Origin of the sequence: uncultured Photobacterium sp., assembly GCF_947502415.1 — a bacterium.
Taxonomy (GTDB): Bacteria; Pseudomonadota; Gammaproteobacteria; order Enterobacterales; family Vibrionaceae; genus Photobacterium.
Window position 1 is genome coordinate 57672 of record NZ_CANMZV010000003.1, and the last position, 115343, is coordinate 173014.

99 protein-coding genes, 3 tRNA genes, 1 pseudogene, 1 riboswitch and 1 other annotated feature (2 of these 105 cut by a window edge) are annotated in these 115343 nt (G+C 46.8%); of the genes and pseudogenes, 41 read left to right on the plus strand and 62 right to left on the minus strand.

Going from position 1 to position 115343, the window contains the following annotated elements; all coding sequences use genetic code 11:
* Positions 1-1733: the 5' portion of a nitrite reductase large subunit NirB gene (gene nirB, locus Q0852_RS04470; protein ID WP_299014449.1), read on the minus strand. It extends 808 nt beyond the left edge of the window; the window shows 1733 of its 2541 coding nt (coding positions 1-1733); the start codon lies at positions 1731-1733; its stop codon lies beyond the left edge, outside the window.
* Positions 1733-2617, minus strand: a complete 885-nt coding sequence (cobA, locus tag Q0852_RS04475; RefSeq protein WP_299014452.1) for a uroporphyrinogen-III C-methyltransferase — start codon at positions 2615-2617, stop codon at positions 1733-1735. The genes nirB and cobA overlap by 1 nt, the downstream gene beginning before the upstream one ends.
* Positions 2618-3011: 394 nt before the next feature.
* Here cobA and Q0852_RS04480 point away from each other — a divergent pair, with 394 nt between their 5' ends.
* The 3 genes from Q0852_RS04480 (at position 3012) to Q0852_RS04490 (ending at position 9776) form a co-directional block, all read left to right on the plus strand.
* On the plus strand, positions 3012-5201 hold the full coding sequence (locus Q0852_RS04480) for a molybdopterin oxidoreductase family protein (protein WP_299014455.1): 2190 nt from the start codon (positions 3012-3014) through the stop codon (positions 5199-5201).
* A 51-nt stretch (positions 5202-5252) separates the two neighbouring features.
* Complete coding sequence (locus Q0852_RS04485; protein WP_299014458.1) at positions 5253-7154, plus strand: DmsC/YnfH family molybdoenzyme membrane anchor subunit; 1902 nt, start codon at positions 5253-5255, stop codon at positions 7152-7154.
* 165 nt (positions 7155-7319) lie between these two features.
* Positions 7320-9776, plus strand: a complete 2457-nt coding sequence (locus Q0852_RS04490; protein WP_299014461.1) for an ATP-dependent Clp protease ATP-binding subunit — start codon at positions 7320-7322, stop codon at positions 9774-9776.
* A gap of 227 nt (positions 9777-10003) precedes the next feature.
* Here Q0852_RS04490 and Q0852_RS04495 read toward each other — a convergent pair whose 3' ends face one another.
* The 3 genes from Q0852_RS04495 to Q0852_RS04505 form a co-directional block, all read right to left on the minus strand.
* A complete protein-coding gene (locus Q0852_RS04495) occupies positions 10004-11638 on the minus strand; it encodes a methyl-accepting chemotaxis protein (protein ID WP_299014464.1) in 1635 nt (544 codons plus the stop codon).
* An 847-nt stretch (positions 11639-12485) separates the two neighbouring features.
* Positions 12486-12576: transfer RNA gene (locus tag Q0852_RS04500), tRNA-Ser, on the minus strand.
* A 24-nt stretch (positions 12577-12600) separates the two neighbouring features.
* Positions 12601-12688: transfer RNA gene (locus Q0852_RS04505), tRNA-Ser, on the minus strand.
* 218 nt (positions 12689-12906) lie between these two features.
* Here Q0852_RS04505 and mscM point away from each other — a divergent pair.
* Positions 12907-16203, plus strand: a complete 3297-nt coding sequence (gene mscM / locus Q0852_RS04510; RefSeq protein ID WP_299014467.1) for a miniconductance mechanosensitive channel MscM — start codon at positions 12907-12909, stop codon at positions 16201-16203.
* Positions 16204-16302: 99 nt separating this feature from the next.
* Here the strand turns inward: mscM and Q0852_RS04515 are convergent, their stop codons facing one another.
* Positions 16303-16755, minus strand: coding sequence for an L-alanine exporter AlaE (locus Q0852_RS04515; protein WP_299014470.1), 453 nt, complete (start codon positions 16753-16755; stop codon positions 16303-16305).
* A gap of 1073 nt (positions 16756-17828) precedes the next feature.
* Positions 17829-17916: transfer RNA gene (locus Q0852_RS04520), tRNA-Ser, on the minus strand.
* 274 nt (positions 17917-18190) lie between these two features.
* Here Q0852_RS04520 and Q0852_RS04525 point away from each other — a divergent pair.
* On the plus strand, positions 18191-18766 hold the full coding sequence (locus Q0852_RS04525) for a UPF0149 family protein (protein WP_299014473.1): 576 nt from the start codon (positions 18191-18193) through the stop codon (positions 18764-18766).
* 65 nt (positions 18767-18831) lie between these two features.
* Here the strand turns inward: Q0852_RS04525 and Q0852_RS04530 are convergent, their stop codons facing one another.
* The 19 genes and pseudogenes from Q0852_RS04530 to aspS all read right to left on the minus strand — a co-directional run bounded on the left by Q0852_RS04530 (position 18832) and on the right by aspS (position 37374).
* Complete coding sequence (locus Q0852_RS04530; protein ID WP_299014476.1) at positions 18832-19686, minus strand: bile acid:sodium symporter family protein; 855 nt, start codon at positions 19684-19686, stop codon at positions 18832-18834.
* Between the two features lie 70 nt (positions 19687-19756).
* Entirely contained in the window at positions 19757-20818 is a 1062-nt protein-coding gene (gene nadA / locus Q0852_RS04535; RefSeq protein ID WP_299014479.1) for a quinolinate synthase NadA, read from the minus strand.
* Between the two features lie 167 nt (positions 20819-20985).
* The gene (gene ybgF / locus Q0852_RS04540) at positions 20986-21738 is read right to left on the minus strand and encodes a tol-pal system protein YbgF (protein WP_299014481.1); all 753 of its coding nucleotides are present in this window, start codon (positions 21736-21738) and stop codon (positions 20986-20988) included.
* A gap of 16 nt (positions 21739-21754) precedes the next feature.
* On the minus strand, positions 21755-22318 hold the full coding sequence (pal, locus tag Q0852_RS04545) for a peptidoglycan-associated lipoprotein Pal (protein ID WP_299014484.1): 564 nt from the start codon (positions 22316-22318) through the stop codon (positions 21755-21757).
* A 34-nt stretch (positions 22319-22352) separates the two neighbouring features.
* Positions 22353-23699, minus strand: a complete 1347-nt coding sequence (tolB, locus tag Q0852_RS04550; RefSeq protein WP_299014487.1) for a Tol-Pal system beta propeller repeat protein TolB — start codon at positions 23697-23699, stop codon at positions 22353-22355.
* Between the two features lie 24 nt (positions 23700-23723).
* On the minus strand, positions 23724-24806 hold the full coding sequence (gene tolA / locus Q0852_RS04555) for a cell envelope integrity protein TolA (protein WP_299014490.1): 1083 nt from the start codon (positions 24804-24806) through the stop codon (positions 23724-23726).
* Between the two features lie 13 nt (positions 24807-24819).
* Entirely contained in the window at positions 24820-25266 is a 447-nt protein-coding gene (gene tolR, locus Q0852_RS04560) for a protein TolR (RefSeq protein WP_299014493.1), read from the minus strand.
* A 3-nt stretch (positions 25267-25269) separates the two neighbouring features.
* On the minus strand, positions 25270-25959 hold the full coding sequence (gene tolQ, locus Q0852_RS04565; RefSeq protein WP_299014496.1) for a protein TolQ: 690 nt from the start codon (positions 25957-25959) through the stop codon (positions 25270-25272).
* Positions 25956-26363, minus strand: a complete 408-nt coding sequence (gene ybgC, locus Q0852_RS04570; protein ID WP_299014499.1) for a tol-pal system-associated acyl-CoA thioesterase — start codon at positions 26361-26363, stop codon at positions 25956-25958. The genes tolQ and ybgC overlap by 4 nt, the downstream gene beginning before the upstream one ends.
* A 266-nt stretch (positions 26364-26629) precedes the next feature.
* Entirely contained in the window at positions 26630-26935 is a 306-nt protein-coding gene (ybgE, locus tag Q0852_RS04575; protein ID WP_299014502.1) for a cyd operon protein YbgE, read from the minus strand.
* On the minus strand, positions 26928-27035 hold the full coding sequence (cydX, locus tag Q0852_RS04580) for a cytochrome bd-I oxidase subunit CydX (RefSeq protein ID WP_075768376.1): 108 nt from the start codon (positions 27033-27035) through the stop codon (positions 26928-26930). Before cydX ends, ybgE begins: the two co-directional genes overlap by 8 nt.
* Positions 27036-27046: 11 nt before the next feature.
* Positions 27047-28183, minus strand: a complete 1137-nt coding sequence (gene cydB / locus Q0852_RS04585) for a cytochrome d ubiquinol oxidase subunit II (RefSeq protein WP_299014515.1) — start codon at positions 28181-28183, stop codon at positions 27047-27049.
* 16 nt (positions 28184-28199) lie between these two features.
* Entirely contained in the window at positions 28200-29786 is a 1587-nt protein-coding gene (gene cydA, locus Q0852_RS04590; RefSeq protein ID WP_299014518.1) for a cytochrome ubiquinol oxidase subunit I, read from the minus strand.
* Between the two features lie 992 nt (positions 29787-30778).
* Positions 30779-31792 (minus strand): Holliday junction branch migration DNA helicase RuvB, encoded by a 1014-nt coding sequence (ruvB, locus tag Q0852_RS04595; protein ID WP_299014521.1) that lies wholly within the window; start codon positions 31790-31792, stop codon positions 30779-30781.
* A 13-nt stretch (positions 31793-31805) separates the two neighbouring features.
* Positions 31806-32426 carry a Holliday junction branch migration protein RuvA gene (ruvA, locus tag Q0852_RS04600; protein WP_299014524.1) on the minus strand — a complete coding sequence of 207 codons (621 nt, stop codon included), beginning with the start codon at positions 32424-32426 and terminating at the stop codon, positions 31806-31808.
* A gap of 101 nt (positions 32427-32527) precedes the next feature.
* A pseudogene (locus tag Q0852_RS04605) lies at positions 32528-33971 on the minus strand (methyl-accepting chemotaxis protein).
* A 154-nt stretch (positions 33972-34125) separates the two neighbouring features.
* Positions 34126-34647, minus strand: a complete 522-nt coding sequence (gene ruvC / locus Q0852_RS04610; RefSeq protein ID WP_299014527.1) for a crossover junction endodeoxyribonuclease RuvC — start codon at positions 34645-34647, stop codon at positions 34126-34128.
* Positions 34648-34669: 22 nt separating this feature from the next.
* Positions 34670-35416 (minus strand): YebC/PmpR family DNA-binding transcriptional regulator, encoded by a 747-nt coding sequence (locus Q0852_RS04615; protein WP_299014530.1) that lies wholly within the window; start codon positions 35414-35416, stop codon positions 34670-34672.
* Between the two features lie 173 nt (positions 35417-35589).
* Positions 35590-37374 carry an aspartate--tRNA ligase gene (aspS, locus tag Q0852_RS04620; RefSeq protein ID WP_299014533.1) on the minus strand — a complete coding sequence of 595 codons (1785 nt, stop codon included), beginning with the start codon at positions 37372-37374 and terminating at the stop codon, positions 35590-35592.
* Positions 37375-37841: 467 nt separating this feature from the next.
* On the opposite strand from aspS, the gene cmoA reads away from it, so the two are divergent.
* The 8 genes from cmoA to Q0852_RS04660 all read left to right on the plus strand — a co-directional run bounded on the left by cmoA (position 37842) and on the right by Q0852_RS04660 (position 45118).
* The gene (gene cmoA, locus Q0852_RS04625; protein ID WP_299014536.1) at positions 37842-38570 is read left to right on the plus strand and encodes a carboxy-S-adenosyl-L-methionine synthase CmoA; all 729 of its coding nucleotides are present in this window, start codon (positions 37842-37844) and stop codon (positions 38568-38570) included.
* A gap of 16 nt (positions 38571-38586) precedes the next feature.
* Positions 38587-39561: a tRNA 5-methoxyuridine(34)/uridine 5-oxyacetic acid(34) synthase CmoB gene (gene cmoB / locus Q0852_RS04630; RefSeq protein ID WP_299014538.1), complete on the plus strand. Its 975-nt coding sequence runs from the start codon at positions 38587-38589 to the stop codon at positions 39559-39561.
* Between the two features lie 90 nt (positions 39562-39651).
* Positions 39652-40431 carry an ATP-dependent zinc protease gene (locus tag Q0852_RS04635; RefSeq protein ID WP_299014541.1) on the plus strand — a complete coding sequence of 260 codons (780 nt, stop codon included), beginning with the start codon at positions 39652-39654 and terminating at the stop codon, positions 40429-40431.
* Positions 40432-40438: 7 nt separating this feature from the next.
* Positions 40439-41944 carry an inactive transglutaminase family protein gene (locus Q0852_RS04640; protein ID WP_299014544.1) on the plus strand — a complete coding sequence of 502 codons (1506 nt, stop codon included), beginning with the start codon at positions 40439-40441 and terminating at the stop codon, positions 41942-41944.
* Between the two features lie 9 nt (positions 41945-41953).
* Complete coding sequence (locus Q0852_RS04645) at positions 41954-42922, plus strand: alpha-L-glutamate ligase-like protein (RefSeq protein ID WP_299014973.1); 969 nt, start codon at positions 41954-41956, stop codon at positions 42920-42922.
* A gap of 129 nt (positions 42923-43051) precedes the next feature.
* Positions 43052-43342, plus strand: a complete 291-nt coding sequence (locus tag Q0852_RS04650) for a hypothetical protein (protein ID WP_299014547.1) — start codon at positions 43052-43054, stop codon at positions 43340-43342.
* A 254-nt stretch (positions 43343-43596) separates the two neighbouring features.
* Entirely contained in the window at positions 43597-44106 is a 510-nt protein-coding gene (locus tag Q0852_RS04655) for a VC2046/SO_2500 family protein (protein ID WP_299014551.1), read from the plus strand.
* Positions 44107-44428: 322 nt separating this feature from the next.
* The gene (locus Q0852_RS04660) at positions 44429-45118 is read left to right on the plus strand and encodes an SDR family oxidoreductase (RefSeq protein WP_299014554.1); all 690 of its coding nucleotides are present in this window, start codon (positions 44429-44431) and stop codon (positions 45116-45118) included.
* Positions 45119-45235: 117 nt separating this feature from the next.
* Here the strand turns inward: Q0852_RS04660 and adhE are convergent, their stop codons facing one another.
* Positions 45236-47947 carry a bifunctional acetaldehyde-CoA/alcohol dehydrogenase gene (gene adhE, locus Q0852_RS04665; protein WP_299014557.1) on the minus strand — a complete coding sequence of 904 codons (2712 nt, stop codon included), beginning with the start codon at positions 47945-47947 and terminating at the stop codon, positions 45236-45238.
* A gap of 722 nt (positions 47948-48669) precedes the next feature.
* Here adhE and Q0852_RS04670 point away from each other — a divergent pair.
* Together Q0852_RS04670 and Q0852_RS04675 are read left to right on the plus strand one after the other, a co-directional pair.
* Complete coding sequence (locus Q0852_RS04670; protein ID WP_299014559.1) at positions 48670-49308, plus strand: YchE family NAAT transporter; 639 nt, start codon at positions 48670-48672, stop codon at positions 49306-49308.
* Between the two features lie 117 nt (positions 49309-49425).
* Complete coding sequence (locus tag Q0852_RS04675; protein WP_299014562.1) at positions 49426-50244, plus strand: ion transporter; 819 nt, start codon at positions 49426-49428, stop codon at positions 50242-50244.
* A 133-nt stretch (positions 50245-50377) separates the two neighbouring features.
* Here the strand turns inward: Q0852_RS04675 and glpQ are convergent, their stop codons facing one another.
* Together glpQ and cysS are read right to left on the minus strand one after the other, a co-directional pair.
* Positions 50378-51457: a glycerophosphodiester phosphodiesterase gene (gene glpQ / locus Q0852_RS04680; protein ID WP_299014565.1), complete on the minus strand. Its 1080-nt coding sequence runs from the start codon at positions 51455-51457 to the stop codon at positions 50378-50380.
* A 280-nt stretch (positions 51458-51737) separates the two neighbouring features.
* Positions 51738-53120 carry a cysteine--tRNA ligase gene (gene cysS, locus Q0852_RS04685; protein WP_299014567.1) on the minus strand — a complete coding sequence of 461 codons (1383 nt, stop codon included), beginning with the start codon at positions 53118-53120 and terminating at the stop codon, positions 51738-51740.
* Between the two features lie 349 nt (positions 53121-53469).
* Here cysS and Q0852_RS04690 point away from each other — a divergent pair, with 349 nt between their 5' ends.
* Both Q0852_RS04690 and lpxH read left to right on the plus strand, forming a co-directional pair.
* Positions 53470-53967 (plus strand): peptidylprolyl isomerase, encoded by a 498-nt coding sequence (locus tag Q0852_RS04690; protein ID WP_299014570.1) that lies wholly within the window; start codon positions 53470-53472, stop codon positions 53965-53967.
* A gap of 45 nt (positions 53968-54012) precedes the next feature.
* Positions 54013-54756 (plus strand): UDP-2,3-diacylglucosamine diphosphatase, encoded by a 744-nt coding sequence (lpxH, locus tag Q0852_RS04695; protein ID WP_299014573.1) that lies wholly within the window; start codon positions 54013-54015, stop codon positions 54754-54756.
* A gap of 67 nt (positions 54757-54823) precedes the next feature.
* Here the strand turns inward: lpxH and Q0852_RS04700 are convergent, their stop codons facing one another.
* The gene (locus Q0852_RS04700; RefSeq protein WP_299014576.1) at positions 54824-55717 is read right to left on the minus strand and encodes a sulfite exporter TauE/SafE family protein; all 894 of its coding nucleotides are present in this window, start codon (positions 55715-55717) and stop codon (positions 54824-54826) included.
* A 233-nt stretch (positions 55718-55950) separates the two neighbouring features.
* Between Q0852_RS04700 and Q0852_RS04705 the strand changes: the two genes are divergently transcribed.
* The 11 genes from Q0852_RS04705 (at position 55951) to hisIE (ending at position 65689) form a co-directional block, all read left to right on the plus strand.
* Positions 55951-57180, plus strand: coding sequence for an EAL and HDOD domain-containing protein (locus tag Q0852_RS04705; RefSeq protein WP_299014579.1), 1230 nt, complete (start codon positions 55951-55953; stop codon positions 57178-57180).
* Positions 57180-57695, plus strand: a complete 516-nt coding sequence (locus Q0852_RS04710) for a YchJ family metal-binding protein (protein ID WP_299014582.1) — start codon at positions 57180-57182, stop codon at positions 57693-57695. The genes Q0852_RS04705 and Q0852_RS04710 overlap by 1 nt, the downstream gene beginning before the upstream one ends.
* Before the next feature lie 206 nt (positions 57696-57901).
* A complete protein-coding gene (locus Q0852_RS04715) occupies positions 57902-58057 on the plus strand; it encodes a hypothetical protein (RefSeq protein WP_299014585.1) in 156 nt (51 codons plus the stop codon).
* 276 nt (positions 58058-58333) lie between these two features.
* Positions 58334-58471, plus strand: a sequence feature (His leader region).
* Positions 58472-58511: 40 nt separating this feature from the next.
* Positions 58512-59408 carry an ATP phosphoribosyltransferase gene (gene hisG, locus Q0852_RS04720; protein WP_299014588.1) on the plus strand — a complete coding sequence of 299 codons (897 nt, stop codon included), beginning with the start codon at positions 58512-58514 and terminating at the stop codon, positions 59406-59408.
* A gap of 4 nt (positions 59409-59412) precedes the next feature.
* Positions 59413-60729, plus strand: coding sequence for a histidinol dehydrogenase (gene hisD, locus Q0852_RS04725; RefSeq protein ID WP_299014591.1), 1317 nt, complete (start codon positions 59413-59415; stop codon positions 60727-60729).
* Complete coding sequence (hisC, locus tag Q0852_RS04730; RefSeq protein ID WP_299014593.1) at positions 60729-61787, plus strand: histidinol-phosphate transaminase; 1059 nt, start codon at positions 60729-60731, stop codon at positions 61785-61787. The genes hisD and hisC overlap by 1 nt, the downstream gene beginning before the upstream one ends.
* Before the next feature lie 9 nt (positions 61788-61796).
* Positions 61797-62885, plus strand: a complete 1089-nt coding sequence (gene hisB / locus Q0852_RS04735) for a bifunctional histidinol-phosphatase/imidazoleglycerol-phosphate dehydratase HisB (RefSeq protein ID WP_299014976.1) — start codon at positions 61797-61799, stop codon at positions 62883-62885.
* Complete coding sequence (gene hisH, locus Q0852_RS04740; RefSeq protein ID WP_299014596.1) at positions 62885-63520, plus strand: imidazole glycerol phosphate synthase subunit HisH; 636 nt, start codon at positions 62885-62887, stop codon at positions 63518-63520. Before hisB ends, hisH begins: the two co-directional genes overlap by 1 nt.
* A gap of 20 nt (positions 63521-63540) precedes the next feature.
* Positions 63541-64275 carry a 1-(5-phosphoribosyl)-5-[(5-phosphoribosylamino)methylideneamino]imidazole-4-carboxamide isomerase gene (gene hisA, locus Q0852_RS04745; RefSeq protein ID WP_299014599.1) on the plus strand — a complete coding sequence of 245 codons (735 nt, stop codon included), beginning with the start codon at positions 63541-63543 and terminating at the stop codon, positions 64273-64275.
* A 17-nt stretch (positions 64276-64292) separates the two neighbouring features.
* Positions 64293-65066: an imidazole glycerol phosphate synthase subunit HisF gene (gene hisF / locus Q0852_RS04750; protein WP_299014602.1), complete on the plus strand. Its 774-nt coding sequence runs from the start codon at positions 64293-64295 to the stop codon at positions 65064-65066.
* Entirely contained in the window at positions 65063-65689 is a 627-nt protein-coding gene (gene hisIE, locus Q0852_RS04755; protein WP_299014605.1) for a bifunctional phosphoribosyl-AMP cyclohydrolase/phosphoribosyl-ATP diphosphatase HisIE, read from the plus strand. The genes hisF and hisIE overlap by 4 nt, the downstream gene beginning before the upstream one ends.
* 209 nt (positions 65690-65898) lie before the next feature.
* On the opposite strand, the gene Q0852_RS04760 is transcribed toward hisIE, so the two are convergent.
* Together Q0852_RS04760 and Q0852_RS04765 are read right to left on the minus strand one after the other, a co-directional pair.
* Entirely contained in the window at positions 65899-66477 is a 579-nt protein-coding gene (locus tag Q0852_RS04760; RefSeq protein ID WP_299014607.1) for a thymidine kinase, read from the minus strand.
* Positions 66478-66624: 147 nt separating this feature from the next.
* On the minus strand, positions 66625-68226 hold the full coding sequence (locus Q0852_RS04765; RefSeq protein ID WP_299014610.1) for a Na+/H+ antiporter NhaC family protein: 1602 nt from the start codon (positions 68224-68226) through the stop codon (positions 66625-66627).
* Between the two features lie 99 nt (positions 68227-68325).
* Positions 68326-68509, minus strand: a riboswitch (Lysine riboswitch).
* A gap of 360 nt (positions 68510-68869) precedes the next feature.
* On the opposite strand from Q0852_RS04765, the gene Q0852_RS04770 reads away from it, so the two are divergent.
* Entirely contained in the window at positions 68870-69265 is a 396-nt protein-coding gene (locus Q0852_RS04770; RefSeq protein ID WP_299014613.1) for an H-NS family nucleoid-associated regulatory protein, read from the plus strand.
* 631 nt (positions 69266-69896) lie between these two features.
* Here Q0852_RS04770 and Q0852_RS04775 read toward each other — a convergent pair.
* Both Q0852_RS04775 and Q0852_RS04780 read right to left on the minus strand, forming a co-directional pair.
* Positions 69897-70868 carry a lytic transglycosylase domain-containing protein gene (locus Q0852_RS04775; RefSeq protein ID WP_299014614.1) on the minus strand — a complete coding sequence of 324 codons (972 nt, stop codon included), beginning with the start codon at positions 70866-70868 and terminating at the stop codon, positions 69897-69899.
* An 18-nt stretch (positions 70869-70886) separates the two neighbouring features.
* Positions 70887-71159, minus strand: coding sequence for a YcgL domain-containing protein (locus tag Q0852_RS04780; RefSeq protein WP_299014617.1), 273 nt, complete (start codon positions 71157-71159; stop codon positions 70887-70889).
* 224 nt (positions 71160-71383) lie between these two features.
* Between Q0852_RS04780 and minC the strand changes: the two genes are divergently transcribed.
* From minC to minE, 3 genes are read left to right on the plus strand one after another with little or no spacing between them, the layout of a single operon-like run.
* Positions 71384-72046, plus strand: coding sequence for a septum site-determining protein MinC (gene minC / locus Q0852_RS04785; protein WP_299014620.1), 663 nt, complete (start codon positions 71384-71386; stop codon positions 72044-72046).
* A gap of 21 nt (positions 72047-72067) precedes the next feature.
* A complete protein-coding gene (gene minD / locus Q0852_RS04790) occupies positions 72068-72880 on the plus strand; it encodes a septum site-determining protein MinD (protein ID WP_299014623.1) in 813 nt (270 codons plus the stop codon).
* 7 nt (positions 72881-72887) lie between these two features.
* On the plus strand, positions 72888-73157 hold the full coding sequence (minE, locus tag Q0852_RS04795; RefSeq protein WP_299014626.1) for a cell division topological specificity factor MinE: 270 nt from the start codon (positions 72888-72890) through the stop codon (positions 73155-73157).
* Positions 73158-73209: 52 nt separating this feature from the next.
* Here the strand turns inward: minE and rnd are convergent, their stop codons facing one another.
* The 8 genes from rnd to Q0852_RS04835 all read right to left on the minus strand — a co-directional run bounded on the left by rnd (position 73210) and on the right by Q0852_RS04835 (position 81342).
* Positions 73210-74331 carry a ribonuclease D gene (gene rnd / locus Q0852_RS04800; RefSeq protein ID WP_299014629.1) on the minus strand — a complete coding sequence of 374 codons (1122 nt, stop codon included), beginning with the start codon at positions 74329-74331 and terminating at the stop codon, positions 73210-73212.
* A gap of 100 nt (positions 74332-74431) precedes the next feature.
* A complete protein-coding gene (gene fadD, locus Q0852_RS04805) occupies positions 74432-76117 on the minus strand; it encodes a long-chain-fatty-acid--CoA ligase FadD (protein ID WP_299014632.1) in 1686 nt (561 codons plus the stop codon).
* Positions 76118-76227: 110 nt separating this feature from the next.
* Entirely contained in the window at positions 76228-77145 is a 918-nt protein-coding gene (locus Q0852_RS04810; RefSeq protein ID WP_299014636.1) for an alpha/beta hydrolase, read from the minus strand.
* A gap of 12 nt (positions 77146-77157) precedes the next feature.
* Positions 77158-77712 (minus strand): Slp family lipoprotein, encoded by a 555-nt coding sequence (locus tag Q0852_RS04815; protein WP_299014639.1) that lies wholly within the window; start codon positions 77710-77712, stop codon positions 77158-77160.
* A gap of 66 nt (positions 77713-77778) precedes the next feature.
* Positions 77779-78060, minus strand: a complete 282-nt coding sequence (locus Q0852_RS04820; RefSeq protein ID WP_299014642.1) for a hypothetical protein — start codon at positions 78058-78060, stop codon at positions 77779-77781.
* 55 nt (positions 78061-78115) lie between these two features.
* Positions 78116-78820 carry a tRNA (adenosine(37)-N6)-threonylcarbamoyltransferase complex dimerization subunit type 1 TsaB gene (gene tsaB / locus Q0852_RS04825; protein ID WP_299014645.1) on the minus strand — a complete coding sequence of 235 codons (705 nt, stop codon included), beginning with the start codon at positions 78818-78820 and terminating at the stop codon, positions 78116-78118.
* Positions 78821-80779, minus strand: a complete 1959-nt coding sequence (locus Q0852_RS04830) for an ATP-dependent DNA helicase (protein WP_299014648.1) — start codon at positions 80777-80779, stop codon at positions 78821-78823.
* 131 nt (positions 80780-80910) lie between these two features.
* Positions 80911-81342: a group 1 truncated hemoglobin gene (locus Q0852_RS04835; protein ID WP_299014651.1), complete on the minus strand. Its 432-nt coding sequence runs from the start codon at positions 81340-81342 to the stop codon at positions 80911-80913.
* 201 nt (positions 81343-81543) lie between these two features.
* Between Q0852_RS04835 and purU the strand changes: the two genes are divergently transcribed.
* Entirely contained in the window at positions 81544-82377 is an 834-nt protein-coding gene (gene purU / locus Q0852_RS04840) for a formyltetrahydrofolate deformylase (protein ID WP_299014655.1), read from the plus strand.
* Between the two features lie 34 nt (positions 82378-82411).
* Here purU and Q0852_RS04845 read toward each other — a convergent pair whose 3' ends face one another.
* Positions 82412-82996 (minus strand): VOC family protein, encoded by a 585-nt coding sequence (locus Q0852_RS04845; RefSeq protein ID WP_299014657.1) that lies wholly within the window; start codon positions 82994-82996, stop codon positions 82412-82414.
* Positions 82997-83432: 436 nt separating this feature from the next.
* Between Q0852_RS04845 and argS the strand changes: the two genes are divergently transcribed.
* The gene (gene argS / locus Q0852_RS04850) at positions 83433-85163 is read left to right on the plus strand and encodes an arginine--tRNA ligase (RefSeq protein WP_299014660.1); all 1731 of its coding nucleotides are present in this window, start codon (positions 83433-83435) and stop codon (positions 85161-85163) included.
* 330 nt (positions 85164-85493) lie between these two features.
* Positions 85494-86513: a GGDEF domain-containing protein gene (locus tag Q0852_RS04855; protein WP_299014663.1), complete on the plus strand. Its 1020-nt coding sequence runs from the start codon at positions 85494-85496 to the stop codon at positions 86511-86513.
* Between the two features lie 73 nt (positions 86514-86586).
* Here the strand turns inward: Q0852_RS04855 and Q0852_RS04860 are convergent, their stop codons facing one another.
* A complete protein-coding gene (locus tag Q0852_RS04860) occupies positions 86587-87192 on the minus strand; it encodes a DUF924 family protein (protein WP_299014667.1) in 606 nt (201 codons plus the stop codon).
* Between the two features lie 233 nt (positions 87193-87425).
* Between Q0852_RS04860 and Q0852_RS04865 the strand changes: the two genes are divergently transcribed.
* Complete coding sequence (locus tag Q0852_RS04865; protein ID WP_299014669.1) at positions 87426-87854, plus strand: HIT domain-containing protein; 429 nt, start codon at positions 87426-87428, stop codon at positions 87852-87854.
* Positions 87855-87928: 74 nt separating this feature from the next.
* Here the strand turns inward: Q0852_RS04865 and Q0852_RS04870 are convergent, their stop codons facing one another.
* The 6 genes from Q0852_RS04870 to znuA form a co-directional block, all read right to left on the minus strand.
* Positions 87929-88171, minus strand: coding sequence for a FeoC-like transcriptional regulator (locus tag Q0852_RS04870; protein WP_299014672.1), 243 nt, complete (start codon positions 88169-88171; stop codon positions 87929-87931).
* Positions 88168-90444 (minus strand): Fe(2+) transporter permease subunit FeoB, encoded by a 2277-nt coding sequence (gene feoB / locus Q0852_RS04875; protein ID WP_299014675.1) that lies wholly within the window; start codon positions 90442-90444, stop codon positions 88168-88170. Before feoB ends, Q0852_RS04870 begins: the two co-directional genes overlap by 4 nt.
* On the minus strand, positions 90444-90671 hold the full coding sequence (locus tag Q0852_RS04880) for a FeoA family protein (RefSeq protein ID WP_299014678.1): 228 nt from the start codon (positions 90669-90671) through the stop codon (positions 90444-90446). The genes feoB and Q0852_RS04880 overlap by 1 nt, the downstream gene beginning before the upstream one ends.
* A gap of 474 nt (positions 90672-91145) precedes the next feature.
* Complete coding sequence (locus Q0852_RS04885; protein WP_299014681.1) at positions 91146-94862, minus strand: helix-turn-helix domain-containing protein; 3717 nt, start codon at positions 94860-94862, stop codon at positions 91146-91148.
* Between the two features lie 292 nt (positions 94863-95154).
* Positions 95155-96510 (minus strand): murein DD-endopeptidase MepM, encoded by a 1356-nt coding sequence (gene mepM, locus Q0852_RS04890; protein ID WP_299014684.1) that lies wholly within the window; start codon positions 96508-96510, stop codon positions 95155-95157.
* Entirely contained in the window at positions 96510-97406 is an 897-nt protein-coding gene (gene znuA / locus Q0852_RS04895) for a zinc ABC transporter substrate-binding protein ZnuA (RefSeq protein ID WP_299014687.1), read from the minus strand. Before znuA ends, mepM begins: the two co-directional genes overlap by 1 nt.
* Before the next feature lie 91 nt (positions 97407-97497).
* Here znuA and znuC point away from each other — a divergent pair, with 91 nt between their 5' ends.
* Both znuC and znuB read left to right on the plus strand, forming a co-directional pair.
* A complete protein-coding gene (gene znuC / locus Q0852_RS04900; protein ID WP_299014690.1) occupies positions 97498-98265 on the plus strand; it encodes a zinc ABC transporter ATP-binding protein ZnuC in 768 nt (255 codons plus the stop codon).
* A 10-nt stretch (positions 98266-98275) separates the two neighbouring features.
* Positions 98276-99061: a zinc ABC transporter permease subunit ZnuB gene (gene znuB / locus Q0852_RS04905; RefSeq protein WP_299014693.1), complete on the plus strand. Its 786-nt coding sequence runs from the start codon at positions 98276-98278 to the stop codon at positions 99059-99061.
* A gap of 84 nt (positions 99062-99145) precedes the next feature.
* Here znuB and sucD read toward each other — a convergent pair whose 3' ends face one another.
* From sucD to sdhC, 8 genes are all read right to left on the minus strand, one after another.
* Positions 99146-100018, minus strand: a complete 873-nt coding sequence (sucD, locus tag Q0852_RS04910) for a succinate--CoA ligase subunit alpha (RefSeq protein ID WP_299014696.1) — start codon at positions 100016-100018, stop codon at positions 99146-99148.
* The gene (gene sucC / locus Q0852_RS04915) at positions 100018-101184 is read right to left on the minus strand and encodes an ADP-forming succinate--CoA ligase subunit beta (RefSeq protein WP_299014699.1); all 1167 of its coding nucleotides are present in this window, start codon (positions 101182-101184) and stop codon (positions 100018-100020) included. Before sucC ends, sucD begins: the two co-directional genes overlap by 1 nt.
* Before the next feature lie 136 nt (positions 101185-101320).
* Positions 101321-102541: a 2-oxoglutarate dehydrogenase complex dihydrolipoyllysine-residue succinyltransferase gene (odhB, locus tag Q0852_RS04920; protein WP_299014702.1), complete on the minus strand. Its 1221-nt coding sequence runs from the start codon at positions 102539-102541 to the stop codon at positions 101321-101323.
* A 28-nt stretch (positions 102542-102569) separates the two neighbouring features.
* On the minus strand, positions 102570-105383 hold the full coding sequence (sucA, locus tag Q0852_RS04925; protein ID WP_299014705.1) for a 2-oxoglutarate dehydrogenase E1 component: 2814 nt from the start codon (positions 105381-105383) through the stop codon (positions 102570-102572).
* A gap of 111 nt (positions 105384-105494) precedes the next feature.
* Entirely contained in the window at positions 105495-106208 is a 714-nt protein-coding gene (locus Q0852_RS04930; RefSeq protein WP_299014708.1) for a succinate dehydrogenase iron-sulfur subunit, read from the minus strand.
* A gap of 15 nt (positions 106209-106223) precedes the next feature.
* Positions 106224-107990 (minus strand): succinate dehydrogenase flavoprotein subunit, encoded by a 1767-nt coding sequence (gene sdhA / locus Q0852_RS04935; protein WP_299014711.1) that lies wholly within the window; start codon positions 107988-107990, stop codon positions 106224-106226.
* The gene (gene sdhD, locus Q0852_RS04940) at positions 107991-108338 is read right to left on the minus strand and encodes a succinate dehydrogenase, hydrophobic membrane anchor protein (protein ID WP_299014714.1); all 348 of its coding nucleotides are present in this window, start codon (positions 108336-108338) and stop codon (positions 107991-107993) included.
* The gene (sdhC, locus tag Q0852_RS04945; protein WP_299014717.1) at positions 108332-108712 is read right to left on the minus strand and encodes a succinate dehydrogenase cytochrome b556 subunit; all 381 of its coding nucleotides are present in this window, start codon (positions 108710-108712) and stop codon (positions 108332-108334) included. The genes sdhD and sdhC overlap by 7 nt, the downstream gene beginning before the upstream one ends.
* Positions 108713-109120: 408 nt before the next feature.
* Here sdhC and Q0852_RS04950 point away from each other — a divergent pair, with 408 nt between their 5' ends.
* Positions 109121-110410, plus strand: a complete 1290-nt coding sequence (locus Q0852_RS04950; RefSeq protein ID WP_299014719.1) for a citrate synthase — start codon at positions 109121-109123, stop codon at positions 110408-110410.
* A gap of 59 nt (positions 110411-110469) precedes the next feature.
* Here the strand turns inward: Q0852_RS04950 and Q0852_RS04955 are convergent, their stop codons facing one another.
* Together Q0852_RS04955 and Q0852_RS04960 are read right to left on the minus strand one after the other, a co-directional pair.
* Positions 110470-111228, minus strand: a complete 759-nt coding sequence (locus tag Q0852_RS04955; RefSeq protein ID WP_299014721.1) for a Nif3-like dinuclear metal center hexameric protein — start codon at positions 111226-111228, stop codon at positions 110470-110472.
* A 163-nt stretch (positions 111229-111391) separates the two neighbouring features.
* Positions 111392-111598: a DUF2517 family protein gene (locus tag Q0852_RS04960; RefSeq protein WP_299014724.1), complete on the minus strand. Its 207-nt coding sequence runs from the start codon at positions 111596-111598 to the stop codon at positions 111392-111394.
* Between the two features lie 136 nt (positions 111599-111734).
* Between Q0852_RS04960 and Q0852_RS04965 the strand changes: the two genes are divergently transcribed.
* Positions 111735-112523, plus strand: coding sequence for a DUF1853 family protein (locus Q0852_RS04965; RefSeq protein ID WP_299014727.1), 789 nt, complete (start codon positions 111735-111737; stop codon positions 112521-112523).
* Between the two features lie 88 nt (positions 112524-112611).
* On the opposite strand, the gene pgm is transcribed toward Q0852_RS04965, so the two are convergent.
* Positions 112612-114258 carry a phosphoglucomutase (alpha-D-glucose-1,6-bisphosphate-dependent) gene (gene pgm / locus Q0852_RS04970; protein WP_299014729.1) on the minus strand — a complete coding sequence of 549 codons (1647 nt, stop codon included), beginning with the start codon at positions 114256-114258 and terminating at the stop codon, positions 112612-112614.
* A 35-nt stretch (positions 114259-114293) separates the two neighbouring features.
* Positions 114294-114839, minus strand: a complete 546-nt coding sequence (gene seqA / locus Q0852_RS04975) for a replication initiation negative regulator SeqA (RefSeq protein ID WP_299014978.1) — start codon at positions 114837-114839, stop codon at positions 114294-114296.
* A 102-nt stretch (positions 114840-114941) separates the two neighbouring features.
* Here seqA and Q0852_RS04980 point away from each other — a divergent pair, with 102 nt between their 5' ends.
* Positions 114942-115343: the 5' portion of an alpha/beta fold hydrolase gene (locus Q0852_RS04980; RefSeq protein WP_299014731.1), read on the plus strand. The gene runs 372 nt beyond the window's last position; the window shows 402 of its 774 coding nt (coding positions 1-402); the start codon lies at positions 114942-114944; its stop codon lies off the right edge, out of view.

Here is a 115343-nt window from a genome sequence, read left to right on the forward strand (position 1 = left end):
GTGATTTCCCCACCTGGGATCCGGGGGACAACGGAGTAAGTACCGTCTTTTTGCATATTGCCGAGGAAAATATCATTAGTGTCTTGCAAGCCAATATGTTGATCATCAAGTACGTAATCATTCCAGAAAGACGCCAGTATCGACCCCACTGCAGGCTTGCAAACATCGCACCCCAGCCCCTGACCGTAATGCTCCAACAACTGATCAAAAGTCTTGAGCTTTTTAACCCGCACGATATCTGCCAACTCTTGACGGGAATATGCGAAGTGCTCACAAAGCTCGTGACACACTTCAACGCCCATGTTTTCAAGCTCAGCATTGATCACTTGAGTAGCCAGAGCCGCACAACCACCGCAGCCCGTCGCCGCTTTAGTGATCGTTTTAATATCACCAAGGCTCTTCGCACCACTCTGAACGGCTCGGCATATCTGCCCTTTAGTAACATCCAAACACGAGCAAATCACCGCAGTTTCCAGCAGTGCATCGACACCAAGAGAAAACGTTCCACCCTCTGCTGGCGGCACCAGCATATGTTCAACCGCACCGGGTAACTCAATACCATTAAGGTAGAGCTGCAGCCAGTTGTCATAATCAGCCGCATCACCGACCATCACAGCACCCAACAATTTTTTGCCACACTCGCTCACCACCAGCTTTTTGTAAACTTGCTCTGCCTCGTTAGTGAAACAATAGCTTTTGGCACCCGCCGTCTTACCATGCGCATCGCCAATACTGGCGACATCCACACCGAGCAGCTTAAGCTTGGTACTCATATCGGCGCCGGTGAAAACTGCTTTTCCGTCACCAAGAAGATGACCGACCGCCGCTTTTGCCATCTGATAGCCGGGAGCCACCAAGCCGAAAACCTGCCCGCTCCACAGGGCGCACTCACCGATGGCATAAATATCCGGATCAGATGTCTGGCAGTGATCATTAATCATGATCCCGCCTCTTTCACCTAGTGCCAGATCACTGTTACGAGCCAGTTCATCCTGAGGGCGAATCCCAGCAGAAAACAGAATCATGTCTGTTTCCAAAAAGCTCTCATCCGCAAAATTCATCCGATAGCGGCAAGTCTCACCATTGACGATTTCAAGCGTGTTCTTCCCGGTATGTACCTTCACCCCAAGCGCTTCGATCTTTTCCTGCAGCACGACTCCACCGCCATTATCAACCTGTACTGCCATTAAACGCGGTGAAAACTCAACGACATGCGTCTCCAAGCCCAGCTGTTTTAATGCATTTGCCGCCTCCAGCCCCAACAAACCACCACCAACAACTACCCCGATTTCACTTTGTTTAGCCGAGGCAGTGATCGCTTCCAAATCTTCAATGGTGCGGTAAACCAAACAATGAGGAAGACTATTCCCCGGGATAGGGGGCACAAAAGAATATGAGCCAGTTGCCATAACTAACATGTCATAAGATTCAATTCGGCCCTGTTGGCTGATTACTGTTTTAGCCTGTCGGTCAATAGCAATAACTCTATCGTTGGTAAAATGCTGCACCCCGTGCTGATCATAATATTCTCTCGAAGTCAGCATTAACTCATCGGCTGTTTTTCCGCTAAAATAGCTGCTTAGTTGTACGCGGTCATACGCCAAACGTGACTCTTCACTAAAAGTGGTAACCTGGACATCGGCTAGCTTCTCTTGTTCTATCAACTGATCAATAAAGTGGTGTCCGACCATTCCGTTACCAACCACAATGACTCTTTTCATAACTTTCTCCATTAAGCTCGTAATTCTTGTGCCATCCTTGGAATTTCTTCGCAGTTTTTTGGGGACTGCTGTTTTTGAGAGTGATGCTTTTGATACAGATGCTCTTGAGACAAATAATCTTGAGGCTGAAGACTGGCCGCCAGAGCGACAACCTCACCAACCACAACCAACGTCGGACTTTGTAGTTTTTCTTGCGCAGCTACATTGGGCAAAGTGGCTAATGTCGCAGTGAATTCCCTTTGCTGGGGTTGGCAGCCGTTTTCAATCAGTGCCGCGGGTGTGTGGGGAGCCAAGCCATGTGCGGTAAGCTGGCGGGAGATTTCACTTAAATTGCTCAGCCCCATATAAAACACCAAGGTGTGATCCAGTTTGGCTAACTGTGTCCAGTTCAAATCAAGCTGACCGTGTTGCAGATGACCGGTAACAAAAGTACAGCCAGTTGATAGCCCACGGTGAGTTAAAGGAATACAGGCAGAAGTCGTACAACCAGAAGCCGCTGTGATCCCAGGAATAACTTCAGCGTCAACACCATTCTGGCGCAAGACCAGTAGCTCTTCACTGCCGCGACCAAATACAAAGGGATCTCCGCCTTTAATACGACAGATGTTTACCCCCTGTCGGGCCTTATTAACCATATATTGGTTAAGTTGATCCTGTGGCACACAGTGGTTATGACGGGCTTTTCCCACATAAATTTTCTTGGTTGCGGAAGGAAACAGCGCCTTGATTTCATCGCTCACCAAACGATCAAATAAGATCAAATCAGCATTTTCAATACACTTCAGCGCCTTCAATGTCAGCAGTTCAGGATCACCCGGCCCAGCCCCAACCAAAGATACAAACCCCATCCCCGTTATCTTTTTTTTGTCTACTTGAGTAATCCGCTCAATAGTCATAGCAACCACTCCATTCACTTCCTTTTCATCTACTAAAGCGAAGATGGTGCCAATCCATCGTCATACGCCATAAAGCATCAAAATCTACCAATAAAGTGGTACTTCCTGACTGTAAATGCCGAACTTAAACATAAAAACAGGAGAATTATCGATACAAATCACCCTCGTTTGCTCTGCGCTTGTGCAGTTTGTTAACAAAACGCACAGTTGAAGTGCGAAAGCTGCCCTGATAACAGATAAAGACTCACCAAACATGCACCAAATACACGTAACAGATTGATATTAAACTTCAAAATAAGCTTGGCGCAGTTTGTGCTTGGCGTTTATGCATAGGATTACTGAAAAGTTGAAACAGGCCTTCATTGGCTACTGGTGATATTGGAAGGGAGCAAACATGCTGTTTGGACGAGAAGATCAAAAGCCCATTCGCATCGCGGATAAAAAAGTCGTGGAATGGAAGTACACCACTTGTGGTTATTGCTCAACAGGGTGCTCCATTGAAGTAGGAATCAATGAAGAAGGGAAAGCCGTCGCCAGTCGCGGAGTCGCAAGCGCAGATGTCAATCGGGGCAAACTGTGCATTAAAGGCATTTTTGAACATGAGCTTTTCGAAGCAGCAGGCCGAGGTGATAAGCCTTTACTCCGCGACCGATTCCATCATGATTTTAAGGAAACCGCCTGGGATCATGCGCTCGATACCATGGCCGATAAAATTAAAGCCATTCAGGATCAGCATGGCCGCGATGCATTTGCAGTGGTATCGACAGGCCAGCTATTAACAGAAGAATTCTATACCTTAGGTAAATTAGTCCGGGGCTGCATCGGCACCAATAATTATGACGGTAATACCACGCTCTGCATGGCCTCCGCAGTTTCCGGCTATAAACGCTCGTTTGGTTCTGACGGGCCACCCGGCTGTTATGACGATTTCTCCCATACAGGCTGCCTTATCGCCTGGGGTTCTAATCTACCTGAACAACACCCGGTGATTTACTGGCGCCTAAAAGAAGCACGAGAGAAACGTCACTTCCCGCTGATTGTGGTAGATCCCCGGGTTACTATGCTGGCGCAATTTGCCGACATCCATCTACCGATTACGCCCGGCACAGATGTGGTCCTACAAAATGCCCTGATGCACGTGATCCTTGAAGAAGGCTTAGAAGATCGCACCTATATCGAAAAACATACCAACGACTTCGATCAGCTGGCAGCTTGTGTCAAAGATTATGACCCAACCACAGCAGCCAAGATCTGTGGTATTAACGAAGATACGATCCGTCAGGTTGCCCGTATTTTTGCCAAAGCCGACTCCGCCATGAGTATCTGGACTATGGGGATAAATCAGAGCACCCACGGCAGCGATGGCGTCACAGGTTGCAACAGCCTGGCACTACTGACCGGAAACATCGGCAAGCCCGGTGGCACCAGTCTGTCTATTACCGGCCAGTGCAATGCCATGGGTACCCGTGAGTGGTCATCCTGCTCGGGACTCCCCGGCTACCGTTATCTGGAAAAAGAACAGGACAAACAGGAAATTGCAGACTTCTGGGGTATTGAACCTTCCTTTTTCCCGACAAAAAGAGGCTTGACTGAAACCGACATCTTTCCGGCCATTGAGAACGGTCAAATCAAGGGATTATGGCTGGTTGCAACCAACCCGATGACTTCGATGCCGAATACCTCTCGCATTCGCAAGACTCTGGAAAAACTGGATTTCTTAGTGGTACAGGATGCCTACCAAGATGTTGAAACTACCCAGTATGCCCACCTTTACCTACCAGCCGCCGTCTGGGCAGAAAAAGAGGGCTGCTTTACCAATACCGAGCGCCGGGTAAATAGAGTGACCAATGTGCTGCCGCCAAAAGGGAGCAGCAAACCGGATTTCTGGATCTTTAACCAGCTGGCCAAACGCTTTTCCAACGGCGAGAAAATCCATTTTCCGGAACACACCGAAGGTGTATTCGAAGAGATGAAGCTGCTGTCTAAAGGCAAGGGACGCACGCTGGATATTTCTGGTATGAGCTATGCCAAAATCGAGCAGGCCAAAGGCATTCAGTGGCCATATCGCGAGGGTGATGAAAGCCAGCAGGGTGATGCCCGGCTTTACACCGACGGTATATTTCAAACCCCGAACGGCAAAGCCAACCTGATCCCCCTGCCCTTTGTCGATAACAATGAGCGGCCTTGCAACGAGTACCCATTCTGGCTCAACAGTGGTCGGGTAGTTGAGCATTTTCATACCCGCACCCGTACCGGCAAGTTAGGTAATCTAAACAAATATAGCCCGACACCGTACATGGAAATGAACCCGGATGCGGCAATCAAGCTCGGTATCCAACACCAAAGCTATGTCAGGCTGATCTCCCGCCGTGGCGATGCCGTCGTGATGGTACAACTCACCCAGCGAGTGGCTCCTAACGCGGTATTTATCCCCTTTCACTTTCATGACTGTGTTAACCGCCTGTCACTAGGCTTGCTGGATCCGCATTCACGTCAACCCGCGTTTAAGCAAAGTGCCGTTCGTATTGTGCCCATCGATCAGACGCTTGCAGCCAAGCTCAATAAAGAACGCCGTGATTTCTAGTCACGGTAGACAGCCGGTGGCATCCAGTTTTAACTTTGGAGTGAGACAGTCATGTTAAAAGTCGTAAAAAAATTCAGAGACAAATTAGACAAAATAGGGGCACCAGAAAAGCCAGAAGTCACCCCCGGTGTCGCTATCTTTGATGTGCGTGACAAAGAGCAGGATTACGCGCGCCTGCAAGATAAAGAAGTAAAAGAGACCAACCGCTATGGCCAGCGAATCGACTTAATCGAACTGAGTGACGATACCTTACCCAAGTATCGCCCCATGATGATCAATGAAAACCCCAAAGTAGGGACAAATCCGAACCGGAACAAGCAACACGGGTTTCACTTTACCGCCGATAACTGTATCGGCTGCCATGCCTGTGAAGCTGCCTGCAGCGAAAAAAATGACAACCCGGCCCATATCAGCTTTAGGAATGTCGGCTATGTAGAAAGCGGTAGCTACCCCGACTATCGCCGGATTAATATCTCTATGGCCTGCAACCACTGTGACGATCCTGTTTGCCTTAAAGGCTGCCCGACCCGTGCCTACACCAAGCATGCGGAATATGGTGCTGTTCTGCAGGATCCGGAAACCTGTTTTGGTTGCGGCTATTGTACCTGGGTTTGCCCCTATAATGCGCCGCAGCTAGATCCCATTCAGGGGCGGGTATCCAAATGTAATATGTGTGTCGATCGCCTCGAAGAAGGCCTGAAACCGGCATGCGTCTCCGCTTGTTTAGGCAATGCCCTTAATTTTGGGGTGATCGAGAATACCCCGGAAAACCGCGAGCAGTGTAAAACGGAGATCCCTGGCTTTCCATCACCGGAGATCACTCATCCTAATATCCGCTTTCAGCAAACCAACAGCATTCAGATTGAGATGACTCGAACCGATTTCATGCCGCTCAAATATCACAAGCAGGAAGACGGTACATTCCGCTCCGTGGTTGATGAAAAAGCAGGAAAAGAAACAGCATGGAATCTCAAGCGTTTAAGCTCTCGCGAAAACCCTCTGGTTCTGTTTACCTTGTTAACCCAAAGCGCGATAGGCGCCTTTACCCTGCTCTTTTTTGCCAAAATATTTGCCATATCCAGCCTGGCTGATCTATTCAATTCAGGCGTAGAACTGGCACTGTTGGCACTGCTCCTCGTCATGCAGGCTGGCGGACTCTTACTTTCAACCATGCATTTAGGGAAACCATGGCGTTTCTATCGCGGCTTTAATAACTTGCGCTATTCACCCGTCAGCCGCGAAGCCTTTGGTGTTGCCCTGTTCTTTACATTTATGGGCACCTACAGCGTCTGTACAGCATTAAGCTTATTAGTCGATATTAACGTCATAGACTGGTTTGCCCAAGCCTTCGGCTCTCTGGCCGTGATCAGTGCGGCCTTCGGCCTGTACTTTATGTATTGCAGCTATCGAATCAAGGCCCGCCCTTTCTGGGATCACTGGCAGACAGCCTGCTCTTTTGCCGGCTCAGTATTAACTATTGGCCCAATGGTATTGGCGCTAGTGAGCATACTTGGCGACAACAGCTTATATCCGCTTCTTAACCAGCTTACGCCAATTGTAATCCTTGGATTGCTGGTTGAAGGTATCGGTTTATGGTTCCACGCTCGTCATATGAACAAGGAACAAGGCGAAGGAGCAGCTTCACATTATGTGCAATGTACGACGTTTGGTAAAACCTATCTGGCGCGCAATAGCTTACTAATAGCCAACATCCTCGGCTTGATGCTACTAAATGCATGGGCACCGTCAGGCTATAAAGCCCTATTTTGGTTAATGCCGATAGTGTCTATTATCGCCACAGCACTAGTTAGCCGCGCCCTGTTCTACATTCTGGTGATCCCCACCACAATGCCAGGGGCGTTTTTCTGGAAGAACAAAGGTTTTGAACAACATGCCAAAGACGTCGGCCTAACCGATATGCCGCAAACAGGCGTTGTGGCGGACTCTCATTAGTCAACATTAAAAACGAGCAATAAAATGCTACGCCCTTGCTATACCGCAAGGGCGTAGCACTTTTTCATAAAGAAGGTATTTGGGTTGTTGGTCTATATTTTTAAAACATTTCGTCGAAGAAAATAGTGAGCTTGAGGCTACTTTCTTCAGAACAAAGGTCTAACTATGTTTCAGCAGTATATTCACCAAAGCACACAAAAAGTCCATGAAATACTGCAACTGGCAGTCAATGAACTGCTCAGCTTACACTTAAATACCCTAACCTCAGACTTTATCCTTCTCGGGCTGCTGCTACAGGATAAATCCGAGGCACTGGAGGTCCTGACCGCCTTATTGCCCGACCATGCCGCCAAACGCAAAGCCATGATGGATCAAATCTACCAGCGTCACCCCCCGCAACCTACCGTGAATGTTGAGAAGGTCACCACCTCTCCCGACGCCGACAAGGTGCTGGAAATTGCCAGCCAGGAAGCCAACCGTATCGGCGACACCTATATCGGTACCGGGATCCTGCTGACAGCACTCTGTAGTGAGCAATCAGGCCCGGCCACCAGCATCCTGACCATGACAGGTTTAACCCCGGAAAAAATACGGGCTGAATTACTAAAAAAACGTGAAGGTAATATCCTGACAACAGCAGATGCTGAAAGTAAAGTAAACGTTCTCAAAGAGTACACGATAGACCTGACCGAACTGGCACTAAGGGGAGAACTGGACCCGGTGATTGGGCGAGAAGAAGAAATGCGCCGGGTGATCCAGACCCTCTCACGGCGCAAGAAAAATAACCCGGCTCTCATCGGCGAAGCCGGTGTAGGCAAAACAGTCATCGTTGAAGGCATAGCACAACGCATAGCGGAGGCAGATGTTCCCGAAACTCTGATCAACAAGCGTATCCTCTCCCTCGATATGGCCCAGATCGTTGCCGGCTCAAATATGCGGGGCGAATTTGAGCAACGACTGGTCAGTGTACGAGACGCGGTAATCGAGGCAGAAGGGCGCATTATCCTTTTTATCGATGAACTGCATACCGTGGTAGGAAGCGGCTCCTCACCCGGCGGAATGGATGCCCCCTCCCTGCTAAAAACCGCACTTGCCAAAGGCAGCCTGCAAGTGATTGGAGCTGACACCACCGACGAATACCGCAAGTATGTCGAATCAGACAAAGCCCTGGAGCGCCGCTTCCAGCCTATACTGGTTCAGGAGCCGACCCTGGAAGAAACCGTACAGATCCTGGAAGGCCTGTCCCCCCGCTACGAAAAGCACCACCAAATCAGCTATGACAGCGAAGCCCTGCAAGCGGCCGCCCGATTATCTGAGCGCTATATTGCCGATCGCTTCCTGCCAGACAAAGCCGTTGACTTACTGGATGAAGCCGGCGCCAGAAAGCGCCTGCAATTTATCGCAATGCCAACCAAATTACGCAAACTGGAACGCAAGCGCCAACAACTGCTCAGCAGAAAGCAGGCCGCCTTTGATCAGCAGGATTATGAAACCGCTGCCGCGCACCAAATGGAGCTCAGCAAATTACTCGAAGATCTCGAGAGCGAACGGCAAGATTGGCAAAAAGCCACCGCCAATACAGCAAAAGTCGTCTTTGCCGAGGACATCGCTGAAGTAGTCGCAAAATGGACCGGGATACCCATTGCCAGAATGGTTGAATCCGAAGCCGATAAGCTGGCCAACATGGAAGAAAACCTCCATAAACGTATTGCCGGTCAGGATGATGCCATCAATGCAATATCCGATGCCATCCGCCGCAACCGCGCCGGTATTTCGGAATCCAAACGTCCCATCGGCTCATTTCTGTTTCTCGGCCCGACCGGCTCCGGTAAAACAGCCCTTGCCAAAGCCCTGACTGAATTTCTTCTTGATGACGAATCACGCATTATCCAGCTCGACATGTCCGAATATATGGAGCGGCATGAAGTTTCAAAAATGATCGGTGCACCACCAGGGTATATAGGTTACGGCGAAGGCGGCCAGCTGACTGAAAAGGTACGGCGCAATCCTTACTCGGTTGTCCTGCTGGATGAAATCGAAAAAGCCCACCCGGATGTCTTCAACATGTTATTGCAGATCCTCGAAGACGGCCACCTGACCGATGCCCAGGGACGACAAGTCTCATTCCGCAATACCGTAATCATCGGTACCTCAAATCTGGGAGTCGAAACACTCGGCCCGGAACGCAAACAAATCGGCTTCATGTATTCCGTGACCCCAAGCTATGAAGAAGCTAAACGCAACGTCCTTCAAGAGGTAAAGCGCTTCTTCAAACCGGAATTTTTAAATCGCCTCGATGACATCATCGTATTTCATTTTCTGGAGCGTAACCATGTCTTACTGATTGCCCATATGATGATTGCCGAGCTAAAAAAACGGCTGGAAGAAAAAGAAATCATCCTTAATGTGGATGAAGCAGTCATAGAAAAATTGGCAACTGACGGTTTCGATATCAATTTTGGAGCCAGACCACTACGCAGGGAGATAGAAAAGCAGCTGGAAAACCCGCTGGCTTCATATCTGATAAATCAGGGAGGAAAAAACCAATGTGCTGTCGAAGTCACTTTAGAAAATAATAAAATATACTTCCAGGTTAATGGTGAGAAAGTTTTAACGTCTTAATCAAGGAAATTACCAACCCAAAGGCAGCCAAAAGTAAAATAATAATAAAGAGCCTGAATATGCTCATTGCATTCAGACTCTTTATATATTGCGCGATGATCAATAACCCAGCGAAATGCCACAGTCCTCACTAAGTTATACCAATCGGGATTGGTAAGAGTTCAGATCATTTTAACAAGCCAAAATGATCAAATACCTACGTAGATTAGTATCAGCACGTCATTCCATCAAGAAATACGAAAACGGCTCATCATTGACTGCAAATTCGCAGCAAGTTGGCTCAGCTCGACACTTGCCTTGGCCGTTTGCTCAGCTCCCACCGCCACTTCTGTCGATGACTGGTGAATACTTTCAATATTACGACCCAGTTCTTCCGTCACTGAATCCTGCTCGCTGCACGCACTGGCAATTTGCTGACTCATATCAGCAATTTGAGCAACCGTCTGCTCAATTTTCTGAATCGTATCGCCGGTACTCTGGCTCTGAGTAACACATTCCTGGATCATACTGCAGCTACCACTCGTGGCTTCTTTAGTCTCATTAGCACTCTTCTGCAGCTTTTCAATAATGGTGACGATTTCACCGGTTGAATCTTGGGTTCGACCAGCAAGGGTACGAACCTCGTCAGCAACTACGGCAAAACCACGCCCCTGCTCACCAGCTCGCGCAGCCTCAATTGCTGCATTGAGTGCCAGCAGGTTGGTTTGCTCAGCAATATCACGAATAACATCAACAACCATGCTGATATTGGCTGACTCTTTCTCCAGTTGCTCGACCAGTACGCCTGCATTTTCAATCTCCTGAGAGACCCGCAAAATCGATTCAATATTTTCCTGTACATCCTTGCAGCCTAACTTGGCTTCATCATTCGCCGATGTTGCAGAGACAGAGGCAACTTCTGTATTGCTGGCAACATCGGCCACGGTCGCTTTCATCTGCTCCATGGCTGTTGCCACCATGGTGATTTCATTTTGCTGTTGCTGCATTCCCTGAGATGATTGCTCCGACACCGCACTCACCTCTTCCACTGCCGCACTTAGCTGGGTAACGGAAGCAACAATCTCTTCCACCAGCACCCGCAGATTATCCTGCATTTTCACTGAAGAGTCCGCCAGCTGACCTAACTCGTCGTTGCCGATTTCCTCACGCTTCAGAACATGCGTTAAATTGCCAGAGGCAATTTCTGTCGACAAAGCCATTACCAAATTAAGCGGCAAACAAATCTGACGTGTCAGGAACACATTCATTAACGCCATGAACGCTAGCACACCAAGAATACAAGAAAGCGTAAACATACTAACCCGGCTAATACTACCCAGCATATTGGTACGGTTAGTCGCCACAAACTCCAGGTTAAGCTCGCGTAGATCATCAAGCGCAATCATCAATTGGTTAAACTGATCATAAGTATTAACTAATCTATCTTCCGCCGTTTCGGCATCACCGGCTTCAGAGGCGGCCTCAAAACCGCGAATACCACGCAGATACGTATCCCAAGCATAGCTTACCGCATCAAAGACTCTCTGCTCATTGTCAGAAGCGACAGTAGCTTCATAGTCTGCCAGCATTTTTTCAATCTGACGGTTACTCTGCTGCGTCCGTTCTAAGTTATGGCGCATTTGAGCTTTATCATCTTGATGAGTCAGGGTAAAAAACTGAGTTGTGCGTACACTTGACACTTCATATTTCAGTTCTTCAACCGACAGAACGCTCGGAATGGTTGAGTCGGTAAAATTAATTGTCCCCGTGCGAACCAAACTCAGTTCGCTTATCAAAAATACGCCGAATGCGATAAATACCGCAGCTATAGCCGCAAATACAACCGCTATTTTTTTGCCTATCGATAAATTTTTATACGTCATTATTTAACAACCTGTTGCCCTTTGGGCAGAATTTCATGGCTCAACTACACGTTGGATTAACCATCTCCTTTCTGGTTGCAGCTCACACTGGCATAAACCCAACAGTTACAATTAAATTAAAATAACCTCTGGCTATTTTTCATCTCGAAATGTATGTAAATAACTTACAAAAGTTATTTAAATTACAATTCCAATTTATTATTAACAAGCTGTATAAATCACAACCAAATATCGAGTCAACATTGACCCGCAGCTGGAATTCAAATAATTATATCAATGAAGCCAAAAGCAGAAATTCACCTCAAAAAGAAGCGTTTTATTTACCACTATTAGTTTCATTAGAAAAAATCAACGACAAAAAGGCTGCATGGCATTTATACCAAGCACCCTTTAAGTATTGAATAAATTGAATTTTTATACGTTCAGCATCCTAAACCGAAACGCCAGTTAGCAGCTGAAACAGCTCACTTCCTGATTGAAATCTACCGCATAGATAATACCAAGCGACACGTCCTTAAATTTCCTTAAACAATAAATAATAAAAACTGTATTTCTGTCTGTGACGAATTTAAACCTCACTACAACCTATAAACTCAAGACTGACTGTTAACCTAGTATTGCTTATTAAAAATTCTGTCTGGCAGGCAAATATGAGTTAACAACAGAAAATACAGTGACTATTCCAAACAAAAAACTGATAAATATATAGAAACAAAAAAGCCCCGACATTTCTGCCAGGGCTTTCTTATGTATCGGAGCACATTGGGCATAGGGGATTATCAAATCCCGAATAACACTCGCTCTAAACGCAAAAAAGCCGCTGATGATTCAGCGGCTTTCTTAAATGTGGCGGAGAGATAGGGATTTGAACCCTAGATACGCTACAAACGTATGCCGGTTTTCAAGACCGGTGCTTTCAACCACTCAGCCATCTCTCCAAATTTTTTCACCTTAAAAGATGATGGCGGTGAGGGAGGGATTCGAACCCTCGATACGTTGCCGTATACACACTTTCCAGGCGTGCTCCTTCAGCCACTCGGACACCTCACCACATTGTTGTTTGACGCTGTGCGTCTCAACGGTGGCTAATTTAATAGTTGAGGCTATTAGGGTCAAGCGCTTTTCTATAAATACCTTTCGACTGCTGATGAATAGTTCAATTCGCCTTATTCTTAATCCAATCAGTAAGTTTTATTCAATGCTACACTTCTAACAGTTTGCTGAATCATGCACCAAATGGGAATCACCCGGTTACAAAGGAAGTCTCTATGGGCATAAAGAGGATACTACTGTTACTAATATTATGGACAGCCCCCGCAGGGCTTGTAACAGCAACCGAATACATCGATCCCCGCCTAGCCCTGCTTGAAGAACAAATTGTCCGTATACAGAAACAAGACAAAACACCTGAAGTAGTAAAAGCGCTAGATACCCTCTCACAAGCAAAAAGCCAATTGGAAAAAACCGCGGATTTCAATAGCGAAACACAGAAATACCGGGACTTGGTGACAAACTTTGATGAACTAACCCAGGCACTAAAAACAAAAATCAGTGATTTTTCAATGACAAAGTTTCCCGATTTTAGTAACTGGGAACAAGATCAGCTAACCTTAGAAATCGCCGAACAAGATAATCGCCTCAACCAATCAGAATTAAGTCGCAGCAATTATAAAAATGAACTTCAGGCAATAGAGCAAGGGATTGATGACTTTTCCTATCTATCTAAGCAACTTCATCAACAAATTAAGCAAACAGAAAACCTGTTACAGCATGAGCAGCAACAAAACGACAATAAAACGACCCTACTCACGCTGGAAATTGCCCATCAGTTTTACGTTAGCCAATTATACGCTCTTGAAGCAAAACAACTCAGTGCCGGAAATCGGCGTACTCTGGCCAAACAGAAAATTCGGCTTATTAACCTGGAAATTGAAGCCCGTCAGGCCTATCGCAACAACCTCCAACGGCGACTCAGCCGCATCATGCGCACCGAAGCCAGAAAATCAGCCGTAGATAATGAAGATATCCAGCAAGACCTGACCAATCAACCACCCTCATTGAAACAGCTGATGCAAGCGAATCAACGCTATACCTCAGACTTGAGTACCCTCGCTAACAAAACTGAACAAATACAGCAACAACAGCAAACAGCTTCAGAACAAAATGAAGTAGTTAATAAAACTGCCGATGATCTTGAAACCATGACCGAATGGCTCAAACTCAGCCCGGCCTTCAGCGAGAACCTTCGTACACGGATGAAACGGCTCCCCAGCCAGCCGCCGATTGAATCCCTCGACCGGGATATCGCCCAAAGCCAAATCAAGAAATATGAATATCAGCAGCAATATGATGCGCTACGGGAACAATCCCTGCGCCCTGTCAGCCAATCATTGACGCCTGAGCAACAACAAAAAGAAAAAAAACTAGTTGAAATCAACCTGATCTTACTTGACCGACTAATCGACCATTCCGATATCCTGATCTACCAACAGGCAACCTTAAAAGTCGCTTACGAAAAGCTCAACAGCAACCTCTCGGAACTCAATAATCTGGCAGCCAAACGCCTGTTTTGGGCGCCTGATACCAATACACTCAACCTGGCCCTGATCAGCAACACCTGGGAAAAATTAAAATGGTTTTTCTCTCCCTTACAATGGCTCAATCTGGGTAAAGTCCCAACCACCATTGATACCACCAAGCTCTTGTCTACTTCAGGCTTTATCGTTTTTATCATTCTTAGCCATCGCTGGGTAAAAAAGCATTGGATAAATTACCTGGCAGCTACCAGTCAAATGATAGGCAAAGTCACCCTGGATAAATTCCGCTACAGTTATCTCAATATATTGGCTTCTTTTGCACTAGCCTGGCCCATTCCCATCATCATTGCGCTAATTGGATTTCTGCTCAGTGCGGCCTGGCAATTTCCATTTATCCACCACTTAGGGCAAGCCCTCAGCATCCCGCTCACATTGACCATTTTTTTCTTCATGCGTGAACTTGTCCGTGATGATGGATTACTTATCAGGCATTTCGGCTGGGAGCCCCACTTTGTTCATGGCGCATTTTCCCACTACCGACGATTACTTTGGATCTACGTCCCGATGATGGTCGTACAGGATTTTGCCCACTTATACAGTGACATTGACGTCAATGCTACGCTTGGGCGGCTCGCTTTTATTATCAGCAATCTGGCTGTCAGTATTTTTCTCTGGCAGCTATATAGAATGAAATTACCTATGACCTACGGTGATCTTCCAGAAGATAAAGCCCGTATCGGCCATCACCTATTCTGGTCTGCACTGATCATCACACCACAACTTCTCAACTATACCGCTTTAAGTGGCTACCTGACCTCTTCGCAAGCCATCATGAACAAACTTGAGATATCTGCGGTCGTAGGGATCATCACCCTATTGGTCTATTACCTAATCAAACGCCTGATGCTACTCCAGAAAAGACGCCTAGCCTTCGACCGTGCCAAAGCAAAAAGATTGGAGATCCTCGCCCAGCGACTTGCAGAGCTAGAAGAAGACAAAGAGGAAAGTTTCAGCAGCAGCGAGATGCAAATCGAAGTTGAAGAACCCGAAGTGAACCTAGACAAAATCAGTGCCCAGTCATTACGTCTATTGCGCTCGGTTTTGCTATTAATTTACCTCTCTCTGGTCGCGCTGGTTTGGTCTGATTTTTATCAGGCAATTACCTTTCTTGAAGATGTCACCTTATGGGACGTCAGCAATACCATCAATGGCATTGATGAACTCAGTGCCATCTCACTAAAGAGTGTATTACTAGCTATGTTAGCCTTCTGGCTTACTGCAATTCTGGCAAGAGATATGCCCGGCGCCATGGAACTGCTTATATTGCAGCACTTGGACCTGTCTCCTGGAACCGGTTATGCCATCACCTCGCTAACTCGCTATCTGGTTATTTTTATGGGGATTTTGATTGGCTCAGGACTGGTTGGTTTCGACTGGTCAAAAATGCAGTGGTTAATCGCGGCTTTAGGTGTTGGCCTCGGTTTCGGGCTACAGGAGATCTTTGCCAATTTTATCTCGGGTCTGATCATCTTGTTCGAAAAACCAATCCGCATAGGTGATACGGTCACTATTCGCCAACTAACCGGTGTGGTTGCCAAGATCCAGACCAGAGCAACAACCATTGTTGACTGGGACCGCAAAGAAGTCATTGTTCCCAACAAAGCCTTTGTCACCGAGCAATTTGTCAACTGGTCGCTATCAGACCCTATCACCCGCGTCACCATATCCATCAGCGTAAAATACCTCGCAAACAGCGATCTAGTAACCCAGCTTTTATTTGAGGCTGCGGAAGAATGCGAATTGGTTCTCGATAATCCCGCGCCAGAGGTCTTTTTCCTTACCCTGACAGCCGACAGCCAGAACTTTGAAGTTCGGGCTTACGCAGCAGAAACCGCACACCGATTAACCCTGACCCACGACCTCCATAATCGGATCAAGAACAAATTCATCCGGCACCATATTGATATTGCCCATCCGCAGCTGGAAGTGACCATAAAAAATCAGCAAACTCACCCGCTATTTCATTAATAACAGATACAAAAATGCGCGAGTAGCTTTTGCTAAATCTCGCGCATTAACTATTTATGATGGTTAATAAATTTATTTCCAACCATCTAAATTTTAAAGCTATACCTGCTGGTGAGAGTAACCAGGAACCCGGAACATACGGCGGCACAGGTCTAGGAATTGACCGTAAACCACACCCAGCATACCTGAAACCACAGCGTTACTGGTTACAGCAGTAATGATCTGATCAACATCAGCACCGACTACCCACAAAATACCGGCGTAAACCGGTGACTGGAACAGCACAAATGCCACCATGTCTGATAACCACTTCATCCAGCTAGTAGGTGAAAGGCGATTGCCATTACGAACAAAAAAGTCACGAAAGACACCATATGGCCAGGCAATCGCAATATTGACTGGTATCGACAAGGTTCGCGAAGCTAAAGATTGTTCAAAGCTCATCCCCGACACAAACACCTCAATCAACATGCCAGTGACAAAGCTAAAAATCACCATGGCAAAAGTATCCGCAGCCGCATTTCGAACATTAAATTGACCTTTAACAGACATACCGCAAACCTCCACATTTAGAAAATAAGGCCAAAAAAAACCATATATAAAGTCGCTTACACTAGATAAACACCAACTAGCCAGTTGATTTGCGTATTAGAACAGGTTTTTAGCAAAATAACCCACCAAAGTTGATATTTATTGGTTAATTTACGACTACTTTTCCGCCAATTAGTGGCAGATTCAACTACTCAGGCAGCACAGACGTGCCACAATATCAAAAAGAGCTACATCTAACCAATAAAAACAAACTAATTCCGTGATAATGAGCCATTTATCCAAAGTTAATAATGAAAAGTAGAGCGGATAATCACAACTTTAGGTTACACTCCACTTTCATTCAAAACAATGACTTTAAAAATAAAATCATCAAAAACAAAATTCAAACATAAACTATTGATATATAGCCATTAAAAATACAAAAAATAAATATAAAAGATGAATTTCAACATTTCACAAACAGAACCATCATGGATGATTAGGCACCTTTTATTCCATCTAAAGTAACAGCTTTCACAGTCATAAGTAAATCTAACCTCAAACCTTAGAAAATCTCATTTTTGCTTTTCATTATTTAAATAAACCGTCTTAATACTGATTAATTATCCGACCAATATCCTGCTATTTTTTGTAATAGAAGCATTTTCCACCCATCAACAACCAACAAAATTGAAAGTAAATTACATGACTGTTGTTTTCCTAGCGATTGCCGCCGCTTTTTGCCATACACAGTCTTTCTGAACGAAAAATCGTGTCTTTACCGCGAAAAGGAGTAACAACTAACAGTCAAAAAAAAGCCCCGGCCAAATGACTGGGGCTTGCATAGCTACTCAACTTACCTTCCTATTACTGCCAAATCTGAAGAAACCACACGATGCGAACCAACGAGGTGATTTTTCCGGAATGGCGTCTGATTGCACTCACGATTGACACAAATATCACGAATACCAAATAGCCACAGAAAAAGAGTAAAATCTAATAATGTAAGAAGGGAGTGAAGAGAGAAATGGTAAGAAATGAAAATGCTATGCCTAGATAGCAAAAAACCGCCAATAAGGCGGTTTTTCTAAATATGGCGGTGAGGGAGGGATTCGAACCCTCGATACGTTGCCGTATACACACTTTCCAGGCGTGCTCCTTCAGCCACTCGGACACCTCACCACAATTTGTTGTTGAGAGCTATCGTCTCAACGAGGCGTTACTATAGTGCGCTCCAAGCCCTGGGTCAATAAAAATCAGAAAACAGACACCCAAATGTTCAATATTACAGCAGCATACCATTCCAGCTCGATAAAACTTAGGGGGAAGCTGTGCAGTTCGAGCCAGACTGATACAATACACACACAGCAACTACTTTATCAATTTCTGTTGGCGCTTTCTTTCCCGTACCGCGTTCACCGGAAATGAAAACAAATTAATAAACTGAGATTGTACTATGTCTTCACAACTGAGTGAGTTACTGCAAAATCCAGAACTAGCTGAGCAGCTACTATCCGAGGCGCAAACCCGTGGTTTTGTTACCGCAATGGCTGCGGCACCTCACCTGATTGATCCAGCAGAATGGCTGGCCTTCCTATGGGGTGGCGAAGAAACCTCACCTTTTGCCAGCAACGAAGAGCTAGAAGCTTATGCTAATGCCATCGTCAACCTGTGGAATGATACACGCGAAGCCTTACTTACCGGAACATGGCAATGGCCTGAAGAATGCCAGTTGGACGACAAAGAACTGGTAACGGAAGCTACACGCGAGCTTGCCGAAGGCGTTCTGCAAGGCTGGCAGCTAGCCCGTGACGATTGGGAAACCATCATGCCAGAAAATAGCGAAGACAATGCGCTGCTAGGCGGCGTGCTACTTTGCTTTAGCCTGCTTTATGATCCGGAGAACGCAATGGAAGCACTTGCACAGGAAGGTGCCGATGGCTTAGCGCAGTTTGAAGAAATCTTTAATTCTGTACCAACAATGATTTGCGGCCTGACCCTGCGTGCAAACGCACTGGTTGCAGAACAGTAACAGCCACATGATTGCGAAGTGATACTACATGCACTTCGCAACCATTCTCTTATCCGCCGCCTTACCTATACACTGATCAGACTCCGGCGCTGATAGAAGTAAATAATCGCAAAAGCCGGTAAATTCATTAGCACACCGTATAGTAATGGCGTCAGAGCCAACTCAGGGCGTTGCAACTGTACCACTGCAACAAAAATCGCAGTACCTGCATTCTGTATCCCAACTTCGATAGCCAATGTCTTCACTACCGTCTTATCACCGTGAAGCAATTTTGCTATCCCAACTCCCAGCAACATCCCAGCCAGACACAAGCTGATAGCCGCCACCGACGCGACTGTAAACAACTGATGAAAAACCGCAGTATTAGCCGCAACTGTCACTACCACCGTCGAAAACAGTGCTACCAACGAAGATCGTCCTGCAAAGCGAGAAAAACTATCCAACCACGGGCCTCTCGCCCAATGTTTTATCGCCATGCCCAGTAATACCGGCACAAGCGTGACAGCTGCCAGCTGCAAAATTGCCGTTTTAAGCGAGAAAACCAGCTGCGCATCTGGCACGACCAACGTCAGTATCAATGGCAGGCTCACAGGGATAACCAGGCTGCTAATCGCGGTCATCGAAATCGATAATGCAGAATCACCACCGCTCATGTGAGTAATGGCGTTGGATGATGCCCCACCAGGAGCCAATGCCAGCAACCACAACCCAATAGCGACCGGCTCCGGCAAAGAAAAAAAATATATAATGGCAAATGCCAATAACGGCAACCCCAATAGCTGGGCGCTCAAACCTAACAATACCCGCCCAGGAAACAATGCAACCCGCCTAAAATCAGCGATAGACAACGTCAAACCTACGCAAAACATCATCCACGCCAATGCCAGTGGCAAAGCCACCGTCAGCATCGTCTGAGCCATTTTTCTTATTCCTTATACCAAAAATGGCGACCAAGCTGGTCGCCATTTAATCCTTCATCAAACTGACAGGTTACGCGTTACCTTTTACCTTCAGCTGTAATTGCGCGGCAAAATCCAGCATACGGTTCAACGGAACCAGTGATTTTTTACGCAGGGATTCATCAACAAAAATTTCGTGCTTTTCACCGCCTTCAAGCAGGGCAAGCTCAATCGCTCTCAGGCCATTCATTGCCATCCACGGACAGTGTGCACAGCTACGACATGTTGCGCCAGCACCGGCAGTTGGAGCTTCAAACAATTCTTTATCCGGAACCATCTGCTGCATCTTAAAGAAGATGCCCTTATCGGTTGCAACAATCAGCTGCTTGTTCGGCAACGTTTTAGCCGCTTTGATCAGCTGACTGGTAGAACCAACAGCATCCGCCAGAGCAACAACACTAGCCGGTGATTCAGGATGAACCAAGATCGCAGCCTCTGGATATAAGTGCTTCATATCACGCAGAGCTTTAGCTGAAAACTCATCATGAACAACACACTCCCCCTGCCACAGCAACATTTCAGCGCCGGTTTGTTTCTGGATGTAAGAGCCAAGGTGGCGGTCAGGCCCCCAGATAATTTTCTTACCTTCACTATCAAGGTGCTCAATAATCTCAAGTGCGATACTGGAAGTCACCACCCAATCCGCACGCGCTTTAACTGCCGCCGACGTATTGGCGTAAACAACCACGGTGTGATCTGGGTGGGCATCGCAAAACTCGGTAAATTTATCGGCCGGGCAACCTAAATCAAGTGAACACTCAGCCTCCAGTGTTGGCATGAGTACATGCTTTTCCGGTGTTAGGATCTTAGCCGACTCTCCCATAAAGCGGACACCACAAACAATAAGTGTCTTAGCCGGGTGCTGGTTACCAAAGCGGGCCATTTCCAGAGAGTCCCCAACGAAACCGCCAGTCTCTTCTGCCAAGGCCTGAATTTCAGGATCGGTATAATAGTGGGCAACCAAAACCGCGTCTCTTTCCTTTAACAGGGCTTTGATGCTCGCCTTGTAAGCTTGCTGCTGTTCAGCAGTCAGCGGCTCAGGCTTAGGTGGAAATGGATAAACCATTTCAGAGGGATCAAATGTTAGGCTCATCACTCACTTGCTCTATCAGCTAGTCCTTTGTTATCCGCGTATTATACCGCAAACGATGAAATAATCACCTTCCTGGCTATTCCGGCTCCTGCCTAAACCGCGCCGTTCAAAAAAGGCCAGTGAATACTGGCCTTTATATTAACCCTGAAAATCGGATTATACAGAGATTACTTACCGAGCTGCTTAAGGTTTCGCTCAGCCTGACGAGAGCTGGTCGAATCAGGATAGGCAGTTATAACCTCCTGATAATACTTCTTGGCTTCTTCTGGCTTTTTGCTTCGTTCTGCAATCACGCCTAACTTTAGCATGGCATCAGCACGCTTGTTAGAATCGGCAAAACTTGCAACAGCTTTAAACTGCTCAGAAGCTTCAGCTAGCTGGTTTTGCGTAAAATACAGCTGACCAAGCCAGTAATGAGCATTCGGTTTATAAACCGATTCAGGATAAGTTGCTAAGAATCCCTTAAATGCTTCAACCGCGCCACTGTAATCCTTTTCTTTCAGGATCAAGTTAACGGCTTTTTCGTACGTTTCGTTTTCACTTACGTTGCTGGTGTAAGTCTCAGAAGTGGTTGCCTCGGTTTTCGGCGTTTCTTTGACTTCTTTTTGAGGCTGGCGGCTTAGTGCATCAACTTCACGGTAGAGCTCACGCTGACGCTCCAGCATCTGGCTTAAGTCATAGCTATTTCGCTCGACAATACCACGAAGCTCATCCATTTCAGATGCAAGCTGGTCAAGTTGACGCTGCATATCAATCTGAACTTGATTTCGCGCCTCAATCATACGCTCCAAACGTTCAAGGTTATCACCTTTCGCGCTGCTACCGTTTAGCTCAGTAACAGGAGCAGGTGCGGCGACCACCTGGGTCGCCGCACCAACCAGCAACGTAAATGCGAGGTTTCGCATCTTGTTACTGCTCATAGTGTTTACCTATAAATTAGTAAACTAGAACCGAACGACGGTTCTTCGCGTAATCTGCTGCGGAGTGGCCTAGAACCAGTGGTTTTTCCTCACCGTAGCTTACGATAGAAATCTGACTTGCAGATACACCCAGTGCCTGTAGGTATTTTGCAACCGCATTTGCACGGCGCTCACCCAGAGCGATGTTGTATTCTGGAGTACCACGCTCGTCTGCATGACCTTCAACAATTACATTAACTACCGAGTTGTCACGTAGGTAATCGGCGTGTGCAGTCAGCATTTCCTGATAATCAGGCTGGATTTCAGCATTGTCAAACTTGAAGTATACAGTTTGCTCCTGGCGAAGCTCCTGGCTACGCAGCTCCTGCTCCGAAAGTGAAGCAGAACCTGACTCAACTGGTGTTGCAACTGTAGTTTGAGTTTGCTCGGTAGCGGTAGCTACTGTACCAGTAACTGTACCAGTATTCGTTTCAGATGCAGATGCCGCTGAGCTGTCAGTGCTTTCGCTTGAGCTACATGCCGCAAGAGTGATCATTGGCAGCGCAATTGCCAGCCCCTTTAAAACTTTGTTCAGTTGCATTATTTTTTCCTTATTTTGCTAATTACGGTGAACGTTATAAGAACGGTCCCCATGACGGAGCTCGCACTCGCCCGTTCGTCGCAGGTAATCGAGCTTTAAAGCGCCCGTCAATCGACACTAACGATAGCTCATTAAACTTATTATTCACTGAGCTATAAATCACCATACCACCGTTCGGGGCAATACTCGGTGACTCATCCAAAAATGTCTTCGTTAAAATTTGAAGCGCTCCAGTTTTCAGATCTTGCTTAGCGATGTTATACCCAGATTCTGAACGGTGTACCATCACTAAGAACCGCCCGTCCGGCGTCAATTGACCACCCAAGTTCTGACTCCCTTGCCACGTCAGGCGCTCCGACGATCCGTCTGCTAAATTTACTCGATATATCTGGGGTTTACCACCTCTGTCTGAGGTAAAGATCATAGACTGACCGTTAGGATCCCAAAATGCCTCGGTATTGTTAGCTCTACCCCGGGTGATCTGCTTCATTTTTTTGGTTTCCAGATCCAGTACATAGATCTGCAAGCTGCCACTTTTCGACAGCACCATAGCAAGTTTTTTTCCGTCCGGAGAAAAGCGTGGCGAACCGTTATGACGCGGGAACGAAGCCACCATGTCTCGAGTACCTTTGTAGATATCCATAATGAATATCTGCGCTTGTTTGTTCTCGAAACTCACATAGGCAAGCTTACTACCATCTGGCGACCAAGAAGGTGACATCAGCGGCTGTTGTGACTTCAGTACCAGGCGCTCGTTGTAACCATCATAGTCAGCTACGCGTAACTGGTAAGGGTAGCGGGATTTATCATCAATAACCACATAGGCAATACGGGTCAGGAAAGCGCCTTTCTCACCGGTCAGTTTCTCATACACAACATCGGAAATACGGTGTGCATACTGACGCAAGCGACTCTGTTTTACCGTCGCACGGTTATTAACCAGCAAATGGTCTTTAGTCAGTACCAACTTACCGCCTTCCAGCCCGCGGCTTTCACCGCTGGTCAGCTGGCCACGTACGACATCCACCAACTGATAATTAATTACGTAGTTACCATCGGCATTCAGGCTAACCTTGCCGGTCACTAGGGCGTCTACCCCTAACGATGTCCAGGCGTTATAGTCAACCTGCTCTTCACTGTATGGGGTTTGTGGCATCTTACTTGTCGCTACCGGGCTGAATTTACCGCTTCGACGCAAGTCAGAAGCAATAACGGCCGCTAAATCAGTCGGCATTCGCCCCTCACCGTCCCACTGGAAGGGCACCACACCTATCGGACGCGCTGAATCGATCCCTTCGGTGATCACTAGTTCCAACTCAGCTTGCGCAACCTGGCTGAAACTCAAAAGAGCAAGACACAAGCCCATTAGCCAACGTTTCATAACAACTCCTTCATCATTGTGGGCTTACAATTTTACAAGCATAGAAATACTGCGAACTTCTTCAATAACAGCCGGGTCTTCCGGCATCGGGAACTGACTAATTTTTACTACTGCAGCTTTAGCAGCACGGCATACGTTCTGGTCTCCACCTGCACTAGATACATCTAACACCAACCCATTGGAAGAAAGACGCATACTCAAATTGCATTCTTTACCAATAAAATTTTCATTTTTTAACAGGTTCTGTTGGATCATCTGAGTATAGATGGCACCGTAGCGCTGTTTTTCACTTGCAATAAACTGCCCCCGGGCACCACCGCGTTGCTCTGTTTCTGCCTCAAGGCCGGCAAACATATCATTCAAAGCAGCTTCCTGCTGACGTTGTTGCTCACGCGCCTCAGCAGCTTTTCGCTCTGCTTCTTTACGCGCAGCTTCTGCTTTGCGTCTTTCTTCCTCTGCTTTTTTCTTTGCTGCCAGTTCTGCCTTGCGCTTCTCTTCAGCTTTGCGGGCTTCTTCTTCCGCTTTACGCTTAGCAGCTTCGGCTTTACGTTTTGCTTCCTCAGCTTCGCGCTGCTTAGCCAGCTGTCTCTGACGCTCCTGCTCAGCTTTACGAGCAGCTTCTTGCTTAGCTTTACGATCAGCTTCGGCCTTCGCCGCCTTTTCACGGGCCACACGCGCAGCTTCATCTGCTCGGCGTTTCTCTTCTACCGCTTTGCGTTTAGCCACCGCCGCTTTCTCACGCTCAGCCGCCACACGCTTACGCTCCTGTTCTGCCGCACGGGCTTCCTTTTCAGCTTTAAGCTTATCAGCCTTCAGCTGGCGCAGCCTTCTCTCTTCAGCCTGACGCTGTTGTTCCAGAGCTTCGGCTTGCCGCTCAAGACGCTTCAAACGATCAAGCTCTGCTTGCCTAGCAGCATCTCTTTGCTGTCGAATCCGTTTTGCCTGCTGATTTACTAACGCCGGGTCAACTACCACAGCCTTAATAGTACCGCCCTGAGACTGGGGCTTATTCATGGAAAAATCCGTTCCCCACAACAACGCTGCTATCAATAAACCATGCAAAATCAACGATACGATGACGGCAGCACTATAGTTGTTTTTATTCATCCTGCTCGCCTGCCTACTTCTCCAATGGTTCTGTCATCAGTCCGACAGAGCCGACGCCGGCCTGATTCAAGGCATCCAACGTTTCAATAATGTAAGCATACGGCGCACGACTATCGCCACCGACCAGCACGGCTGACTTCGGGTTAATTTGAAGCTCAGCCCTGACACGCGTCAGCAAGTCATTCATGCGCAACCCGCGGATCATATCGCCGTTATCAACACTCAGCCCCAGGTTTCCGTCCTGATCCACTTCAACAATGATTGGCGCGCTGCTGTTATCCTCACCCACCAGCTCCGCTGCGGGCTTGGCGGTTTGCGTCGACGGTAGCTCGACATCCACCCCTTGGGTAACAAAAGGTGCCGTTACCATAAAGATGATCAACAGCACCAACATGACATCAATATAAGGGACGACGTTTATTTCCGCCGTCATTTTTCGCTTTTTCGGTTGATAAGCCATGGCTTACTGCTCCTGCGAAGCGGCAAAAGCCTGGCGGTGAAGAATGCTTGAGAACTCTTCCATAAAGGTTGCGTAGGTGTGCTCCAGCTTCGATACCTGATTCGTCAGTTTGTTATAGAACATAACCGCAGGAATCGCCGCAAACAGCCCCATCGCTGTCGCAACCAGAGCTTCTGCAATACCCGGCGCTACCATTGCCAGCGTTGCCTGCTTTACAGCACCCAGCGCGATAAAGGCATGCATGATACCCCATACTGTTCCGAACAGACCGATGTACGGGCTGATTGAGCCGACAGTCGCCAGGAAAGGCAAATTCGTTTCCAGCTCATCTACTTCACGAGACAAAGCAACACGCATTGCTCGTCCTGTCCCTTCCATTACCGCTTCTGGTACCTTACCGTTGCTACGGTGTAAACGCGCAAACTCTTTAAAGCCCGCGTGGAAAATCTGCTCTGAACCTGTCAGGCTGTCTTTACGCGCCTGAACTTCCTGGAAAAGCTGTGATAAATCAATACCAGACCAAAAGCGGTCTTCAAAACGTTCAGCCTTGGACGCTGCGTTGGAAAGCACCTGAGAGCGCTTGATAATCATCGTCCAGGAGATGACAGACATACCCAGTAGAATTAGCATCACCGTCTTAACAAGCAGACTTGCCTGTAAAAAAAGATCTAAAATTGATAGTTCAGCAGTCACTTAGATATCTCCGACTTAATAATTTCTGGTATCTGAATAGGCTTCATGGATTCAGGGTGAACACAGGCTACCTGAACCATCGCTTTACACAAGGTTTGGCCGGCATTGTTAACTAAAACCTGACAAAATTCGATAGAGGCACGGCGGATATTCATCGGCCATGTCCGGACAATAAGTTGATCGTCAAGCTTTGCTCCCTTCAAGAAATCGATCTCAATATGGCGAACAACAAAGCTAACATTCAAAGCAAAAAATGCTTGTAAACTGACACCGTGACTACGGAAGAGTTCCGTCCTTGCCCGTTCAAAAAATTTCAAATAATTGGCGTGATAAACAATACCGCCCAGATCTGTATCTTCGTAATATATCGTGATTGGCCATTCAAAGGCATTTTCTTCGGTCATCAGTTTCCTATGCCATCACATCATCCGGCAGTTCTGCCGATACACTTGCTATTGACCGCTTACTATACCTAACTTGATTCACAGAATGAAACGCCACATTTACCAAGGCTCACAAATCCTCTAATTTTTTGATCCATTTTAATTTCAGACCCGATTGAATACGCGTAATTGCTGCAAATGTATTCACCGCTTCTCAGCGGATAGCAAACAGCCCAATGTAAATACACTGGGCTGTTTTTTATCTTTACTTAACTAACAGCCCCCCGTTAGGAAAGCAAACGTAACCATAAGATATAGGTCAGTATCGGCAATGCACAATACGGCGTAAAAAAGACTTGCCAGTACCAACGGTGGGGCACGAAACCCACACCGTAAATCATTGCTGTACAGGTTGCCCATATCAGGGCTGGCGAGATTATCGGTCCGAATCCACCAATCGCCTGGGCAAAGAGCATAGGTTCCCAAATCACCAGTCCGCCCGCGCAGAGTGCCATAATCATGGACAACAGGCGCACTAGCCCGCTATCCAACAACTGGTGAATGCGCTTTACCCAGAGATCAAGATTACTCACCGTTCTCATCCATGTTTTCAGTCGTCTCAAGCCACAAAGCGTTGATAATACCGAATGAGCAGGCTAGCAGAACACCTAGGATCCAAGCGAAATACCACATAGTCTGTCTCCTTAGTACAGTGAATTCTTGTTGTCTTCGATAAACTTGCTATCAAGACGACCAAACATTTTGTAGTAACACCAAGAGGTGTAGGTCAGGATGATTGGAACCATCACAAACGCCACACCAGTCATAATGTTCAGCGTCAACTCAGAAGAGGTCGCATCCCACATCGTCAAGCTGTGGCTTGGCTCCAGGCTTGAAGGCATTACGAACGGGAACAGAGCAAAGCCTGCTGTCAGAATCACACCAGCCATAGTCAGGCTTGATGTAATAAACGCCAGCGCACCGCGGTTAGCGCGAGAAGCAGCCACGGTCAGTAGCGGCATTACTACAGCCAGGATTGGAGCCGTCCACAGCATTGGATAAGCATCAAAATTCGCAAATAGCGCACCAGACTGACGCATAACTTCTTTCGTCAACGGGTTAGATGGTGCATTGGTTATGATTTCAGAAGTAATCACATAACCTTCAATGCTCTGAGCCCAGAAACCGGCAATGGCAAAACAAACCGCTGTACCGATTGACGTAATGACGGCAACATTACGTGCACGCTCACGAATCGCATCTGTTGTTTTCATCTGCAGGTAAGCTGCACCCTGAGTCGTGATCATCAGAAGGCTGACGATACCGCACAGTAGCGCAAATGGATTAAGCAGACCGAAGAATGAGCCTTTATAAGTCGGGATCAGCAGTTCGCTTAACTCAAACGGAACACCCTGTAGCAAATTGCCAAATGCCACACCAAAAATCACTGGTGGTACAAAGCTACCGATAAAGATCGCCTTGTCCCATGCATTACGCCACTGTGTGTTCTCAAGTTTTGAACGGTAATCGAAACCAAGAGGGCGTAGCCAAAGCGCAGCCAGAGTCACAATCATCGCCAGGTAAAAACCAGAAAATGCAGTTGCATAAACCAGCGGCCATGCAGCAAACAGTGCGCCACCGGCAGTGATTAACCACACCTGGTTTCCGTCCCAGTGCGGGGCAATTGAGTTAATCATTATACGGCGCTCAGTGTCTGTCTTACCGATGATGTTAGACAGCACACCGACACCCATATCAAAACCATCTGTGATTGCGAAGCCGATGCAAAGCACACCGATCAGCAGCCACCAGATAAATCGCAATACTTCATATTCAAACATTGCTTATTCTCCCTGATTACGCTTCAACCTGACGCGAAACCACATTTTGTGGTGCATCGGTAGTTTCAAAGTGGTAGCGGCCTGTTTTCAGGCTGCTAGGACCTAGACGAGCAAACTTGATCATCAGGTACATTTCGGCAATCAGGAACACAGTGTACAGTGCCAGAATAGCCAGCATTGACGTGATGATGTCCGATGCAGCAAGGTTAGACGCCGCCATTGATACAGGTAGGATTTCACCCACAGCCCATGGCTGACGACCATACTCAGCAACGAACCAACCCGCTTCGATAGCAATCCAAGGCAGAGGAATACCCAATAGCGCTGCTTTCAGAATCCACTGGTTATCTGTGATCTTATGACGGCAGGTCTGGATGAATGCCGCACCGATAATACCCAGCATCAGGAATCCACAAGCCACCATGATACGGAAGCTCCAGAATAACGGCCAAACGGTAGGGATTGAATCATCAGCAGCCTGAGCAATGTGAGCTTCAGTTGCATCAACAACGTTATCTGCATAAGGCTTGACCAGCAGCCCGTAACCCAGGTCATGCTTCACCTTGTCAAAAGCAGCAATGTTTTCAGGTGTTTTCTCACCGGCACGAAGTTTCTCGAGTAGCCCGTATGCAACCATACCGTTACGAATTCGAACTTCATGCTCAGCTTTCAGGTCACGCAGACCCGTTACTTCAGTATCGAAAGAACGCGTTGCGATAATACCCATGACATAAGGGATCTTAATCGCATAGTCCGTTTCCATGGTTTCCTGGTTTGGCAAACCAAATACCGTAAACGCAGCAGGCGCTTCTTCGGTATGCCACTCAGCTTCAATTGCTGCCAGCTTGGTTTTCTGCACATCACCCAGCTCATAGCCAGATTCGTCACCCAAAACGATAACTGAAAGGATTGAAGCCATACCAAATGATGCTGCAATCGCGAACGAGCGACGAGCAAACGGAATATCACGCCCCTTCAGCATGTAGTAAGCACTGATACCCATGATGAACATCGCACCACAAACGTAACCAGAAGCCACTGTATGGACAAATTTCACCTGAGCAACCGGATTAAGGACAACTTCGGCAAAACTAACCATTTCCATACGCATGGTTTCGAAGTTGAACTCTGCACCTACAGGGTTCTGCATCCAGCCGTTGGCAATCAGAATCCACAGTGCCGAGAAGTTGGAACCAAGAGCAACCAGCCAAGTCACAGCTAAGTGCTGACGCTTGGATAAGCGATCCCAGCCAAAGAAGAAAAGGCCGACAAGCGTAGATTCAAGGAAGAAAGCAATCAGGGCCTCGATAGCCAGAGGGGCACCGAAGATGTCGCCAACGTAGTGAGAGTAGTACGCCCAGTTTGTACCAAACTGGAACTCCATGGTTAGGCCTGTCGCCACACCAAGAGCAAAGTTAATAGCGAAAAGCTTACCCCAGAACTTGGTCATGTCCTTATAGATTTGCTTTCCAGTCATTACATAAACAGACTCCATGATGGCTAGCAAGAACGCCATCCCCAGAGTCAGTGGGACGAACAAAAAGTGATACATCGCAGTTAATGCGAACTGTAACCGCGATAGTTCGACGATATCAGTGAACATTGAGAACTCCTTTTTTCGTCAGGCTGACTGACGACAGTACGACACAGTGTACCGATGGTTGGGCTTAGCAAAATGTAACTTCATAACTGCAATTTAGGTCACCTTCCTGGTTGCCATTTTTTTATAATTAATGGCTTCCTCTGAATGTTGCAATCATGTATAGATTGGTTAATTCATTGTTAAGCTACAGCTAATAAAGTCATTGCTAATATTACTGACATTCTTCTCGCTGCTCAATGGGTTTATCGCACAATTTGCTTTGATAAATATCAAAAAAGATCGCTCAAAAATTACACACCACAGCCTTACTTGATTCAGATCAAGCTTTTTCCAGCTCATTAAATTTCAACTTTGAAAAGAAAAAAACAGCACCTTTAATGACGAAGCAAAGTAATTAACACTTATTCACATCCTGTTTTTAAAACACCACAATCTATAGTTGTCTTAGTTAGAAAAAACAGGCCTTAAAAAGGAATTATTGCGCATTAACTCTACGAATAATGCTATCAATTCCATGACTAACACTTCTTTGAACTGTTCAACTACCACCCATTCACATTAGGTAAACTAATCTTAAATTGAAATTTATATCGCTTTTTCAAACCAGTAAAATGCCTATAATCAGCCTCAGAAACAGATAAAGCCGCCCAGACAGTAAAAGTCGTCTTTTTGGCGGGTTATATGCTGTTTCCCCAACACCACGTATTATGATTGAGGAAGTAGTTATGGCTCGTTTTATTGAAAAAATTATTGCTCTTTATCAACCAAGCTTCACTGAGTTGTACAAGAACAATCTTTAAACAATGGTCAAAAATGCCCCACTAATCGCCGGGATATAATGATTTGAGCTTGGTTCAAGTCTTAATCAACTATGCCAATGTCAATGTTATGTGAACGGAACAGGAAGAGTTAAACTGATTAGTGTGCTCTGGGAATAGCAAAAACAAAAAAACGAGGCTCATTGCCTCGTTTTTTGTTACTTTCTTTTTGTATTACGATTCTGGTAAATCCAAGCCAAAATGCAAATATGCGCGATGAGTCGCAATTCGGCCTCTCGGTGTGCGTTGCAAAAAACCCTGCTGAATCAAGTAAGGCTCAAGCACATCTTCAATAGTATCTTTCTCTTCACCAATTGCCGCGGCAAGGTTATCCAACCCGACCGGCCCGCCCATAAACTTCTCGATAATCGCCATCAGCAGCTTACGGTCCATATAATCAAAGCCGCTACTATCTACATCCAGCATATCCAAAGCTTTAGCAGCAACATCCGGGCAGATATGGCCATTACCTTTAACTTCCGCATAATCCCGAACTCGACGAAGCAGTCGGTTAGCAATTCGCGGTGTACCACGAGCACGCATAGCTACTTCCATTGCCCCCGCCTCTTCCATCGACAATCCCAGACAGTTAGAACTGCGCCTAACGATATCCTTCAGATCATCAACTTTGTAATACTCCAGACGCTGGGTAATACCAAAACGGTCACGCAATGGTGAAGTCAGGGAACCGGCTCGAGTGGTTGCACCGATCAGAGTAAACGGTGGCAAATCAATCTTAATTGAGCGAGCTGCAGGCCCTTCACCGATCATAATATCCAGCTGATAGTCTTCCATTGCCGGATACAGGACTTCTTCCACCTGCGGACTTAGACGGTGGATTTCATCAATGAACAGAACGTCGTTCTCTTCCAAATTAGTCAGCAATGCTGCCAAATCTCCCGCCTTTTCCAGTACGGGGCCAGAGGTGGTACGAATACTTACCCCCATTTCATTGGCAACAATATTAGCTAAGGTTGTTTTACCCAAGCCTGGAGGGCCGAAAATCAGCAAGTGATCCAAGGCCTCATCTCGAAGCTTAGCTGCCTTGATAAAGATTTCCATCTGGTCACGGACGTGATCCTGACCTTGGTAATCTTCCAGCAACTTAGGACGGATCGCGCGATCAATGATGTCCTCTTCGCGGCTTGTCGGAAAATCACTGGCTACCAGTCGATCGGCTTCAATCATGGGTCTCTACACCTTAAACCATGGAACGGAGGGCATCACGAATAATCGCTTCACTGGTCATTTCCGGCTGAGCAACCTGAGAAACGACTTTTGAAGCCTGCTGCGGTTTATAGCCAAGCGCAATCAAGGCACTGACAGCTTCATCTTCTGCTCGGGCTGCGCTTTGTTCTTCAACAAGAGCATTGGAAGCAGCCGAATCCTGAGCCGGAGTAAACAGATCTCCTTCACCCCAGCCTTTCAGGCGATCTTTCATTTCAACAACTAATCGCTCTGCCGTTTTCTTACCCACACCCGGGATCTTCACCAAGGTAGTGATATCTTCATTTTCGACACTCAGGACAAACTGACTTGCCGTCATCGCAGACAAAATCGCCAGTCCAAGTTTAGGACCAACACCATTGGCTTTTATTACTTCACGAAACAGTTCTCGTTCACTTTTTTTGTTGAATCCGTACAGCAACTGAGCGTCTTCACGAACAATAAAATGCGTAGAGATAATCGCTTCCTGTCCGACTTCCGGCAGTTCATAAAAACAACTCATCGGCATTTGAACTTCATAGCCAATGCCACCTGCCTCAATCAATACTTCAGGCGGTTGTTTTTCCAAAATGGTTCCACGTAGTCGGCCAATCACAGCAACATCTCTTCATTGATTCACAAAATGGGCTTTAGGATAGTAAAGAGCTGGATATATATCCAGCTCTTTTTTATTAAATATCGACGGGGATAAGGGCGTTAGCCTCTGGAGAAAACAACGGCATTAAGGCTGTCAGCCAGCCCTTTGAAGGTTTCAACCTGCTCTGCCAACTGCGCCCCTTGAGTCGCAACTGAATCCGAAACTTGATTGGTTGTTCGCCACTTCGCTACTGGCGGAATTAAGCTCTTTAAGCGCATGAACCTGATGCCCCATAATGCCAGCGAGCCTATTCACATCACCGGATATGCTACCAACTTGCTCAATAATGCCGCTCAACTCCGTTGCTGTCGTCTCAATAACAGCCTGGTCATACTGAACTTCCTGACGAGTTTTCTCTAGCAACGCACGAATTTCCACTGCCGAGTCATTACTTTTTGCTGACAACTCACGTACCTGATCAGCCACAACAGCAAAACCGCGCCCTTGATCACCAGCTCGTGCAGCTTCAATCGCAGCATTGAGCGCCAGAAGGTTAGTTTGCTCTACTACTCAAGTGATCAGATCCGCAACCGACATAATTTCAGCATTACTACTAAGGATTTGAGCTATAGCTTCAATTGACGCATTTAATGAATCCGAACTTTTTTCTGCTTGACTACGAATCGTCTCGCTTCGTACTTTCAGCTCGGTAACAAAGCGGTCTGATTCATCTATTCCTTCGGTCATCGGAACCAACTGCTGACTCATTTCTTCTGCCGCGCTGGCTTGTGATTCACAGTTTAAATTCAGGTCATTCACCTGCTGGTGCAAACTCGTCGATTGTTGTTCCAACTGCGCAGCAACCTGCCCTAACTGGTTAGCATTATCACTCGCCTGCTCCAACACAACAGATAACTGCTGCTTCCCCTGCAGGGCTTGATCAGCAATTTGCTGACCCGATTGCAGAGCCTGCTCTGAAGCCTGAATCGCAGCGTAGTGCTGCTTCACGGTATAAGCCTGGGCAATACCAATAACGACCAAAGGTAAAATCATCCCCGACCAAATATCAACAGCGGCAGTCGAGTCTGTTAATTCAAGATGCGGGAACTCTTGGCCTGATAAGTGCCTACTGACCATCCACGCCGATACCATCACCACCAGCATACTCCAGATGGACGCCATCAATGGCTTAGCCGCCAAGAAGAAAGCGATAATCAACAATGGGATCCAGAATGCCTGAGTTGAAAGCACGATACCGCCACTCTGGTAAACAATATCAATGGCATGAACCACCATACCGAAAAAGCCGATATTCAATGCCAAATCAGGTGAGCGAAGCACACGTAAAACAACTCCGGCAATGATTTCGCACCCGATCAACAGCAGTGATGTCTTCACCAGCAGTGAGTGATCATGGTTAAGCCATTTGATTAAGCTATAGCAGCCAACAAAAAAAGATAACAGAATAAAGAAAAGAAGGGTTTCGACATAGCGAGACTGTTCACCTTGCCAGCTATGCGAAGGTGACATGAACAAAGTTCGCCAAATCGCCAATGGGGTCATTGCTTACGTTCCTTATTATTAATATGACCATCGATTAACATAAGTCACATAACAACTTGATAAAAAAGAAAAAGCAGCCAATGGCTGCTTTTTTGATCAAGTTAGCACAACAACCAAAAGCTATTGATATAACGCATAATAATACACATCGGAACTAGCGATAGCGCCCACGCCTTGCTCCTCTGGCCTGACCAGCCATAGCAATCAGAGTCTTATGTGTGTGGGCATGACAAATTGCTACAGCCAAAGCATCAGCAGCATCCGCCTGGGGTTTTCCTGGCAATTTCAATACTGAACAGACCATATGCTGCACCTGAGCTTTATCTGCACCACCGGTTCCGACAACAGCTTGCTTTATCAAACGGGCTGCGTATTCACTAACCGGCAATCCGGCATTCACCGCCGCAACAATGGCGCTGCCACGAGCCTGACCCAGTTTCAGGGCTGAGCTTGCGTTCTTGCCCATGAATACTTCTTCGATAGCAAAAAAATCAGGTTGGAACTGAGTGATAACTTCTGAGACACCGGCATAAATTTGCTTCAGCCGGCCGGGGATATCCTCGACAGAGGTACGAATGCACCCGCTGCCGAGGTATTCAAGGTTTCGACCCACTTGCCGAATTACACCATATCCGGTAATCCGTGAACCTGGGTCGATCCCTAAGATAATTGACATCGAAAACTACAACTACGCAGGCTTATTCAAGCGTTGCAGCAACTTCGTCTGACATGTCACCGTTATGGTAAACTTCCTGAACATCATCAAGATCTTCAAGTGCATCAATCAGACGCATTAGTTTCGGTGCTGTTGTTTCATCCAGATCCGCTTTGGTTGAAGGAACCAAAGTCACTTCGGCATTAGCCGCTTCAAAACCAGCCGCATCCATCGCATCTTTTACTGCACCAAATTCTGCAGGTGTAGTGTAAACGTCAATAGAACCGTCATCATTAGTTTCAACGTCATCAGCACCGCCTTCCAGCGCCGCTTCCATCACAGCATCTTCGTCCAAACCAGCTGCGTATGAAATCACACCCTTCTTGTCGAACAAGTAGTTAACGCTCCCGTCAGTACCCAGGTTGCCACCCGCTTTAGAGAAAGCGTGACGTACACCTGAAACAGTACGGTTACGGTTATCAGTCATGCATTCAACCATAACAGCTGTACCCGCAGGACCGTAACCTTCATAAATAACGGTTTCCAGGCCTTCGTCACCTTCACCACCAGCACCACGCTTAACAGCACGGTTAATGGTGTCGCGTGTCATGTTGTTAGACAGCGCCTTATCAACCGCAGCACGAAGACGTGGGTTGTTTTCAGGTTCTGCGCCGCCCTCTTTAGCAGCGACAACGATCTCACGAATTAGCTTAGTAAAAATCTTACCGCGCTTTGCGTCCTGCGCGGCTTTACGGTGTTTGATGTTGGCAAATTTACTGTGACCAGCCATTACATGCTCCAATTATTGGATACCAAGTAGCATAACCACCCGCTCTGAGCACTTTTCAGATAAATGACTATGACGCTTGGTATTAGCCCAAAGGGCTATGAGTTCTACAAAATAATAAAAACAAGCCGACCTCTTACATTACGCAAGGGTCGGCCAATTACAGACCCGTCTGATTATTCTTGGTCTGCTGTATCTTTTTTAGCTAGCTTCACAGCAATTGCCAATTCATCAAGCGCCGCAGGGTTTGCCACACTCGGTGCATCAGTCAATAGACATGCCGCCGCTGTTGTTTTAGGGAATGCGATTACATCACGGATGTTTTCCGTACCACAAAGCAGCATTACCAAACGATCAAGACCAAATGCCAGACCCGCATGAGGTGGCGTACCGAACTTCAGTGCATTCAATAGGAAACCAAACTTCAGTTTTTGCTCATCTGCATTGATACCCAGAATATCAAATACTGTCGCCTGCATGTCTGCGTTGTGGATACGTACAGAACCACCGCCCACTTCGTAGCCGTTAATTACCATATCGTACGCATTCGAATTTGCAGCCGCAGGGTTTGCAGCTAGCTCTTCAGGCGTTACACCTAGCGGTGACGTGAATGGGTGGTGCATTGCATGCAGGTTACCTTCGTCGTCTTCTTCGAACATTGGGAAGTCAACAACCCATAGTGGTGCCCATGCTTTTTTGTCTGTCAGCTCAAGATCAGTACCAATCTTCAGACGTAGCGCGCCCATTGCTTCTTCAACAATACGCTTCTTGTCTGCACCGAACAGAATGATATCACCCGTTTCAGCCTGTGTACGATCTAGGATACCGGCAACGACTTCCTCATTCAGGAACTTAGCGACTGGAGACTGAACGCCCTCGAAGCCCGCTTCGCGATCGTTCACTTTCATCCATGCCAGGCCTTTCGCACCGTAGATACCAACAAACTTGCCGTACTCGTCAATTTGCTTACGAGATAGTGTCGCACCACCCGGTACACGGATCACTGCAACGCGGCCTTTATCATCGTTAGCCGGGCCAGAGAACACTTTGAAATCAACATCTTTAACAAGGTCCGCTACATCAACCAACTCAAGCGGGTTACGCAGATCTGGCTTATCAGAACCGAAGCGACGCATTGCTTCTTCGAACGGCATAATTGGGAAGGTACCAAGATCAACGTTTAGCAGCTCTTTCCACATTTCGGTGATCATACGCTCAGTCACGTCACGCACTTGCTCTGCGCTCATGAATGATGTTTCGATATCGATCTGGGTGAATTCTGGCTGACGGTCAGCACGAAGGTCTTCATCACGGAAACACTTAACGATCTGGTAGTAACGGTCAAAACCAGACATCATCAGCAGCTGCTTAAATAGCTGCGGTGACTGAGGCAGAGCATAGAAGCTGCCTTTATGAACACGGCTTGGTACCAAGTAGTCACGTGCACCTTCAGGTGTCGCTTTAGTCAGTACCGGTGTTTCAATATCCAGGAATGCGTTATCGTCAAGGAAACGACGAACAAAACTAGATGCTTTTGCGCGCAGCTTGATACGGTCGCTCATTTCAGGACGACGCAGGTCTAGGTAACGGTACTTTAGACGCTGCTCTTCAGTGTTCTTCTGGTTGAAGTCTAGTGGCAGTACATCTGAGCGGTTGATGATTTCAAGGCCTGTTGCCAAAATCTCAACTTCACCAGTTGCCATATCTTTGTTTACCTGGCTTTCCGGACGTACGCGTACTTCACCGGTCAAGCGAATGCAGAACTCGTTGCGCAGTTGGTTAGCCACTTCGAATACGTCTTTCATATCCGGGTCGACAACTACCTGAACAATACCTTCACGATCTCGCATATCGATGAAGATAAGACCGCCTAAATCACGGCGACGATTAACCCAGCCGCATAACTCTACTGTTTGTCCTGCTAGGGACTTGTTCAGGTGACCACAATATTGGGTGCGCATATGAAATTCCCGATCTGTTTACTTACTTTCCTGTGAGCGAATTAGGCTTGCTAATCCCTTATCATGCACAGGCTTAATCAACCCCGGCCGGAATTGCTCAATCTTTATCCGATATAAAGGGGTGGCACTGGCCGAGAGGCAAAAATAACGAGGTATTATAAAACAAAAACGTTAATGTAGGAAAAGTCACATCCCGAAATCAAGCAAAAATCCCCGATTCTTTTGACTAATCCCAAACAAACTCAACACAAGAGAGAAATCACAAGCAATTGGGTTAATGTCCCATCAATTACCTTCCAGCAAACAAACAGGCTTATCGTAGCCTGTAACAATTTAACTATTCATAAATCACTAAAGACAAGCGGCCGCATTTTCTCTACAATACGCGACCTTTCAAAGGGTGATGGAACACACTTTGTATCTTAGAAAGGATCTGGTTCTTTAACGTTTTTAAGAGGTTCGTGAGAATGGCAGGCCACGACAATATTTTTGCTGCGCCAATCGAAAAACTCGGTGATTTCACTTTTGATGAACGTGTAGCTGAAGTTTTTCCGGATATGATCCAACGCTCAGTACCGGGCTACAGCAACATCATATCTGCCATTGGTATGCTGGCTGAGCGCTTTGCCAAACCACACTCAAAAATCTACGACCTTGGCTGCTCACTAGGTGCCGCAACCTTATCAATGCGCCGCCATATCCGACAGGAAGGCTGTGAAATCATTGCCGTTGACAATTCAGCAGCTATGGTTGAGCGCTGCCGTCTACATATTGATGCTTACCGTTCGGACACCCCGGTACAGGTTATCGAAGCTGATATCCGAAATATTGAAATCCAGGACGCATCGGTCGTGGTATTGAACTTCACCCTGCAATTTCTGGCCCCGGAAGATCGCCAGATCCTGCTGGAAAAGATCCACGCAGGCCTGCGCCCAGGCGGCATCCTGATCCTGTCTGAAAAATACATTTTTGATGATGAGTGCTCCCATGAGCTGCTCATCGATCTTCACCATGATTTCAAACGTGCTAATGGCTACAGCGAGCTGGAAATCAGCCAGAAGCGCAGCGCGATCGAAAACGTCATGCGTCCGGACAGCATCGACACCCATAAGCAACGCTTTGCCAATATCGGCTTTAGCAGTTCCGAAGTCTGGTTCCAGTGCTTCAACTTCGGCTCAATGTTCGCGATTAAATAAGGTATACCGCTCCACTATGTTTAGTTTTTCTGAGTTCTATCAGCTTATAGCCCAACACGAAACCCTGCGCCCGTGGCTTAATACACTGCCAAAGCAGCTAAGCGACTGGGAAACAGCCGAGCATGGCGACATGGGCCGCTGGATCCGCGCGCTACAGAAGTTCCCAACAGACAAGCCTGATATTATCGATATCAAGAACGAAGTCAGCGTCCGCTACGAAGACGGTATTGCCAACGGCGAACAAAAACGCCTGGAAAGCCTGCTGCGCTTGCTACATCCTTGGCGTAAAGGCCCTTACAACATCCATGATATCCACATCGATACAGAATGGCGCTCGGACTGGAAATGGGATCGCGTCCTACCGCATATTTCTCCACTAAAGGACCGCTCGGTACTTGATGTTGGTTGCGGCAACGGCTATCACATGTGGCGTATGCTGGGGGAAGGCGCTGAACTGACCGTGGGTATCGACCCGTCTAACCTGTTCCTTATCCAGTTTGAAGCCATTAAACGCCTGATGGGGCAAGACAATCGTGCTTTCCTGCTACCGCTGGGAATCGAGCAGCTACCTGAGCTAAAGGCATTCGACACCGTATTCAGCATGGGTGTACTTTACCACCGCCGCTCGCCGCTGGATCACATCATCCAGCTGAAAAACCAGCTGCGCAAAGGTGGTGAAGTGATCCTCGAAACCTTGGTGATCGACGGTGACGAGAACGATGTACTAGTACCAACCCACCGCTATGCACAGATGCACAACGTGTATTTCTTCCCGTCTGCCAAGGCACTGAAAGTCTGGATGGAAAAATGTGGTTTTGTCGATGTCCGCATTGTTGATGAATGTATCACAACAACGGATGAGCAACGCTCTACCGACTGGATGACCAACAATTCACTGCCTGAATATTTGGACCCGGAAGACCCAACCCGAACAATTGAAGGTTATCCGGCTCCGAAAAGAGCCATACTGGTGGCCACAAATCCTGACTAAGTCTTGACAAGGGATGCTATTCGCATCCCTTTTTGTACGCTAAACTATCGCCCTATATAGAAAAAATAAGAAATACTCCCAGGAGACATAATGCTTCGCCGCAGTGTGCCATTTTTCGCTTTTGCTATGCTTTCCGGCTGTACCATCACACAGTCTGCTAACCACCAACAAACAATGAACGCCATCAACACGATGGAAGAACGAGTCAATTTTCAGCTTGCGACAGTGATTCAACAAATTGATCAGCAAAATGCATATATTGCTAATCTGGAAAAAGAATTATCAACCATTTCCAAAGAGCTGGCACTGCAAGCGGAGCAACAAAACGTAACACCTGAGCCGCAACCTGAAGATAAAGCCGCTCCGGCTCCTATTATCGAACCTGTTATTGACACAAAAATTGCTCACGGCAAAGTGATTTTGGGAGAAGAAGAATGGATTTGGCTAGACTCAATACAGTCGTTTTACAAAGCCAGAATCGATACAGGGGCAACAACGTCTTCCCTGAATGCCGTTGATATCCAGGTTTTCGAGCGTGACGGCAAGGAGTGGGTTCGCTTCAACCTCGACCACGCTTCTGACGAAAATGACCAAGATACTGAAATTGTCGAAGCCCCTGTAGTTCGCTGGGTGAAAATTCGTCAATCAACAACCGAGCAGGCAGAACGCCGTCCGGTCATCGAGGCATGGGTTAACCTCGGGCAACTTCACGAAAAAACCCAATTTACTCTTGCAGATCGCTCTCATATGACCTACCCAGTATTGTTAGGTCGTGATTTCTTTAAAGATATTGCACTAGTAGATGTAGGCAAAAAATACGTTCAGGGAATGAATGAGCAAAAAATACAAAAACTAATATTTAATTTATGAGGATGCCATGACGTCAAGAATCCCATTTTACTTTTTAATCACCTTGCTCGTTATTGCCGGTGCTGCATTGAGCATGTACCGTCATGACGTCTACGGTGTGCCATGGACGCCGGGTGAACAACGTGCGCTATGGGAACTAGAAGCCCGTATCGAATTTAATGCTATCGGCGATCCGGTCAAAGTTTCGATGGCCGCTCCGGAAACCCAGCAAGGTTTCACCCTTATCAACGAAAGCACATCTTCGCCTGGTTACGGCGTCGCGCTGATTGATACCGATAAGGGCCGCCGTGCCGAGTGGTCGATCCGAGAAGCAGCCGGCAAACAGATCCTCTACTACAAAACCCAAATGCTGGTCGACGACCAGGCAAGCTACACCATGGCGCCGCCCAAAGGCGACACCCCGTCAGTCAGCCTGGACAACCCGCAGCAAACCGCAGCCACTGCTTTGTTGAGCCAAGCGCGCAACCTGTCTTCTGATAACCTCACTCTGGCCCGTGAGCTCATCAAGCAGTTCAACGACAAAAATAACCAGAATGCTTCGCTATTGCTCAACAGTTTGAGCCGCGAGAAAGCCATTAGCAACCTGCTGTCTCTGGAAGGTATTCATGCACGTATCGTCGGCGGCCTTCAGCTTGAAGATGGCCGACGTCGCCAGAGTATCAACCCAATGGTCGAAGTCTGGGACGGCGAACTATGGCAATTATTTGATCTTCATTCCGGTCTAGAAGGCAAACCCGATAACATCCTACTGTGGAACCAACAGGGCCACTCACTACTGGATGTCATTGGCGGTCGTAATTCCAATATCAGCTTCTCAATCATTGCGCAGGACATTACCCCCCAGCAGGCCACACGAGAAAAAGTCCAGGCAGAAGATCTGCTGAACTTCTCAATCCACAGCCTGCCAATCGAAGAGCAGGCAATGTTTAAGACCATCATGCTAGTTCCGATCGGAGCACTTATCGTGGTCTTCCTCAGGATCATTATCGGCCTTAAGACTTCCGGTACTTTCATGCCGGTACTAATCGCCGTCGCCTTCGTCCAGACCCAATTGCTAACCGGTATCCTGGGCTTCTTGCTGATCGTGGGCACTGGCCTGATAATACGAGGTTACCTGTCGAAGCTAAACTTACTACTCGTTGCCAGGATCTCCGCAGTAATCATCACCGTTATCATGATCATTTCGGTATTTACTGTCGTTGCCTTTAAGATCGGACTGGTCGAAGGGCTTTCAATTACCTTCTTCCCGATGATCATCCTGTCATGGACTATCGAACGTATGTCAATCCTCTGGGAAGAAGAAGGCGCAAAAGAAGTGCTTATCCAAGGCGGGGGATCACTCCTGACGGCGGTACTGGTCTACCTAGGAATGACCAACGATTTAGTTCGCCACCTGACCTTTAACTTCATTGGAATGCAGCTGATTGTACTGGCGCTGATCCTGATGCTAGGCAACTACACCGGCTACCGCTTGAGTGAACTTCGTCGCTTCAAGCCGCTTGCGGAGGACTAAACAATGTCACTGTTTTCGCAGTTTACTTCTCCCTTCAAGCTGCGCGAGCGCGGGATCATGGGAATGAACCAGCGTAACCACAGCTACATCGGCCGTTATAATGACCGCAGCCTGTACCCACTGGTTGACGACAAACTGAAAACCAAGATAATTGCCCAGCGCGCAGGGGCAACCGTACCGGAGCTGATAGGCGTAATTGATAGCCAAGTCTACGTCAGACGCATCCATGATATGGTTAAAGACTGGCCAGCGTTTGTGATTAAACCGGCCCAGGGCTCTGGTGGTAAAGGGATCCTAGTCGTCACCAAGCACAAGGACGGTGTTTACACTAAGCCGTCTGGTGCAGAAATCAACAAGCAGGATGTCGAGCGCCACATCACCAATACCCTGGCGGGACTGTTCTCACTAGGCGGTAAGAATGATGTTGCCATGGTAGAAGACCTGATCCAGTTTGATGATGTCTTCGACGGTTTCAGCTATGAAGGGGTGCCCGATGTCAGGGTTATCGTATTCAGAGGTTATCCTGTTATGGCGATGATGCGATGCTCAACTGCGGCTTCTGACGGTAAAGCCAACCTCCACCAGGGAGCCGTCGGTGTCGGCATCGATATTGCCACAGGAAAGGCGATCCGAGCCGTTCAGTTTGACAAGCCCGTTGAACGCCATCCAGATACCGGACGATTACTAAAAGAGCTAGCAGTTCCAAACTGGGAGCGTCTGCTAACCCTGGCATCCAGCGCCTGGGAAATGACCGGCCTTGGCTATATGGGCACCGACATGGTGTTGGACAAATATAAAGGGCCGATGGTTCTTGAGCTCAATGCTCGACCGGGCCTGGCGATCCAAACCGCTAACGGCAGTGGCCTGCTTCCCCGATTGCGGCATATCGAAAACCTCGGCAGTTCCGTCGAACACCCGACGCCAGCTGAAAGGGTCGCCTACGCAGCTAATCAATTTGGCGCAAAATCTCGCTTCTAATTGCATCCCTCCATCAAGCCCTGATATTGCTATCAGGGCTTTTTACATTTCAATCGCTTATCACTAAGCTAATACACACTCACAAAACTTTGTTATACCAAACTGAACAATAATCTGGACGGAACCAGTATGCTTTTCCCAAAAAACGATTCTCTATTTGAACAAAACATAGATCGTAGCAACAGCATCAAATGGGATAAATACAAAGACAAGGATATCCTTCCCATGTGGGTTGAAGACAGTGATTTCAGGGTGCCGGATGCCATTACCAAGGCACTACACAAGCACATCGACCACGGTATTTTCGGATATGGTTCACCACCACCGCGATTAACCGAACTACTGGTTGAGCGAATGAAACTTCGTTACAACTGGGATATAAAGCCTGACTGGATTGTCTACTTACCGGGCCTGGATTGATGCCTCCGCACTACCTGTTGCCAGTCCGTTCAAATTTTTTGAGCAAGCTGGCGTCGGACTTTCACCCGGAGCCGATTTTGGCAACAGCAATTTTGTCCGGTTAAATTTTGCCTGCAACAGTGAGACTCTCAACGAAGCATTAAGAAGAATGTGCTCAGCAATCAAGCAACTCACTGCCAAACGGTAAAAATTTACTAAAGTTCTGACAAATAAAACCGATAAAAAGGAAATCATTAGCAAAATCCCTTTACCAGATGCAAATCCATACTTTAGACAAAGCGCAACTCATTAATGAAGTGCAGCTAGGTAACAACCTCAACCATGCGGTTGAAGGTGGTCGCCGTGCTGACTTTGCATTAATGCTTGCGATGCTGTCTCCGGATCATCTGGAAACCACACCCGTCGACGCTCCCCCAAAACAGGGAAAGACAGAAGCAGAGCTTCGTGCCTATTTCGAACTCAGCGAGCCCCAGCCGCTGACAACCACAGAACATTGCTACGATAATGGTGCAGCTCAGGCCGCCGCCTTTCACAGCAGTGGACTTGCCGACGCTCGCCTTCTCCAGGGGCTACAACCAACAGCCCTGACCTTTCCGCCGCAAGGTACAAAAGGCATGCCTGAAGATTTATACCATAACTTGTCTGGTCACGAGCGCCGTATGCTACCGCCCGATAAAAATGCGCCAATTCAAGCCTCACCTCAAAACCTGTACCTATCACTTATCCAGGCCAAGCGCTTTTCAGAAATGTACCAAACAGCCTAAAATCGCTGGCTGATCACACTGTTGTGTTATTTCGTGACCACCATCATAGCTTTACTATCCTCCGCCCGCATGCTGCTCACAATTCACTAACATTTAATGGCCACCTAAAATAATTTGGGCTTTTTTTTCACAGTTAATCCAAATCGTTAGGCTCAGTATTAAATGGTCTTCGTCATGGTAAAGTCAGTCGGCTTTCAGCCAAGTGAGCATCTTGAGGGCTTAAAACTATAGTTAATATGCTAAGCGGTAACTCTTGAAAATACCCAGAAACAACTAATAGTGCAATGCACATTCCGGTACAACGATGGAGATGTAAATAGCCATGAAAATCGCCCACTCTGTCATAGTTATCACTGCCGCTGGCAGCCCTATAGGCAAAGCGATTTCACTCCATTTCGCATCACTGGGCGCAAAGCTGGCCTTGGTCGATATCGAAAAGGAGCGCTTGCAAGATACGCATCAAGCCTGCAAAAAAGCGGGCGGCATCACTCATCCTTTTTTATTGGAGAGCCAAAACGAAGCAACCATATCTACCATTATTCAAGACATCCACAGCCACTACAACGACATCGATGTCCTGGTCAACTACTGGCTTGGCTCCGACCTCCCCAAACTGTTAAGCCCTGCATCTGTCGATAAGTTCTACCGTTCAATGGCAGAGGGGGCTACGCCTTTTTTTATCTTTGGCAAGCAAGCCGCCAACTATATGCGGGAACAGAATCGTCCAGGTGTGATCATTAACCTTGCAGCGAACCAAACCAATCCCCACCAATATATTAATAACGGGGCAAAGGCCATGATAGCCGGCCTGACCAAGAGCTGGGCCAAGGAGCTGGCAGAGTTTAATATCCGGGTTGGAGGTGTTGTCCCACTAGCTATTGATTATGAAGATACTCAGGAACCGCACGCAGTTTTTAGCCAGACCCTTCTTTACGAAATCGTCCGAAGTGCCGAATACATTATTACCAATGACACCTTTAATGGAAGGATGATTGAAGCGGAAGTGGAATAAAAACAGGGAAAAATAAGAAACGAATTCAGGTTATCAACTCAAGAAAAACAAAAGCCCGCCAAAATGGCGGGCTTAATAATTTACTTCAAAAGAAGTACGCGCTAGCTATAACAATGATTATGCTTTAGCTGTTTCTTTTTTCGCTTTTGGTGCTTCTTCAGCTGACTTTTCTACAGGTTTCCGGTCAGCTTTCTTCTTGATAACGGTAGTGCCTTCGAAAGTCTCACCTTCAACGTATGCATTACCGTAGTAAGCAGCAGTCAATACGTCTTTCAGCTCGCTGATTAGTGGGTAGCGAGGGTTCGCACCAGTACACTGGTCATCGAACGCTTCTACAGAAAGCTCGTCAAGTTTCGCCAGGAAGTCAGCTTCAAGAACACCTGCAGCCTGAATAGACATTGGGATGTCTAGGGCAACTTTCAGTTCGTCAAGCCATGCAAGTAGGCGCTCGATCTTCTGAGCTGTGCGGTCACCTTCGTGTGACAGACCTAGGTGGTCAGCAACTTCAGCGTAACGACGACGTGCTTGCGGACGGTCGTACTGAGAGAACGCAGTCTGCTTAGTTGGGTTGTCGTTAGCGTTGTAACGTACCACGTTAGAAATCAGTAGTGCGTTCGCCAGACCGTGTGGTAGGTGGAACTCAGCACCGATTTTGTGAGCCATTGAGTGACAAACACCTAGGAAGGCGTTAGCAAATGCTACACCGGCGATAGTTGCTGCGTTGTGTACTTTCTCACGAGCAATTGGGTCATTAGCACCATTCGCGTAGCTTGATGGTAGGTACTCTTTAAGCATCTTAAGAGCCTGAAGTGCCTGACCGTCAGAGTATTCATTCGCAAGAACAGATACGTAAGCTTCCAGTGCGTGAGTTACTGCATCGTAACCACCGAATGCTGTCAGCGACTTAGGCATATTCATAACCAAGTTCGCATCAACAATGGCCATGTGTGGCGTTAGCTCGTAGTCAGCAAGTGGGTATTTAGCACCAGTCGTGTCGTCTGTAACAACGGCGAATGGAGTAACTTCAGAACCAGTACCAGAAGTCGTTGTGATACATACCAGCTCAGCTTTCTGACCCATCTTAGGGAACTTGTAGATACGCTTACGAATATCCATAAAGCGCATTGCTAGTTCTTCGAATGCTGTCTCTGGGTGCTCATACATAACCCACATAATCTTCGCTGCATCCATAGGTGAACCACCACCAAGAGCTAGGATTACGTCAGGCTGGAAGCTCTTCATTGCTTCAGCACCTTTCTCTACAACAGATAGAGTTGGGTCAGCTTCAACATCAAAGAATGTTTGAACTTCAATACCTTGTGCTTTCAGAAGTGAAACAACATCATCAGCATAACCGTTGTTGAATAGGAAACGGTCAGTTACTAGGAATGCACGTTTCTTACCTTCTAGATCACCAAGAGCGATTGGAAGGCTACCACGACGGAAGTAGATTGATTTAGGTAGTTTATGCCACAACATATTCTCAGCTCGCTTCGCTACAGTCTTCTTGTTGATCAGGTGTTTAGGACCAACGTTCTCAGAGATAGAATTACCACCCCATGAACCACAACCAAGAGTCAGAGAAGGCGCTACGTTAAAATTGTAAAGGTCACCGATACCACCGTGAGTTGTCGGGATGTTTACAAGAATACGTGCAGTTTTCAGTTTGTCACCGAAGTACTTGATACGGTCTTGGTTAACGTCCTGATTTGTGTATAGACCAGAAGTGTGACCAATACCACCAAGTTCAACCATTTTAACTGCTTGTTCTACCGCATTTTCGAAAGAAGACGCACGGAACATACCTAGTGTTGGAGATAGTTTTTCATGTGCGAATTCATCTTCAGCACAAACTTCAACACCTTCACCAATAAGGATCTTAGTAGCAGCAGGTACTTTAACGCCTGCCATTTCAGCAATTTTAGTTGCCGGCTGACCAACGATATCTGCGTTTAGTGCACCGTTGATAAGCAGTACTTTACGTACTTTTTCAGCTTCTGATTTAGTCAGTACATAACCGTTGTGAGAAGCAAAACGCTCTTTCACTTCGTCATAAACTTCATCCATCACGATTACAGCCTGCTCAGAAGCACAAACTACACCGTTATCGAACGTTTTAGACATAAGAACAGACGCAACTGCACGTTTAACGTCTGCAGTTTCATCGATAACAACAGGAACGTTACCTGCACCAACACCGATAGCTGGTTTACCTGAAGAGTAAGCCGCTTTAACCATACCTGGACCACCAGTCGCAAGGATAAGGTTGATGTCATCATGCTTCATCAGTGCGTTAGAGAGTTCAACTGATGGCTGATCAATCCAACCGATGATGTCTTTAGGCGCACCAGCAGCAATTGCCGCATCAAGTACTAACTTAGCCGCATCATTCGTTGAATTTTTAGCACGTGGGTGTGGCGAGAAGATAATCGCGTTACGTGTTTTTAGAGAGATAAGAGATTTGAAGATCGCTGTAGATGTTGGGTTAGTTGTTGGAACGATGCCGCAAATGATACCTACCGGCTCAGCGATAGTCATAGTACCAAGGTTGTCATCCTCATCTAGGATGCCGCAAGTTTGCTCGTCTTTGTACTTGTTGTAGATAAATTCTGAAGCGAAGTGGTTTTTGATAACCTTATCTTCAACAATACCCATACCAGATTCAGCAACAGCCTGTTGAGCTAGAGGAATACGTGCATTGTTCGCAGCTAGTGATGCAGCACGGAAGATTTTATCAACTTGCTCCTGAGAGAAAGATGCAAATTCTTTCTGCGCCGCTTTAACGCGAGCAATCATTGCATCTAGTTCAGCCATATTTGTTACAGGCATAGTTAACTCCTAACTTAATATTGAAAACTTTTTAGTAAGGATACGTCTTAAATCCTTCTGGTTACTGGTACTGAGCAGTCCAACTCTTACAATCCAGTAACACACACACTTAGTAAATTGCTTTCAAAACTGATTATATTGTTTCACAGCCTGAAAAAAATTGATTTAGATCACTTGTACCACTTCAGAGGTAATTTTTGTCAAGTTTAGATCTCAAACATGTAAAAACAGTAAATTGCACGGACAATCTGTGACCAGGCCGATTGAAAATAACCCAGCACAGCCATTTCCCGTATAACCAACGCCACAAATCTTACGTAATAAACCTACACATTTGATCACATTAAGCATCAAATGTGATAGATATCACGAAAAAAATTTCAACCATAATCAGTTTTGTTGCATATTGTGAAGCACAGTATTTTCTCCTAAAGCGTAATTCAAAACCCTTCAGCTTTACAGGGCTATAACAAATGTTTAATGGATAACTAGAAATATCAGCAGAGATAATATTTTTTAATTGGTGCATTCATCTTGTTTCGCTTAAAGTAACGGCGATTAACAAGTAGTTATATAAATCTGCCGGAGTTACCCTAACCGTATTCCCCTCATGCGTCTTTGCTATTGATGCGCAGGAACCCCACCAGCAGAACTATCCCGACTATTTGTTATACATGGAGGAAGCCTGCTTCTAGTTGTTCACATTTTTAGATGATCCTGAAATGCAACCAATTGAATTCGCCATTTTCTTACAGTTTTTTGTCGGCTTAATAGCTGCTGTCAACCCTGTCGGCATCATGCCAATCTTTGTCTCCCTTACCGGACATATGCCGATAGAGGAAAGAAACAAAACCGCCTATACCGCAGCGATTGCAGTCGCGGTCATTTTGACGGTCTCACTACTGGCTGGCCAGTTCCTACTGGATATGTTCAGTATTTCGCTGGATTCTTTCCGTGTCGCAGGTGGTTTACTGCTTCTTACCATCGCCTTTTCGATGATGAGCGGTAAGCTGGGTGAAGATAAACAGAACAAGCAAGAAAAGTCTGAATCTATCAGTCGAGAACAAATTGGAGTCGTTCCTCTGGCAATGCCGTTAATGGCAGGTCCTGGTGCAATCAGCTCAACGATTGTTTATGGCTCGCGCTATCCCGGCATGCATAGCACTCTGGGAATTGCAGCGACCATCGCTGCCTTTGCCCTATTCTGTTGGACGCTGTTTAGAGTAGCTCCAATCATTGTGCGCTTTCTTGGTCAAACGGGTATCAACGTTATCACCCGTATCATGGGCCTGATCCTAGGGGCTCTGGGTATCGAATTTATTGCCAACGGGCTACGGGTTCTGTTCCCGGGCCTTGCCTGATTCACCCCATCATCACATATTTTTGACGGATAACACGCTTGTTATCCGTCAACTGGCATCACTATAATTACTCCATTATCCTATCCGCCAATTATCTATTATTTAATTCAGGACGTTATGGCCACACTATCAACACGACAACGGCTATATCAGGTTATATTCGGAACGGATACCAAAGCCGGGCAGTATTTTGATATCGCCCTGATCATCACCATTCTTTGCTCCGAACTGGTCCTTATTATTTCTTCAATCAAGAGCTACGAACTTCAATACTCCCGTATGTTCTTCATGCTGGAATGGGGGTTTACCCTGCTCTTCACAGTCGAATACATTGTCAGGCTTTACTGCTCCCCCCGCCCCATGGCATATGCACGTAGCTTCTATGGGATAGTCGACCTTATTGCTGTTTTGCCCAGCTATATCTCTTTCTTGTTTCCGGGAACCCAATACCTACTTATAGTACGACTGCTACGGGTTATGCGTATCTTCCGGATCTTGAAACTGGCAAGGTTTCTTAAAGACTCCAACATCCTGTTACGATCACTGCTGATGGCTCAGGGCAAGATCCTGGTATTTTTCAGCACGGTAGCCATTCTGGTCACAGTTCTGGGCTCCCTGCTATTTGTTATTGAAGGACCGAACAATGGCTTTACCAGTATCCCGGCCAGCATCTACTGGGCAATCGTCACTATCACGACGGTGGGTTATGGCGATATCGTTCCACAAACCGATCTCGGCAAAGCGCTGGCAGCCTTTACCATGTTGCTGGGCTATTCAATTCTGGCAGTACCCACAGGCATTATTACCGCAGAGCTAAGCCGTGAAATGAAGACACAACGAGACCTGGTCCGCTGCCCGAACTGCTCTTCCAGCGGTCACGAAACCGATGCCAGTTACTGCAGAAAATGTGGGGCCGCGTTACCGGAAAATCTGTAAACCAAGCTTTCTGCTTTATATCTCCCTGCATTCTCTATAAAACAGATTCGTTATAAACCTGATTATTTATAAGCTAGAGACAAACAAAAACGGCACCTAATAAGGTGCCGTTTTCTTAGCAAATAAGTTCTAATTATTTCTTATTGTGAAGGAAATTAACCGCGCGATCCGGGTAGTCCGTAAAGACACCATCGACATCTGCAGTGTTATAGAAAATATCTAGCATGTCATTAAAGTCATTAGCATAAGCAGGTATTCGACCTGTATCAGCACGGAATGTGTAAGGGTGTACCTGCATACCTTGCTCGTGAGCCGCTTTCACCAAACCAGTCAGCTTAATATTGCCTTTAGTCGATTTATCCGAAACAACCATTGGTTTCCAAGGACCAATACCATCGGCATACTTGGCCACTTCAACCATACCACCTTTGGCAAACATCCAGTCATAACTATAAGGTTTTGCCTGGCCTTTACCGTCGTAGATCATGGTTTCGTTCCAGTCGGTGTAAGCCATCAACTGAACCAGCTTCACATCCATCTTCATTGCTGGCATCAGTTGATCATGGATACGTTTTAGTTCATTGAAGTCAAAAGTCTGCAAGTAAACATTACTGGCCTTGTCGGTATAACCGTAATCTTTCAGAACTTTAAGCACTGCTTTACTAATATCTTTTCCTTCATGCCGGTGGAACCACGGCGCTTTGATTTCAGGGTAGATACCAATATCATAACCCAGTGACTTATTCAGCCCTTGGATCATCTCAATTTCTTCTTCAAAAGTCGGCACTTTGAAATCAGATTTCCACATAGGGTAACGCTCAGGGAATCCCTGAACTTGTTTGCCGTCTTTGATGTTGAATCCTTCAGTTACACTTAGCTGCTTAATCTCGACCAGCGTAAAGTCAATCGCATAATAGCGGCCATCGCTACGTGCACGATCAGGGAAAACCTCTGCCACATTGGTGACACGATCTAAATAATGATCATGTAGAACTACCAACTTATCGTCTTTGGTCATCACCACATCCTGCTCGATAAAGTCAGGTCTCATGGCGTAAGCCATCGCCTTAGCAGGTAGGGTATGTTCTGGCAGGTAAGCAGAAGCACCACGGTGTGCAACGACAATTTTACTGTTATCGGGAGCTGATTGCGCAAATGCAGAAGAAGCTAGCAATGTGCTGCCAATAGCAGCGGCAAGCCATAATTTTTTCATTATTATCATCCTTAACATTCGATGCTTTCTGTTTGGGGAGCAAGGCATCGTTGGTTATACATCAAAAAGCATAATAATCACTATCGAGCAATCGTTTTCGACTAATTACTCTAAATGTGATCGTTCACATTCGATATAGAACATTTTTATTTCGAATAGTGACAACCGATCCATTTTCAACGTCAACCCAAAACACAACGCAAAATAGCGTCATCACACGACTAGCAGGCATAAAAAAACCGGAGCATTTGCTCCGGTTTTTTGGTAATACTGGAAAGTCTTATTTTCGACGCCAGGTTGTACCTTGCGGGCCATCTTCCAGAATAATGTCCATCGACAGCAGCTTGTCACGAGCCGCATCTGCTGCTGCCCAGTCTTTAGCTGCACGCGCATCCAAACGCTGCTGAATCAGAGCTTCAATTTCAGCCACATCATCGCTCTCACCAGCACCACCCTGTAGGAATGCTTCTGGCTCTTGGGACAGCAGGCCAAGGATGTCAGCAAGCTCACGCATGCGCGCACCCAGTGCAGACGCTGCCGCCAAATCATCAGTCTTCAGACGGTTGATTTCGCGTGCCATGTCAAACAGCACAGAGTAGGCTTCCGGTGTATTGAAGTCATCGTCCATCGAATCTTTAAAGCGAGTAACAAACTCTTCGCCACCCTCAGCTTTCGCTTCTGTATCCAGACCACGCAATGATGTATACAGACGCTCAAGTGCAGATCGCGCTTGCTTCAGGTTATCTTCGCTGTAGTTAAGCTGGCTACGATAATGACCAGACATCAGGAAGTAACGAACAGTTTCAGCATCGTAGTAACCTAATACGTCACGAATAGTGAAGAAGTTACCCAGAGACTTAGACATCTTCTCACGATCAACCATCACCATACCGCTGTGCATCCAGGTATTTACGTACTGGGAGCCAGTTGCACAGCAAGACTGAGCGATTTCGTTTTCATGGTGAGGGAACTGAAGATCCGAACCACCACCGTGGATATCAAAATGATCACCAAGGATTGCCGAGTTCATTGCAGAACACTCGATGTGCCAGCCTGGACGGCCTGGGCCCCATGGAGATTCCCATGTTGGCTCACCAGGCTTAGACATTTTCCACAATACGAAATCCAGCGGGCTACGCTTCGCCGTTTCGATATCAACACGGGCACCAGCCTGTAGCTGATCCAAATCCTGCTTCGACAGTTTACCGTATTCATCGAACTTGCTAACTTCAAACATTACATCGCCGTTGTCAGCAACATACGCAAAGCCTCGCTCAATCAGGCGCTCACACATCGCGATAATTTCGGCGATAAAAGCAGTCGCGCGAGGTTCAATGTCCGGACGCTTCATGCCTAACGCATCAAAGTCAGCATGCATCTCACCAATCAGGCGCTCTGTCAGTGAATCACAGCTTTCGCCATTATCTGCTGCACGCTTGATAATCTTGTCATCAATGTCAGTGATATTGCGAACAAATGTCAGATCATAACCGGAATAACGCAGGTAACGAGAAACCACATCGAACGACACAAATGTACGGCCATGACCAATGTGACATAAATCGTAAATGGTAACCCCACAGACGTACATGCCTACTTTACCAGGCTGGATGGGTTTGAATTCCTCTTTCTGTCTTGTGAGTGAGTTATAGATCTTTAACATGTCTCGTAATTACTCATTTTATGGGGTTACTTTAAGAGAGTAATTACACCTCTTATAACCTTTGAAGGCAAGGAAAAATGCATCAATTGGCTGGTTTCATACGGGTTCAGGGAAGAATTTCCTGCGACATGGCAAAACAGTAAGCCAGGTAAGCATACTATTCCCGCATCTCCCTCTATTCACCTATAGTTATACCTAACGGAACCAGAGTAATTTAGTATCAAAATCGGCTAAATAACACTCTTATTCCATCTTCGGCCGATAATGATTGGAGATCATGTTGACGCCTTGCTTTAGTAAGATAAAATTCAACGTTTAAAGCAATATACATCCATTAAAGGACAAGCTCATGGTAACGCTTCACACTACTTTTGGTGACATCAAAATTCAGCTAAACACAGAAAAAGCGCCTGAAACGTGTGCAAACTTCCTGCAATACTGCCGTGACGGTTTCTACAAAGGTACACTTTTCCACCGTGTTATCGACGGTTTCATGATCCAGGGCGGCGGCATGGCTTCTGGTATGGAAGAGAAAGAAACTCGCGCGCCAATCAAAAATGAAGCGAACAACGGCCTAAGCAACAAAGTGGGTACACTTGCAATGGCTCGTACTATGGAACCGCACTCTGCAAGTTCTCAGTTCTTCATCAACGTTAACGACAACAAATTCCTGGACTTCAAATCAGAAACACCTGATGGCTGGGGTTACTGTGTATTTGCCGAAGTTGTTGAAGGCATGGACGTAGTTAACAAGATCAAAGCGGTTTCTACTGGTAACTGGGGTTATGTTCACCAGGACGTTCCAGTTGAAGAAGTTGTGATCAACGACGTAACTATCGAAGAGTAATCACTACTCTTAAGGGTGGTCAACAAGCCACCCTTTCTTTTATTTATGACAACACTTTTTATTGCTGACCTGCACCTGAGCGCCGACCGCCCTGATATCACCGATTGTTTTCTGACTTTCATTAAAGAAGACACCAAGGGGATCGATGCCCTGTATGTGCTGGGTGACTTATTTGAAATGTGGATTGGCGATGACGACAATTCACCTTTCCACCAGCAAATCAAAACAGCCTTCAGGCAGCTCACTGACTCCGGAATCCCCTGCTACTTCATTCACGGCAATCGCGACTTTTTGGTCGGCAAACGCTTCAGTGACGAAACCGGCGTCCAGTTGTTACCGGAACACACGGTGATCGATTTGTACGGCAAACCAACCCTGATCCTGCATGGTGATACTCTCTGTACCTTGGATGAGGCCTATCAGCGCTACCGGAAAAAAGTACATAACCGTTTAATCCAGTGGCTGTTCTTCCGCCTGCCACTGTCATACCGCCAGACAATCGGAGCTAAGCTTCGCAATAACAGTGGTATGGCTAATCAGGCCAAGCGAGAGGACGTCATGGATGTTACCCCGGATGAAGTGGTTAAAATCATGGCACAATGTCGTGTCAACGCGATGATACACGGCCATACCCACCGCCCGGCTATCCATGACCTGACTATCGACAATCACCCCGCAGTTCGAACAGTGCTGGGAGACTGGTATGATCATGGCTCAGTTCTAGTCTGCACTCCCGAGGGCTGTCAGCTAGAAACAAGGGACTTTGCATCCACCAGCAGCCGTTGTTAAATAACAAAGTCTCCAATAAAAAAGGTATGCCGAGGCATACCTTTTTCATTTTCAAATAAACAGGATATCAGGACGACGCCTGAGCCAACTCCGGTTCAGCACGTTCACCTACCCAAGAACGGTACATAGTCACTGATGTGTACAGCACCACACCAATCACCAGCCAGGCCAGCAATTGCAAATCAAGAGATTTGACCAGATAGGCTGCAATCACAACGCCAATCGGACCGGTAATAGCCACAACCAATGCCGCACGGCTATTAATACGGTTCTTACGTATAAAACTACCCGCCGAAAAGAAACTAAGAAACGCACATGAGCACATCATAATCGGGAAGGCCGCTAACGGATGCATACCCAGCAGGTAAACCATTGTCATGCATGGCGCATAAAGGCCAATACCGATGGTCATCAAGGCACCAAACAAGAAATTACCGGCAATACCAACAGCCAGTTTCCAGCCGCTTAATCCCAACGCTTCACCGCCGAGCGGGAATAATTCCAACTGCCCTGCCAGCATCAAACTAGCAACAACCAACAGAGCTCCACTCATAACCAGACGGATCAACTGGCGATCCCAGCCCGAAACCAGCCTTGCACCAACGGTAGCGCCAAAGCAAGCAGCCAGTACCATACTAACCAGAGTCAGCGGATCAACATCCACCGCAGTCAAAAAGATCAGAGACTGTACCGACGTAGACATTACCGCCTGGCAGTTCAGCGTACCGGGTAACAGCTGATCATCAATCAGCTTCATTTGCTTGTAGCCAGCCGTCTTAATGGCAAAACTGCCAACCCCGAGGGTATCGCAGAAATTGGCAAAGCCACCAATAAGACCAATTGGTAAGATTTTTGTTTGCGCTTCCTGCGTACGGTTCTTACGCCATGCATTAAAAAGCATGACCATAAAAACGCCTCCACCTACAAGCAATCCAGCTTGTATGACTGTAAAGACCGTCATTTATTACACAAAAATTTCATGAAAAGGAGGCTATTGTCCATGAACTTAGAGAATGATTCTATCTTTTTGGCAATTGTCTTAATTTGCTATTAACATCACGTTGTGAAACCATATTTCCCTGTAATACTCGGCGTACAGCACGCCATTGATAAGATAATCATTAAGTATTCTGTTACCCACTTCCGCAACTCGTCATATTTTAACAATAATATTAGTAAGTTACGTTATAGCCCATGCAGTCATATCTTGCTCGACAGCCCGTATTAAACCGAGACAAGGCAACCGTTGGATACGAATTGCTGTTTCGCGATGGCCCCAATAATTGCTTTCCCAACGTAGAAGATGAACAAGCAACTAACCGTCTGCTAGCCGATAATTTCTTCACATATAATGCGGCCCAGGTGACTGCCGGGAAAAAAGCCTTTGTCAATTTTCCTCATAGCAGCCTGATTCAGCGCATTCCTCTGATGTTCTCAAAGCAGAGTTTCGTGATTGAAGTATTGGAAAGCTGCGAGCCGAATGATGAACTGCTGGAAGCGGTAATTGAGCTGCATCAGAAAGGCTATACCCTGGCCCTGGATGACTTTGTTCCTCATGCAGTGTGGAACCGATTCCTGCCATATATCCATATCATCAAGTTCGATATTCGCGTAACTCCAATCGCTAAGGCCAGTTTTTTTATCCGCCACCACAAGGATAAGAGCAATAAACTCCTTTTCTTGGCTGAAAAAGTCGAGACCCATGAAGAATTTATAGACGCACGAGATGCAGGATTCGACTTGTTCCAGGGTTACTTCTTTAGCCGTCCGGAAATGATCCAGCGCAAAGCGCTAACGCCTTCAGCTCTGACGACGCTACGCCTGTTTCAGGAAATCAGCCAGACAGATGTCAACTTTGATAAAGTGGAAAGCATCATTGCGACCGATGTTTCGCTGTCCTACAAGATGCTCCGCCATGTCAACAACATGAAATCAACCCAAGCCAAGCCTGTTACCTCATTCAAACAGGCATTGGTCTATCTGGGAGAAGAGCGTTTACGGCGCTTTATCACCTTCGTGGCCACAGCACACGCGATGGAGAAAAAGCCGGCTTCATTGTATAGCCTGTCACTGCAAAGAGCCCATCTCTGTGAGCGACTAGGTAAACAAGTAACACCCGCAATCGCCGGTAACCAGGCCTTCCTAACCGGATTGTTCTCACTATTGGATTCAATCCTGGATCAGCCAATCGAAGAACTGATCAACCTTCTCCCGCTTAGTGAGGAGATCAAGCAGGCTCTGGTCAACCAAACCGGTCAACTCGGCCTCATCCTCCTACTTATGGAAGCCTATGATACTGCCAACTGGGAAAACGTCAGTCGCTTCAGCAAGGAGCTAGCAATCAATGAAACTAGCGTTGCAGACCTTTATCTGGAGTCAGTAAAATGGACCACTCTTTTTGAACAACAGCAACAGAGTAACTAATGTCAACTCCAGCTCAATTATGCCCGTGCGGCAGTAAGAAAATACTGACAACCTGCTGTCAGCCGATCCATCAAATACCATCTCGTGCTGAGCACCCAGAGCAACTGATGCGGGCTAGATACAGTGCCCATGTGTTGGGGCTGGTTGACTTTGTCGTGGCAACCTATCACCCAAGTTGTGAAGCAGAACAACACCGTGAAGCCATTGCTGAATCAGTGCATTCTAACTGGCTGGGGCTGGAAGTCGTAAGTAGTGAAATAGCAGCAAACGGAGAAGGCTTCGTCGAATTCAAGGCATATTACCAAGAAGGCAAGGAGGAATTCTGCCTCCAAGAGAAATCACGCTTCCTGCGCGAACCATGTGGTGATACATCTCAATGGTTCTACATTGATGGCGAATACCCGGAGCCAGAAACTGAACCAACTCAACAACCGCAGGTTATCAGTGATAAAGTTGGCCGAAACGATCCGTGCCCATGCGGCAGCGGAAAAAAATTCAAAAAATGCTGCAGCTAGTTTTGAATTACAATCCTCACAACTAAAAACAGGGACTTGTTCTGACAAGTCCTTGTTTTCTCATTCATTATATCCGTATCATCCATTTTTCTAATCAACATCTCATCCCAGCACTAAAACACAAAACAGCGTGCAAAAAACACTCACCCCATAATCTTAATTGTCGATAAAGCAATCAGAACTCAACTGTGTAACGAGACAATGACATGATCAATCCAAATAACAATCTGCCGTTGACTGCTCAAAAACAGCTGAAAAAAGTCACTCAGGCATCACTGATCAACGAACGAAAACAAAAAGTGGAAGCAAACAGCGAGAAGAAAAAAGATCCTCCCCAGGAGCGCCCTAAAAAAACGCCCTAGAAAAGGGCTTCTTGATGTATATGTTTAAACAGAACCAATGTTAGATAAATATTACGCTGCATATAGCACTTTCAAGCCGAGCGCTTTTAAGTGCTTATTCTTCAATCATTATCTTCCTCTTTTGATCATTCGGCATTCTTACTTTTTTATTAAGTTAATTTTTCTTTAAAAATCCTGTTGCAAAATCATATCAGCTTAGTTAGTGTGAATAACAAGCAATGAGTAAATAATGATTTATACAGAGTAAATAATTATGCGTATCCTATTGGTAAACCTTCATCACCATCATCATCCTGACTAGTCTTTCGGGAGGATACGCCTCACTCTGGAAGACGCAGAAACACTCTTCCAGCGGTCAGTAGCAATAGCAGTTCTCAGACCCTCGGAAGAGCCATCTTCCGAGGGTTTTTTCATTTTCAGGCTTAATGATTTATCGGATACAGGGAACAAAACGATGCAGACACAACGACTACGAATTGCCATCCAAAAAAAGGGACGCCTAAGCAAAGAATGCCAGGACCTGCTTAAACGCTGTGGTGTGAAATTCAACATGGTAGGCGAGCGCCTGGTTGTGCATTCTGAAAATATGCCTATCGACCTGCTGCTGGTTCGCGACGACGATATCCCAGGCCTGATCATGGATGGCGTAGTCGATTTAGGGGTAATTGGTGAAAACGAACTGGAAGAAGTTGGTCTAGAGCGCGCAGCACGTGGTGAAGCTTCAGGCTATGTGAAACTACGCCGCCTCGATTTCGGCGGTTGCCGCCTTTCCATTGCCATCGATAAAGACGCCAAATACAACGGCCCACAAGATTTACAAGGTAAGCGCATCGCTACCACCTACCCCCAGCTTGTAAAACGTTACATGGATGAACAAGACGTCCAGTTCACTACTTGTATGCTAAACGGCTCAGTTGAAGTTGCTCCCCGTGCCGGTCTGGCTGATGCTATCTGTGATCTGGTTTCAACTGGCGCCACCCTGGAAGCCAATGGCTTAAAAGAAGCGGAAGTCATCCTGCGATCCAAAGCCGTTCTTATTCAGCGTATCGGTGAGTTCAGCACTGACAAGCAAGAGCTGATCGGTCGCCTCCTTACCCGGATGCAAGGTGTTATCCAAGCCAAAGAATCCAAATACATCATGCTGCACGCACCAACAGAGAGCTTAGATAAAGTAAAAGCTTTGTTACCCGGAGCTGAAGATCCGACAGTACTACCATTAGCTGCCGACAAAAGCCGCGTTGCCGTCCATCTTGTCAGCACTGAAAACCTTTTCTGGGAAACCATGGAAGAACTCAAAGGGCTGGGTGCCAGCTCGATCCTTGTCCTACCTATTGAAAAAATGATGGAATAAGACGATGAAAACTGTTGTATGGCAATCTTTAAGCGAAAGCCAGCAGGAATACCTGTTGCAACGTCCGGCGATCACCGAAGGGGCAAACATCACGGCTATCGTCTCCGCAGTTATAGACAATGTCCGCCAGCAAGGTGACGCAGCCCTTATTGAGCTCACCGAAAAATTCGACAAGGTGCGCCCAGATAGCATCAAAGTCAGCCAAAACGAAATCGAAGCCGCCGCTGAACGCCTGAGCGACCAAATGAAGTTGGCACTCCAGCAGGCCTATAACAATATCGCCACCTTCCACCGAGCTCAAAAACAAAAGCCTCTTCGGGTGGAAACCCAGCCAGGCGTGGTTTGCGAACAGGTTACCCGGCCAATTAATTCTGTCGGCCTGTATATTCCCGGCGGCAGCGCCCCGCTGCCATCGACCGTTCTCATGCTCGGAGTACCCGCACAAATCGCTGGCTGCAGGCAAGTAGTCCTGTGCTCCCCACCACCGATTGCCGATGAAATCCTCTATGTCGCCAAACTATGCGGCATCGATAAAATTTACAATGTCGGTGGTGCGCAAGCCATTGCCGCCATGGCCTACGGCACTGAATCCGTCGCTAAGGTTGATAAAATTTTCGGCCCTGGCAATGCTTTTGTCACCGAAGCCAAACGTCAGGTCAGCAACGACTTCCGCGGTGCAGCCATCGATATGCCTGCAGGGCCATCAGAAGTCCTGGTGATTGCCGACGCAACAGCCGATCCAGATTTCATTGCCGCCGACCTGCTCAGCCAGGCCGAACACGGCCCAGACTCCCAGGTAGTACTGGTCACTCCGGAACCGAGCCTTGCCGAACGGGTAGCAGATGCGATCCAGAAACAACTTGCTGAGCTGTCTCGAGCCGAAATCGCCCGCCAGGCATTGGGCTCAAGTCTGCTTATCGTGGCCGACACCCTGACCCAGTGTGTATCTATTTCTAACCACTACGGACCGGAGCATCTCATTGTCCAGACCCGCGACCCACGCAGCCTGGTATCACAACTGGATAACGCAGGTTCCATTTTTCTTGGCAGCTGGTCGCCAGAATCAGTCGGTGACTATGCCTCAGGCACCAACCACGTGCTGCCGACTTACGGCTATACCCGTACATACTCCAGCCTTGGGCTGGCTGATTTTACCAAACGTATGACAGTTCAGGAGCTAAGTTCTGACGGTCTGCAACAGCTGGCACCGACTGTTGTCACTATGGCAGAAGCCGAAGGACTAGATGCCCACAAGCGTGCCGTTACTATCAGGATGGAAAAACTTCTCGCTCAAACGCCGGCTGCTAAGGAGGCACAATAATGACAATCACCAAACTAGCCCGAAAAACGGTACGCGAACTGACACCATATCAGTCAGCACGTCGCCTGGGTGGTCGCGGGGATATCTGGCTCAATGCCAATGAATCGCCTTTTGCCAACGAATACAATATCAAATGTGATCGCCTGAACCGCTACAGCACCTGCCAGCCCGACGAATTGATCCAAGCCTATGCAGACTATGCCAAAGTCAGAAAAGAACAAGTTCTGACCTCTCGCGGTGCTGACGAGGGAATTGAACTGCTAATCCGCACTTTCTGCGAACCGAACCTGGATAGCGTACTTTACTGCCCGCCAACTTACGGCATGTATTCAATCAGCGCCGAAACCTTCGGTGTAAACACCAAGACCGTACCACTGAACGAACAATGGCAGCTGGATCTACCCGCTATTTGTGACAACCTCGACAGCGTCAAACTGATTTTTGTTTGTAGCCCAAACAATCCGACCGGCAATCTGATCAACCGCCAGGATATAGAATCCCTGCTTGATATGGCCACTGACCGGGCGCTAGTCATCGTCGATGAAGCTTATATTGATTTCTGCCTGGAAGCATCGACAGCCGACCTACTTGATAACTATCCGAATCTGGTGATCCTTCGTACCTTATCCAAAGCTTTTGCTCTTGCCGGATTACGTTGTGGATTTACGCTGGCAAACCCGGACGTTATCAGCTTACTGCTAAAAGTAATTGCTCCTTATCCGGTACCAGTGCCTGTCACCGACATTGCAGTACAGGCACTATCACCCGCAGGGCTGGCAAAAACAAAATTCCAGGTACTCGACCTCAGCGCCAACCGCGCCTATCTTCAGGCAGGTCTGAGTATGCTACCGAACGTAACCGTATTCGATGGCTACGGTAACTACCTATTGGTGAAATTCCCCGATGCCGACACCTTGTTTAATGCTTTATGGGAACACGGCATTATTCTGCGGCGTTCTCCAATTAAGAATTGCATCCGCATCAGTATCGGCAACCGAGATGAGTGCGAAAAAACCCTAGCCTTCATCCGTGACCAAATTGAGCTGAACCAAGCATAAAGGGACATCATTGTGAGCAAGGAAAAGATTCTATTTATTGACCGTGACGGCACTTTAATTGTTGAGCCACCCATTGATTTTCAAGTCGACCGCCTGGATAAACTCAAACTGGAGCCCTTAGTAATCCCGTCACTGCTCCAGTTACAGGATGCCGGATACACGCTGGTTATGGTAACAAATCAAGATGGCCTGGGCACTGACAGCTACCCACAGGAAGATTTCGACGCCCCGCACCAAATGATGATGGAAATTTTCGAATCACAAGGGGTCAGGTTTGCCGATACATTAGTTTGTCCGCATTTTGAAGAAGATAACTGTGCCTGCCGCAAACCCAAACTGGGAATGGTTAAAGAATATCTCCGCGAAGGCCGGGTCGACTTCGAGCACTCAGCCGTTATCGGAGATCGTCCTACGGATCTTGAGCTAGCCGAAAACATGGCAATCCGTGGTATTCGCTACGCCCCGGTTCCGGCTGATGAGACAACCATGAACTGGCCACAGATCGTCAAAGATCTCACAACCTCACCGCGGATCGCCGAAGTTATTCGTACCACCAAAGAAACCAATATCCGCGTCAAGGTCAACTTGGATGAGTCCGGAGGTAATGTAATTGAAACCGGACTGGGTTTCTTTGATCACATGTTAGATCAAATCGCCACCCACGGCGGATTCCACCTGGAACTGACGGTAGACGGCGACCTGCACATTGATGATCACCACAGTGTAGAAGATACCGCGCTGGCGCTCGGCGAAGCGCTGAAAAAGGCGCTCGGTGACAAACGCGGGATCAGCCGCTTCGGTTTTAGTCTGCCGATGGATGAATGCCTGGCACAGTGCGCGCTGGATCTCTCCGGTCGCCCGTACCTGAAATTTGATGCTGCATTTGACCGCGAGCAAGTCGGCGACCTGTCAACAGAAATGGTGTCGCACTTCTTCCGTTCCCTGACCGATACCCTGGCCTGCACACTTCACCTGTCATCGACCGGTGATAACAACCACCACATTGTCGAAAGCTTGTTCAAGGCATTTGGCCGTACCTTACGCCAAGCTATCCGTGTCGAAGGCAACGAACTACCGAGTAGTAAAGGGGTACTGTAATGGCAAAAGAAAACCAGCAAATCGTCATTATCGATACAGGCTGCGCCAATGTCTCCTCTGTACGTTTTGCCATCGAACGGGAAGGCTATAAGGTTATTGTCAGTAAAGAGCCTGACGTTGTACTCGCCGCCGACAAGCTATTTTTACCTGGTGTCGGCACTGCCAGTGAGGCAATGAAAAACCTGAAGGAACGCAACCTGATCGAGCTAGTCAGAAAAGTCGATAAACCGCTGCTGGGGATCTGCCTCGGAATGCAGCTACTCGGTGAACTCTCTGAAGAACACGGCCAGAGTGGCACCGAACAAGTTGCATGCCTGGGCCTGTGCGCAGCCCCGGTAAAGAAAATGGAAACCGGCGACTTCCCGCTACCGCACATGGGCTGGAATACCGTCACCCCGGAGCCGGGTCATCCGCTTTTTAACGATATTCCGGACGGCAGCTACTTTTATTTTGTTCACAGCTACGCCATGCCGATATTTAATAAAGACGATGCAGGACGCACCATCGCCAGTTGTGAATATGGCAATGCCTTTACCGCTGCCGTACAAAGTGGCAACTACTATGGCGTGCAATTCCACCCCGAGCGCTCTAGCAAGGCTGGCGCACAGCTAATTAAGAATTTCCTTGAAATGTAGGAACAACCAAAGGACTTGATATGATTATTCCCGCTCTTGATTTAATTGACGGTCAGGTTGTTCGCCTTTTTCAGGGTGACTACGGCCAGGTAACTGAATACAAAGTTAATCCGGCCGAACAGTTCGCCCTTTACCACCAGGCTGGTGCCAATTGGTTACATCTAGTTGACCTCACAGGAGCCAAAGACACAACCGCTCGCCAGCTGGATCTTATCAGCAAACTGCTAGCCAGCACGCCGGCCAATATTCAAATCGGTGGCGGAGTACGCAACGAGCAAGATGTCATTGATCTACAGAAAGCCGGAGCTCAACGCGTAGTTGTCGGTTCTACCGCCGTTAAACAACCACAACTTGTAAAAAGCTGGATGGAAAAATACGGCCCGGAAAGTATTGTACTCGCCCTTGATGTCAATATTGACACTGACGGTAACCGCAGAGTCGCCATTTCAGGCTGGCAGGAAGACTCCGGTGTCACCATCGAGGCCCTGCTTGATGACTACCTGACCGTTGGCCTGCGCCACGTACTGTGCACGGATATCTCCCGCGATGGCACCCTGACCGGATCCAATGTCGAACTCTATAAGGACCTGTGCAATCGCTATCCGCAAGTCCAGTTCCAGTCCTCCGGCGGTATTGGCTCGCTGGATGATATCGCCGCCCTGAAAGGCACAGGAGTCGCTGGTGTGATTGTCGGGCGCGCCTTGCTCGACGGTAAGTTCACCGCAGAACAGGCATTTGCCTGTTGGAATAGCTAAAAGACAAGGAGAAAACTATGCTAGCAAGACGAATCGTCCCTTGTCTTGATGTCCGTGACGGACAGGTCGTCAAGGGAGTTCAGTTCCGCAACCATGAAATCATCGGCGACATCGTCCCGCTTGCCAAACGCTACGCAGATGAAGGTGCTGATGAACTGGTATTCTACGATATTACCGCTTCCAGTGATGGTCGAGTCGTCGACAAGAGCTGGGTAGCACGGGTTGCCGAAGTCATTGATATCCCGTTTTGTGTCGCAGGCGGGATCAAGTCGACTGAAGATGCTGCCCGTATCCTACAATTTGGCGCAGACAAAGTGTCAATCAACTCCCCGGCTCTGCTCAACCCAGCGCTGATCACCGAGCTGGCTGATAAATTCGGGGTACAGTGTATTGTGGTCGGTATCGACTCCTACTTTGATGCAAAAGCAGGCAAATACCAAGTATATCAATTTACCGGAGATGAAAGTCGCACCCAAGTCACCCGATGGGAAACCCGCGACTGGGTAGAGGAAGTACAAAAACGCGGGGCCGGTGAAATCGTCCTGAACATGATGAACCAGGACGGTGTCCGGCAAGGCTATGACCTCAAACAGCTCAATATGGTACGGGAAGTTTGTCACGTCCCCCTGATCGCTTCCGGTGGTGCAGGAGAAATGGTTCACTTCGCCAACGCCTTTAATAAAGCCAATGTTGATGGAGCCCTGGCGGCATCCGTCTTTCATAAGCAGATCATTAATATCGGCAAGTTAAAACAGTACCTGAAACAACAAAATGTGGAGATCCGACTATGAGCCTGGCGACAAGTATCAATTGGGAAAAAGTTGACGGGCTGGTTCCGGCAATCATCCAGGATAACACCAGTGGACAGGTCTTGATGCTGGGTTATATGAATGAAGAGGCGTTGAATAAAACACTCGATACCCGACAAGTCACTTTCTGGTCACGCAGCAAAGAGCGGCTCTGGACCAAAGGTGAAACGTCAGGCAATGTCCTCAAACTAAAAAGCGTTAAGCTGGATTGTGATCAGGATACGCTACTGGTCAAGGTTGACCCTGTCGGCCCGACCTGTCACCTCAACACACCCACTTGTTTCGACAGCAATACGGCAGAAGAAGGACAGGTTGAACAGCCTGCGCTGGTGTTCCTTCATCAACTGGAACAAGTCTTGGCTGCTCGTAAGGGTGCCGATCCAGCCTCTTCCTACACAGCCAGCCTCTACGCCCGAGGCACCAAGCGTATTTCGCAAAAGGTGGGTGAAGAAGGCGTCGAAGTCGCGCTTGCGGCAACGTCGGGTGACAAGGAGGAGCTAGTTTGTGAGTCAGCCGATCTAATCTACCACCTGATCGTATTGCTTCAGGATCAAGGACTCTCACTGTCAGATATCACCGCCAAATTACAAGAGCGCCATAAATAACAGCCTCAAGTAACCAACAGATAAATTATTTCTGGGGCCATAACGTTAAAAACCTGGGGACTTCCCAGGCTTCTTTTTTTGCCATATAGCAACAAATATCTGTCAGGATAATATCAACCGGGGTAAGTAAGTATTCAGATAATTGCTCAAGAAAAATCATCTAGAACAAGGAATAATGATCAAATACTTATGCTGATTGATATAATTCCTTATCGGCCTAGCGCTTCTTTATAATGCTTGCGACAAACAGAAACATAACGATCATTACCGCCAATTTCCACCTGATCACCATCAGCAATTGCTCGTCCGGTTTCGTCTTGACGGATCACCATATTCGCTTTACGACCGCAATGGCAGATGGTTTTCAATTCAACCAGCTTATCTGCCCACGATAATAAGTAACGACTGCCTTCAAATAGCTCGCCACGGAAATCACTACGCAAACCGTAACACAAAACAGGAATATGCATTTTGTCGACAACTTCTGTCAGTTGATACACCTGCTCTTTGGTCAAAAACTGGCATTCATCAATCAATACACAATCAATTTTCGTGGTCGCAGCCAGGTCCTGAAGTTTACGATAAAGGTCATCACCAGCACAAAATAGCTCAGCGTCTTCTTGTAGACCAATACGAGAACTCACCTTTCCTTTACCATATCGATCATCAATCGCCGCAGTAAAAATCACCGGCGTCATACCACGCTCTCGATAGTTAAAAGATGACTGTAATAAGGTCGTCGACTTACCCGCATTCATTGCCGAGTAATAGAAATACATCTGGGCCATATGGCTCCCCGTCAAAGCGCAAAAAACTGCGCAAATGCTACAGAAAAGAGGGGGGAATTGAAAGCGTGCCACTGCACGAAAAACGCAAAAAAAAAAGCCCGCAATCAAATTGCAGGCTTTCTCTTTTAGCGAAGTCTAAACTATGTATTAGCTTTTCATTTTCGCAGCCACTGCCGTTGGACGGCGAGATAACCACATCAGTGTCAAACAGACAAGGATAAAGGCAATCAATGCAGCCATGAATGCAACAGCCATTGAACTAGTCAGGCCGAGCGCCAAGAAACCAACTGTTGATACCAGCGCTACAGACAAGGCATACGGCAACTGAGTCGCTACGTGATCAATATGATGACAACGCGCACCGGTCGAAGACAAGATCGTTGTATCTGAAATCGGTGAACAGTGGTCGCCGAAAACAGAACCCGCCAGAACCGCACCAAGCATTGGCAGCATTAAAGTGATATCTGCAGCGGCAGCCAAATCACCCGCGATTGGCAACATAATGCCGAAAGTACCCCAAGAAGTACCTGTCGAGAATGCCATCAGACCCGCCAGCAGGAACAGGATTGCCGGTAGCAACATAGGGCTGATATTACCTTGAACAAGAGTCGATAGGTATTTACCAGTAGCCATATCACTGATCACGCTACCGATGCTCCAGGCAAATAGCAGAATAAGAATAGCGCCGAACATTGATTTAGCACCAGTCCACAGAGTCGATGCAATATCAGACATTGGAAGACGCTGGCGAATAACCGGGATCATTGCTGCCACAAAGCCAACCATTCCACCGTAGACCAGAGACATACCCACATTGGTATTTTCGAAGGCACCAAGAATATTAAAGGCAATACCGTTAGCAGCCAGAGCCTGGTAACCAGTGAACACCATAAAGAAGAAAGTTGAGAAAATCAGCGCAACAATCGGCATTACCAAATCAGCAACACGACCATTTTCACTTTCTTCAATTTCTAGTTCATCATTTAAATCTTTTGCTTGGCTGTCATCATCACCTTCATCAAAACCATGACCATGACTTGCCTGCATTTCGTGTTTTTTCATTGGGCCGATATCCAACTGGAACCAAGCCACAACAAATACCATCAATAAAGCAAATACCGCGTAAAAGTTCATTGGGGCAAGCTGAAGAAATGCGCTCAATGCAGAATATTCGGTCACACCGTGCGATACCAAAATACCACCAATCAGCGTAATAATATAAGCACCCCAGCTTGATGCAGGCATCAATACACACATTGGAGCCGCGGTTGAATCCAGAATGTAAGCTAGTTTGGCACGAGAAACATAAAAACGATCAGTAACAGGGCGAGAAATTGAACCTACCGCCAGGCTATTAAAATAGTCATCAACGAAAATAAATACCCCAAGAAACGCTGCTAGCAATTTTGCGCCACGCTTCGATTTAATTTTGGTTTGTGCCCACTCAGCAAAAGCACGTGTACCACCAGAAAGGGTTAATAGTGCAGTCGTCATTCCCAAAAGGATTAGGAAAGCGACAATACTCATATTCCAACTATTAATAGAGCCGTCGTCAATGAACAGGCCTTTAACTGTATTACCCACATATTCAGTGGTCATGCCCAATGAAAAGTCAGTTAGCAGGAAGGAACCAAGAAGGACACCAACACCGAGGGAAACCAATACGCGACGAGTAAGAATCGCAAGGCCGAGTGCCACTAAAGGCGGTAATAATGAAATAGATGAATGGGAAAAATCTACGATATTCATGATCTCTACGACAACCAATCTAGGTTGGAGATCTACTGCTGAGCACGACATTTCGTCGTCAAGAGAAGAGTATAAAGGAAAGCAAGTCCCCTATTCCGACCCCACAGTAGCGCTCCATAGTTAATGTAATTATATACTATGGCAGTGTTGCCCCTATTCGGTGACAACCCCAGCAAGCAGGATTGATAGGCCTTACTCACTTCGGCATTGGCTCCTTTCTCTGGCTGTCATAGGAATCACCCTACAACCAGTTACTTATAGACAATGCGCCTCTACCCTTAGTCAAGGAAGAGTTCATTTTACGGAATCACGAACCATTTGCAACAACATCAGATGAAAAATTTAACAGCATTAGTGAATAATCTTTCCCTAATGATGAAAAAACAAACAACACAAGCTTAAGAGCAATCAAAACCGATATGAAATTACGGACACTTAATAACATCAAGATTTCGATTAATTTCACAAACAACATCGCTCAGAAATATAAAAAGTGAGATTTAATCAGCTTAATTGAAAGAAAAATAAATCCATGTTGGATATTTTATTTGGCATCGTAGGATTAAACGTATTATTATTGCCATTATAGATTTGAGACTGCTATTATTTAATAAAATAGTTTAAGGCCAACAGGAAATATAAAATGTCTGATGCAATGAAAGCACTGTTAAACCTTCGTAGCCTTCGCGCACTTTCTCGTGAATATACACTAGAGCAACTTCAGGAAGCTCTTGAGAAACTACAAACTGTTGTTAGCGAGCGTGAAGACTCTGAAGCAGAAGAGCGCGCTAAAGAAAGTGAGCGTAACGAAAAACTAGCTCAATACCGTGAAATGCTTCTTGCTGACGGTATCGACCCAGAAGAATTACTAGCTAGCCTAAATAAAGCACCTAAAGCAAAACGTGCTGCTCGTCCTGCTAAATATAAGTTCATTGACGAGAACGGCGAAGAGAAAACTTGGACTGGTCAAGGCCGTACTCCAAGCGCGCTGAAGAAAGCTCTAGATGAAGGCAAATCTCTTGAAGATTTCGAAATCTAATAATTGCTGAACATAAGCTGAACAAAAAGCCCGGATTGTTCCGGGTTTTTTTATATTCATATTTAGACCTATCGATAAAAGAACAAGATGCTATTTCATCGTTCCCTAACATTATTGCTCCCCCTACCCAATGGCACAACCAATTTGCATATCAGCAAGATTGTTCCCAAACACATAATTAGAATTAATACTCTACAATCAGGATAATTACTTTATAATTCGATATAGACACCACCTAAACCAGATAGCCATACCTTTTATAACCCCCTTCCAATCCCAAAAACCAATTCCAAACACAAGCAATAACCTGAGCTCACCAGAGCTTCTCCACTGTTTAGAAACATCAAAAAATCGATTGATAGAATCGTTTCCGTATCAAAGTAACTTAACGCAGTTAAAACAGCAGAGCACCACAAAGGACGAACTGTAACAGCTTGTTACTCTTGATGAATATCATAAAGCAATAATTAAAACATGAAGCACTGAGTTACTCCATGCTTCTTCAAAGTATAACGTACATCAATACTGATTAATTCCCTTAACCTATAGAAAAAACAAATATAGAACAAACATACCATCGTGTAGGCATAAAAAAGCCAGACTGTAATGTCTGGCTTTTTATCATTAAAACTTATTGAATCTGATCGGCAAGATGGCTAACCGCCAAGGCAAAATAATGGGAGCGGTTCCACTTCAGCAAAGTTTGGTAATTCCCATATATCAGATACGCCCTGCCATGATTATCATCGGGTTGAATAATCCAGCCTTGAATATCAACTTTAGGTAAAGCCCGTCCATTCAATCTTCTAACGCCTAACTTCTGCCATTCATCTAATGAACGACCTTTACCCTTATCGACACCAAATAAAGCATCATTTATACCTTCAGGTAATTTTACCTGCCGCCCCCAAGTATATTTGTCATTCCAGCCTGATTTCTTGAGATAATTTGCAGCCGATGCGAATACATCCGCTTCAGTCTGCCAAATATCAATCCGACCATCATTATTCCCGTCAACGGCAAAAGTTAAAAACGAAGTAGGCATAAATTGCGGCTGTCCCATCGCCCCAGCCCATGAGCCTTTCATCTCTTCAGGTGCGATATGACCTTCATTGAGAATTTCCAATGCTGCCATTACCTGATTGCGGAAAAAAGCTTCCCGACGTCCTTCATAGGCCAAGGTAGATAGCGCTTCAACAACATTATAATTTCCCATCAGGCGACCAAAGTTACTTTCAACCCCCCACAGCGCAACAATAAACCTAGGCTGCACTCCATATTGCCGACCAATTTTATCCAATGTCGTTTTATGTTTGCGGTAAAGTTGATTAGCTTGTTCAACTTTCCAATCAGGAACTGCTCGTGGAATATATTCATCCAGCGTCAATTTCTTTTCCGGTTGATTCTTGTCAGCCTTAACCGCACGTTCAACAAATGTAATACCTTCAAAAGCAGAGTTGATAATCGACTCTGAAATTCCTTTTTCACGGGCTTCCGCTTTCAGCCCGAGTACATATTCATCAAATCCTTTATCTGCAGCTATAACCACAGACGAGAATCCTAATCCCAAGGCCACCAGGGCCGATATCAATCGCTTATGCATAGTTACCCTTTACGAACTTTATTCGGCCTTTGCAGCCTTATACTGATCAAGCAAATTCGTCACTGGCGGTGGCACCTGCAGGTAATATCCAACAGTTGCCAATGCTTCTTTTACCTTTTCCACATCTGCCAGCGCTAATTTACGTCCATTATCTAGTTTCAACACCATAACAAACTGCGGCGTCCCAAAGGTTGCCATCAGGCTTTCGGGTACTTCTGAAAAATCATCTTTGTTGTTGATATATAGATATGTATTTTCTTTTTTAGGGCTTTTGTAAATCGCACAAAACATCAAAAATAGCCTGTCAGTTTAATCTTTCACCTAATTCAGACCGCAATAATGCAAAATCATTCCCTCCGGTCGCCATCAAAAGGCCGCGCAGATGAGAAGCTTGTCTGAATTTCCAACGCTAAAGCAAGGATAGCTTGCTGTCATAACCTTTGGACTATAACATGCAAGTACCTATGTGATAACGTACCTGAACGGCTAATTTAGCGACAATCATTGAGTTGAATATGGCAAATACAGCAGAACTTAAAGGGGGCTCATTTACGCTCTCAGCCCTGCACCTCGTAGACGGGGATATTGAAAAGGCAGCCGACTTTCTGAAAGAAAAAGTTGACCAGGCGCCGAATTTTTTTGCCTCTGCCCCCGTTGTTATCGACATTAGTCAGACAGATGACCAAATTGATTTCGCACAGCTGAAAACAGCGGTGCAAAAAGCAGGTATGATACCTGTGGGAATCAGTGGTTGTAAGAATGCCCGGTACCAGAGCCAGGCTAAAGAGGCCGGCTTTGCTATCATGAATGCCGCTCGACAGGCAAAAGCTGCTGAGCCAATGATGGTTCCGACTAAAATCATCCGTACCCCAGTCCGTTCCGGGCAGCAAATCTACGCCAAAAACAGTGATTTGATTATTATGAACCACGTCAGTGCCGGTGCAGAAGTTATTGCTGATGGTTGTATCCATATCTATGGAACCATGCGTGGACGAGCTATTGCCGGTGCCAACGGACAACAGGAAGCAAGAATTTTTTGTCATAACTTACAATCTGAACTAATTTCCATTGCAGGTATCTACTGGCTCAGTGATAAAATTCAGGACGAATTCTGGGGTAAAGGTGTCGTTATCTCACTAGCTGAAAATAATTTAAACATAGAGCATCTGGCTCTATAAAGTTTGATAAGGAATTAATTGATGGCACGTATTATCGTTGTTACCTCGGGCAAAGGTGGCGTTGGTAAAACAACTTCCAGTGCAGCTATCGCATCGGGCCTAGCACTAAACGGCAAAAAAACAGCAGTAATTGATTTTGATATCGGCCTACGTAACCTTGACCTTGTTATGGGTTGTGAACGCCGTGTCGTTTATGATTTTGTTAATGTTATCAACGGTGAAGCAAACCTTAATCAGGCCCTGATTAAAGACAAGCGGGTTGATAATCTTTTTGTTCTTCCTGCTTCACAGACTCGTGACAAAGATGCACTGACCCGTGATGGCGTTGAGCAAGTATTGAAAGATATGGATGAAATGGGCTTTGAGTTCATTATTTGTGACTCTCCGGCCGGCATTGAAACCGGTGCCCTGATGGCACTGTACTTTGCCGATGAAGCCATTGTTACAACAAACCCGGAAGTCTCTTCTGTTCGCGATTCAGACCGTATCCTTGGGATTCTGGATTCCAAGTCACGCCGAGCTGAAAACTCTCAAGAGCCAGTCAAAACGCATCTGTTGCTAACGCGTTACAACCCAGCACGCGTAACTCTGGGCGAAATGCTCAGCGTTGGCGATGTGGAAGAAATTCTTCATATTCCACTGCTAGGTGTAATCCCTGAAAGTCAGGCTGTGCTCAATGCATCGAACAAAGGTGAACCGGTTATTTTCGACAAAGAATCTGATGCAGGTATGGCCTATGAAGATACTGTAGGTCGTTTATTGAGCGAGGAACGCCCGTTCCGTTTCTTAGAGGAAGAGAAAAAAGGCTTCCTGAAACGTCTATTTGGAGGCTAATTCAATTATGGCTTTGCTAGAATTCTTCCGCCCTAAAAAACCAACGTCTGCAAGTCTTGCTAAAGAAAGACTTCAAATTATCGTTGCGGAAAGACGCTCCGCTGGCCAAGGCGAACCAAGCTACCTGCCACAACTCAAACAGGATATCCTGGAAGTGATCCGTAAATACGTCGAAATCACACCGGATCAAGTAAGCGTGAATCTCGATCAGAAAGAAGAAGACCTTTCTGTCCTGGAACTCAACGTAACGCTGCCTGAAAAAGAAGCTGAACGTTAAAAATAATAAAGCCCCGCACTTGCCGGGGCTTTATTATCTATAAGCAAAAACGTTAACGGTCCAATAATGACGTAACCCGCTCTTCAAACAGCGATTTTCGCCATGTTTTTAGCATGTCTGGCATATCATCAGCTGGCTTTTGCTTCTTCCATGCCCATGAAATCAGTTGATTTACCTGCTTTTTAGATGCCAAAAACTCTGGAGCTAAGCCTGTTTCAGCTTCAACTTTTGTTACTTCGTCTTTAATTCGCTTCACTAACTGCTTATAGCCGGCCAAGTCGACCAATCTGACAATTTTCTCCGGATACTGCTGTGGCGACATATCATCAACATCATACGCCATCTTCAGCAAGCGACTTCCATGACGCTGAATTTCCATATTGTCGAAGCCTTCCTTTGCCATTACCGCCTTAGACTTAATGTTAAAACGAGCCAGCTTCCACAAATTCAACTCTTTTACCACGAAGTTCAACGCCAGATCGCGCTTACGAGCCTCCAGCATTCGCCACTTGGCAACCTTTTGCAAAATGGCTAACTGTTTGGGATCAAGCTGCCAGGCATTTTTTATATCAAGGTAAGCTTTATCCGGGTCAGCCTGTTTAACGCGCTTTAGCATCAGTGTTGCACATTCCTGCTCCAGAGCCTCCAACCAGCCCTTGGCTTCAACCTGCTCATAGAGCTTTTGAAAAAGCGGCAACAGGTAAAACACATCCGCGGCCGCATAATCAAGCTGCTTGGCTGTCAGCGGACGCGCCAGCCAATTGGTGCGAGCTTCTCCTTTGTCCAGCTCAATACCCAGGAAGTCGTTAACCAGAGTGCCAAAACCAGCAGATACACCGTAACCAAGGAACGATGCCATGACTTGAGTATCAAGCATCGGCACAGGCAAACAACCTGCGTAGTGCTGAAATACCTCAAGATCTTCACCGCAGGCATGAAGTACCTTAGTAACAGACTGATCACGCAACAGCGCCCACAACGGCTCAAGATCATCGATAGCAAGCGGATCGATTAATGCGAGGCAATCACCATCAAACAACTGGATCAACCCCAACTTAGGATAGAGCGTCCGGGTACGGACAAACTCAGTATCAAGCATCACTGTCGCCTGAGTGCGTGCATGCTCACATACGACTTCCAGCCGCTCAGTTGTTGTTACGATTTCAAAATTCACAGCAAACCTTTTGTTTAGACGACTTATACCAAACTGAAAGAAAGTGCCGGCGTAATAGCCGGCACTCATTATTCATTCAATTCTAACCTGATTTATCAGGTTATGCTTGTTGCGCCTGCTTATCAGACTCTTCTCGCAGCACACGGCGCAAAATTTTACCAACGTTAGTTTTTGGCAGCTCGTCGCGGAATTCAACAACCTTAGGAACTTTATAACCCGTCAGGTGCTCACGGCAGTGCATGATCAACTCTTCACGAGTCAGACTCGGATCGCGTTTAACCACGCACACTTTCACCACCTCACCAGAAATTTCGTGAGGCAGACCAATCGCAGCAACTTCCAGCACTTTGCTGTTCAGCGCAACGACATCTTCAATTTCATTCGGATATACATTGAAACCTGAAACAAGGATCATATCTTTTTTACGGTCAACAATGTGCAGGAAGCCTTCATCATCGAAGCAGACGATATCACCAGTCGATAGCCAGCCATCATCGTCCAACACTTCTTTAGTCGCTTCCGGACGCTGCCAGTAGCCCTTCATCACCTGAGGGCCACGCACCTGAAGTTCACCGGTCTGATCATTACCCAGCACGTTGCCTTCTTCATCAACAATACGTACTTCGGTCGATGGTACAGGCAGGCCGATAGAGCCATTGTAATCCACCAAATCATACGGATAAGCCGCAACTAATGGCGAACACTCAGTCAGGCCGTAACCTTCCAGCAAGTAGTTATTAGTGATTTGCTTCCACTTCTCCGCTACTGCACGCTGCACAGCCATACCACCGCCAACGGACAAACGCAGATTACTGAAATCCAGTTCGTGGAAATCTTCATTGTTTACCAATGCATTAAACAGGGTATTTACGCCAGTAATCGCCGTAAACGGATAACGCTGAAGCTCTTTAACAAACGTCGGGATATCTCGCGGGTTGGTGATCAGCAGGTTACGACCGCCCATTTCAATGAACAACAAACAGTTCACCGTCAGTGCAAACACATGATACAGCGGCAACGCTGTTACAATCAGCTCGCGGCCTTCAGTCAGAACAGGACCATAAGCACCTTTGGCCTGCATAACATTCGCCAGCATGTTACGGTGCGTCAGTTCCGCCCCCTTGGCTACGCCGGTTGTTCCCCCGGTGTATTGCAAAAACGCCGTATCATCACCGGACATAAACGGTTTGACATACTGCATGCGTCGACCTTTACGAAGGGCTGAGCGCATAGAAGTAGCATGAGGAAGGTGGTATTTAGGCACCATCTTCTTGATATATTTCACAACAAAATTAACCAGCGTGCCTTTCGGTCGAGAAAGCTGATCACCAAGGCGAGTCAGAACAACGTGCTCAACACAAGTATTCTTAACAATCGATTCAAGGGTGTGTGCAAAGTTCGAAACGATCACAATCGCTTTTGCGCCTGAATCGTTTAGCTGGTGCTCCAGCTCGCGCGGGGTGTAAAGCGGGTTCACATTAACCACAACACAACCGGCACGAAGAATACCAAACAGTGCAATCGGATATTGCAGCAAGTTAGGCATCATGACAGCAACACGATCACCTTTTTTCAGTTTGAGATCATTTTGCAGGTAGGCAGCAAAAGCACGGCTACGCTCTTCCAGCTTACGGAAGGTCATGACCTTCCCCATATTGATAAATGCTGTTTGATCTGCAAACTTCTGTACAGATTGCTCAAACATTTCAACCAACGATGGATATTGATCCGGGTTGATTTCTGCCGGTACATCTTCCGGATAGCGGTTAAGCCAAACCTTATCCACTTTGCACTCTCCTTCTTTTTCTGGCTATAGGCCAGCAATTTGGCGATTTAAAAACAATTAGTTACACCAAACTGAACAATTAACAAACAATCAATAACTGGTTGAACCCGTTATTTTAATTCTGAACTGAACACCCGTATGTGTTCACAAACAGCACGCGGGCTTTCGATATGACAATGATGTCCACCATCCACCTCCACCTGAGTGCTGTGCCGCAACCAAAGACGCCCGGCCTCTGGTTGCTTGAGATCCTTGAATCCGCGGTTTCCCAATATTGATAACACAGGGCACTGAATTTCTGACATCAATACCTGAGCGTGTTCTTTTGCCATGCGATACAGAGAATCGCAACGCAACCTATTATCATGACGCCAAAACCAGTACTGGTCTTCACGGTATGTAGCTCTTTCGACCATCGGTCGCAATTGCTCCGGAGATAACCGATTGACGGCGCAACGTAACGCCAGCGCTTCGCTAAATGACCGCATGCGTCGTGCCGCTCGTTGCTTTGCCCGTTGGCGATATCGCTGACGACTGTCAATACCATCACGCAGCCGTTTGGCAGCCTTACCCGGCGCTTCATGAAGCGGCGATAACCCTTCAATCATTACCAGTGCGCCCACCTTCTCCGGAAATGCTGCGGCATAACACCCGGCCACCAACGCGCCCAGCGAATGACCGACCAACAGCACCTCGTCTGTCGGAAGCACAGCTATCAGCTGATTGAGATCATCAATATAATCAAAAAAATAATAATAATTATCTTGGCCCCGCGGTTCAGAATAACCATGCCCGGGCCAGTCAATCGCAATCAGGTGATAGTGCCCTGCCAATGCCGGAAATAATCCGTCAAAGCTCGCTGCATTGTCTTGCCAACCATGCAGAAATACCAAAAACGGCTTAGTCGCTTGCAAATAAGACAAAGGCGCCGATGGTTTAACCACCCCGCCTTGATGCTGAAATGAACACAGACCAGCTAACTTAACTTCAGCTAACTGAAAAAAGGTGTTGTACATTACACTCGACACAGAACTCTCAATCTATTTGGTTACTCGCTGGGTTACTTCCCCTCGAGTGTAACCAAAACCATACCCCGTTACCGGGCAACGCAGCCCAATACAGTTAAAGTTGCGTTCAAAGTCATCGAGTAATATTTCCTGCTTGATCTGCCAAAGCTGACTTCCAGACACTTTGATAACAGGAAATGTGTAATTAAACTCACCGACAGTACCGTGTTCACTGCCATCTACCCATCCCGCCACGGTCAGTAGCCGACCAGGGCGGTACTCCAAAGGCTCGAGAAACCCATCGACATAGCTGACAAAACGCCCTTGCGGTTTTTTATCCAGCATAGGCCTGCCGTCTTTCGTCAACGGTAAACTGACAATCTCAATCCGGGTACGATGTTGCTGGTTAGTGATGGCAGCAATGATGCCACCCATTCGAACTTCCAGTCCCTGAGCCAGGGCCGGCTCAGCAACAACTTGCCGATAATCGGTAATTGGATTCTCTGACTGGGTTTGCAAGCTTTCGGGCACGCTGGCGCAGCCTACCACAAAGACAGCAACCAGCCCAAGAAATAGCGCCCTAAACATCAGATACTCCTAGACAATTGCTCAACATACACACAATGCGATACCACAGCGATGATCTTTCGGCCATCAAACGTAGACATCAACCCCGACAAGCGAAGAGAGCTCGTCCTTACGGGCCTGGTGCATCACCCCCATATAGGAATTCAAAGCCTCACGGTTTTTACCGTCAGGCTGGTCATACTGAATTCTGGCATGGGCGTCTTTGATCACTTCCGGATCACGGACAGAGCTCGCGACCGCTTTCGCCACAACTGTTGGTTTCAGCGTGACAGGAGCCGCCTCAGGTTTATTAACCCGAGGTTTGGTCGTTGAATGTATCGATGAAGGTAAACGTTGAATCAAAACCATAATCAAATACCTGTCAGGAGAGAAGCATCAGCGCTACCTCATTAAATCCTAAAGATCACTCCCGGCCTGGCAGCTTCTTCCAGGTTACTGTGTCGCGCAGGTAAACCGGACTGGCATGTTCGGCAGCCACGACTTCACCACGCGCCAAAGCAAACTTGGCCAGATGGACCATATCCTGTGAATCAGGATATAAAACAGTCCCTTTTTCCATTTTGACCTTTAGCTGTGCGAGAGGTTCAGCATAACTTTCCCATCCTGTACCAGCCGTTAACCAAAGGTCATTATCTGCGCTATCAAATTGGTTAATCAAAGCTTCCGGCTGAATAACCTGCTCACCACCAACGGCCAGCCAGTCGCCATTAGCCTGGCGCAAATACTGTCCCCAGTAAATTTCGCCCATGCGCGCATCAATTGCTGTCAGAACTTGCTCTGCTTGATGTGCCCGGAACGTACCCTGTGCCATTGCCGCCAACGTCGACACACCAACCATTGGTAAGTCAGCGCCGAAAGCCAAGCCTTGAGCAATACCGATACCAATTCGGACACCGGTAAAACTACCTGGTCCTCGACCGAAAGCCAGCGCGTCCAGCTGATTCAACTTCAGGCCGCCTTCAGCCAGAACGGTATCAACCATCGGCAAAATCTTTGTCGTGTGCTCACGAGGTGCGTACTCACAACGGGAAATAACATCATCGCCTACCAATAAGGCAACAGAACAGTTTTCGGTTGCAGTATCAACTGCAAGAATTTTGGTGCTCATTCAAGCCTCTGAATGCTGGTCATCACTGTGAACAGGCGTTTGTTTACCGTTCACCGCAGACAAAAATTGCCCAACCCCGATTAAATCCCGTGTCCGCGGGATCGGTGGCAGGCTTCTTAAAAATACAGCGCCATAAGGGCGCGTTACCAAACGATTATCGCAAATAACCAGAACACCTTTATCCTGCTTATCGCGGATCAGGCGTCCTACCCCTTGTTTCAAGGTGATCACTGCATCGGGTATCTGAACTTGCGAAAAGGGATCACCGCCCCGTAGGCGGCAATCTTCAATTCGCGCTTTCAGCAACGGATCATCCGGTGCCGTAAAGGGTAATTTATCGATAATAACACAGCTCAGTGCCTGTCCTCTAACATCTACGCCTTCCCAGAACGCACCTGTCGCTATCAGCAGCGCATTACCACGCTCAAGGTATTCCGCCAACAACTTCTGCTTGGTGGTCTCGCCCTGAACCAATACCGGTAAATCAAGCTTGGCCCGAAAACCTTCAGCCAGGTCACGTACCATCTGGTGTGAGGTACATAGGAAAAAACAGCGGCCATCGTTTCCTTCAATGACTGGCATCAGCATCTCCACCAGCCTGTCAGCAATACCAAAACTATTCGGCTCCGGCAAAAAACGGGGAACACAAAGTAAGGCCTGATGCTGATAATCAAAAGGGCTTTCTAAGGAAAACTGCTGTTTTGGCTCTAACCCCAGGCGATTGCTGAAATGGCTGAAATCATCATCAACCGCCAACGTAGCCGAGGTAAAAATCCAGGCACCTTGCTGAATTTGCATTTGCTCACGGAATTTTTCGGCCACCGACAAAGGGGTAATATGTAAACCAAAATGACGGGGAGTACACTCATACCAATAGGAATAACCGGTAATAGAGGTATCACACAACCTCGCCAGCCGAGCCTTTAGCAAAGTTGCTCGCTCGAACGCGGCATCCAACAACTGGCTTCTCCCTAAAGCCAGCTTGAGGACTTCATGAGCCAATTCGAGAGCATCGTTAAGCCGGGTCAGTTCTCGTTCGATAACTGGGCTTTTAACAGCTTCGCGCCAGTTACCGCGAAAGCCAGGTTCGCCCAAGACGATACGAAGATCTGACGCCGCCTGTGCCAGCCTGTCAGCCATTTTCTGCAGCTGACGCATGTCTTTAGCCTCAGTGCGGTAACCAATCTCAATGTCTTTTGCCAGTTCCTGAAGCTGACGGCTAGTAAGGCTCTGGCCAAAGTACTGGCTGGCAATATCCGGCAACTGGTGGGCTTCATCGAAAACAAATACTTCAGCTTCAGGGATCAGCTCACCAAACCCGGTTTCCTTAATAGCGAGATCGGCAAGAAACAGATGGTGGTTCACCACGACGATATCAGCTTCCATCGCCTTACGACGGGCTTTCACCACAAAGCAGTCTTCGTAAGAAGGGCATTCCTTACCCATGCAGTTATCGTTGGTCGATGTGATCATCGGGATCACCGGACTGTCTTCGGCGATCGTTTCACACTCCCCGAGATCACCTGTGTGCGTCGATGACGACCAACTACGAATCTTAACCAGCTGGCTCAACATGGTCGGATCAACATGGGTACCATGGCTTTCGGTGATTTGGCGGCTCAGGCGATCCAGGCAAAGATAGTTAGCTCGACCCTTCAACAAGGCTACGCGACCGGTGAAACCCAGCGCATCCATCATTAATGGCAAGTCACGGTGATAGAGCTGTTCCTGCAAGTTTTTCGAACCGGTACTGATAATGGTTTTCTTACCACTAACTAAAGCTGGCACCAGATAGGCAAAGGTCTTGCCGGTACCAGTACCCGCTTCCACCACCAGCTGAGTCTGTTCATGAATAGCATCAGCAACAGCTTGCGCCATATCAATTTGTGGCTGTCGGGCCTGGAATCCTGGTATGGCTTTATCGAGTGCGCCACCGGAGGCAAAAAACTTGGCAATCATTCCGTGGGGTTATTGGTTATTTATACAGTAAAAGACTGACTATTATGCCAAGTTTGCCTGGCGGCGACCATGATTAATTCACCACATGAAAGGGAGGAAGGTGTATCGTAGTTTGGTATACACCATTTGTTTTATTTTTTGCTGACAATATCAGACTGAGTTGAACCAGCGATATCCATCAGTTCTTGCTGTTCTTTATCGGGGATTTCATATTTATCAAAGACCCCTTTCAAGAGTACCGCCATCTGATCCCATTCTTTTTCAGAAATATTCAAATGCGCATGTGATGCCTTCATCGTTCGCCCCTGATACTGGCAAGGCCCACCTGTTGCCTGACATACCATCGCAGTGACATGATATTTCAAATATGAAGCAGGAACTGCTTTTCTTGCCGCATCAATCGCCGGATTCGCGTTCAGCAGCTCATCGACGACCATCACATCAATAAAATCATTCACTACAACAGCGATAGGTGCCAGCCCTCCAAGCCTGTTATAAAGTGACTCTGGTTCCTCTGTCTGGCTTTCAGCATGAACCACTTTAATACCGGTCAATAACACCATCAACAATGCTGCTGCTAAAAAAATAGAAGTTCACTTGTCGGGACAACATCATTTTCTCCTCTATTATGAATATCTTTAATGGCATAAGTTGATTTTATCGCCATAGAGCATAATGAATATTCAATAATTATGTTTTGACGCTGAAATAAATACGAGGTAAATAAAAGAGACTGGAATTAATAGTGTAGTTCAAGGAAGAATATGGAAACCAAAACCCTCCTGACCGATTGCCCGGATGCGATGGGCTTAATCTCGAAAATCACCAATATCTGTTACAAACACCAGCTCAATATTGTTCATAACAATGAGTTTGTTGATCACGCCCATAATCAGTTTTTTATGCGCACCGAACTCGAAGGGGTCTTCAATGACGAAACTTTCCTGTTCGATCTTGATCGTGCCCTGCCAACAGGCAGCCATCGCCGCCTGATCAGCTCCACCCGCAAGCGCATTGTCATTATGGTAACGAAGGAAGCCCATTGCCTTGGCGATATCCTGGTAAAAGCATTTGACGGCACTTTGGATGTTGAAATTGCAGCCGTTGTAGGAAATTACGACTTATTGGCTGATTTGACCGAAAAGTTTGGCATCCCATTCCATCATGTCAGCCATGAAGGGCTGAGCAGAGAAGAACACGAAAAGAAGATGATTACGGCAATTAAGCAATACAATCCCGATTATGTGGTGCTGGCCAAATACATGCGGATTCTAACCCCAGACTTTGTTGCTCAGCTCCCTAATCAGATCATCAACATCCACCACAGTTTTCTGCCCGCTTTTATCGGGGCCAAACCGTACCAACAAGCCTTTGAGCGCGGCGTTAAAATCATCGGTGCCACTGCTCACTTTGTAACTAACGACTTGGATGAAGGGCCAATCATCACCCAAAACGTAATCCACGTTGACCACAACTTCAGTGCTGCCGACATGGCCCGCTCTGGTCGTGACGTCGAAAAGTCCGTCCTGAGTAAAGCTTTGGGGCTGGTACTCGATGACCGGGTCTTTGTTTACGAGAACAGAACAGTCATTTTATAGTTGGGAACTGGGGCCCAGGCCCCAGTATCAACCATCATTTTTCTTCGCTTTCAATCACATCTTTCAACGAGCACGGGTGCAGCTTGATACAGACGCCACCTTTCTTAAAAGCAAAGGTCGGATTCGGCAAGCGCTCTTTTTCCCCGGAAGGCGAACTTGCTTTTACCTTAATGCCTTTATCGGCCAGCTCTTCCCAATTTAACTGCGGGAAAGCGGCATCCAGCACATCCTTCAACTCATCGGTATTTTTTGCTTTGGCCGGGATAACGAATTCAATATGCTCCCAGCCTTCCTGCGGATATGACTTGCTTCCCGGATATGGCAGCTCCAGCGCTTCAATACTCCAACGACCGACCTGTAGTGGCTGGTGAAAGCCGATCACAATAATCGGACGACCGTTAATTTCATTATTCGACCACTCATCACCATATGCCAGCCAAGACTGGTGCAATGCTTCAGCCACCTCCCAATCATTAACCCGCAGGGCAATATGATCTGCCTGGTAATCAGCCAGAGACAATTTCATCTCTTCAGCCAGCACCTCAATACGTGTCAGAAAAGCAGGTAAACTTGCCAACATTTGCTCGGGATGAAGACCGGAATCAGTCAGCTTCTGCATGTTTTTTCTCCAGTAATTTTTATATCGGGCAACAAACGCATAATTATCCACAGTTTCGGGTTATCCGAAACCCCGGCAAGTGCAACGACAGGCCTTGTTGCTCCTTGATTTGTGCATAATTTTCACGTTCTATCCAGAACGAAAAAAAAATCGCAAACAATGACGTTTTCGGGTTGCCAAAAGGCCTAATTTTGTGGGTATTATTAAGGCAATACAATGCGCGTATTCAAGATATTCCCTCTTTCCCAAGAGGATGCCCCGTCAAAAATACTCACGAGATCCTAATCTGCATTAAATTTACCTAAATTTATGCCGTCAATGTTCGTGATTATTTTTGACGGTTTTTGCTCCCAGCAACAGTTGAATACCGTGACGTTTTTGCCTCGCTAGTGCATCAAGCTCAATTAGCGTAACAAATGATTTGAAGGATAAGCGTGTGAACATTCAAGCACTAATTAACGATAAAGTATCTCAGGCGTTAGAAGCCGCAGGCGCACCAGCAGGTAGCCCAGCAGCCGTTCGACAGTCTGCGAAAGCACAGTTTGGTGATTACCAAGCGAACGGTGTCATGGGCGTTGCTAAGAAACTGGGCACTAACCCTCGCGAGTTCGCACAAAAAGTTATCGACGTTCTGGATCTAGACGGTATCGCTGAAAAAGTTGAAATTGCAGGCCCTGGCTTCATCAACATTTTCCTAAGCAAAACTTGGCTGGCAGAGCGTGCGGAAGCGGCTCTTTCTGACGAGCGTCTGGGTGTAACAAAAGAAGAGCAGAAAACCATTGTTGTTGACTACTCTGCTCCAAACGTTGCAAAAGAAATGCACGTAGGTCACCTACGTTCAACCATTATCGGTGATGCTGTTGTTCGTACCCTTGAGCACCTAGGGCACAAAGTTGTTCGTGCCAACCACATCGGTGACTGGGGTACTCAGTTCGGCATGCTGATTGCCAACCTTGAGCGTGTTCAGAAGGAATCTGGTGAAGTTTCAATGGAACTGTCAGATCTTGAAGCGTTCTACCGTGAATCCAAAAAACTATACGACGAAGATGCCGAGTTCGCAGCGCGTGCACGTAACTACGTTGTTAAGCTTCAGGGCGGTGATGAGTACTGTGCTGAAATGTGGAAGAAGCTGGTTGACGTTACTATGGTTCAGAACCAGCGTAACTATGATCGCCTGAACGTGTCACTAAGCCGTGACAACGTGATGGGTGAGTCAATGTACAACGACATGCTGCCAGGCATCGTTGCAGACCTGAAAGAAAAAGGTCTGGCGGTTGAAGATGACGGCGCTCAGGTTGTATTCCTGGACGAGTACAAGAACAAAGACGGCGAGCCTATGGGTGTTATCATCCAGAAGCGTGACGGCGGTTTCCTATACACCACTACCGACATCGCTTGTGCTAAGTACCGTTACGAAGAACTAGGCGCAGACCGTGTTCTTTACTTCATCGACTCACGTCAACACCAACACCTGATGCAGGCTTGGACTATCGTTCGTAAAGCTGGCTATGTACCAGAAGACGTTACTCTTGAGCACCACGCTTTCGGTATGATGCTTGGTAAAGACGGCCGTCCATTCAAGACCCGTGCAGGTGGTACCGTTCGTCTGGCAGATCTACTTGATGAAGCCGAAGAGCGCGCAGCGAAGCTAATCGAAGAAAAGAACCCAGAGCTAGACGCTGAAGAAAAAGCAAACATCGCAAGTACTGTTGCAATGGCTGCGGTTAAGTACGCTGACCTTTCTAAGCACCGTACCACAGACTACATCTTCGACTGGGATAACATGCTGGCGTTCGAAGGTAACACTGCACCATACATGCAGTATGCATACACTCGTGTAGCATCTATCTTCAAGCGTGCAGGCGTTGAACAGGCTGATCTGACTCACCCAGTAGTAATCAATGAAGAGAAAGAGCAAGCACTACTTTCTACCCTGCTTCAGTTTGAAGAAGCAGTACAGACTGTTGCTCGAGAAGGTCACCCACATGTTATGTGTAGCTACCTGTTTGAGCTAGCAGGTAAGTTCTCTAGCTTCTACGAAGCCTGCCCAATTCTGAATGCAGAAGAAGAAGTGAAGCAGAGCCGTCTAAAACTTGCTCTTCTTACAGCGAAAACCATCAAGCAAGGTTTGGATCTACTCGGTATCGAAACACTTGAGCGCATGTAATTTATCCTGTTTCATTTACGAAATAGATTAATTACAGGCTAATAATTTAAAGCCTTCTAAGGTATCCTTAGAAGGCTTTTTTATTTCTCGTAACAATTGATGTGTAAGAGTTACAAAAAAAAAGCACTTTAATACAAACAGTTATACCAACCTAAGTGATGAAATACCCACCGTTTCAGCAACAAAAAGTCATCAAGAAAAGTACATTGGCAATAGTTTTGATTGCAAAATCATCAGTATGACTATTGGTATATTCAGTATTTAAAAACAATTAAACGTTTATTTGGCTGATATTACTTAGGTATTTGTGACAATAATGGAATTCAGCTTATGAGCAAAGACAACTTTGTGGAATCAACGGAAACGTTGAAAAAAACCGTTCCTTTGATGATCAAACACAAAGTACCGACCACCCCTACTAACTATGCACTGTGGTATACCTACGCTACCCAACAGTGTCCGGAGCTCAATCTGGCTATCGACCAGCAAATTGAGTCCATGAGTCACTGCACACCGACACTGTGCGATAACCTGTATCAAGAGCATCTGGCCAATCAAACAGACAAAGGCATGGCTCAACTCAAACAAAGCCTGACAGCAATGATGCAGGAACTTTCACACTCCATGTCGGATACGCTTTCCGAAACAGAAACATTTCAGGGAGCTCTGGACAAGACCTTTGCCAAACTAGAAAGCGCAGAAAAAGAAGGCCTTTCGATTACCGATACAATGGTTCTTGTGCGCGAGTTAATCCGTGAATCAAGCCAAATCCGATTGTCTACTGGTTCATTAAAAAACCAGCTGACCAATGCACAACAAGAAATAACCGCGCTGAGAGAGGCTCTGAACGAAAGTCAGAAAGCAGCCAATGAAGATGCAGTAACCCAGCTACTTAACCGACGGGCCTTTGAGCGCGATATTCAAGGTTACGAACGAAACAATATCCCTTATAGCCTAATCATTCTGGATATCGATAAATTTAAAGAATTCAATGATAACTATGGCCACCTGCTTGGTGATCAGGTACTAAAAATCGTCGCAAACTGCCTTAGTACTTTCTGTCAGGAAAATGCCCAGGTGTATCGTTTCGGCGGGGAAGAATTTATTATCATCCAGCCTAACAAGTCGCTATCTTTCGCTCGACAACAGGCCGAGACATTACGCAGAACCATTGAAAAGATTTCTGTCCTCGATAAAAAAACAGGCCAGAGAATCAATTCAGCTACGGCCTCATTCGGTATCGCAGAGCACCAGGCAAAAGAAACATACGATCAAGTGATCGAACGTGCCGATAGTTACCTGAATAAAGCCAAGCAACTAGGGCGAAACCGAGTACTTCCCCTCAATTAATAGCTAATAGCGCGCTCTCCCCCTGATAAATGAGCCATCATGCCCATGGTGGCTTCCCCCAAAATAGCTAAGACTACTGGCCAAAACGCTGGCCACCGCCTTGCAGCCATTCCAGCTCTTCTTTGGTTGATAAACGGCCATTAACCGCATTACGATGTGGAAAACGACCAAAACGTTTAACCACATCATGATGGCTGACCGCGTACTGGTAAAATCCCTCAAAAATAATTGCATGGGCAGGTGAAACTACCTGTCGCAAGCGATCAAAGCGAAATACGCATTCTTCCTGATCCTCTACCGTTTCAGAATGTTCCAGCGGCAAATAAAAGAACACACGCTCAATTGGGCTCAGCTGTTCATCCTGATTATTTGCCAACCCGCGTTTACAAATGGCTAATGCCAGTGAGTCGTAACGAAATGCAGCACTGAGCCCCCGGTAAATATTACGGGTGAACTGATCCAGCAAGATGATTAACGCCAATGAGCCTTTCGCCTCTTTCGTCCAATGGCTAAGCTCTCCTCGCCCAGCCCGACTGACCAACATCTGAAAACGCTCGGCTATCAGTTTATCCGTAGCCTCACCGCCTTGAAACCACAAAGCATTTCGGTCTGTAACTGTCATTTCTTCGTTCAGCTCACCAAACCAAAAGTCCAATACTTCCTGATATTCCGTATCCATAGCTTTCCCTCACATGCTTACAGCTGGCCCAAGACAACCATCACACAGAACAATGCCTAATAAATCAGCTTGCTTACTGTAATCTATGCTGGCCTTTATTGTAATTGGTATTACCATGACAAGATCCAGTTGCAGATCCTACAGTGATAAGATCAGCATAACGCAGCCCTCACGGATCATGACGGTCAATATTCCAGCCTGTGAGCCGCACTATACATTTAAGGAATACAACGATGCATTTTACACTCCATCCGAGATTGGCAGCAGATACGACAGTACTCGGAGACTTCCCTCTATGCCGGGTACTACTTTCAAAAGAAGCGCTGGGACCGTGGCTAATTTTAGTTCCACGAAAAGAAAACCTGACAGAAATTCATCTCCTGCCGGAAGAAGAGCAGTTTCAGCTTATGCGCGAATCCAGTGCGGTTGCGACCCTGCTGGAAAAGGACTACCAAGCCGATAAAATCAATATCGGCGCACTCGGAAACCTGGTACCCCAGCTTCATGTCCATCATATTGCCCGATTCGAAACCGACATCGCCTGGCCAGGCCCTATCTGGGGCAATACCAACGGAATCCAACGAAAAGAAACCGTACAGGAAGCATTGGCAGAAGAACTGCGCTCAGAGCTTGCCACTATTGATGTTTTTAAACCTTGCTGATCCCCCTAGCAATAAATCGCAACAAACAATACCCCAAAAAAAGGCAGCCACCCGGCTGCCTTTTCAATGCTTCATCAGCGTAACACAGTTATTGAAAGCTCATCGGTCTTGAGCCAACGGTACCAGACTTCTTCCGCGCTCTGGCAACAAGAATCACGGTCACAGCCAATAAGCTCTTTTCCTAACACGCCTTTTCGAACCCAGACATCCAACATGGCATCAATGCCATCTTCACTAGTACCAAAATGGTGCGCCAGATTTTTTCGGCTTGAACGGCCATGCAGCTCAATATACTGCTTCAGCTGCTGAAGGATCATAGTGCCAACACCTCTTGAACTTGTTTCTTACCTTCGCGCTTGAAGGCAATAAACAGAGCGGCATTAATCAGAGCGAAGAAAACAATCCACAGCGTACTGGTTACCGGATGTACAGTAAAGAAAGCCACCTGGTAAATCAAAGTTGCAAAAGTATAGGCCAGCAACATTGTCCAACCAGCAATGAAAAGAGAATACTTCTGACCGAACTCACGTACGTATGCACCCATTGCTGCAGCACAAGGTGTATACAACAGAATAAATACCAGATATGCCATTGCTGCTGCTGAACTAACAAAGTGTGCCTGGATATTGCTGAATACTGATGAATCAACTTCCTGATCTTCAGCTACTGCTTCCAGGTCAGTCAGCTCACCAACTTCCAGACCAAGCGGATCTGAATAGCTTAGATCTGCCAGGTTCGCAGGAATAGTCTCAATCGCTTCTTTCAGGCTTCCCAGAAGGTCATATTCACCGCCCTCTTCGCCTTCAGATGGTGCATACAGACTGTTTAGCGTACCTACAACAGCTTCTTTCGCAAAGATACCCGTGATAATACCCACGGTGGCTGGCCAGTTATCTTCTTTCACACCAATAGGAGCCAATACCGGAGTAACAAGCTGCGCCGCTTTTGACAGTACTGAGTTTTCTGTATCTTCGTTACCGAATGAACCGTCAGCACCCAGCGAGTTAAAGAAGCTTAAGCAAGCAACAACCACAACGATTGTCTTACCAGCACCCAATACAAATTTCTTCAGCTTCTGCCAAGTCTTTATACCAACGTTACGCATTGTCGGCAGTTCATAGTCTGGCATTTCCATAATGAAGCTGTCGCTTGAGCCTGGATACAAAGTATTGCGCAGAATAAGTCCTGTCATTACCGCCGCAAAAATGCCTAGCAGGTAAAGGGCAAATACAACATTCTGGCCGCTCTCCGGGAAGAACGCAGCAGCAAACAGTGCGTATACAGGAAGACGAGCACCACATGACATAAACGGTGCCATTGCAGCCGCCAGCTTACGCTCACGCTCTTGCTCAAGAGTACGGGTTGCCATGATAGATGGCACGTTACAGCCGAAGCCCAGAACAAGAGGAACAAAAGCCTTACCAGGAAGGCCAACTTTCTGCATCACTTTGTCCAGTACGAAAGCGGCACGGGCCATGTAGCCAGAGCTTTCCAATACAGCCAGGAACAGATACAGACAAGCGATAACAGGGATGAAAGTAGCAACCGTCTGGATACCACCGCCGATACCATCAGCAATCACAGTAATCAACCATACAGGCAGATGATCATCCAACAGGTAATGACCGCCGTCCACTAACAGAGCGCCAGCACTAATATCGAAAAAGTCGATGAAGGCACTACCGATGTTAATCGAGAACATGAACATCATGTACATCACGATGAAAAAGAACGGGATACCAAAGGCACGGTGCAACAGTACACGGTCAATTTTGTCACTCAGGCTACGGCTCAACTTACCTTCTTGGCGACGAACCTTCTGACATAGCTCATGAAGGTAGGTATAGCGAACATCAGCCACCTGAACATCAGGATCCACATCAACCATTAGCTTATTGCGAATATTGCACGCTTTGTTCTTATCGTTCTCAGCCAAGCTGTTAATAACAAGCGTGTCATTTTCCAAGACACGAATGGCCTGTGCACGCACATTCAATGTCTCGCTGCAAAACATTGCCTGAAGTTCACTAATTGCCGCTTCAAACTGATCGCCGTAATTCAGAGCCATCTCTTTCACAGCAATACCTTGAGCAAGCATTTTGTGAAGCTGAGCCTTAAACTCCTGTACCTGCTTAACATTCGTAGCAGATAGAGAAAGTACCGGGCAGCCGAGCGCTTTTTCCAGGGCTTTTACATCCAGCACCTGACGCTGACGCTGTAGAGCATCCATTTTGTTAAGTACAACAATCATCGGACGACCAAGTTCACGCAGCTGCAAAGTCATATACAGGCTGCGCTCCAGGCAGGTTGCATCAACAACGTTGATGATCACATCTGCAGGCATAGTAAGAATGGCACGAGAGGCTATCGCCTCATCAAGGCTATTGGCATCGTTTGCACTATCTAAGTTGTAAATACCGGGCAGATCAGTCAAGGCAAAGTTGTCACCGGCACACTGGTAATGGCCCGTTTTTTTCTCAACCGTTACACCGGCCCAGTTACCAACTTGCTGTTTTGCACCAGTCAGGCCATTGAATAATGTAGTTTTGCCGCTATTAGGGTTACCGACAGTAAGAATATTGTATTCCATTAGCGTGCCTCCACTTCAATATTGGCAGCAATCTGCTTACGCAACGCGATATCAACGCCGCGAACACGTACCTGAAGCGGGTCACCAAGAGGGGCCACTCGAATCACAGTCACCTCTGTATTCGGCAACAAGCCCATAACCATTAATTTTTTCCTGGTGGCAGAAGGAAGAGCAGACATTCCGGTTACAATACCGTTTGCACCGCACGACAAATCAGACATTTTCATCTCAAACTGATACCTTAATAATAATAATTAGCATTCACAGTCGCAATATTACACACTGAAACACATTGTGTATTGCTTTAAATCAAAAAATCAGCGTGTTTAATGATCAAATAGTCAGTTTATTGAAAAAGAATACTTCTCAAAACCATCTGAATACTCAAAAGATGAAAGCTAATAATTTTGACGGTGTTGACAACGTTAAAACAACATCAACAAAACAAAGTCATTTGTGCCATATCATTACACTGGCGTATTTCTATAGCCAACTGGCGGAAATCTAATAACGGGAAAGTAAGGGAGTCACTATATTGGGGAGCACGAAGAGCGATGATTTTAAAGATTTATTCCTAAGGTGGTATGGCGTTTGGCATATCGCCTGGCAGCAAGCGAAGGTGTCATTGGCACCCGTGATATGGTCACTCGACCATATCACGTTTTTTCTTTCTCAAACATCCACGCCTAAGGCATTTCAGGCTAATACGCCTTAACCTTCTGACACTTAATTTTCTGATATTTGCTAGCATACTGGGATGGAGTCATACCAAAGCACCTCTTAAAACAGGCGCTGAAATAAGACGGTTCATTAAAGCCACATGATAAAGCGACATCTGAAATCCTGTCTCCCTGCCTAAGCATCAGCTTCGCCTGCTGAAAACGGAACTTAATAATATAGTCTTTCAGCGACATCCCGAATTCTTGCTTGAACTTGCGTTGCAAGCTCCTCTCCGACATGAACAATGCCTTAGCCGCCATTGATGTACCAAAATCAGGGTCATGGAAATGGTTTTCTACCAACGAAATAACATTCACCCGCCAAGGCGTCGCAACCTCAGTTTCTGGTACAGGCGCGATATTATGCTCAGGTATACCATCAAATTCAGCTGGTCGATTCTTCCCAAGGAAACGCATAATTTGATTAAGTACCGAATCAGCATCAAGTGGCTTATCTATTGTTGCAGCTAAGATCGGGGAATGATCTGATACACAATAATGTTCACCTTCAGCTAAAAACAGCACGAATATAGCAGAACCATTTATCGGCTCTCGCTGAAGTCGCTCAAAAACCTCAAGCCCATCCAGCCCCGGTAATGCCAAATCACACAACACCATATCCGGTTGATTCTCTCGCGCTAAAATAACCGCCTCATAACCATCTCTAGCCATAATAAGATGGAAGCCCTTAAGCAACGCCGACAAACACGTCATGACCTCTTTATCCGTCGAAGCCACCAGTAAACAAGGTAATTCATCCCGTTTATCAGTCTGTCCAGAATTTACAGCCACAGTGGTATTACTTTCCCGGTACAGCGGCAATGTAACAATGAACTCACTGCCAATCCCCTGATAACTAATAACCGAAATTTCTCCGCGATAACATTCCACCAACTGCTTGACAGTGCTTAAGCCCAGACCGAATCCGCTTTCCAGATTGTAATCACCGTCTTCCTTAAAATAGCAGTTAAAGATATTAGCTCTGGCATCCATCGCTATGCCCTTTCCAGTATCACTCACAGACAAAACCAGATCTAATTGCTTTTGCTTGACCATCACAGAAATACAGCCTTGGCTCTCCGTATATTTCAGGGCGTTGGACAACAAATTACCAATCACGATTTCAAGGTGATACGGTGCCATCTTGACACTCAGTCCCTCAGTTTCGTCCTCAACACAGAGGATAATCCCTTTCTGCTCAGCCTCCATTTGCCAGCTCATGCAGCAAGCCTGAATGAGTGGAGAGACCAACTGCTCACATGCTCTTTCTGGCTCCACAAAAGCCAATGCATCACGATTAAGCAACTGCTCTGTAAGGTATAAAGCCCGCTCCACATTTCGAGAAACAACATTTAGCGACTCGCCCCACTCCTTCGATCCCGAGGCAGACATCCTTTTTAACGGCTCAAGGGTATGCACTAGCGGAATCCGCATCTCATTGGATAGCTGAGCCATGAACTGCTGACGCATATGTAGTATCTGCTGCAACTGTTTGTTACTGGCATATAACTGCTTCTTATGCAGCTCTATCTTTTCCGTTTTCCGAAAGACCGCTTCTTTAAGCTGTAAGTTCTGATTATGGTAGCCCCGAGAGCGCCACAGCATCGCACATAAAAACAACACTAATAGGAAAACAGCAGTAATTGACAACAACCAATAAGAAAAATACCAGGGCCGCTTAACCTGAAAAGGATATGAAATAGGAGATGAGAGCTCCATAGGCAAAAAACCAGATCGCAACTCCAACTGATACAGGCCAGGATCCAGAGCGTCAAATACCAATATCGAACCATCTAATCGCTTCCAGCTTTCGTCACGGCCACCAGCTAACCGATATTGCAATGATTCCAGTCCCGAAAATGGCAACCTCCCTACCTGGAAGTTTATTGCCGAACCAAACGGCACCGCCAGTTCCTGCTCTCTAAAATCTGTAAAAAACCTTTGCTTCTGGTCAACCTGAATACTACTGATCCTAGCTGTCGATAAGGGATGTTCTAAAGCCTGTAAAACATCAGGATTAACTGCCAACAGCCCTACCCGGCTGGCAAAAAGGAGCTTTCCTGATTGCAAATACAGGCAAGACTGGGAATAAAATTCATTATCGAGAACCCCAAAAGGCGGCGAAAAATGCTGCTTCAACTGTCCCGAAAAAGAATAATGGGATAGGCCTTTACTGGATCCGAGCCAGATACCACCTTCAGCAGCAACAGCACAATAAGGCGTGGTTCTACTTCCCATCATAGAAATGGTTTTTAAATGAAACTGGGTTATATTCTGTGCCTGTTGCAAGCTATCGTTATTAACGACCCATAGCTGTGCAATCCTATCTTCATAAATATCAAGTACCCCCCCCTGGCCAATGGATTCTTCAACCAGATTCAATCGGCCAGCTTCAAAGTGATAAAGAGCATAATCCGTCCCAACCCAAATCTGCTGCTCACTATCTTCAAACACAGATGTGACCACCTCACTTCCCGAAGGAGACTGTGTCCAATGACGACCAAAAGAAATCAGCTCTTCCGAATCAGGCCAAAAGCGGTATAGATGGGAAGCCATTCCGATCCAAACCGAACCATAATGATCCACTGTCACACTAATTACATGCTCATCCTTAAACCACTCCGGTAACGGTCTCCCTCCCCATTTACCTGTGGCCAGCACATAGATTTTCAAGCCTGTTTCAGTGGCAAGCCATAACTTCCCGTCACGATAAGCCATATCATTGACCTTTCCGAATGACGGCAAAGTGCGTACAACCTCAAGCGTTTCTGACAGCTCTGTCAGGCCATTGTCTGTCGCCAGCCAGATCTGACCATCACCAAGCTGAACAACATCATTTATCTGACTGGCCTGTAGCAAATCAGTATCCCGTCCAAAACGCAAACGACGAAAGTTTGATGAAATCCTAGGTAGATAATTAATCCCTTTATTGGTGGATACCCAAAGAGAGCCCTGCTCATCGCGCAACAGCGCAGCCACATAGTTTCCGTCAATGGCAAATATATCATGGGCATAAGCACGGTAATGAGTCAGCTCCTGAGACTGTAAATCAACCAAGAACAAGCCATTAACCGTACCAACCCACAAGCCAAGGCCAGTTTCAGTCATACTAGTAACAAACTCAGGAGGACTAAATACGCCATACGAGGCAACAAAGGGAAGTCCTTCCCGGGAATAAAACAATCCCTTTCTGGTGCCAACCCAAAGCTTTTTACTGTTGTCTTCAAATAGCGCCGTAATTTTTTGTTCTGTGAAAAGTGGCTCATCCTGAAACGAACGATCTCGAAACTCATATGCCCCTAAGGGAGCCGCTACAAACAACGAGTTTCCTGCAGCATAGAGCCCCGATAGATCCAGTCCTTTCGGATAAGCATAAAACACCCATTGTTGCTGACTATCGGATACCGCATATAAACCATCTCCGCCGGCATACCAAATGTCTTGACCTATTTTCTCCACAAACTGCACCGCAGACGAGCCAAGCGCTACCGGAGAAAGTCGGGCTGTACCTGGTGAATATTTGAAAGCCAGGCCATCTTTTACCAACCACAGCAGGTGCCCGGCCATCACCATATCCGTTACACCGCTAATGACATCACCATTACTGTCTGTTGCATTATTTAAACGCTGGCCATCATAAAAAACCAGCCTATCCTGTTTATCAATGAACCAAAGGCCCCCATTGGCGTTACTGTGCATCTGATTAGCAATAGCTACACTTCCCCTAGTCTGATGAGACAAAGAATAAAAAAGCGTATTTTTCCCAGGATCGGCAACAGCCGTAAAACTGTTCATAAGAACAAAAAAGCAAGCAAAAAAGAAGGCAAAGACATTATTCATAATCAGCTAGAACGACTTAGATTCAGCGCAAGGCAGTGATATCAAATAAATTTCGGCCGATTATTATGCAATAGGGAGCTATCAAATATGGATTGGATTTTATAAATTGTGGGAGCAGGTATAAAAAAAGCGCACTGCTGTGCGCTTTTTTTTAACCCGGCATTACTGCTAGCAATTTCTGCCTTTCATCTCTTGCCAGCTTAACAAACTTGCCTCGCTGCCCAGAGGTAACCGGTTCGGCTTGTGGAAGAGGAACTCTCATCGCATTCACCGGACGGTTTTTCTTAATCAATTCATAATGAAGATGCGGCCCTGTCGAACGACCAGTATTACCGCTCAGGGCAATACGCTGCCCCATCTTCACCTTGTCCCCGACCTTAACCAGCAAACGATGCAAATGAAGGTATCGGGTCATATATTCACGACCGTGTTTAATCACCACGTAATTACCAGCAAGCCGGTGCTTTCTGGCCTTCACAACCACACCATCACCAGCGGCTAGTACTGGTGTACCAATTGGTGTCGCAAAATCAGTACCGTTATGCGGCGATGTACGCCTGGTGATCGGATGCTTACGCGTCGGATTAAATGATGAACTGATCCGGTAGCGTTTACCAAGGGGGATCCGGCGAAGAGCCCGGTTCAGACTTTTACCTTCACCATCATAAAATTGACCGTCTTCATGACGCATAACAAACACTTCACGGCTACCACTGAGGTAATAAAGTGCCTTCACGTCACCGCGGTTAACCGCCTTACCATCAATAAACTCACGATTGACCGTAACAGCAAAGCGATCACCTTTGCGCACCTCACGGCCAAAATCGAAACGCCATTGCAAAGCCTGTACTAAGGTCTGGATCTGACTTGGTGACAACCCGGCAGATCGAGCTGACTGATAAAAGCTGCCAGAGATCCGGCCGGTCAACACCACCGGTTTAATCTCGCCACTCTCTTCCAGTTCCTTAAATTTATAACCTTGCGCCGTCAGCGTATACGTATCTGTAATTTTTGCGCTGCGCTTAATGCTCAACGCTTCTATCCGGCCGTCATCATTGACAGACCATTCCAGCATCTGACCGACACCTAGATTCTGAACCGATTTATTCACATCGATCAAACGATACATGTCGGCTAGCGGTAGTGCATATTGAGAGAAAATCTCTCCCAACGTCTCACCGGAAGCAACTTTATGATTATGAGCAACAGCCACCACACCTTCCAGCTGCTGTTCAAGCTCATCTTTCGGCGCTAGGAATTCGGGATCCAGAGGGTCGAGAACCACCCCCATTGGTTCACTGTGCTGTTCTGAGAGCACATCCAAATCATCCATAGCAATGTCAACTTCAACCCGCCCATCCGATGAAAACGAAGAGGATTTATAAAACGGGGATAACGGCTGCCATATCACTGCAGCCGCAACAATTAATGACGTTGAGACAAAAGCAACCCGATGCTGGCGAGGCAGTTGTTTTAAAGATAAAACCGCAACCTTAAATATTTTCATTATTGTTTAAGACACTTAATATAACTTTGTCCCAATTCATGTAAGAATCGAATATATCCTCCTTTTTCCTCAGCAATCTCCGTTGCCATCGGATCAAGGGTTCCTACATTGACATGAGTCCCACTTACTACACTTTTAATAACGGACGGAGAGAACTGCGGCTCACTGAATACACATTGTGCCTGCTTGTTCTGCAATGACCGTCGAATGGTAACCAAGGTTTTTGCACCCGGACGGCGATCCGGATCGACAGTAAAATGCCCCAGGTTATTTAATCCAAATTGTTCTTCAAAATAGCCATAAGCATCGTGAAAAACATAATAGCCGTGATCTGCCAGCGGTTTGAGTTCCGCATTGAGTTCTTCAATGGCTTTTTCCACTTCAGAAACAAACCGTGAAAGGTTATCTTTATACCGACTTTTATGCAAAGGATCCAGCTGAATCAAGGCTTCCGTGATCACCAGCGCAACCTGGACAGACTGCTTCGGGCCTAGCCAAAAATGCGGATCAATCCCATCATGGCTATGGGAATGATCACCATGATGGATCTCTGCACCATGCTCATAATGGCGGAAATCAATGGTATGTTTCTGAGTCAAGGCCAGGCTGTTTTTCTTGTTTTCCAACATTTTAGTCAGGAACATTTCCAGCTCAGGACCACCCCAGATCACCAGATCTGCATCACGTAGTTTTTTGACATCTGACGGACGAAGCGCATAATCATGCGGAGATGTGCCCGGTGGCAGCAAATATTCACTCTGCGCAACACCGTCAGTCAGCTCCTGAACAATTAAGTTAAGCGGTTTTACTGTTGTAACCACATTTAACTCGCTGGCGGAAAGACAAAAGGAAAAAAGTAAAGCTAAAGAGCTGCAACAAAGTAGCAATCGGCGCATGATGTTTTCCGAAATAATAATTAATTACAAAACCGAGTTGATAATGTTATATTATAACATCTCAGTTTGGCAAATACCTTAAGCACTTTTTATGACAACCCTAGTTGAACTACAAACTGTTACCGTTACCTTCGGGGAGCGTCACGTACTCGACCAAGTGTCGATAAAACTTGAACGAGGCCAAATCACAACCCTGATTGGTCCAAACGGCGCAGGTAAATCAACGCTGGTAAAAGTAATTACCGGCCTTCGCAAACCAACTTCAGGGAAAGTTATTCGCCAGAAAGGAGCCCGGGTCGGTTATGTTCCGCAAAAACTCCAATTAAACTCTGCGTTACCACTCACGGTTGATCGCTTCATGCGGCTGGTTGGTCGGTACTCAGAAAATGAAAAAATTGAAGCCCTGAAACTGGTTGGTGGCGTTCATCTTCACCACAGCAACATGCATTCACTCTCCGGGGGCGAAATGCAGCGTGTCCTGTTGGCCCGGGCACTGCTTCAACATCCGGATATACTGGTACTTGATGAACCGGTTCAAGGGGTCGATGTTAATGGCCAGTTAGAGCTATACAGCTTGATCCAGTCACTACGCGATAAACTTAATTGCGCCATCTTGATGGTTTCACATGATTTGCACTTGGTCATGGCCAAAACTGATCATGTGATCTGCCTGCACCACCATGTTTGCTGTTCAGGTGAGCCGGAGGCTATTACCAGCCATCCGTCCTATGTCGCTCTGTTCGGTCAACAGCAGAGTGAACAACTGGCACTCTATCACCACCAACATAACCATGAACATGATCTTGCCGGCAGCCCTATAGGCCCTTGCCAGCACCACCAAGAACAAAAAAAACAATAAGAGATAGACCATGCTTGAATTTATTCTGCCAGCTCTCATTGCCGGTATCGGTATTGCCGTCCTTGCAGGACCTCTAGGTTCTTTTATTGTCTGGCGCAAAATGGCCTATTTTGGCGATACCCTTTCCCATGCATCTCTGCTGGGTATTGCCCTCGGCTTCCTTTTCAATATCAACCTGAACCTGGCACTGATCATTTGCTGCCTGTCAATTGCAGTCATTTTAGTGAGCTTGCAAAAACAAAAGTATGTCGCCACTGATACTTTGCTTGGCATACTATCGCACAGTGCCCTCTCCCTTGGCTTGGTTGCCGTCAGCTTCCTTGATCATGTACGTATCGACCTGATGGCATATTTGTTTGGCGATCTGCTGGCTGTTACCACAAATGACCTGATGTGGATTTATGGCGGTGGCGTGATTGTCATGGCATTGCTGGTTACCTTATGGCGCCCGCTGCTATCAATGACAGTCAATGAGGAGCTGGCCCAGGTTGAAGGCGTGAATGTTGATCTCATGCGCTTGATACTGATGCTTATGGTCGGCTTAGTGATCGCCGTTGCAATGAAGTTCGTTGGTGCACTAATCATTACATCACTGCTAATTATTCCAGCAGCAACCGCACGCCGCTTCTCCCACAGTCCTGAATTCATGGCTGGGCTAGCATCGGTGATCGGCTCTGTCGCAGTTGTTCTCGGACTGGCAATGTCATGGCATTATGATACACCGGCAGGCCCTTCTGTCGTTGTTTCGGCAGCCGCCATATTTATGCTTAGCCAGCTAAAAAGAGCTGAAAGCTAATATCACAACCGCCACAAGCCGTGGCTTATAGACAACAAAAAACCCGCCATCAAAGGCGGGTTTTCATTATCAAATCAATCTGTTTTACCAACCAGTCACTTCGCGTAGTGCCTTACCGATTTCAGCCAAACTCTTAACAGTCTTAACACCGGCAGATTCGAGAGCCTGGAATTTATCATCGGCGGTTCCCTTACCACCAGAAATAATCGCACCGGCATGTCCCATACGCTTACCCGGAGGTGCTGTCACACCGGCGATATAAGAAACAACAGGCTTAGTGACATGTTCTTTGATGTAAGCAGCAGCTTCTTCTTCAGCGGTACCGCCAATCTCACCGATCATCACAATCGCCTCGGTGGCTGGATCATTTTCAAACATCTCAAGAATATCGGTAAAGTTCGAACCTGGGATCGGATCACCACCGATACCGACACAAGTTGACTGACCAAAGCCTTCATCAGTGGTTTGCTTGACAGCTTCATAAGTCAACGTACCCGAGCGAGATACAATACCCACTTTACCCGGTTTGTGGATATGACCCGGCATAATACCAATCTTACATTCATCAGGCGTGATCACCCCAGGGCAGTTTGGGCCGATCATGCGAACACCCGACTCATCAAGACGAATTTTCACTTCCAGCATATCCAGAGTCGGAATACCTTCAGTGATAGTCACAATTAGCTCGATACCCGCATCAATGGCCTCAAGGATCGCGTCTTTGCAAAACGGGGCCGGTACATAAATGACCGTGGCTGTTGCGCCTGTGTCTTCCACCGCTTCACGTACAGTGTTAAACACAGGCAATCCCAGGTGAGTAGAACCACCTTTACCTGGCGATACACCACCAACCATCTGCGAACCATATTCGATAGCCTGTTCAGAATGGAATGTCCCCTGACCGCCGGTAAATCCCTGGCAAATGACTTTAGTATCTTTATTAATTAGAACAGACATTATTTACCCTCCGACGCAGCAACGACTTTTTCAGCTGCTTCAGTTAGGGACGTCGCAGCAATAATATTCAGACCACTTTTCGCCAGTGTTTCCGCCCCCAGTACCGCGTTATTTCCTTCAAGGCGAACTACGACCGGCACTTCAACACCGACTTCTTCAACTGCACCGATAATCCCTTCGGCAATTAAGTCACAACGGACAATACCGCCGAAAATATTAACTAATACCGCTTTGACGTTACTGTCTGACAAAATAATCTTGAATGCTTCAGTCACGCGCTCTTTGGTTGCACCGCCCCCAACATCAAGGAAATTGGCTGGCTGACCACCATGTAGATTAACGATATCCATGGTTCCCATCGCCAATCCGGCCCCATTGACCATACAGCCAATACTGCCATCAAGTGCTACATAATTTAGCTCCCATTGTGCAGCATGCGCTTCACGTTCGTCTTCTTGCGAGGGATCATGCATTTCACGTAGCTTTGGCTGGCGATACAGCGCATTGGAATCAATGTTAATTTTGCCATCCAAACACAACAGATTGTCGTCACCAGTAATGACCAATGGATTAATTTCAAGTAAAGCCAAGTCATAATCGGCAAACATGTTGCCCAAACCAAGGAATATTTTAGTGAACTGCTTGATCTGATCGCCTTTCAGGCCAAGCTTGAATGCCAGCTCACGGCCTTGATACGGTTGAGGGCCGACCAGCGGATCAATCGCCGCTTTGTGGATCAATTCCGGTGTTTCTTCAGCCACTTTCTCAATTTCCATACCACCTTCAGTCGATGCCATGAAAACGATACGGCGAGAAGCACGGTCTACCACCGCGCCAAGATAGAGTTCATTAGCAATGTTCGAAGCTTCTTCAACCAAAATCTTTGCAACAGGCTGACCATTGGCATCTGTCTGATAAGTTACCAAGTTCTTGCCTAGCCATTTCTGCGCAAACTCTTTGATACCTTCTTTGGTGTCATGCAATTCTACCCCGCCCGCTTTACCGCGGCCGCCGGCGTGAACCTGGCATTTGACAACCCACTTGTCACCACTGATTTTACCAGCAGCTTCCGCCGCTTCTTGTGGTGTATCACAAGCATAGCCTTCTGGAACTGGCAAACCGTACTCAGCAAATAGCTGTTTTGCCTGGTATTCGTGCAGATTCATGATGTTCTATCCGTTGTCATATCCCTTGGGGGGACTTGTTATATCCATCTGAAATACTCTGAGGTATTTCTTCGTCAATAAGACCTAATAACAAATAAAAGCCGGACGTAGAGCCAGTCCGGCATGGCTTAATGCATTAAACGTCCAGAAGCAGACGTGTTGGATCTTCAAGAAGCTCTTTGATGGTGACCAAGAAGCCAACCGACTCTCGACCGTCAACCAGACGGTGATCGTAAGACAGCGCCAAGTACATCATCGGCAGGATCCCAACCTTACCGTCAACAGCCATCGGACGGTCCTGGATCTTATGCATACCCAGAATAGCTGACTGCGGCGGGTTGATGATAGGCGTTGACATCAGCGAGCCAAACACACCACCATTAGTAATGGTAAAGTTACCACCAATAAGCTCATCGACCGTTAGCTTTCCGTCACGGCCTTTGATAGCCAGCTCGCGGATAGCTTTTTCAATCTCAGCCAAGCTCAGCTTGTCACAATCACGAAGCACCGGTGTAACCAAACCACGAGGCGTAGACACCGCAATGCTCACATCGAAGAAGTTGTGATAAACAATATCATCGCCATCGAGAGAGGCATTAACCTCTGGGTAGCGCTTAAGTGCTTCGACCACAGCCTTAACGTAGAAAGACATGAAGCCCAGGCGGATACCGTGGCGTTCTTCAAAAATGTCTTTGTACTGCTTACGAAGATCCATGATTGGCTTCATGTTGACTTCGTTGAACGTAGTCAGCATCGCTGTGCTGTTTTTCGCTTCAAGCAAACGCTCAGCAACACGCTTGCGTAAACGAGTCATTGGGACGCGCTTCTCGCTACGGTGAGCCAATGGCGCTTCAACCTTAGCCTCTACAACAGGTGCAGGAGCTTCAGGTGCTTTTGGCTTAGCTTCTTTTACAAACGCTTCAACATCTTCACGAGTAATTCGGCCACCAACACCAGTACCTTTAACATCTGATGGGCTAATGCTGTGCTCACCCAGCAGGCGGCGAACTGCCGGACTCAAAGCCTCATTGGTTTCATCACTCAATGACGCTGTCGTGCGCTTGGTTGGCGAAGCCTCAGCTTCCGCCGGTACATCTGTTGTCGGCTCTCCGGCAACTGCACCCGCTTTAATTTTACCAATCAACTGCTTAGTCAAAACAGTAGTACCTTCATCCTCCAGAATCGCTTCCAGAACACCATCTTCCGGCGCTGGCACTTCCAACACCACTTTGTCTGTTTCAATATCAACCAGAACTTCATCACGTGTAACGGTATCACCTGGCTGTTTATGCCAAGTAGCCACTGTCGCATCAGCAACTGATTCAGGTAAATCAGGAACCAGAATTTCGATCGTCATATCGGCTTTGTCCTTTTTGTTCCAGTTCTTATTCAGTTATTGTCAGCGCAGCATCAACTAGCGCTTTCTGTTGTTTCAAATGAACCGACATGTAACCTACAGCCGGTGAAGCAGATGCCGGACGGCCCGCATAATTAAGTTCAGCACCTTGTGGCAGAGCAGAGCGGAAATTGTGCTGGCTTGAATACCAGGCACCTTGGTTTTGCGGCTCTTCCTGACACCAAATAAAGTCAGTAACATGCTGATAATTTGCCAGAGCGGCTTGAACATCTTCTTTAGGGAATGGGTATAACTGTTCAATACGAACAATCGCAACATCAGTTTGTTCGCTTTTGCGACGCTGTTCCAGCAGATCGTAATAAACCTTACCCGAGCAAAATACTACGCGCTTAATCTGCTTCGGATCCAGATCATCGACTTCTGCAATAGCAGGCTGGAAGTTGCCATTTGCCAGCTCATCCATACTCGAAATACACAACGGATGACGTAGCAACGACTTCGGCGACATCACAATCAGAGGACGGCGCATCGGACGCACCACCTGACGACGTAGCATGTGGTATACCTGAGCTGGTGTTGATGGAATAACCACTTGCATATTCTGCTCAGCACACAACTGCAAGTAACGCTCAAGACGTGCCGAAGAGTGCTCAGGCCCTTGTCCTTCATAACCGTGCGGCAGCAACATTGTCAGACCACACATACGGCCCCATTTCTGCTCGCCAGAACTAATAAACTGATCTACCACCACCTGGGCACCATTGGCAAAATCACCAAACTGTGCTTCCCAGACGGTCAGACCGCCCGGCTCTGCAGTCGCATAACCATATTCAAAAGCAAGCACCGCTTCTTCAGACAGCACCGAGTCAAAGACCTGGAACGCGCCCTGCTTGTCATGGATATTCGCCAGCGGAACATAGGTACTAGCATCATTTTGGTTATGCAGGACAGCATGGCGATGGAAGAATGTACCACGCCCTGAATCCTGACCAGTAATACGAACTCGCTTACCTTCATCAACCAAGGTTGCGTAAGCCAGAGTTTCAGCCATACCCCAATCAACAGGCCGATCACCAACAATCATTGCCTGACGGTCATTGTAAAGTTTCTGAACCCGACTCTGCAGTTTGTGACTTTCAGGATACTGGCATACACGCTGTGCCAGCTCGCCCAAACGCGTTTCGCCAATAGCATTAGGCCACTCTACCGTCCAGTCATGGCCAAGATATGGAGCCCAGTCAACGGAGTGAAGCTTCATTGGACGCCATTCTTTAACTACACAGTCACCACGATCCAGCGCATCACGGTATTCATTGTTCAATCCCGTCGCCGTTTCCAAATCAACCGTACCTTCGTCAGTCAATGCATCGGCATAAATCTTACGCGGGGTCGGATGTTTCTTGATTTTCTGATACATCAACGGCTGAGTTGCATTCGGCTCATCAGCTTCATTGTGGCCGTGACGGCGGTAGCAAACTAAATCAATAACCACATCGCGTTTGAATGTATTACGGAAATCCAGTGCGATGCGGGTTACGAATGCCACCGCTTCAGGATCATCTGCATTAACGTGGAAAATAGGCGCCTGAACCATCTTCGCAATATCAGTACAATATTGAGTTGAACGGGTATCATTAGGGTTAGACGTCGTAAAGCCAATCTGATTATTGACAACGATACGAATCGTACCGCCGACGCGGTAACCGCGCGACTGAGACATATTAAACGTTTCAGCAACAACCCCCTGACCAGCCACTGCCGAGTCACCATGAACCGTAATAGGCAATACCAAAGAGCCGTCTTTGTCACCTAGTCGGTCCTGGCGAGCTCGTACTGAGCCCACAACCACAGGGTTAACAATTTCAAGGTGTGATGGGTTAAATGCCAATGCCAAATGCACATCACCACCCGGTGTAGCAAAATCTGCCGAGAAACCCTGGTGATATTTTACATCACCGGTACCCCATGTCTCATCATGCTTGCCGGCAAATTCATCAAACAAATCCTGCGGTTTTTTACCGAGTACATTCACCAGCATATTCAAACGACCGCGGTGAGCCATACCGACAACAACTTCCCGTGCACCGTTTTTACCTGCGTGACGGATCAGCTCTTTGACCATAGGAATAAGTGCGTCGCCGCCTTCCAGAGAGAAACGCTTGGCCCCAGGGAATTTTGCACCAAGATAACGTTCAAGACCTTCTGCCGCGGTCAGTTCATCAAGAAATGTAAGCTTTTCTTCTTTGGTAAATACACCTTCACCAACAACCGATTCCAAACGCTGCTGAATCCAGCGTTTTTCTTCCGTGTCGGTAATGTGCATATATTCAGCACCAATCGAACCACAATAGGTCTTTTTCAGTGCATCATAGATTTCGGAAAGCTTCATGGTTTCTTTGCCAAGAGCAAAAGAACCCACATTGAAGTTTTCGTTGAAATCCTCTTCTGTCAGATTATGGAACTCAGGATCGAGATCAGACACTCTATCCTGCTGCCATAGCTCTAACGGGTCTAAGTTTGCATGCTGATGACCCCGGAAACGGTATGCGTTGATAAGCTGCAATACCTTAACCTGCTTGGCATCAACATCTGGATCGCTGACGGTAGCACTTTGATAGGTTGTTTCTTTAGCCAGACGTCGGAAATAATCACGAACTCGTGAATGCGGCTGCTCAACGGCAGTCTCCTTCACAACCGGCAAGTCACTAAATACATGACGCCATTCATCGTTAACTAATTCTGGGTCGCTAAGATACAACTCGTAGAGATCCTCTACATAAGTTGCATTGGCGCCAGCCAGGTGTGAAGACTCAAGCCATGCCTTCATAACGCCGTTCTGCATTGTTTTCCCTTAACCACTAGTTATCGCCACTTCCGCCGGTAATTAGCCGGGCTTTGAAGCTGGCTTCAGGGTAGCGAGTCAAGAAGCCAGCATATCGACAATTCGATTTAATTATACTGCGCGTTTTAGCAACATTGTCTTAATGTGACCAATCGCTTTTGTTGGATTTAATCCCTTAGGACAAACATTTACACAGTTCATGATGCCATGGCAACGAAAAACACTAAAAGCGTCGTCGAGATCGGATAATCGTTCCTCAGTTGCACTATCACGACTATCGATTAGCCAACGATAAGCCGCCAGCAGGCCCGCAGGCCCAATAAATTTATCCGGATTCCACCAGAATGACGGACAAGACGTCGAGCAACAGGCACACATAATACATTCGTACAAACCATCTAAGTGAGCTCGCTCTTCCGGCGACTGCAAGTTCTCGCGGGCAGGCGGCTGAGCCCCCTCATCAATAAGGAACGGCTTCACTTTGGCATAGTTGGTATAGAACTGTTCCATATCGATGATCAAGTCACGGATCACAGGCAGTCCAGGCAATGGACGGATCACAATGGTCTTCTCACCCGTTAACGCCGATAGCGGCGTAATACAAGCCAGGCCATTCTTGCCGTTCATGTTGATGCCATCAGAACCACACACGCCTTCACGACATGAACGGCGAAATGCCAGGGTCGGATCCTGTTCTTTGAGCAGGATAAGAGCATCAAGCACCATCATGTCAGAACCTTCCGGCACATCAAGGGAATAGCCTTTCATATGCGGCGCGTTATCTACATCAGGGTTATAACGATAAATCGAAAAATTCAGCTTCATAGTCCATTCCTCCCCTTAGTAAGTACGCGCTTTCGGCGGGAAAGCCTCTCGATGTATTGGTGTCATATTTACATCCCGCTTCATCATCTGTTCGGTATCGGGGTTGTAAATCGAATGACATAACCACTTTTCATCATCGCGGTCCGGGAAGTCGAAACGGGCATGGGCACCACGACTTTCAGTACGATAGTTAGCCGCTACGGCTGTGGCGTAAGCCGTTTCCATCAGGTTGTCCAGTTCAAGGCATTCAATACGCTGGGTATTAAACTCGGTCGATGTATCGTCCAGGCGCGCATCCTTCAAGCGTTCACGGATCACCTTCAGATCTTCAAGGCCAGCAGCCATTGCTTCACCTTCACGGAATACCGAGAAATTGTTCTGCATACACGTCTGCAAATCTTTGCGGATCTGTACTGGGTCTTCACCTTTCTGGGTCGAATTCCAACGGTTGACCCGTGCCAGCGAAGCTTCAATATCAGATTCGGTTGCCGGACGAGCTTCAGCCTGAGCCAACAGGGTTTCACCTAAGTGAAGGCCTGTCGCACGGCCAAAGACCACCAGGTCAAGCAATGAGTTCCCGCCTAAGCGGTTGGCACCGTGTACCGATACCGAGGCAATTTCACCACAGGCAAACAAACCTTGTACTTCGACATCACTACCGGTTTCAGTCTGCTTGATCGCCTGGCCTGAAACCTGAGTTGGTACCCCCCCCATCATGTAGTGGCAAGTTGGAATAACCGGGATTGGCTCTTTGACCGGATCAACATGTGCAAAAGTTCGAGACAACTCACAGATCCCCGGCAGACGTGATTCCAAAACATCTTTGCCCAGGTGATCCAGTTTCAGCTTGATATGTGGCCCCCAGGGCCCATCACACCCGCGACCTTCACGGATTTCAACCATCATCGAACGGGCCACAACATCACGACCGGCCAGATCTTTAGCATTCGGAGCATAACGCTCCATAAAGCGCTCACCGTCTTTATTAAGCAAGTACCCCCCTTCCCCACGGCAGCCTTCAGTCACCAAAACGCCGGCTCCGGCAATGCCTGTCGGATGGAACTGCCACATTTCCATATCCTGCATTGGTACACCAGCACGCAACGCCATACCGACACCATCACCGGTATTGATATGCGCATTGGTTGTTGACGCATAAATACGGCCAGCACCGCCAGTAGCCAAAATTGTGGCTTTAGATTTGAAGTAACAAATCTCTCCGGTTTCCATACAAAGGGCTGTACAACCCAAAATGGCACCATCCTGGTTCTTCACCAGATCCAATGCATACCACTCAGAAAAAATCGTGGTCTTATGCTTTACATTTTGCTGATAAAGCGTGTGCAGCAAAGCATGACCTGTTCGGTCGGCTGCGGCTGCTGTACGAGCTGCCTGCTCGCCACCAAACTCTTTCGACTGGCCACCGAAAGGACGCTGGTAAATTGTTCCATTATTAAAACGAGAGAACGGCAACCCCATTTTCTCCAGTTCGATAACTGATTTAGGGCCGTTCTTACACATATATTCGATAGCGTTTTGGTCACCGATATAATCAGAACCTTTTACCGTATCGTACATATGCCACTGCCAGTTATCCGGGTGCGAATTACCCAGCGCAACGGTAATTCCCCCCTGAGCGGAAACGGTATGCGAACGGGTAGGGAAAACTTTAGACAGCAAGGCACACTTCAGGCCTTGCTCGGAAATTTGTAGAGCGGCGCGCATTCCAGCACCACCAGCTCCGATTACTACGGCATCAAACTCACGAACTGCAATGCTCACTTACGCACCCCACACAATAAAGAAACCAGAAAATAGGTAAACAAAAAGAACCGCTACTACAGCAAACTGAATCCCAGCTCTTAATGCAGCAGGTTTAATGTAGTCGGTCAGCACCTGCCACATACCGATCCAGGCGTGGATCAGGACAGATAACAGCGCCAACATAGTGAACACCTTGGTACTCAGCTTGCCGAAAAAAGCTGTCCAAGTTTCGTAGCTTAGATCAGGCCCAAAGATGAAGAACCCGATCATATAAATGGTGTAAATGATCAGGATAATTGCAGTTGCGCGAACAAGGATAAAATCATGCACACCATTACGGCCGACTGTCGATACGCTATTTACCATACTAGGCCTCCAGCAAAGAGAGAAAGAACCGCCACGATCACGAAACTGATTTTCGCACTCGCAATACCGGTTTCCATTTCTTCGAAATATCCCATATCCATCAGCAAGTGACGCACTCCCACCACAATGTGATAGAACAGTGCAGTTAGTACCCCCCAGAGCACAAATTTCACAAAGAAGCTGTCAACAACGCTGGCAGCACTTGCAAAACCTTCCGGCGATGACAGGGAAAGGCTTAATAACCAAAGTAAGATTGCAACAGAAACGAACGTAATAACGCCCGATACACGATGAAGGATTGACGCTATCGCTGTCAGAGGGAAGCGAATCGTCTGTAGGTCCAGGTTGACAGGTCTTGGCTTATTTACTTTCACGGTATTTGCCCACTCAGCTCCATTGAAGCATTTTATTTTTATTGATCTCTCCGGTTCATTACGAAAGCCTGCCATTCAGCGCAACAATTCCCTAACCTTTCGTTACGATAATGTTTTTTTGAGCCGTGAAACATTATCGCGGCTAAGTGACTAATATTGTTAACAACTTGAACGTTAGATTCTGGCAACCGCAGAACCAGAGACCTGCCGCGAGTATACGCCCCGTAACAACCAAATACAAACCATGTAACATGACCTCTAACACGCTTTGAGAAAAATGCACACTTTCAACCATCCCATTAACAAGCGCACACAAAACGGCATGAAAATTGACAAATGAACCACCAAACGGTACAACATTTAAACATCCGCTTTGGATTAGGATTATAAAAAGCAAAGGAGATTGTTATGGCAGACAAGAAAGCTACTCTTCATATTGAAGGGAAAGCACCAGTCGAACTGCCGATCATCGGGGGCACTAAAGGGCCTGAAGTAATTGATGTGCGTAAGCTTGGCGCTAACGGTTACTTCACATTCGACCCTGGATTTCTAGCTACTGCATCATGTGAATCTCAAATTACTTACATTGATGGCGATAAGGGTATCCTGCTACACCGCGGCTATCCGATCGACCAGCTAGCTAATAATGCTGATTATCTAGAAGTCTGTTATATACTTCTGTACGGCGAAGTCCCTACTCGTCAGCAGTACGAAACATTCCGTACCACAGTTACACGCCACACGATGGTTCATGAACAAATTGCCAGCTTCTTCCACGGCTTCCGCCGTGATGCTCACCCTATGGCAGTTATGTGTGGAGTTGTCGGTGCTCTGGCTGCTTTCTATCACGATTCACTGGATGTCAGTAACGATACCCACCGTGAAATCACCGCGTTCCGCCTGCTGTCTAAAATGCCGACACTGGCAGCCATGTGTTATAAATACTCAATTGGCCAACCATTCATCTTCCCGCGCAACGACCTCGATTATGCGGAAAACTTCCTCCACATGATGTTCGCAACCCCCTGCGAAGAATATGAAGTCAGCCCTGTAGTGGCTCATGCAATGGATAAGATCTTTACCCTGCACGCAGACCATGAACAAAACGCTTCAACATCAACAGTTCGTCTTGCTGGTTCATCTGGTGCAAACCCGTTTGCCTGTATTGCCGCAGGTATTGCATCGCTTTGGGGACCGGCGCATGGTGGCGCTAACGAAGCATGTCTGAAGATGCTTGAAGAGATCGGTAGCGTAGATAAGATCCCTGAATTCATTGAACGAGCGAAAGACAAAGACGATCCTTTCCGCCTGATGGGCTTTGGTCACCGCGTCTACAAGAACTACGACCCTCGCGCAACTGTGATGCGTGAAGCTTGCCACGATGTACTGGAAGAGTTGAATATTCAGGATCCACTGCTGGATGTGGCGATGGAACTTGAACGTATAGCACTCTCAGATAAGTACTTTATTGAAAAGAAACTTTATCCTAATGTCGACTTCTATTCAGGCATTATCCTGAAAGCCATCGGTATTCCAGTATCCATGTTTACGGTTATCTTCGCGATTTCACGTACTATTGGCTGGATTGCCCACTGGAATGAGATGCATAACGACCCAACCAACCGTATCGGTCGTCCTCGCCAGCTTTACACCGGCTACACTCAGCGTGAATTTAGCCCTATTCATGAACGTGAATAAAGCTAAGATTTAGAAAGGAAAAAGGTTGAGCAGAAATGCTCAACCTTTTTTAATGATTATTACACGGGGTTATCGATATCAACGAAAGTAACATCAAAACCGTGTTCATCTGAAAGCCATTCACCCAATGCCTTCACACCGTAACGCTCGGTAGCATGATGACCAGCACTGAAATAATGGATTCCCAGCTCACGTGCAGTATGGACGGTACGCTCTGAAACCTCGCCAGAAATGAACGCATCCAGTCCTTTCTGAGCCGCCAGCTCGATGAAGTCCTGGCCGCCACCAGTGCACCAGCCAACAGTCTTGATTTCACTCGGAGCATTATCACCAATATGTAATGGCTCACGGTGTAGTGCGATTGCCAAGCGAGAGGCCAGATCTTCACCTGTTAGTGGTTGTTCAAACTGGCCAAACACAGATACTGAATTAGGGTTACCAACTTCCAGTCCCCCCAGAACCTCAATCTCAAGAAGCTCTGCCAGCTTGGCATTATTACCAAGACTCGGGTGAACATCTAAAGGCAAGTGGTAGGCATAAAGGTTGATACCGTTTTCAATCAATGCCTTGATACGACGAAACTTCATACCACGAATTTCAGCTGGTTCACCTTTCCAGAAGAAACCATGATGGACAAGAAGGGCATCCGCTTTCTCTTCAATAGCACGATCGATCAATGCCTGGCATGCCGTAACACCAGTAATGATTTTCTTTACTTCAGTCTTACCTTCAACCTGCAAACCATTCGGGCAATAATCTTTGATAAGATGAGGGCTCAGCCGCTCGTTCAGTACTGCTTCTAGTTTTAGGTTATTCATTATCGCTTCCTTTTTATACCATTCAGGGTATTACGGTTAGCGTTATTCTATACCAACAAACAGAATCAAACTGAAAATAATCATAACCAATCAAAGTGATACTGCCTTGATAAAAAGCCTATATACACTCCTCCTCAACAATACAATATCGCAGGGACTGGAATTAATATAACTCGTGCGCGCCAAGCTCTGCTTGCTGTAACCAAACCGGCTTATCACTGTTTTTTAACCAAAACCGGTGTAAATAGCTATAAAATCGAGAGCGGGCTGAGATTGGCAAAAATACCATGACAGGAAAGGTAATCACGCCGGCAAGAATGGCAATGCTACGGCGCAGGATAATGCGAGGTGCTGAAAATGGTGTATACATATGACCCTCTTCAAACTGGTCTAACCTGTAAACACTCTAATTGATGAAATGCTATGCCTCTACACCGCCAAGCTTGTTTTTTATCCAACTTTGAACTAGACAGCTAAAATAACTCTCTCGGATTCCTTTTTTTTACATGGCAGAAACAAACCATCAACAATATGCAACTGATTTTATTTCGTTACTCAATTGCCCACCACTCATCAGCAATGCACTCTATGCTGCAGATAGTGAATGGTTACAAAAGTTTCGCAGCAGAGCGATCATCCCTAGCCCATCAGAATACCAGGGTAGTCGTCGACTAGGCTTTTACTACCAATGGTTGTGGAAACAACTAATCAAAGCACATCCCGACTATCAGCTAATTGCAGAAGAGATCCAGCTACAATGGAATAAACAGACATTGGGAGCTATTGATTTTCTTGTTAAGAACCTGCGAAACGAACAACTTGAACACTGGGAGGTTTCAATCAAATTCTACCTCGCCTATCAACAGAGCTGGCTTGGTCCCAATGCACAAGACAACCTGGACAAAAAAGTACATCGTATGACCGACCACCAGCTCAAGCTGTGTGAACATCCTGCGTACAAATCACAACTGGCTGTTAAATATGGCCAGCCTGTCGTCAAACGTCTGATCATGCAAGGACGCCTCTTCTATCCATTTAAAGAAGAAGCTTTCGGCTCTGGTATCGAACTGAACCCAAACGCATTTACCGGTTTGTGGTGCTATAGCCCTGAAGCAAGTACGCTGTCACTGCGAATTATCGGCAAGGAAAACTGGATTTGCCCGCCAGGCTATCATGAACTGACAAAATCACTGGAAACGAAGCAGGTGAACGTACCGGCCCAAGCCGTTGATCCAAATAACAGGCTCTGGTTCGTAATGCCAGAATACTGGCCAAATCAAAATAAAATCCAATGACAACTAGCGCTCTCAACGACACAGCTAAACTGCAGGCATAAAAAAACGCCCCTAAAAAGGGGCGCTTTAGTAAACAAATTACCTAACCTTACAGACCGGCGTCAGCAAAAACTTTACTGACGATTTCCTGTGCTTCTTTTTCAATCAGGGCAAGATGTTCCTTACCCTTAAAGCTTTCACAGTAAATCTTATAAATCTCTTCAGTGCCTGACGGACGAGCTGCAAACCAACCGTTTTCAGTGGTAACCTTCAGGCCACCAATCGCCGCTCCGTTACCAGGTGCATGAGTCAAACGCGCAGTAATCGGATCACCAGCCAGCATTTCAGCAGCCACCATTTCAGGCGACAACTTACTCAGTACAGCTTTCTGCTCACCGTTCGCAACAGCCTGCAAACGATTGTACTCAGATGCACCGTGCTTCGCAGCCAGCTCTTCATAGTACTGCTGCGGGTTTTTACCCGTTACGGCTGTGATTTCAGCCGCTAACAGGCACAATAGGATGCCGTCTTTGTCAGTCGACCATGGTGTACCATCCATACGCAGGAATGAAGCACCAGCACTTTCTTCACCACCAAAACCCAGCTTACCTGAATAAAGGCCATCAACGAACCATTTGAAACCAACTGGTACTTCGCATAGCTCGCGACCAAGATCAGCAACAACGCGGTCGATAAGGGCGCTAGAAACCAATGTTTTACCAACAGCGACTTCCTGGCTCCAATCCGGACGGTGGCGGTACAGATAATCGATACACACTGCCAGGAAGTGGTTAGGGTTCATCAGACCTGCAGGTGTAACAATACCATGACGGTCGTAATCTGGGTCATTACCAAACGCCAGTTCATACTTATCTTTGTGAGCCAGCAGACCAGCCATCGCGTAAGGTGACGAACAGTCCATACGCACCACACCATCTTTATCCAGCGACATGAAACGGAAAGACGGATCAATGGATTCATCAACCAAAGTCAGATCCAAGCCGTAATGGTTAGCAATCTGGCGCCAGTATTCGATACCAGAACCGCCCAGCGGATCGACACCAATTTTCAGGTTCGCTTTCTGAATCGCAGCCATATCAATGACATTCACCAAATCATCGACATACGGCGCAACCAAATCCAGCTCCTGTACCTGTTCGCTGGCAAAAGCGTCCTGGATAGAAACACGATTAACATCCACCATGCCGTTAGCAATGATTTCGTTGGCACGTTTTTCAATAGCGGACGTCAGCTCACCCTCAGCCGGGCCACCATGTACTGGGTTGTACTTGATACCACCGTCTTGAGGCGGGTTGTGAGAAGGCGTGATAACAATACCATCTGCCTTGTCTTCATTTGCATTGTTGTAGCAAAGAATCGCGTGGGAAATACCCGGGGTTGGCGTATAGCCTCGGCCCTGCTGAATCACAACTTTCACATTATTGGCAACCAGCACTTCAAGAGTTGAAGTAAACGCTGGTTCAGACAATGCGTGGGTATCTTTACCCAGGAACAATGGCCCTGTAACACCATTAGCAGCACGAACTTCTGCAACCGCCTGAGTTATTGCCCAGATATGATGCTGGTTGAAAGTTCCCTTATCAGCCGTACCACGGTGACCAGAAGTACCAAAGGCAACTTGCTGCTGTGGTTCAGAAACACTCGGCTCAATCAGGAAATAGTTAGCTACTAGTGCGGGAATGTTATGCATATCTTCTTGCTGGGCACGTTGCCCAGCACGAGGATGGATCGCCATTAACTTATCCTTGTAAAAATGAGGCGTAAAGCCAGTTAAATTTCACCGCAAACTTTATCGATGATATCGGCACCGAAGCCCATCTTGGCCATCAGTTGATCAACCATCTGGCGTTTACGATCAGTATTAGTATTCGTAATAACCCAGAAAGGGGTATGAGGAATGGCTTTCGGCTTGGTCGTTTTGCCACTTGCCAGCAGTGTCTCTTCGCTTTCAGCAAAATAAACACGTGTACGACCTTTGATTGCCGCGGCTTCAGTAAAGCCTTCCGGATCGATACGATAAAGCGAGGACAGGATCATCATAAATCGGCCGATAGCCTTTTCCTGAGCGGCAAATTCATCAGAAATCAGCAAAGATCGCATTTCCTTGACACGATCCACCTTGACCACGTTACCCGCGTCTTTACTAACCACAACACCTTTTGGACGAACAGGCATAACAACTTCTGCTTCTGGCTGTGCTGTCTGATCTGGCATCATAAGCAGGCGGCGCAAAATATCAGATGCACTTTCACCAATATGCTGTGTTTGACTGGCGATATAACGGTATAGCTCTTCGTCTACCTCAATACTCTTCATCGTAGTGTTCATTATCGTTCCGTTTAAAAATCACCGTGAGATTATAACGTGATCCGAGGTTATACTCTACGGTAAAGCGTTATCAACAAGAGAAAATAGTCAGTGAATCTTCATTATCAAGTGGACGGACAAGGCGAAGCGATCATTTTGATCCACGGCCTCTTTGGCAGCGCCGATAATCTAGGACTTGTCGCCAGAGCTTTGAAAGATAAATACAAAGTTGTAAGCATTGATCTTCGAAACCATGGTCGATCCCCCCATTCAGATAGCTTCACCTATCGTGAAATGGCTGCCGATGTCCTCAAGGTTATCGAACAATGTGATATAGAACGCTTTTCGCTCGTTGGTCATTCTATGGGCGGAAAAGTCGCCATGGCAATGACTGAGCTGGCAGCATCCCGATTCAATCATCTTATTGTGCTGGACATGGCACCGGTGCACTATCAGGTTCACCGCCACCAAAATGTCTTTGCCGGCCTGCAAGAAGTATCCAAACATAATGCC

What these genes read in the sequence shown, in the direction of transcription:
- cobA (WP_299014452.1), bottom strand. Translation starts at nt 2,617, where the DNA reads ATGACTATTGAGCGGATTACTCAAGTAGACAAAAAAAAGATAACGGGG.
- Q0852_RS04480 (WP_299014455.1), top strand. Translation starts at nt 3,012, where the DNA reads ATGCTGTTTGGACGAGAAGATCAAAAGCCCATTCGCATCGCGGATAAA.
- Q0852_RS04485 (WP_299014458.1), top strand. Translation starts at nt 5,253, where the DNA reads ATGTTAAAAGTCGTAAAAAAATTCAGAGACAAATTAGACAAAATAGGG.
- Q0852_RS04490 (WP_299014461.1), top strand. Translation starts at nt 7,320, where the DNA reads ATGTTTCAGCAGTATATTCACCAAAGCACACAAAAAGTCCATGAAATA.
- Q0852_RS04495 (WP_299014464.1), bottom strand. Translation starts at nt 11,638, where the DNA reads ATGACGTATAAAAATTTATCGATAGGCAAAAAAATAGCGGTTGTATTT.
- mscM (WP_299014467.1), top strand. Translation starts at nt 12,907, where the DNA reads ATGGGCATAAAGAGGATACTACTGTTACTAATATTATGGACAGCCCCC.
- Q0852_RS04515 (WP_299014470.1), bottom strand. Translation starts at nt 16,755, where the DNA reads ATGTCTGTTAAAGGTCAATTTAATGTTCGAAATGCGGCTGCGGATACT.
- Q0852_RS04525 (WP_299014473.1), top strand. Translation starts at nt 18,191, where the DNA reads ATGTCTTCACAACTGAGTGAGTTACTGCAAAATCCAGAACTAGCTGAG.
- Q0852_RS04530 (WP_299014476.1), bottom strand. Translation starts at nt 19,686, where the DNA reads ATGGCTCAGACGATGCTGACGGTGGCTTTGCCACTGGCATTGGCGTGG.
- nadA (WP_299014479.1), bottom strand. Translation starts at nt 20,818, where the DNA reads ATGAGCCTAACATTTGATCCCTCTGAAATGGTTTATCCATTTCCACCT.
- ybgF (WP_299014481.1), bottom strand. Translation starts at nt 21,738, where the DNA reads ATGAGCAGTAACAAGATGCGAAACCTCGCATTTACGTTGCTGGTTGGT.
- pal (WP_299014484.1), bottom strand. Translation starts at nt 22,318, where the DNA reads ATGCAACTGAACAAAGTTTTAAAGGGGCTGGCAATTGCGCTGCCAATG.
- tolB (WP_299014487.1), bottom strand. Translation starts at nt 23,699, where the DNA reads ATGAAACGTTGGCTAATGGGCTTGTGTCTTGCTCTTTTGAGTTTCAGC.
- tolA (WP_299014490.1), bottom strand. Translation starts at nt 24,806, where the DNA reads ATGAATAAAAACAACTATAGTGCTGCCGTCATCGTATCGTTGATTTTG.
- tolR (WP_299014493.1), bottom strand. Translation starts at nt 25,266, where the DNA reads ATGGCTTATCAACCGAAAAAGCGAAAAATGACGGCGGAAATAAACGTC.
- ybgC (WP_299014499.1), bottom strand. Translation starts at nt 26,363, where the DNA reads ATGACCGAAGAAAATGCCTTTGAATGGCCAATCACGATATATTACGAA.
- cydX (WP_075768376.1), bottom strand. Translation starts at nt 27,035, where the DNA reads ATGTGGTATTTCGCTTGGATCCTAGGTGTTCTGCTAGCCTGCTCATTC.
- cydB (WP_299014515.1), bottom strand. Translation starts at nt 28,183, where the DNA reads ATGTTTGAATATGAAGTATTGCGATTTATCTGGTGGCTGCTGATCGGT.
- cydA (WP_299014518.1), bottom strand. Translation starts at nt 29,786, where the DNA reads ATGTTCACTGATATCGTCGAACTATCGCGGTTACAGTTCGCATTAACT.
- ruvB (WP_299014521.1), bottom strand. Translation starts at nt 31,792, where the DNA reads ATGATTGAAGCCGATCGACTGGTAGCCAGTGATTTTCCGACAAGCCGC.
- ruvC (WP_299014527.1), bottom strand. Translation starts at nt 34,647, where the DNA reads ATGTCAATTATCTTAGGGATCGACCCAGGTTCACGGATTACCGGATAT.
- Q0852_RS04615 (WP_299014530.1), bottom strand. Translation starts at nt 35,416, where the DNA reads ATGGCTGGTCACAGTAAATTTGCCAACATCAAACACCGTAAAGCCGCG.
- aspS (WP_299014533.1), bottom strand. Translation starts at nt 37,374, where the DNA reads ATGCGCACCCAATATTGTGGTCACCTGAACAAGTCCCTAGCAGGACAA.
- cmoA (WP_299014536.1), top strand. Translation starts at nt 37,842, where the DNA reads ATGGCAGGCCACGACAATATTTTTGCTGCGCCAATCGAAAAACTCGGT.
- cmoB (WP_299014538.1), top strand. Translation starts at nt 38,587, where the DNA reads ATGTTTAGTTTTTCTGAGTTCTATCAGCTTATAGCCCAACACGAAACC.
- Q0852_RS04635 (WP_299014541.1), top strand. Translation starts at nt 39,652, where the DNA reads ATGCTTCGCCGCAGTGTGCCATTTTTCGCTTTTGCTATGCTTTCCGGC.
- Q0852_RS04640 (WP_299014544.1), top strand. Translation starts at nt 40,439, where the DNA reads ATGACGTCAAGAATCCCATTTTACTTTTTAATCACCTTGCTCGTTATT.
- Q0852_RS04650 (WP_299014547.1), top strand. Translation starts at nt 43,052, where the DNA reads ATGCTTTTCCCAAAAAACGATTCTCTATTTGAACAAAACATAGATCGT.
- Q0852_RS04655 (WP_299014551.1), top strand. Translation starts at nt 43,597, where the DNA reads ATGCAAATCCATACTTTAGACAAAGCGCAACTCATTAATGAAGTGCAG.
- Q0852_RS04660 (WP_299014554.1), top strand. Translation starts at nt 44,429, where the DNA reads ATGAAAATCGCCCACTCTGTCATAGTTATCACTGCCGCTGGCAGCCCT.
- adhE (WP_299014557.1), bottom strand. Translation starts at nt 47,947, where the DNA reads ATGCCTGTAACAAATATGGCTGAACTAGATGCAATGATTGCTCGCGTT.
- Q0852_RS04670 (WP_299014559.1), top strand. Translation starts at nt 48,670, where the DNA reads ATGCAACCAATTGAATTCGCCATTTTCTTACAGTTTTTTGTCGGCTTA.
- Q0852_RS04675 (WP_299014562.1), top strand. Translation starts at nt 49,426, where the DNA reads ATGGCCACACTATCAACACGACAACGGCTATATCAGGTTATATTCGGA.
- glpQ (WP_299014565.1), bottom strand. Translation starts at nt 51,457, where the DNA reads ATGAAAAAATTATGGCTTGCCGCTGCTATTGGCAGCACATTGCTAGCT.
- cysS (WP_299014567.1), bottom strand. Translation starts at nt 53,120, where the DNA reads ATGTTAAAGATCTATAACTCACTCACAAGACAGAAAGAGGAATTCAAA.
- Q0852_RS04690 (WP_299014570.1), top strand. Translation starts at nt 53,470, where the DNA reads ATGGTAACGCTTCACACTACTTTTGGTGACATCAAAATTCAGCTAAAC.
- lpxH (WP_299014573.1), top strand. Translation starts at nt 54,013, where the DNA reads ATGACAACACTTTTTATTGCTGACCTGCACCTGAGCGCCGACCGCCCT.
- Q0852_RS04700 (WP_299014576.1), bottom strand. Translation starts at nt 55,717, where the DNA reads ATGACGGTCTTTACAGTCATACAAGCTGGATTGCTTGTAGGTGGAGGC.
- Q0852_RS04705 (WP_299014579.1), top strand. Translation starts at nt 55,951, where the DNA reads ATGCAGTCATATCTTGCTCGACAGCCCGTATTAAACCGAGACAAGGCA.
- Q0852_RS04710 (WP_299014582.1), top strand. Translation starts at nt 57,180, where the DNA reads ATGTCAACTCCAGCTCAATTATGCCCGTGCGGCAGTAAGAAAATACTG.
- Q0852_RS04715 (WP_299014585.1), top strand. Translation starts at nt 57,902, where the DNA reads ATGATCAATCCAAATAACAATCTGCCGTTGACTGCTCAAAAACAGCTG.
- hisG (WP_299014588.1), top strand. Translation starts at nt 58,512, where the DNA reads ATGCAGACACAACGACTACGAATTGCCATCCAAAAAAAGGGACGCCTA.
- hisD (WP_299014591.1), top strand. Translation starts at nt 59,413, where the DNA reads ATGAAAACTGTTGTATGGCAATCTTTAAGCGAAAGCCAGCAGGAATAC.
- hisC (WP_299014593.1), top strand. Translation starts at nt 60,729, where the DNA reads ATGACAATCACCAAACTAGCCCGAAAAACGGTACGCGAACTGACACCA.
- hisH (WP_299014596.1), top strand. Translation starts at nt 62,885, where the DNA reads ATGGCAAAAGAAAACCAGCAAATCGTCATTATCGATACAGGCTGCGCC.
- hisA (WP_299014599.1), top strand. Translation starts at nt 63,541, where the DNA reads ATGATTATTCCCGCTCTTGATTTAATTGACGGTCAGGTTGTTCGCCTT.
- hisF (WP_299014602.1), top strand. Translation starts at nt 64,293, where the DNA reads ATGCTAGCAAGACGAATCGTCCCTTGTCTTGATGTCCGTGACGGACAG.
- hisIE (WP_299014605.1), top strand. Translation starts at nt 65,063, where the DNA reads ATGAGCCTGGCGACAAGTATCAATTGGGAAAAAGTTGACGGGCTGGTT.
- Q0852_RS04760 (WP_299014607.1), bottom strand. Translation starts at nt 66,477, where the DNA reads ATGGCCCAGATGTATTTCTATTACTCGGCAATGAATGCGGGTAAGTCG.
- Q0852_RS04765 (WP_299014610.1), bottom strand. Translation starts at nt 68,226, where the DNA reads ATGAATATCGTAGATTTTTCCCATTCATCTATTTCATTATTACCGCCT.
- Q0852_RS04770 (WP_299014613.1), top strand. Translation starts at nt 68,870, where the DNA reads ATGTCTGATGCAATGAAAGCACTGTTAAACCTTCGTAGCCTTCGCGCA.
- Q0852_RS04775 (WP_299014614.1), bottom strand. Translation starts at nt 70,868, where the DNA reads ATGCATAAGCGATTGATATCGGCCCTGGTGGCCTTGGGATTAGGATTC.
- Q0852_RS04780 (WP_299014617.1), bottom strand. Translation starts at nt 71,159, where the DNA reads ATGTTTTGTGCGATTTACAAAAGCCCTAAAAAAGAAAATACATATCTA.
- minC (WP_299014620.1), top strand. Translation starts at nt 71,384, where the DNA reads ATGGCAAATACAGCAGAACTTAAAGGGGGCTCATTTACGCTCTCAGCC.
- minD (WP_299014623.1), top strand. Translation starts at nt 72,068, where the DNA reads ATGGCACGTATTATCGTTGTTACCTCGGGCAAAGGTGGCGTTGGTAAA.
- minE (WP_299014626.1), top strand. Translation starts at nt 72,888, where the DNA reads ATGGCTTTGCTAGAATTCTTCCGCCCTAAAAAACCAACGTCTGCAAGT.
- Q0852_RS04815 (WP_299014639.1), bottom strand. Translation starts at nt 77,712, where the DNA reads ATGTTTAGGGCGCTATTTCTTGGGCTGGTTGCTGTCTTTGTGGTAGGC.
- Q0852_RS04820 (WP_299014642.1), bottom strand. Translation starts at nt 78,060, where the DNA reads ATGGTTTTGATTCAACGTTTACCTTCATCGATACATTCAACGACCAAA.
- tsaB (WP_299014645.1), bottom strand. Translation starts at nt 78,820, where the DNA reads ATGAGCACCAAAATTCTTGCAGTTGATACTGCAACCGAAAACTGTTCT.
- Q0852_RS04830 (WP_299014648.1), bottom strand. Translation starts at nt 80,779, where the DNA reads ATGATTGCCAAGTTTTTTGCCTCCGGTGGCGCACTCGATAAAGCCATA.
- Q0852_RS04835 (WP_299014651.1), bottom strand. Translation starts at nt 81,342, where the DNA reads ATGGTGTTATTGACCGGTATTAAAGTGGTTCATGCTGAAAGCCAGACA.
- purU (WP_299014655.1), top strand. Translation starts at nt 81,544, where the DNA reads ATGGAAACCAAAACCCTCCTGACCGATTGCCCGGATGCGATGGGCTTA.
- Q0852_RS04845 (WP_299014657.1), bottom strand. Translation starts at nt 82,996, where the DNA reads ATGCAGAAGCTGACTGATTCCGGTCTTCATCCCGAGCAAATGTTGGCA.
- Q0852_RS04855 (WP_299014663.1), top strand. Translation starts at nt 85,494, where the DNA reads ATGAGCAAAGACAACTTTGTGGAATCAACGGAAACGTTGAAAAAAACC.
- Q0852_RS04860 (WP_299014667.1), bottom strand. Translation starts at nt 87,192, where the DNA reads ATGGATACGGAATATCAGGAAGTATTGGACTTTTGGTTTGGTGAGCTG.
- Q0852_RS04865 (WP_299014669.1), top strand. Translation starts at nt 87,426, where the DNA reads ATGCATTTTACACTCCATCCGAGATTGGCAGCAGATACGACAGTACTC.
- Q0852_RS04870 (WP_299014672.1), bottom strand. Translation starts at nt 88,171, where the DNA reads ATGATCCTTCAGCAGCTGAAGCAGTATATTGAGCTGCATGGCCGTTCA.
- feoB (WP_299014675.1), bottom strand. Translation starts at nt 90,444, where the DNA reads ATGGAATACAATATTCTTACTGTCGGTAACCCTAATAGCGGCAAAACT.
- Q0852_RS04880 (WP_299014678.1), bottom strand. Translation starts at nt 90,671, where the DNA reads ATGAAAATGTCTGATTTGTCGTGCGGTGCAAACGGTATTGTAACCGGA.
- Q0852_RS04885 (WP_299014681.1), bottom strand. Translation starts at nt 94,862, where the DNA reads ATGCACAGTAACGCCAATGGGGGCCTTTGGTTCATTGATAAACAGGAT.
- mepM (WP_299014684.1), bottom strand. Translation starts at nt 96,510, where the DNA reads ATGAAAATATTTAAGGTTGCGGTTTTATCTTTAAAACAACTGCCTCGC.
- znuA (WP_299014687.1), bottom strand. Translation starts at nt 97,406, where the DNA reads ATGCGCCGATTGCTACTTTGTTGCAGCTCTTTAGCTTTACTTTTTTCC.
- znuC (WP_299014690.1), top strand. Translation starts at nt 97,498, where the DNA reads ATGACAACCCTAGTTGAACTACAAACTGTTACCGTTACCTTCGGGGAG.
- znuB (WP_299014693.1), top strand. Translation starts at nt 98,276, where the DNA reads ATGCTTGAATTTATTCTGCCAGCTCTCATTGCCGGTATCGGTATTGCC.
- sucD (WP_299014696.1), bottom strand. Translation starts at nt 100,018, where the DNA reads ATGTCTGTTCTAATTAATAAAGATACTAAAGTCATTTGCCAGGGATTT.
- sucC (WP_299014699.1), bottom strand. Translation starts at nt 101,184, where the DNA reads ATGAATCTGCACGAATACCAGGCAAAACAGCTATTTGCTGAGTACGGT.
- odhB (WP_299014702.1), bottom strand. Translation starts at nt 102,541, where the DNA reads ATGACGATCGAAATTCTGGTTCCTGATTTACCTGAATCAGTTGCTGAT.
- sucA (WP_299014705.1), bottom strand. Translation starts at nt 105,383, where the DNA reads ATGCAGAACGGCGTTATGAAGGCATGGCTTGAGTCTTCACACCTGGCT.
- Q0852_RS04930 (WP_299014708.1), bottom strand. Translation starts at nt 106,208, where the DNA reads ATGAAGCTGAATTTTTCGATTTATCGTTATAACCCTGATGTAGATAAC.
- sdhD (WP_299014714.1), bottom strand. Translation starts at nt 108,338, where the DNA reads ATGGTAAATAGCGTATCGACAGTCGGCCGTAATGGTGTGCATGATTTT.
- Q0852_RS04950 (WP_299014719.1), top strand. Translation starts at nt 109,121, where the DNA reads ATGGCAGACAAGAAAGCTACTCTTCATATTGAAGGGAAAGCACCAGTC.
- Q0852_RS04955 (WP_299014721.1), bottom strand. Translation starts at nt 111,228, where the DNA reads ATGAATAACCTAAAACTAGAAGCAGTACTGAACGAGCGGCTGAGCCCT.
- Q0852_RS04960 (WP_299014724.1), bottom strand. Translation starts at nt 111,598, where the DNA reads ATGTATACACCATTTTCAGCACCTCGCATTATCCTGCGCCGTAGCATT.
- Q0852_RS04965 (WP_299014727.1), top strand. Translation starts at nt 111,735, where the DNA reads ATGGCAGAAACAAACCATCAACAATATGCAACTGATTTTATTTCGTTA.
- pgm (WP_299014729.1), bottom strand. Translation starts at nt 114,258, where the DNA reads ATGGCGATCCATCCTCGTGCTGGGCAACGTGCCCAGCAAGAAGATATG.
- seqA (WP_299014978.1), bottom strand. Translation starts at nt 114,839, where the DNA reads ATGAAGAGTATTGAGGTAGACGAAGAGCTATACCGTTATATCGCCAGT.